95 protein-coding genes and 3 pseudogenes (2 of these 98 only partly in view) are annotated in these 113,474 nt (G+C 74.6%); 61 read left to right on the top strand and 37 right to left on the bottom strand.

What is annotated here, in order from left to right:
- Together ACIGFK_RS17680 and ACIGFK_RS17675 are read left to right on the top strand one after the other, a co-directional pair.
- On the top strand, positions 1-529 hold the end of the coding sequence (locus ACIGFK_RS17680; RefSeq protein ID WP_386469992.1) for a cytochrome P450. The gene continues 773 nt to the left of window position 1, outside the view; 529 of the gene's 1,302 nt are visible here — the last part of the coding sequence; the start codon falls outside the window, past its left edge; its stop codon occupies positions 527-529.
- Positions 530-648: 119 nt separating this feature from the next.
- Positions 649-1,716: a hypothetical protein gene (locus tag ACIGFK_RS17675; RefSeq protein WP_386469990.1), complete on the top strand. Its 1,068-nt coding sequence runs from the start codon at positions 649-651 to the stop codon at positions 1,714-1,716.
- A gap of 30 nt (positions 1,717-1,746) precedes the next feature.
- Here the strand turns inward: ACIGFK_RS17675 and ACIGFK_RS17670 are convergent, their stop codons facing one another.
- Positions 1,747-2,268 carry a gluconokinase gene (locus tag ACIGFK_RS17670; protein WP_376658482.1) on the bottom strand — a complete coding sequence of 174 codons (522 nt, stop codon included), beginning with the start codon at positions 2,266-2,268 and terminating at the stop codon, positions 1,747-1,749.
- Positions 2,269-2,392: 124 nt separating this feature from the next.
- Positions 2,393-3,277, bottom strand: coding sequence for a sigma-70 family RNA polymerase sigma factor (locus ACIGFK_RS17665; protein ID WP_386469987.1), 885 nt, complete (start codon positions 3,275-3,277; stop codon positions 2,393-2,395).
- Positions 3,278-3,501: 224 nt separating this feature from the next.
- On the opposite strand from ACIGFK_RS17665, the gene ACIGFK_RS17660 reads away from it, so the two are divergent.
- Complete coding sequence (locus tag ACIGFK_RS17660; RefSeq protein ID WP_376658466.1) at positions 3,502-3,858, top strand: hypothetical protein; 357 nt, start codon at positions 3,502-3,504, stop codon at positions 3,856-3,858.
- Positions 3,859-3,894: 36 nt separating this feature from the next.
- On the opposite strand, the gene ACIGFK_RS17655 is transcribed toward ACIGFK_RS17660, so the two are convergent.
- Together ACIGFK_RS17655 and ACIGFK_RS17650 are read right to left on the bottom strand one after the other, a co-directional pair.
- A complete protein-coding gene (locus ACIGFK_RS17655) occupies positions 3,895-4,281 on the bottom strand; it encodes a VOC family protein (RefSeq protein WP_376658467.1) in 387 nt (128 codons plus the stop codon).
- Between the two features lie 7 nt (positions 4,282-4,288).
- On the bottom strand, positions 4,289-6,253 hold the full coding sequence (locus tag ACIGFK_RS17650; RefSeq protein WP_386469982.1) for an ABC transporter ATP-binding protein: 1,965 nt from the start codon (positions 6,251-6,253) through the stop codon (positions 4,289-4,291).
- A 147-nt stretch (positions 6,254-6,400) separates the two neighbouring features.
- On the opposite strand from ACIGFK_RS17650, the gene ACIGFK_RS17645 reads away from it, so the two are divergent.
- Positions 6,401-7,054 (top strand): hypothetical protein, encoded by a 654-nt coding sequence (locus tag ACIGFK_RS17645; protein ID WP_376658469.1) that lies wholly within the window; start codon positions 6,401-6,403, stop codon positions 7,052-7,054.
- A 95-nt stretch (positions 7,055-7,149) separates the two neighbouring features.
- Entirely contained in the window at positions 7,150-9,171 is a 2,022-nt protein-coding gene (locus ACIGFK_RS17640; protein ID WP_376658470.1) for an AMP-binding protein, read from the top strand.
- On the opposite strand, the gene ACIGFK_RS17635 is transcribed toward ACIGFK_RS17640, so the two are convergent.
- On the bottom strand, positions 9,168-10,985 hold the full coding sequence (locus ACIGFK_RS17635) for a GNAT family N-acetyltransferase (protein WP_400052495.1): 1,818 nt from the start codon (positions 10,983-10,985) through the stop codon (positions 9,168-9,170). The genes ACIGFK_RS17640 and ACIGFK_RS17635 overlap by 4 nt on opposite strands.
- Before the next feature lie 96 nt (positions 10,986-11,081).
- On the opposite strand from ACIGFK_RS17635, the gene ACIGFK_RS17630 reads away from it, so the two are divergent.
- Positions 11,082-11,504, top strand: coding sequence for a DUF350 domain-containing protein (locus ACIGFK_RS17630; RefSeq protein WP_376658472.1), 423 nt, complete (start codon positions 11,082-11,084; stop codon positions 11,502-11,504).
- A 79-nt stretch (positions 11,505-11,583) separates the two neighbouring features.
- On the opposite strand, the gene ACIGFK_RS17625 is transcribed toward ACIGFK_RS17630, so the two are convergent.
- Positions 11,584-12,804, bottom strand: coding sequence for an acyltransferase (locus tag ACIGFK_RS17625; RefSeq protein ID WP_400052493.1), 1,221 nt, complete (start codon positions 12,802-12,804; stop codon positions 11,584-11,586).
- Complete coding sequence (locus ACIGFK_RS17620; RefSeq protein ID WP_400052491.1) at positions 12,801-13,871, bottom strand: alpha/beta hydrolase; 1,071 nt, start codon at positions 13,869-13,871, stop codon at positions 12,801-12,803. Before ACIGFK_RS17620 ends, ACIGFK_RS17625 begins: the two co-directional genes overlap by 4 nt.
- A 93-nt stretch (positions 13,872-13,964) precedes the next feature.
- Here ACIGFK_RS17620 and ACIGFK_RS17615 point away from each other — a divergent pair, with 93 nt between their 5' ends.
- Entirely contained in the window at positions 13,965-14,435 is a 471-nt protein-coding gene (locus ACIGFK_RS17615) for a protein phosphatase (protein ID WP_376658475.1), read from the top strand.
- Between the two features lie 9 nt (positions 14,436-14,444).
- Here ACIGFK_RS17615 and ACIGFK_RS17610 read toward each other — a convergent pair whose 3' ends face one another.
- Positions 14,445-15,125 (bottom strand): response regulator, encoded by a 681-nt coding sequence (locus ACIGFK_RS17610; protein ID WP_376658476.1) that lies wholly within the window; start codon positions 15,123-15,125, stop codon positions 14,445-14,447.
- Entirely contained in the window at positions 15,122-16,471 is a 1,350-nt protein-coding gene (locus ACIGFK_RS17605; RefSeq protein ID WP_400052488.1) for a sensor histidine kinase, read from the bottom strand. The genes ACIGFK_RS17610 and ACIGFK_RS17605 overlap by 4 nt, the downstream gene beginning before the upstream one ends.
- 84 nt (positions 16,472-16,555) lie before the next feature.
- Between ACIGFK_RS17605 and ACIGFK_RS17600 the strand changes: the two genes are divergently transcribed.
- From ACIGFK_RS17600 to ACIGFK_RS17590, 3 genes are read left to right on the top strand one after another with little or no spacing between them, the layout of a single operon-like run.
- The gene (locus tag ACIGFK_RS17600; RefSeq protein ID WP_386469967.1) at positions 16,556-17,506 is read left to right on the top strand and encodes an AEC family transporter; all 951 of its coding nucleotides are present in this window, start codon (positions 16,556-16,558) and stop codon (positions 17,504-17,506) included.
- Positions 17,503-18,054 carry an HXXEE domain-containing protein gene (locus ACIGFK_RS17595; RefSeq protein ID WP_400052486.1) on the top strand — a complete coding sequence of 184 codons (552 nt, stop codon included), beginning with the start codon at positions 17,503-17,505 and terminating at the stop codon, positions 18,052-18,054. Before ACIGFK_RS17600 ends, ACIGFK_RS17595 begins: the two co-directional genes overlap by 4 nt.
- Positions 18,055-18,060: 6 nt before the next feature.
- Positions 18,061-18,465 carry a hypothetical protein gene (locus ACIGFK_RS17590; RefSeq protein ID WP_376658480.1) on the top strand — a complete coding sequence of 135 codons (405 nt, stop codon included), beginning with the start codon at positions 18,061-18,063 and terminating at the stop codon, positions 18,463-18,465.
- Here ACIGFK_RS17590 and ACIGFK_RS17585 read toward each other — a convergent pair.
- The 3 genes and pseudogenes from ACIGFK_RS17585 to ACIGFK_RS17575 all read right to left on the bottom strand — a co-directional run.
- The gene (locus tag ACIGFK_RS17585; protein ID WP_400052484.1) at positions 18,419-19,630 is read right to left on the bottom strand and encodes a trypsin-like peptidase domain-containing protein; all 1,212 of its coding nucleotides are present in this window, start codon (positions 19,628-19,630) and stop codon (positions 18,419-18,421) included. The two genes, ACIGFK_RS17590 and ACIGFK_RS17585, sit on opposite strands and share 47 nt — an antisense overlap.
- A gap of 9 nt (positions 19,631-19,639) precedes the next feature.
- Positions 19,640-20,344 carry a BBE domain-containing protein gene (locus ACIGFK_RS17580; protein WP_400052482.1) on the bottom strand — a complete coding sequence of 235 codons (705 nt, stop codon included), beginning with the start codon at positions 20,342-20,344 and terminating at the stop codon, positions 19,640-19,642.
- 283 nt (positions 20,345-20,627) lie between these two features.
- Positions 20,628-21,155 (bottom strand): annotated as a pseudogene (locus tag ACIGFK_RS17575) (FAD-binding oxidoreductase); the annotation flags it as partial.
- A 160-nt stretch (positions 21,156-21,315) separates the two neighbouring features.
- On the opposite strand from ACIGFK_RS17575, the gene ACIGFK_RS17570 reads away from it, so the two are divergent.
- The gene (locus tag ACIGFK_RS17570) at positions 21,316-22,509 is read left to right on the top strand and encodes a cytochrome P450 (RefSeq protein ID WP_376661388.1); all 1,194 of its coding nucleotides are present in this window, start codon (positions 21,316-21,318) and stop codon (positions 22,507-22,509) included.
- Positions 22,510-22,517: 8 nt separating this feature from the next.
- Here ACIGFK_RS17570 and ACIGFK_RS17565 read toward each other — a convergent pair whose 3' ends face one another.
- Positions 22,518-23,171: a class I SAM-dependent DNA methyltransferase gene (locus ACIGFK_RS17565; RefSeq protein WP_376661389.1), complete on the bottom strand. Its 654-nt coding sequence runs from the start codon at positions 23,169-23,171 to the stop codon at positions 22,518-22,520.
- Between the two features lie 44 nt (positions 23,172-23,215).
- Entirely contained in the window at positions 23,216-24,733 is a 1,518-nt protein-coding gene (locus tag ACIGFK_RS17560) for an IucA/IucC family protein (protein WP_400052614.1), read from the bottom strand.
- 104 nt (positions 24,734-24,837) lie between these two features.
- Here ACIGFK_RS17560 and ACIGFK_RS17555 point away from each other — a divergent pair, with 104 nt between their 5' ends.
- From ACIGFK_RS17555 to ACIGFK_RS17540, 4 genes are all read left to right on the top strand, one after another.
- On the top strand, positions 24,838-26,418 hold the full coding sequence (locus tag ACIGFK_RS17555) for an IucA/IucC family protein (protein WP_386469955.1): 1,581 nt from the start codon (positions 24,838-24,840) through the stop codon (positions 26,416-26,418).
- Between the two features lie 193 nt (positions 26,419-26,611).
- A complete protein-coding gene (locus ACIGFK_RS17550; protein ID WP_400052479.1) occupies positions 26,612-27,379 on the top strand; it encodes a GntR family transcriptional regulator in 768 nt (255 codons plus the stop codon).
- 378 nt (positions 27,380-27,757) lie between these two features.
- The gene (locus ACIGFK_RS17545; protein WP_376661392.1) at positions 27,758-28,804 is read left to right on the top strand and encodes a glycine betaine/L-proline ABC transporter ATP-binding protein; all 1,047 of its coding nucleotides are present in this window, start codon (positions 27,758-27,760) and stop codon (positions 28,802-28,804) included.
- Positions 28,804-30,597: an ABC transporter permease/substrate binding protein gene (locus ACIGFK_RS17540; RefSeq protein WP_376661393.1), complete on the top strand. Its 1,794-nt coding sequence runs from the start codon at positions 28,804-28,806 to the stop codon at positions 30,595-30,597. Before ACIGFK_RS17545 ends, ACIGFK_RS17540 begins: the two co-directional genes overlap by 1 nt.
- A 100-nt stretch (positions 30,598-30,697) precedes the next feature.
- On the opposite strand, the gene ACIGFK_RS17535 is transcribed toward ACIGFK_RS17540, so the two are convergent.
- The gene (locus tag ACIGFK_RS17535) at positions 30,698-32,896 is read right to left on the bottom strand and encodes an MMPL family transporter (protein ID WP_376659161.1); all 2,199 of its coding nucleotides are present in this window, start codon (positions 32,894-32,896) and stop codon (positions 30,698-30,700) included.
- A 277-nt stretch (positions 32,897-33,173) separates the two neighbouring features.
- On the opposite strand from ACIGFK_RS17535, the gene ACIGFK_RS17530 reads away from it, so the two are divergent.
- From ACIGFK_RS17530 to ACIGFK_RS17505, 6 genes are all read left to right on the top strand, one after another.
- Positions 33,174-34,535 (top strand): sensor histidine kinase, encoded by a 1,362-nt coding sequence (locus ACIGFK_RS17530; RefSeq protein WP_376659162.1) that lies wholly within the window; start codon positions 33,174-33,176, stop codon positions 34,533-34,535.
- Between the two features lie 5 nt (positions 34,536-34,540).
- Entirely contained in the window at positions 34,541-35,200 is a 660-nt protein-coding gene (locus ACIGFK_RS17525) for a response regulator (protein WP_400052613.1), read from the top strand.
- 142 nt (positions 35,201-35,342) lie between these two features.
- Positions 35,343-35,549 carry a hypothetical protein gene (locus ACIGFK_RS17520; protein ID WP_386469944.1) on the top strand — a complete coding sequence of 69 codons (207 nt, stop codon included), beginning with the start codon at positions 35,343-35,345 and terminating at the stop codon, positions 35,547-35,549.
- Positions 35,550-35,679: 130 nt separating this feature from the next.
- Complete coding sequence (locus tag ACIGFK_RS17515) at positions 35,680-35,871, top strand: hypothetical protein (RefSeq protein ID WP_376659164.1); 192 nt, start codon at positions 35,680-35,682, stop codon at positions 35,869-35,871.
- 160 nt (positions 35,872-36,031) lie between these two features.
- A complete protein-coding gene (locus ACIGFK_RS17510; protein WP_376659165.1) occupies positions 36,032-39,217 on the top strand; it encodes a TIM-barrel domain-containing protein in 3,186 nt (1,061 codons plus the stop codon).
- 371 nt (positions 39,218-39,588) lie between these two features.
- On the top strand, positions 39,589-40,503 hold the full coding sequence (locus tag ACIGFK_RS17505) for a LysR substrate-binding domain-containing protein (RefSeq protein ID WP_376659166.1): 915 nt from the start codon (positions 39,589-39,591) through the stop codon (positions 40,501-40,503).
- Between the two features lie 144 nt (positions 40,504-40,647).
- Here the strand turns inward: ACIGFK_RS17505 and ACIGFK_RS17500 are convergent.
- Together ACIGFK_RS17500 and ACIGFK_RS17495 are read right to left on the bottom strand one after the other, a co-directional pair.
- Positions 40,648-41,727, bottom strand: a pseudogene (locus tag ACIGFK_RS17500) (MFS transporter); the annotation flags it as partial.
- A gap of 38 nt (positions 41,728-41,765) precedes the next feature.
- On the bottom strand, positions 41,766-42,407 hold the full coding sequence (locus tag ACIGFK_RS17495) for a TetR/AcrR family transcriptional regulator (RefSeq protein WP_376659167.1): 642 nt from the start codon (positions 42,405-42,407) through the stop codon (positions 41,766-41,768).
- A 90-nt stretch (positions 42,408-42,497) separates the two neighbouring features.
- Between ACIGFK_RS17495 and ACIGFK_RS17490 the strand changes: the two genes are divergently transcribed.
- The 5 genes from ACIGFK_RS17490 (at position 42,498) to ACIGFK_RS17470 (ending at position 46,860) form a co-directional block, all read left to right on the top strand.
- Positions 42,498-43,772, top strand: coding sequence for an MFS transporter (locus tag ACIGFK_RS17490; RefSeq protein WP_386469939.1), 1,275 nt, complete (start codon positions 42,498-42,500; stop codon positions 43,770-43,772).
- Positions 43,754-44,305, top strand: coding sequence for a type 1 glutamine amidotransferase domain-containing protein (locus ACIGFK_RS17485; RefSeq protein ID WP_376659169.1), 552 nt, complete (start codon positions 43,754-43,756; stop codon positions 44,303-44,305). The genes ACIGFK_RS17490 and ACIGFK_RS17485 overlap by 19 nt, the downstream gene beginning before the upstream one ends.
- A 52-nt stretch (positions 44,306-44,357) precedes the next feature.
- Positions 44,358-44,600 carry a DUF6158 family protein gene (locus ACIGFK_RS17480; protein ID WP_376659170.1) on the top strand — a complete coding sequence of 81 codons (243 nt, stop codon included), beginning with the start codon at positions 44,358-44,360 and terminating at the stop codon, positions 44,598-44,600.
- A 118-nt stretch (positions 44,601-44,718) separates the two neighbouring features.
- Entirely contained in the window at positions 44,719-45,270 is a 552-nt protein-coding gene (locus ACIGFK_RS17475) for a TetR/AcrR family transcriptional regulator (RefSeq protein ID WP_376659171.1), read from the top strand.
- Between the two features lie 66 nt (positions 45,271-45,336).
- Positions 45,337-46,860 (top strand): MFS transporter, encoded by a 1,524-nt coding sequence (locus tag ACIGFK_RS17470; RefSeq protein WP_400052473.1) that lies wholly within the window; start codon positions 45,337-45,339, stop codon positions 46,858-46,860.
- Here the strand turns inward: ACIGFK_RS17470 and ACIGFK_RS17465 are convergent.
- Positions 46,823-48,190, bottom strand: coding sequence for a tetratricopeptide repeat protein (locus ACIGFK_RS17465; RefSeq protein ID WP_376659173.1), 1,368 nt, complete (start codon positions 48,188-48,190; stop codon positions 46,823-46,825). The two genes, ACIGFK_RS17470 and ACIGFK_RS17465, sit on opposite strands and share 38 nt — an antisense overlap.
- 140 nt (positions 48,191-48,330) lie before the next feature.
- On the opposite strand from ACIGFK_RS17465, the gene ACIGFK_RS17460 reads away from it, so the two are divergent.
- The 3 genes from ACIGFK_RS17460 to ACIGFK_RS17450 all read left to right on the top strand — a co-directional run bounded on the left by ACIGFK_RS17460 (position 48,331) and on the right by ACIGFK_RS17450 (position 51,815).
- Positions 48,331-49,695: a M64 family metallopeptidase gene (locus tag ACIGFK_RS17460; RefSeq protein ID WP_376659174.1), complete on the top strand. Its 1,365-nt coding sequence runs from the start codon at positions 48,331-48,333 to the stop codon at positions 49,693-49,695.
- Between the two features lie 247 nt (positions 49,696-49,942).
- Positions 49,943-50,815: a M15 family metallopeptidase gene (locus ACIGFK_RS17455; protein ID WP_400052470.1), complete on the top strand. Its 873-nt coding sequence runs from the start codon at positions 49,943-49,945 to the stop codon at positions 50,813-50,815.
- Between the two features lie 406 nt (positions 50,816-51,221).
- Entirely contained in the window at positions 51,222-51,815 is a 594-nt protein-coding gene (locus ACIGFK_RS17450) for an HPP family protein (protein ID WP_386469926.1), read from the top strand.
- A gap of 15 nt (positions 51,816-51,830) precedes the next feature.
- On the opposite strand, the gene ACIGFK_RS17445 is transcribed toward ACIGFK_RS17450, so the two are convergent.
- The gene (locus ACIGFK_RS17445; RefSeq protein ID WP_400052468.1) at positions 51,831-53,618 is read right to left on the bottom strand and encodes a VanW family protein; all 1,788 of its coding nucleotides are present in this window, start codon (positions 53,616-53,618) and stop codon (positions 51,831-51,833) included.
- 158 nt (positions 53,619-53,776) lie between these two features.
- On the bottom strand, positions 53,777-54,418 hold the full coding sequence (locus ACIGFK_RS17440; RefSeq protein ID WP_376659178.1) for a TetR/AcrR family transcriptional regulator: 642 nt from the start codon (positions 54,416-54,418) through the stop codon (positions 53,777-53,779).
- A gap of 166 nt (positions 54,419-54,584) precedes the next feature.
- On the opposite strand from ACIGFK_RS17440, the gene ACIGFK_RS17435 reads away from it, so the two are divergent.
- Both ACIGFK_RS17435 and ACIGFK_RS17430 read left to right on the top strand, forming a co-directional pair.
- Positions 54,585-56,093 carry an APC family permease gene (locus ACIGFK_RS17435; protein ID WP_386469919.1) on the top strand — a complete coding sequence of 503 codons (1,509 nt, stop codon included), beginning with the start codon at positions 54,585-54,587 and terminating at the stop codon, positions 56,091-56,093.
- Between the two features lie 80 nt (positions 56,094-56,173).
- A complete protein-coding gene (locus ACIGFK_RS17430; RefSeq protein WP_400052465.1) occupies positions 56,174-57,298 on the top strand; it encodes an agmatine deiminase family protein in 1,125 nt (374 codons plus the stop codon).
- A 272-nt stretch (positions 57,299-57,570) separates the two neighbouring features.
- On the opposite strand, the gene ACIGFK_RS17425 is transcribed toward ACIGFK_RS17430, so the two are convergent.
- On the bottom strand, positions 57,571-57,759 hold the full coding sequence (locus tag ACIGFK_RS17425) for a DUF6381 family protein (RefSeq protein ID WP_376658165.1): 189 nt from the start codon (positions 57,757-57,759) through the stop codon (positions 57,571-57,573).
- Between the two features lie 173 nt (positions 57,760-57,932).
- Between ACIGFK_RS17425 and ACIGFK_RS17420 the strand changes: the two genes are divergently transcribed.
- Genes ACIGFK_RS17420 through ACIGFK_RS17410 form a run of 3 tightly spaced genes read left to right on the top strand, consistent with a single transcriptional unit; the run spans position 57,933 to position 61,562 of the window.
- Positions 57,933-58,451, top strand: a complete 519-nt coding sequence (locus tag ACIGFK_RS17420; RefSeq protein WP_376658164.1) for a (2Fe-2S)-binding protein — start codon at positions 57,933-57,935, stop codon at positions 58,449-58,451.
- On the top strand, positions 58,448-59,446 hold the full coding sequence (locus tag ACIGFK_RS17415) for an FAD binding domain-containing protein (RefSeq protein ID WP_376658163.1): 999 nt from the start codon (positions 58,448-58,450) through the stop codon (positions 59,444-59,446). The genes ACIGFK_RS17420 and ACIGFK_RS17415 overlap by 4 nt, the downstream gene beginning before the upstream one ends.
- Positions 59,447-59,471: 25 nt before the next feature.
- Complete coding sequence (locus ACIGFK_RS17410) at positions 59,472-61,562, top strand: xanthine dehydrogenase family protein molybdopterin-binding subunit (RefSeq protein WP_400052462.1); 2,091 nt, start codon at positions 59,472-59,474, stop codon at positions 61,560-61,562.
- Positions 61,563-61,564: 2 nt separating this feature from the next.
- Here ACIGFK_RS17410 and ACIGFK_RS17405 read toward each other — a convergent pair whose 3' ends face one another.
- Positions 61,565-62,311, bottom strand: coding sequence for a VOC family protein (locus ACIGFK_RS17405; RefSeq protein WP_376658168.1), 747 nt, complete (start codon positions 62,309-62,311; stop codon positions 61,565-61,567).
- Between the two features lie 324 nt (positions 62,312-62,635).
- Between ACIGFK_RS17405 and ACIGFK_RS17400 the strand changes: the two genes are divergently transcribed.
- The 5 genes from ACIGFK_RS17400 to ACIGFK_RS17380 all read left to right on the top strand — a co-directional run bounded on the left by ACIGFK_RS17400 (position 62,636) and on the right by ACIGFK_RS17380 (position 67,538).
- A complete protein-coding gene (locus ACIGFK_RS17400; RefSeq protein WP_386473019.1) occupies positions 62,636-63,592 on the top strand; it encodes an isopenicillin N synthase family dioxygenase in 957 nt (318 codons plus the stop codon).
- 96 nt (positions 63,593-63,688) lie between these two features.
- The gene (locus tag ACIGFK_RS17395) at positions 63,689-64,858 is read left to right on the top strand and encodes an alpha/beta hydrolase family protein (protein ID WP_400052610.1); all 1,170 of its coding nucleotides are present in this window, start codon (positions 63,689-63,691) and stop codon (positions 64,856-64,858) included.
- A 226-nt stretch (positions 64,859-65,084) separates the two neighbouring features.
- Complete coding sequence (locus tag ACIGFK_RS17390; protein WP_376658160.1) at positions 65,085-65,618, top strand: GNAT family N-acetyltransferase; 534 nt, start codon at positions 65,085-65,087, stop codon at positions 65,616-65,618.
- A gap of 190 nt (positions 65,619-65,808) precedes the next feature.
- Entirely contained in the window at positions 65,809-66,426 is a 618-nt protein-coding gene (locus ACIGFK_RS17385) for an ankyrin repeat domain-containing protein (RefSeq protein WP_376658159.1), read from the top strand.
- Positions 66,423-67,538 carry a hypothetical protein gene (locus ACIGFK_RS17380; RefSeq protein ID WP_376658158.1) on the top strand — a complete coding sequence of 372 codons (1,116 nt, stop codon included), beginning with the start codon at positions 66,423-66,425 and terminating at the stop codon, positions 67,536-67,538. The genes ACIGFK_RS17385 and ACIGFK_RS17380 overlap by 4 nt, the downstream gene beginning before the upstream one ends.
- 319 nt (positions 67,539-67,857) lie before the next feature.
- Here the strand turns inward: ACIGFK_RS17380 and ACIGFK_RS17375 are convergent, their stop codons facing one another.
- Positions 67,858-68,139, bottom strand: a complete 282-nt coding sequence (locus ACIGFK_RS17375; RefSeq protein WP_376658156.1) for a hypothetical protein — start codon at positions 68,137-68,139, stop codon at positions 67,858-67,860.
- Entirely contained in the window at positions 68,136-68,849 is a 714-nt protein-coding gene (locus ACIGFK_RS17370; RefSeq protein WP_400052459.1) for an HNH endonuclease family protein, read from the bottom strand. Before ACIGFK_RS17370 ends, ACIGFK_RS17375 begins: the two co-directional genes overlap by 4 nt.
- A gap of 205 nt (positions 68,850-69,054) precedes the next feature.
- Here ACIGFK_RS17370 and ACIGFK_RS17365 point away from each other — a divergent pair, with 205 nt between their 5' ends.
- The 5 genes from ACIGFK_RS17365 to ACIGFK_RS17345 all read left to right on the top strand — a co-directional run bounded on the left by ACIGFK_RS17365 (position 69,055) and on the right by ACIGFK_RS17345 (position 82,164).
- Entirely contained in the window at positions 69,055-69,921 is an 867-nt protein-coding gene (locus ACIGFK_RS17365; protein ID WP_376658154.1) for a DUF4132 domain-containing protein, read from the top strand.
- Positions 69,918-74,855 (top strand): DNA-binding protein, encoded by a 4,938-nt coding sequence (locus ACIGFK_RS17360; RefSeq protein ID WP_400052457.1) that lies wholly within the window; start codon positions 69,918-69,920, stop codon positions 74,853-74,855. Before ACIGFK_RS17365 ends, ACIGFK_RS17360 begins: the two co-directional genes overlap by 4 nt.
- A gap of 75 nt (positions 74,856-74,930) precedes the next feature.
- Entirely contained in the window at positions 74,931-76,079 is a 1,149-nt protein-coding gene (locus ACIGFK_RS17355; RefSeq protein ID WP_400052455.1) for an AAA family ATPase, read from the top strand.
- A complete protein-coding gene (locus tag ACIGFK_RS17350) occupies positions 76,076-80,095 on the top strand; it encodes a DUF5682 family protein (protein ID WP_400052453.1) in 4,020 nt (1,339 codons plus the stop codon). The genes ACIGFK_RS17355 and ACIGFK_RS17350 overlap by 4 nt, the downstream gene beginning before the upstream one ends.
- The gene (locus ACIGFK_RS17345) at positions 80,092-82,164 is read left to right on the top strand and encodes a hypothetical protein (RefSeq protein WP_400052452.1); all 2,073 of its coding nucleotides are present in this window, start codon (positions 80,092-80,094) and stop codon (positions 82,162-82,164) included. Before ACIGFK_RS17350 ends, ACIGFK_RS17345 begins: the two co-directional genes overlap by 4 nt.
- Here ACIGFK_RS17345 and ACIGFK_RS17340 read toward each other — a convergent pair.
- Complete coding sequence (locus ACIGFK_RS17340) at positions 82,154-82,642, bottom strand: HAD domain-containing protein (protein ID WP_376658149.1); 489 nt, start codon at positions 82,640-82,642, stop codon at positions 82,154-82,156. The genes ACIGFK_RS17345 and ACIGFK_RS17340 overlap by 11 nt on opposite strands.
- Positions 82,643-82,708: 66 nt before the next feature.
- Here ACIGFK_RS17340 and ACIGFK_RS17335 point away from each other — a divergent pair, with 66 nt between their 5' ends.
- The gene (locus ACIGFK_RS17335; protein ID WP_400052450.1) at positions 82,709-83,425 is read left to right on the top strand and encodes a hypothetical protein; all 717 of its coding nucleotides are present in this window, start codon (positions 82,709-82,711) and stop codon (positions 83,423-83,425) included.
- Here the strand turns inward: ACIGFK_RS17335 and ACIGFK_RS17330 are convergent.
- Positions 83,409-85,085, bottom strand: coding sequence for a carboxylesterase/lipase family protein (locus tag ACIGFK_RS17330; RefSeq protein WP_400052448.1), 1,677 nt, complete (start codon positions 85,083-85,085; stop codon positions 83,409-83,411). The genes ACIGFK_RS17335 and ACIGFK_RS17330 overlap by 17 nt on opposite strands.
- A gap of 165 nt (positions 85,086-85,250) precedes the next feature.
- Here ACIGFK_RS17330 and ACIGFK_RS17325 point away from each other — a divergent pair, with 165 nt between their 5' ends.
- The 3 genes from ACIGFK_RS17325 (at position 85,251) to ACIGFK_RS17315 (ending at position 87,695) form a co-directional block, all read left to right on the top strand.
- Positions 85,251-86,228 carry a hypothetical protein gene (locus ACIGFK_RS17325; protein WP_400052446.1) on the top strand — a complete coding sequence of 326 codons (978 nt, stop codon included), beginning with the start codon at positions 85,251-85,253 and terminating at the stop codon, positions 86,226-86,228.
- 159 nt (positions 86,229-86,387) lie between these two features.
- The gene (locus ACIGFK_RS17320; RefSeq protein WP_376658166.1) at positions 86,388-87,176 is read left to right on the top strand and encodes an ArsR/SmtB family transcription factor; all 789 of its coding nucleotides are present in this window, start codon (positions 86,388-86,390) and stop codon (positions 87,174-87,176) included.
- A gap of 33 nt (positions 87,177-87,209) precedes the next feature.
- Positions 87,210-87,695, top strand: coding sequence for a hypothetical protein (locus ACIGFK_RS17315; RefSeq protein ID WP_376658145.1), 486 nt, complete (start codon positions 87,210-87,212; stop codon positions 87,693-87,695).
- A gap of 12 nt (positions 87,696-87,707) precedes the next feature.
- Here the strand turns inward: ACIGFK_RS17315 and ACIGFK_RS17310 are convergent, their stop codons facing one another.
- Positions 87,708-88,742, bottom strand: a complete 1,035-nt coding sequence (locus ACIGFK_RS17310) for a PHP domain-containing protein (RefSeq protein WP_386469271.1) — start codon at positions 88,740-88,742, stop codon at positions 87,708-87,710.
- Between the two features lie 94 nt (positions 88,743-88,836).
- Positions 88,837-89,322 carry a MarR family winged helix-turn-helix transcriptional regulator gene (locus ACIGFK_RS17305; protein ID WP_376658143.1) on the bottom strand — a complete coding sequence of 162 codons (486 nt, stop codon included), beginning with the start codon at positions 89,320-89,322 and terminating at the stop codon, positions 88,837-88,839.
- A 126-nt stretch (positions 89,323-89,448) separates the two neighbouring features.
- Between ACIGFK_RS17305 and ACIGFK_RS17300 the strand changes: the two genes are divergently transcribed.
- Positions 89,449-89,859, top strand: a complete 411-nt coding sequence (locus tag ACIGFK_RS17300) for an organic hydroperoxide resistance protein (RefSeq protein WP_376658142.1) — start codon at positions 89,449-89,451, stop codon at positions 89,857-89,859.
- Positions 89,860-89,971: 112 nt separating this feature from the next.
- Positions 89,972-91,606, top strand: coding sequence for an FAD-dependent monooxygenase (locus tag ACIGFK_RS17295; protein WP_400052444.1), 1,635 nt, complete (start codon positions 89,972-89,974; stop codon positions 91,604-91,606).
- Between the two features lie 76 nt (positions 91,607-91,682).
- On the opposite strand, the gene ACIGFK_RS17290 is transcribed toward ACIGFK_RS17295, so the two are convergent.
- Complete coding sequence (locus tag ACIGFK_RS17290) at positions 91,683-92,048, bottom strand: DUF6204 family protein (RefSeq protein ID WP_376658140.1); 366 nt, start codon at positions 92,046-92,048, stop codon at positions 91,683-91,685.
- A gap of 130 nt (positions 92,049-92,178) precedes the next feature.
- On the opposite strand from ACIGFK_RS17290, the gene ACIGFK_RS17285 reads away from it, so the two are divergent.
- The 3 genes from ACIGFK_RS17285 to ACIGFK_RS17275 all read left to right on the top strand — a co-directional run bounded on the left by ACIGFK_RS17285 (position 92,179) and on the right by ACIGFK_RS17275 (position 96,199).
- Positions 92,179-93,453, top strand: a complete 1,275-nt coding sequence (locus tag ACIGFK_RS17285; RefSeq protein WP_400052442.1) for a VWA domain-containing protein — start codon at positions 92,179-92,181, stop codon at positions 93,451-93,453.
- On the top strand, positions 93,453-94,286 hold the full coding sequence (locus tag ACIGFK_RS17280) for a hypothetical protein (RefSeq protein ID WP_386469282.1): 834 nt from the start codon (positions 93,453-93,455) through the stop codon (positions 94,284-94,286). Before ACIGFK_RS17285 ends, ACIGFK_RS17280 begins: the two co-directional genes overlap by 1 nt.
- 110 nt (positions 94,287-94,396) lie before the next feature.
- Complete coding sequence (locus ACIGFK_RS17275) at positions 94,397-96,199, top strand: protein kinase (protein ID WP_400052440.1); 1,803 nt, start codon at positions 94,397-94,399, stop codon at positions 96,197-96,199.
- 21 nt (positions 96,200-96,220) lie between these two features.
- Here ACIGFK_RS17275 and ACIGFK_RS17270 read toward each other — a convergent pair whose 3' ends face one another.
- A complete protein-coding gene (locus tag ACIGFK_RS17270; protein ID WP_400052438.1) occupies positions 96,221-97,516 on the bottom strand; it encodes a D-alanyl-D-alanine carboxypeptidase family protein in 1,296 nt (431 codons plus the stop codon).
- 1,438 nt (positions 97,517-98,954) lie between these two features.
- Positions 98,955-99,578 carry a CGNR zinc finger domain-containing protein gene (locus ACIGFK_RS17265; RefSeq protein WP_376659264.1) on the bottom strand — a complete coding sequence of 208 codons (624 nt, stop codon included), beginning with the start codon at positions 99,576-99,578 and terminating at the stop codon, positions 98,955-98,957.
- A 101-nt stretch (positions 99,579-99,679) separates the two neighbouring features.
- Here ACIGFK_RS17265 and ACIGFK_RS17260 point away from each other — a divergent pair, with 101 nt between their 5' ends.
- Positions 99,680-100,675: a zinc-binding alcohol dehydrogenase family protein gene (locus ACIGFK_RS17260; RefSeq protein ID WP_400052436.1), complete on the top strand. Its 996-nt coding sequence runs from the start codon at positions 99,680-99,682 to the stop codon at positions 100,673-100,675.
- Positions 100,676-100,690: 15 nt separating this feature from the next.
- Here the strand turns inward: ACIGFK_RS17260 and ACIGFK_RS17255 are convergent, their stop codons facing one another.
- Positions 100,691-101,410 carry a hypothetical protein gene (locus ACIGFK_RS17255; RefSeq protein ID WP_400052434.1) on the bottom strand — a complete coding sequence of 240 codons (720 nt, stop codon included), beginning with the start codon at positions 101,408-101,410 and terminating at the stop codon, positions 100,691-100,693.
- A gap of 144 nt (positions 101,411-101,554) precedes the next feature.
- Complete coding sequence (locus ACIGFK_RS17250; RefSeq protein ID WP_376659261.1) at positions 101,555-102,388, bottom strand: PhzF family phenazine biosynthesis protein; 834 nt, start codon at positions 102,386-102,388, stop codon at positions 101,555-101,557.
- A 160-nt stretch (positions 102,389-102,548) separates the two neighbouring features.
- On the opposite strand from ACIGFK_RS17250, the gene ACIGFK_RS17245 reads away from it, so the two are divergent.
- Both ACIGFK_RS17245 and ACIGFK_RS17240 read left to right on the top strand, forming a co-directional pair.
- Entirely contained in the window at positions 102,549-102,737 is a 189-nt protein-coding gene (locus tag ACIGFK_RS17245; protein ID WP_376659260.1) for a hypothetical protein, read from the top strand.
- 125 nt (positions 102,738-102,862) lie between these two features.
- Positions 102,863-103,273 carry a rodlin gene (locus ACIGFK_RS17240; RefSeq protein WP_376659268.1) on the top strand — a complete coding sequence of 137 codons (411 nt, stop codon included), beginning with the start codon at positions 102,863-102,865 and terminating at the stop codon, positions 103,271-103,273.
- 203 nt (positions 103,274-103,476) lie between these two features.
- Here ACIGFK_RS17240 and ACIGFK_RS17235 read toward each other — a convergent pair whose 3' ends face one another.
- Positions 103,477-103,866 (bottom strand): response regulator transcription factor, encoded by a 390-nt coding sequence (locus tag ACIGFK_RS17235; protein ID WP_400052431.1) that lies wholly within the window; start codon positions 103,864-103,866, stop codon positions 103,477-103,479.
- Between the two features lie 98 nt (positions 103,867-103,964).
- Here ACIGFK_RS17235 and ACIGFK_RS17230 point away from each other — a divergent pair, with 98 nt between their 5' ends.
- Positions 103,965-104,261: a hypothetical protein gene (locus ACIGFK_RS17230; RefSeq protein ID WP_376659258.1), complete on the top strand. Its 297-nt coding sequence runs from the start codon at positions 103,965-103,967 to the stop codon at positions 104,259-104,261.
- 389 nt (positions 104,262-104,650) lie between these two features.
- Here the strand turns inward: ACIGFK_RS17230 and ACIGFK_RS17225 are convergent, their stop codons facing one another.
- Positions 104,651-105,625, bottom strand: a complete 975-nt coding sequence (locus ACIGFK_RS17225; protein ID WP_386469293.1) for a helix-turn-helix transcriptional regulator — start codon at positions 105,623-105,625, stop codon at positions 104,651-104,653.
- Between the two features lie 103 nt (positions 105,626-105,728).
- Between ACIGFK_RS17225 and ACIGFK_RS17220 the strand changes: the two genes are divergently transcribed.
- Entirely contained in the window at positions 105,729-106,130 is a 402-nt protein-coding gene (locus ACIGFK_RS17220) for a RidA family protein (RefSeq protein WP_376659256.1), read from the top strand.
- Positions 106,131-106,247: 117 nt separating this feature from the next.
- Here the strand turns inward: ACIGFK_RS17220 and ACIGFK_RS17215 are convergent, their stop codons facing one another.
- A complete protein-coding gene (locus tag ACIGFK_RS17215; RefSeq protein ID WP_376659267.1) occupies positions 106,248-109,724 on the bottom strand; it encodes a M28 family peptidase in 3,477 nt (1,158 codons plus the stop codon).
- 180 nt (positions 109,725-109,904) lie between these two features.
- Here ACIGFK_RS17215 and ACIGFK_RS17210 point away from each other — a divergent pair, with 180 nt between their 5' ends.
- Positions 109,905-110,897 (top strand): LysR family transcriptional regulator, encoded by a 993-nt coding sequence (locus ACIGFK_RS17210; protein WP_386469298.1) that lies wholly within the window; start codon positions 109,905-109,907, stop codon positions 110,895-110,897.
- Here the strand turns inward: ACIGFK_RS17210 and ACIGFK_RS17205 are convergent.
- Positions 110,851-111,681, bottom strand: a complete 831-nt coding sequence (locus tag ACIGFK_RS17205) for a class I SAM-dependent methyltransferase (RefSeq protein ID WP_376659254.1) — start codon at positions 111,679-111,681, stop codon at positions 110,851-110,853. The two genes, ACIGFK_RS17210 and ACIGFK_RS17205, sit on opposite strands and share 47 nt — an antisense overlap.
- Before the next feature lie 157 nt (positions 111,682-111,838).
- Here ACIGFK_RS17205 and ACIGFK_RS17200 point away from each other — a divergent pair, with 157 nt between their 5' ends.
- Both ACIGFK_RS17200 and ACIGFK_RS17195 read left to right on the top strand, forming a co-directional pair.
- Positions 111,839-113,362, top strand: a complete 1,524-nt coding sequence (locus tag ACIGFK_RS17200; RefSeq protein WP_400052428.1) for a Rossmann-like domain-containing protein — start codon at positions 111,839-111,841, stop codon at positions 113,360-113,362.
- Positions 113,254-113,474: pseudogene (locus ACIGFK_RS17195) on the top strand (pyridoxal-phosphate dependent enzyme) (its annotated part continues 199 nt past the right edge of the window); the annotation flags it as partial. The gene ACIGFK_RS17200 and the pseudogene ACIGFK_RS17195, both read left to right, overlap by 109 nt.

The raw sequence follows: 113,474 nt of genomic DNA, 5'->3' as shown, positions 1-113,474 counted from the left end.
CGCCGTACCGGGAACGCTGCTGCGCACCCTGCTCCTGCTCGGCGCGCACCCGGCGGAACAGGACGCGGCCGCCGCGGAAGCCGCGCGGGGCGGGGACGCCGGCGAACTGCCGCGCCTGCGGGCCTGCGTCCGGGAGGCCCTGCGGCTGTACCCGGTGGTGCCCGACCTGATCCGCGTCACCCGCGCCGAGACCGAGTGGCGGGGCGTGCGCTACCCGCCGGGCACCTCCGTACTGCTGCCCGCCGCCTTCCACCAGCGCGATCCCGAACGGGTGCCGGCCGCGCACGTGTTCGTCCCGGGCCGGTGGAAGAACCCCGAAGCCGACCAGGACATCCGGATCGCCCCCTTCAGCCACGGCGGCGGCCGCTGCCCGGGCGACCAGCTCGGCCTGATGATCACTGCGGCGTTCGCCGCGGAGGTCCTCCGGGGCCACCGGCTCGCCGCCGGCCGGCCGGTCCTGGACCCGGTGGGCCCACTGCCCGCCACGCTCGACCCGGGTGCCATCCGGGTCACCCTCACCCGGCGCTGACGGCGGCTCCCGTCCCCGGACCCGCCCGCCGCGGTGCCCCGCCGTCCCCGATTCCTCCCCACCCGCTTGCCCTCACCCCCTTGTCCTCCGCTTCCCCTGGCCGACCTCAAGAGGAACCCATGCCCGACGCCGCGACCGCGTCCTCGTCTTCCTCGTCGTACCCGCCGTCCCCGCCCCCCGGCCCGGACGCCGATCTCCTCGACGCCCTGTGCCGCGCGCTCGCCGAGGCCGCCGACGCGGTCGGCGAGGCCGCCCGAGACGCCTCCGCACTCGCCCTCGGCCGCCGGCTCTCCGCCGCGGCCCTCGCCCGGGGCGGCGCACGCCGGCTCGGCTGGCGCACCCTGCTGCGCACCCTCACCGACCCCGCGGGGCTCGGCTGGGCCCCGCGGGGCCGGGGCGTGGCGGGGGTGGGCCGGATCGCCGGGGTCCTGACGGGCCGCGAAAGCCTCGCGATCAGCATTGCGGTCTGCGGGCTCAGGGCCCGGATCCGGGCGGCGGGCACATCCTGCCCCGAACTCCTCGCCGACCCGGGCGCGGCCGCCGTCCTCACCGCGGTCCGGGAGGGCCGGCAGGCCGACGCGGTCCGGCTGTTCCGGCGGATCGTGCGGGACCAGGGCGCCGAGCACGCCTTCGCGCTGCTGTCCCCGTACTTCGCCGACATCCTCGCCTGGAGCGCCCTGACGGACGTCAACCCCTTCAACGACCACGCCGGCTGGCAGGTCGCCACCGGGCGGGCGCAGACGGCCGAGCCGCTCCTCGGGCTCGGCGCCGCCTTCCTCGCCTTCTGCGACCGGGGCCGGGGCCTGTCGGAACGGCCCGCGGGGCGTTCCGCCGAGCCGGCTGCCCGGCCCGCCTCCAGGCCGTACGCCCGGCAGCCCGCCTGGCTGTCCGCCGTACAGCCGGCCCGCTCCCGGCAGTACGCCGCCCGCCGCCGGGCTGCCGCGCAACTGCCCCGGCGGGCCCCGCGTCCGGTGTCCGGCGGCCCGCCCGGCCTCTGCGACCACGCCGCCGCGCTGCGTTCGCACGCGGTCCGGCTGCGTGCGACGGCCGCCGCGCCGGGCTGGCACGGCCCCGGGACGGACGCGCTGCGCGCCGAGGTGGCGGGCCTCGCCGACCGCTGCACGACGGCGGCCGACGGCCTCGCCCTGGCCGCCGTGCAGCTGCAGGACGGGCTGCAGGACGGGTGACGGCGGCGGCGCGGTGCAGGGGCCTGCCGCTCAGCTCTCGCCGGCGCGCAGCCGGCGCAGGGCAGCCAGCGCCCGTTCCGTGACGTCCTCCGGGGATCCGGACACGTCGACGGCGACGCCGGGTTCGTCCGGCCGGAGCGGCTCCAGGGCGGCGAACTGGGAGTCCAGCAGGGTGGTGGGCATGAAGTGCCCCTTGCGGGCCGCCATCCGCTTCTCGATCAGCGGGCGGTCACCGGTGAGGTGGACGAACACCGCCCCGGGCGCCGCCGCGCGCAGCCGGTCCCGGTACACGCGCTTGAGGGACGAGGCCGCCACCACCCCGCCGCTCCGCCGGGCGCTGTTGCGGATCCACTCGCCGATGGCGTCCAGCCACGGCCACCGGTCGGCGTCGTCCAGCGGGGTGCCGGCGGACATCTTGGCCACGTTGGCCGCGGGGTGGAAGGCATCGCCCTCCGCATACGGGACGCCCAGGGCCTCCGCGAGCAGTTGGCCCACGGTCGTCTTGCCCGTGCCGGCCACGCCCATCACCACAATGACGCGCTGGGTGCTCACGTCCACCTCGCTGCTCTCGTCGACATCGGTCCGTACGACACCACTGAAGCGCATTTCCCGCCGCCGTGGCCCGCTCCACGGTGCCGGTGCGGTCACCCGCACCGGCACCCCGCACCGGCACGGGTCAGGCGTCGAGCACGGCGATCTCGATCCCGCTCAGCCGCTCCGGCTCCGCGACGATGTCGATCGCGGTGATCAGCCCGTCCTCGACGGTGAAGCGGAGCACCAGGAACAGCTGTCCGTACGGCGCCATCGCGAGGCCGACCACGCCGTCGACCAGTGCGGTCTGCGTGGCCAGGGCGCGCTGCATGGCGGCCATCGCACCCGTGGCCACGGGGACCGCGCCGTTGACGACGATCGGCCGCGGGGAGGGGCCGACCGCCGTGTCGGCGGTGAGCACCACACCGGGGTGCAGCAGGGTGACCAGCGCGTCGAAGTTCCCGCCGCGGGTGGCGGCCAGGAAGGCGTCCACGACGGCCCGCTGACGGGTCAGATCGGCATCGGGAACCAGCGGCACGCCCTTGACGCGGCGCCGCGCGCGGCTGGCGAGCTGCCGGGTCGCGGCCGGGGTCTTCTCGACCATCGCGGCGATCTCGTCGAAGGACACGGAGAACATGTCGTGCAGGACGAACGCGAGCCGCTCGGCCGGTGCCAGCTTGTCGAGCACGACCAGCAGCGCCAGCCCGACCGAGTCGGCCATCACCGCCTCCTGCTCGGGGTCGACCCCGTCCTCGCGGACGGCGGCCGGGTCGGTCGGGTAGGCGTCGATGGAGTCCTCGCGCCGGCTCTGGCGGCTGCGCAGCATGTTCAGGCACACCCGCGACACGACCGTGGTCAGCCAGCCCCCGAGGTTCTCGACCTCACTGGTGTCGGAGCGGTCCAGGCGCAGCCAGGCCTCCTGGACGGCGTCGTCGGCCTCGCTGAGCGAACCGAGCATCCGGTAGGCCACTGCTCTGAGGTGAGAGCGGTGCTCCTCGAAGCGCTCCGTCAGTTTCGAGCTCTCGTCCACTTGTTCCCTTCCTCCCCTAAGCGGATGGTGATCAAAGTAGACCATCGGCATTTCGCCGATACGGCGGCGCGAGAACGGGAGTTGGGGCCGGAAGCGGTGGTCCGGGCAGGTCGCCGGCGCCGGACGGTCCTTCGGCGCCCGGCATAATGGCGCCGGACAGCCGAAGCGAGTGAGCGAGCGAGACGCCGGGCCGAAGAACGGCCCGGCAGGAGAGGGAGCCCCTGATGGATGTGCAGCACTTCGAGCGGATCACCGCATTCATCGAAGCGCGGCTCACCCCGCTGTTCGACGCGGAGACGGGGAGCGAGTACGGCTTCTCCATGGACGACACCGGCCGCGCGCTGCGGGCGCTGCGCAATGCCGTCCTCGAGGCTTCGGCGATCAAGGGCCTGCTGGAGAAGCGCGCGTCGGCCGACCCGGCCATGCGCCGCGTCATCGACCAGTCGGTGGAGCACAACTGGGACGTGCTGCGCGGGATCGCCCGCCAGTGGGAGGACCACGCCGACTTCCGCCACGAGTTCAAGCACCACGCCTGGGAGCTCGACCACCACCACCACGACGTGGTCTCCGCGGAGGCCTGATCCCCCGGCACGCCGTGACGGCCGCCCCTGCGCGGATCACGCGGAGGGTTCGGCCGCCGCGCGGGGTGTGGTCTGCTGGACCGCCCAGCCGTTGCCGTCGGGGTCCGAGAAGTAGACGAAGGACCCCCAGGGCATGTCCTGGATCTCGGTGATCTCGATGCCCCGGCCCCGCAGGTCGGCGTACGCCTCCTCGATGTCGGCGACGACGACCTGCATGTTGTCCAGCGATCCCGGGGCCATCCGGGTGAGCCCCTTGCCGATCGCGATCGAGCAGGCCGACCCCGGCGGGGTCAGCTGCACGAAGCGGATCTCCTCGCTCACCGTCACGTCGTGGTCGGCGTTGAAGCCGATCCGCTCGTAGAAGGCCTTGGCCCGGTCCACATCGGTGACGGGTACGGCGACCAGCTCCAGCTTGATGTCCATCACAGCATCATGCGCCAGGGGCCGGGACGCCGCCGCCCGGAGCGGTCGCCCCGTCATCCGGGACCGGGACGCCGTCACCCGGGACCGGGACGCCGCCGCCCGGAGCCGCGTCCGCCGCCGCGAACTGGGTCCGGTACAGCTCCTCGTAGCGTCCCCGCGCCGCCAGCAGCTCGGTGTGCGTGCCCCGTTCCACGATCCGGCCGTCCTCGACGACCAGGATCAGGTCCGCCGCCTGCACGGTCGACAGCCGGTGCGCGATCACCACCGCGGTCCGGCCCGCGAGGGCCTCGCCCAGGGCCTCCTGCACCGCCGCCTCCGAGGTGGAGTCCAGGTGGGCCGTGGCCTCGTCGAGGACCACCACCCGCTGCCGGGCGAGCAGCAGCCGGGCGATGGTCAGCCGCTGCCGTTCGCCGCCCGACAGGCGGTAGCCGCGCTCGCCGACGACCGTGTCCAGCCCGTCGGGCAGCGAGGCGACGAGGCCGTCCAGGCGGGAGCGCCGCAGGGCCTCCCAGATCTCCTCCTCGGTGGCACCGGGCCGGGCCAGCAGCAGGTTCGCCCGTACGGACTCGTGGAAGAGGTGCCCGTCCTGGGTGACCATGCCGAGGGTCTCGCGGATCGAGTCGGCGGTGAGGTCCCGTACGTCGATCCCGCCGAGCCGGACCGCGCCCGCGTCCGCGTCGTACAGCCGCGGCAGCAGCTGCGCGATGGTCGACTTGCCGGCGCCGGACGAGCCCACCAGGGCGATCATCTGGCCGGGCTCCGCGCGGAAGGACACCTCGTGCAGCACCTGCGTCCCGCCCCGGGTGTCGAGGGTGGCGACCGACTCCAGCGAGGCGAGCGAGACCTTGTCGGCGGAGGGGTAGCCGAAGGACACCGCGTCGAACTCCACGGTCACCGGCCCGTCCGGCACCCGACGGGCCTCCGGCTTCTCGGCGATCAGCGGCTTCAGGTCGAGGATCTCGAAGACCCGCTCGAAGCTGACCATGGCGCTCATCACCTCGACGCGGGCGCCCGCGAGCGCGGTGAGCGGGGCGTACAGCCGCGTCAGGAGGAGGGCGAGGGCGACGACGGAACCGGCGTCCAAGGTCCCGCGCAGTGCATAGAAGCCGCCGAGGCCGTAGACGAGCGCGAGGGCCAGGGCGGAGACCAGGGTGAGGGCCGTGATGAAGGCCGACTGGGCCATCGCCGTACGGATCCCGATGTCGCGCACCCGTGCCGCCCGCGCCCGGAACTCGGCGGACTCGTCCGCGGGCCGCCCGAAGAGCTTGACCAGCGTCGCACCGGGAGCGGAGAAGCGTTCCGTCATCTGGGTGCCCATCGCCGCGTTCAGCGCCGAGGCCTCCCGCTGCATCGCGGCCATCCGCGCGCCCATCCGGCGGGCCGGCAGCACGAACACGGGCAGCAGCACCAGCGCGAGGAGGGTGATCTGCCAGGAGATGCTCAGCATCACGGCCAGTGTGAGCAGCAGGGTCACGGTGTTGGCGACCACGCCCGACAGGGTGTTGCTGAAGGCCCGTTGGGCACCGATCACGTCGTTGTTGAGCCGGCTGACCAGGGCGCCCGTCCGGGTGCGGGTGAAGAAGGCGACCGGCATCCGCTGCACGTGGTCGAAGACCGCCGTCCGCAGGTCCAGGATCAGCCCCTCGCCGAGGGTCGCGGACAGCCTGCGGGTCAGCAGCCCCAGCCCCGCCTCGGCGACGGCGATCAGGGCGATGAGCAGGGCGAGGCGGACGACCGTGTCACCGTCCCGCCCGGCGACGATGGCATCGACGACCCGGCTCGCGAGCACCGGGGTGGCCACCGCGAGCAGGGCGGTGACCACGCTCAGCAGCAGGAAGAAGGTGAGCCCGCGGCGGTGCGGGCGGGCGAAGGCGGCGACGCGGCGCAGGCTCGCCCGGGAGAGCGGGCGACGGTCCTGCTGGGCGTTGATCGCGCTGTGGAGCGAGGTCCAGGCGGTGACTTCCATGTCCATGGCCCGAAACGCTATTGCCTCAACCAAACTTGAGGTCAAGGGCTTCACCGAGACACCGCAAGTCCCCAACGAAAACAAGCCAGTTGACTGGAGAAACACCCTCCGGCGATCATTCCCGCGGCAGATCCGTCCATCCTCGGGGGACCCGTGAACACCGTGCGCCGCAAGATCGCAGCCATCGTCGGATCCATCGGCCTGGCCCTCACCCTCGGCCTGGTCACAGCCGGCAGCGCCCACGCCGGCTCCAACGGCCAGCAGATCATGATCCTCAACAACGGCATGACCGCGAAGACCGTCCTGGTCTGGGGCAGCGACCAGAACGGCAACTCCGTCAGGCAGTGCTTCTCCATCTCGGGATACCAGACCTGGATCTCCGGATGGTGGTGGAAGGGCAGCATGTCGGTCTACTTCTACGACGACTCCACGAATTGCAGCAACAACAACCCCAACAACAGAAGCTACTCGTGGAACGTGGACATCCCCGCGACTTCCAGCAACGACTGGCAGGCCATCGGGCGGCCCGGCAACACCACGCTCGACAACATCAACCGGCAGATCGACTTCTACGACAACCGGCACGTCGCCAACTCCGTGAAGGTCGTCGGTTACAACCAGAACGGCACCCTCACCGAAGGCTGTTGGTCGACGCCCGGATGGAACACGCAGTTCAACGGCTGGTGGTGGAAGTTCGGTCCGACCCTCTACCTCTACAGCAGCAGCAACTGCACCGGCAGCTACAACTCGACCGTCAAGACCGGCATGGGCGGGCGTGACGGAACCTGGTACGGCGCCACGAACTGACCCGGTGCCCTTGGAGGGGACGCCCAACGTGCGCCCCCTCCAAGGGAAATGGCGGAGCCCCACCCGCTGTCGGTGCCCGGTGGCATCATCGGTCCATGACGCAGGGATCCGAGTCAGTCCGCTTCGACAAGAGCACCACCGACACCGTCCTGCACCGCTTCGAGCAGTGGGCGCGCGAAACCCCCGACGGGCTCGCCGTCGTCGCCGGCCACGAGAGCTTCACCTACGAGCAGCTCGACACGGACGCCAACCGGCTGGCGCACCACCTGCTCGCCTCCGGCCTGCCGCCCGGAGGCCTCGTCGCGATCGGCACCACCCGCCAGGCCGAACTCCTCATCGCCCTCCTCGCCGTCCTCAAGGCCGGCGGTTCCTACACCGTCGTCGACGTCGACGCACCGCGCACCGGACGGCTCCAGCTCACCGCCGTCGAGCCCTTCGCGCTGCTCACCCGGGCCGCGCAGGAAGCGGGGCTCGACAACGGGAGCGGCCTGCGGGTGATCCGCCTGGAGGAGCAGACCGCCGCCGTCGCACGGCAGCCCGCCGGGCCGCCCGGGGCCGCGGCGCACGCCGGGACCGCTGCGGTCCTGTTCACCGCCGGAGCGGAGCCCCGGGCCGTACCCACCAGCCATACGACGTTGCTCGCCGCGTACGAGGGGTGGGCCGAAGTGGCCCGGCCGGCCCCCGAGGACCGACACCTGATCACGGCCGGAGCAGCCCTCACCGACTTCGCCGCGGGCTGGACCCGGGCCCTGTGCTCCGGCGGCACCCTCGTCCTCCCCGTCATCTCCCCCTGGAAGCCCGAGGACCTGCGGAGTGCGATCGACGGCGAACGCGTCTCCGTCCTGCACACCGACCCGGCCGGCGCCGAACGGCTCCTCGTGCGCGGGGCGAAACGCGCACCCGGGATTCCCCGGAGCCGGGGCACGCTCGGGGCGGACTTCGGGGCCCTGCGCCTGCTCGCCCTCACCGGGGACCGGGTCTTCCTCGACGAGCTGGACGCCCTCCAGTCGCGGTTGCGGCCGGGCGTACGGGTGCTGGTCGTCTACGGCCCGGCGGAGACGGCCGGAATCGGCACCCACTTCGAACTTCCGCAACTGCGCGGCCCGGTCGACGAACCGTACGGCCTCTCGCTGCTCGGCCTTCCCTTCCCCGGCTGCGCTGTGGACGTCCGGGACGGGCAGATACGGCTCACGCCGCCCGGGGGCGGCGACGCGATCCCCACGGGGGACCTCGGGCTGCTCCGCCCGGACGGCCTGCTGGAGTTCCGCGGCCGGATCCGGGACCGGATCGCCGTGCCGGGCGGCACCCTCGACCCCTATCCGGTCGAGGCCGCGATCCGGAGCCACCCCGGCGTCGGCCGGGCGGCCGTCACCGCGGTCGAGGACGGCACAGGGGCCCGGCGGCTCGTCGCGTACCTCGCCCCGCCGCCCGGTGACGAGATCGCCTGGGACGCGGCCGCCGCACTGCCGGACATCGGAGGAGTGCGCGACCACCTCGCGGGCGTCGTCCTCAAGGCGGAGACCCCGCGCAGCGTCATCAAGCTGCGAGCCCTGCCGCGCGGCAGGGCCGGCCAGGAGGACCGGACGGCCCTGCCGCTGCCGGCCCGGCACGTCCCCGAGGCGGTGGCCCGGCCCAACAAGTTCGGCGGCGTGGCGCAGGCCGCCGGGGATCCGGGCGGCTGCGCCTTCGGATGCATGGCGGCGGTGGTGGGCTTCGTCGCCCTGCTGCTCACGAACGTGCTGTGGCCCGGCTCGACGGACCTCAGCGGGGTGCCCAACCCCTGGGCGGCCCTCTTCTTCATCCTCTACGTGTGCGAGGTGCTCGCCTTCGGCGCCGGAGTGCTGTTCCTGATCAACGGGCACCGCAGGATGAAGCACCGCAAGCTGGGCCGGCGGCGCACCAGGGCCGCCCATCTCGCCGCGAGCTACCTGCTCCTGGCCTGGTGGCCGCAGGACAACCTCTACCGGCTGGCGGCCAAGCAGGACTGGCCGCAACAGGCACTCCTCGTCTACCTGTTCAACGTTCCGCTGATGATCGCGGGCCTCATCGTGGCCGTGTTCCTCGCCAGGAAGCCGGACGACCCCTTCCACTTCGACCCCGAGGAGGAAGAGGACTAGAGCGGGGCCGGCGGGCCGAACAGGGCGTCCACCGCCCGCGCCGCGGCCCGCACCCGCGCTTCCGCCGCGTCCAGGACCTCCCTGCTGTGCGCGGCCACCAGCACACCCAGCCAGGGCGACGGTTCGAACGCCCCCGTCGGGATCGCGGGGACGAACACCGCCCCGAGCCGCGCGCACTCCCGGGCCAGGTCCGCGCACAGCTCGTCCAGCTGGGCTTCGGGCAGCCGTGCGCCCAGCTCCACCCGGTCGACGATCCGTACGAGGTGCCCCGCGCCCCGCAGCGCGTCGAGCCGGGCCGCCACCATGAAGGCGACGGACGGCCCGGTCAGCCGCAGGTTCGTCTCGGTCGGCGCGAGCCGCCGCCCCCCGTCGGCCACGAAGTCCACGTCGAACCAGCCCCGGTAGCCGGCCGCCGCCAGCTCGCGGCCCACGGCCCCGCCGAAGGCCGTCAGGGGCTTCTCCGCCCACTCGGGCACCACCCCGGGCCCGACGGTGGCGCCCGCGTAGCAGCCGTCCCGCACCTCCATCACCGCCCCGCCGACCTCGTGCACGCGGCCGTCGGCGCCCACGAAGCCGTCGTAGGTGAGGTCGCGCGGACCGTCCTCCCGCGCCGGGCCCTCGACGTACTCCTCCACCAGCAGCGGGCCGCGCGGCAGCCGCCGCACCAGGGCGCGGGCCCCGCCTGCCGCCCGCACCCGCTCGGGCGTGACCACCGTCGTGCCCGAACCCCCGACGCCGTGCTCCGATTTCAGAACGGTGCTTTTCCCCGCCCTGGCCCGGTCGGACAGCAGCCGGACCGCCGCCCGCCGGGTGGCGGCCCGCCACTGCGCGGGGAGCCGGATCCCCGGATGCCCGCCCTCCGCCAGGATCCGGCCGAACAGCTCGTGCGCCGCCGACTTCGACTCGTACCGCAGCTGCCCGGGCCGCCACGGCCGGCCCGTCAGCTCCCCGAACGGCCGCGTCAGCCCCCACGGTACGAGCGGCAGCCCGGCCCCCGTCAGCCGTGCGGCGAGCGCGGGCCGCGCGCGCACCGCGTCGAGCAGCCCCGGACCCCGCTCCACCAGCCCGTCGTACACCTCGACCTCCGACCAGCCCAACTCGCGGCCCACCAGGTCGGTCCAGCCCCGCGGCACCGCCCGCGGCAGCACCAGCACGGCAGGGTCGGGGCTGTAGAAGGCGGCCAGGCACGCGTAGTGGTGGGCGGGCCGCTGCTCCCCGTCCAGGGTGGCATCGGCGAACTGGGCGTTGAACTCCGCGACATTGCCCAGGTGCACGGCCCGGCCGCCGCCGGTCCACTCCCGCGCCCAGGCGGCGAGCGGGGCGGGGGCCGCCTCGAAGGGCACGAGGGCGTACGGCTCCGCACCGCCGCCCCGGCCCTGGTCCGCACCGCCGCCCCGGCCCTGGTCCGCACCGCCGTCCGCCGCGGCCCGCGCACCCATCGCCCGGTAGAACCCGGCCGCGTGCGGATCGGAGTCGATGGCCAGGCGGCGCACCCCCAGCGCCACCGCCCGCCGCAGGGCGTCCCGGTACAGCAGCCGCCCCACGCCCCGCCCGATGGCCGCCGGCTCGACGAAGAGCAGCCCGAGCACGGCGTGCGGGGGAGCGCCCTCGAGGGAGGCGAGTCCGAGCACCGCCCCGCGTTCGTCCTCGGCCACCACGACCCGGCGGGCCGCCACGTCCCCGGCGCGGATCCGCAGTTCCGCGGCGCACGCCGCGAGGAAGCCGGCGTCGTACCCCCAGTACGCCTTGGACCGCATCACCAGCCCGGTCAGGGCCTCCGCCTCGTCCGCCCGCGCAGGCCTGACCTTTACCAATTGCCGACCTCCCCATGGTCCACCGATGGGCCGTGCGATACATTCGGCCAGCCCACGGCACATGTTTATCCCACCCACGCGGAGACAGGCTTCTCAATGAGCGACATCGTCAACGGACTTGGACGCACCAGCGCCTACGGTGCCCTCGGCCTGGTCCTGCTGATCCTCGGCATCGTCCTGGTGGACGTCCTGACGCCCGGGAAGCTGCCCAAGCAGATCTGGGAGGAGCGCAACCGCAACGCGGCCGTCCTGCTCAGCTCCGCGCTCCTGGGCATCGGCGGCATCGTCTTCACCACGATCTGGACCACGTACGACGACTTCGCCAAGGGCCTGCTGTCGACGGCGGCCTTCGGCGTGCTCGGCCTGGTCCTGATGGCGGTGGCCTTCCTCGTGCTCGACCTGGTCACCCCCGGCAAGCTCGGCGCCATCGTGGTCGACCCGGAGCCCCACCCGGCGGTCTGGGTCACGGCCTCCTGCAACCTCGCCGTGGCCGCCATCGTGGCCGCCTCGATCGCCTGACGCCCGCACCGCGTACGACAGGACGAGAGCGCCGCTCCCCGGAGGGAGCGGCGCTCTCGCCTATCCGCCGCCGCCATGCCTATGCCAGGCCCAGCGCGAACACCGCGAACCCGGCCGCCAGCAGCCCCGCCACGGTCCGCCGCACCACCCGGCCCCCGCGCACGGCCCGCGGCGGCTCCTCGAACCGGCGCGCGTAGCGGGCGATGACGACCAGCAGCACCGCGAACACCGGCATCCACGCCACCCGCGCCGCGATCCACCCCACGCTGTCCGGGGCCGTGGTCAGCCCCGCCAGCCCGCCCACGAAGGAGCCGGGAACGGCCGCGGCCAGCATGGCCGTCTGGTGCCAGCACAGGATCGTCATCGCACACAGGTTGATCACGACCACCGGCGCCCACACGGCGGGCCGCGCCAGCAGGGCGGCCAGCCTGTCGCGCAGCAGGATCGCGGCGCCCGACTGGGCCGCGGCCAGGGCCGGCACCAGCAGCGACGGCGGGTGCGAGTTGGTGCGCGCCGCGCCCGGCACGCCCACCATCGACGCCGGGTAGTGGAAGACCGCCAGCAGCACCGCGAACAGCAGGGTCCCGCCGGCCAGCAGCAGCCAGGCCCCGCGCCTCCCGATCCTGCGCTCGCCCCACGAGACGCCCAGCTGGTACGCGAACATCCAGCCCGGCAGGATGTTCAGCAGGGACAGCCAGGACGGCACGGAAGCGGACAGCGGCCCGTAGCGCAGGAAGTCCACCACCGCGACCGAACCGAGCAGCGGGGCCGCCGCCCAGCCGCCGAGCCGGTTCGCCGCCCGCACGCAGTACGGGGTCAGCGCGGTGATCACCACGTACACCCCGACGAACCACAGCGGCTGGATCACCAGCGTCGCCCCGGTCCGCAGCGTGGCCTCCGGCACCCCGGCGGCGTACAGCAGGGGCGCGGCGAGCGCCCACACGGCGGTCACCCCGAGCACGGGCCGCCCCAGCCGGACGATCCGGCCCTTCAGCCAGGCACCGGCCGACCCCTTGCGGCGGTTGAAGGAGAGCGCCGAGGCGTACCCGCCGACCAGGAAGAAGATGCCCAGCATCTGGAGCACCCAGCTCGCCGGGGCGAGCGCGCCGAAGGCCGACAGGGGGCTGGCGTTGTGCAGGCCTCCGTCCGCGTCGAGGGTGAAACCGCCGAGCAGCCAGTGGCCGGTCGGCACGGCGAGCAGCGCCAGGGCGCGCAGCCCGTCGACGGCCCGGTCGCGATGGGCGGGGGTCTGCCGGTCGATCCGCTCGGCGGCCCGCCTCAAGGTGGTGAGGGTGCTCATCGGACCTCTCCCTTCGCGATGGCGGCGAAGGCCGCGAGGGACTGGGTGCCGGGCGAGAAGTAGCCGGTGTGGCCCTGCACGTCGGCGGCGGGCACCCGGCGGGCGCCGAAGGCGGGGGAGGTGGGGTCGGCGCCGTGGCCGAACCCCGCGAACCGGACGTTCGGGACGTCGGCGATCCAGTCGGAGGGTCCCCGGGCCGCCCACACGCGGGCGCGGGTTCCGAGGGCGGCGGCGGTGTCGGCGCGCATGCCGGGGGAGCCGAAGGCCACGATGTCGGTGGCGTCGGTGTTGCGGGCGGCGAGCCCGCAGACCACCGAGCCGTAGCTGTGGCAGAAGAGCACCGGGTCGGGTACGCCGACCGCGTCCAGCCCCGCGGTGAAGCGGGCCAGCCGGGCCGCCCCCGCCCCGGCCAGCCGGCCGCCGGCCACGTCCCGGCCGACGCCGACCGGGGTGGTGTACCCGGTCCACGCGATCACGGCAACGTCCCCGGAGCCCCCGACCCCGGTGGCCCCGCCCCCGGTGGCCGCGCGCAGGGCCCGGGCCATCCCGGCGGGCCCGGTGTACGCCCTGCGCGCCGCGCCGTGCGACGTGGCGTCGTTGTCCGAGCCGGGCACGATCACCGATACGTGCGGAGCCCGCTCCAGATCCCCGAACACCTCGGCGACCTGCCCCCGGCCGCGCGGATCGAAGGCCAGGAGCTGTCGGCCCGGCGCCGCGAGAGAGGCGTACCGGGCCTCACCCGTCGCCGCGACGGCGATCCGGTTGGCCTCGTACCGCAGGGCGAGAGGCGCCCCGTCCAGGTTCCCCAGTACCAGCGGGTGCGACCGTACGAGCGCCTGCCGCGCGGAGTCGTCCAGCCCGGCGAAGAACCGGGCCACCTCCGCCGGGGTGGCACCCGCCGGATCGGGCAGCGCCCGGCCGGACACCGAGTCCGCCCGCCAGGCGGCGGCACCCGGCGGCGGCCCGGTGACCGCGCGCAGGCCGTCCCCGGACGCCCATCCCGCGGTCCCCGCGACGACGGCCACCGCGAGCGCGGCCGTGACCACCGTCCTTCCGAAGCGGCGCATGCCCCTTCTCCCTTCCTCGTGGCGAGCCTCGTGACGGGGAGGAAGGTAGGAAGGAGGTACCGCGGCCGACGTCGCACCGGGGAGCCAAGTCGGATGTCATACCCCGGTAGGGGGTGGAGGAGACGGCAGCGGACCGGGACTTGGTCCGCTCGGCCCAAGGGCAGCCGTCCGGTCGTCGTCGGGCGGGAGTTCGGGCTGGTCATCAGCCTGTTCACGCGGCCCGGCCACGGGCCCGGTGCGGGTGTCGAGCACGTGGTCGCCGAAATGCCCGACGCCCCGCTGAGCGCGGAGCAGATCCGTACGGTCCAGCACCTGGCCCGCACGGCGGCGCAGGCCCTCCGGGACGGCCGCACCGTCCTCGTCCGGTGCCGCTCTGGCCACAACCGGTCAGGGCTGGTCGTGGCGCAGACCCTCGTCGAGCTCGGCGAGCAGCCCGATGCCGCTGTCGGGGTCGTACGGCGGGGACGGTCGCCGTGGGCCCTGAACAACCGGGTGTTCGAGGACTACCTGACGACCGGGCTCGAAGTCGCCGGACTGCTCGTCGGCTTGGAGGGGTGTACGTGACCGGGACGGTCAGCCGGGGTTGCCCGGGGTCACCAGGCCCGCCTCGTACGCGAAGATCACCGCCTGGGCGCGGTCGCGGAGGCCGAGTTTGGCCAGGACGCGGCCGATGTGGGTCTTCACCGTCTGCTCCGCGAGGACGAGATGGCCGGCGATCTCCTGGTTGGAGAGCCCGCGCGCGATGAGTTCCAGCACCTCGGTCTCCCGCGGCGTGAGCCCGTTCAGCCGCAGCGCCGGGTCCTTGCGCGGGGCCGGGCGCTGCCGGACGAAGTCGGCGATCAGGCGGCGGGTCACCGACGGGGCCAGCAGCGCCTCGCCCGAGGCGACGACCCGGACCGCCGAGATCAGGTCGGCCGGTGGGGCGTCCTTGAGGAGGAAGCCGGAGGCGCCCGCGCGCAGGGCCTCGTACACGTAGTCGTCGATGTCGAAGGTGGTCAGCATCAGCACCTTCGGCCGGTGCACCACCCCCGGCGGGGGATCGAGGAGCTCCCGGGCGGCGGTGAGCCCGTCCATCTCCGGCATCCGTACGTCCATCAGCACCACGTCCGGGTGCGTGGAGCGCGACACCTGCACCCCCTGGCGCCCGTCGGGCGCCTCGCCCACCACGTCGATGTCCGCCTGCGCCGACAGCAGCGCGGCGAACCCCGCCCGGACCATGGCCTGGTCGTCGACGATGATCACCCGGATGGTCAAGCCGTCTCCCGCGTAGCGTCGTTCAGGGGCAGGCGGGCCGCCACCCGGAAGCCGCCGTCGGGCAGCGGACCGGTGTCCAGCGTCCCGCCGGTCAACCGTACGCGCTCCCGCATCCCCACCAGACCGTGCCCGGTGCCCGAACCCTCCAGCGCCACCACCGCACCCCGGGCAGGGCCGTTGACCACGAGCACCAGCACCTCGTCCGCGTCCACGATCACCGAGACCCGGGTCGCCGCCCCCGGCGCGTGCCGCACCACATTGGCCAGGGCCTCCTGCACGATCCGGTACGCCGACAGGTCCACGGCCGGCGGCGCCGTGCGCGCCGCCCCGGCGGCCCCGGCCGTCAGGGACAGCTCCACCGGCTGCCCCGCCCGTACGGTCGCCTCCACCAGCTGCTGGAGCCGGTCGATCCCGGGCTGCGGGGCCTTCTCGCCCTCGGCGCGCTCCGTCCCGTCACCGCGCAGCACGGTCAGCAGCCGCCGCATCTCGCCGAGGGACTCCCGCGCGCTCGCGGCGATCGCCGCGAACTCCTCCTGCACCGGCTCCGCCATGCCCGGCAGCCGGTACGGCGCCGAATCGGCCTGCACGGTGATCACCGACATGTGGTGGGCCACCACGTCGTGCAGCTCCCGCGCGATCCTGGCCCGTTCCTCGAGCAGGGTGCGCCGGGCCCGCTCCGCCTCGCTGATGGTCTCCTGCTCGGCGATCCGCCGCTGCGCGTCGCCGTACCCGCGCAGCGCGCCCGTCAGCGCCAGCATCACCCCGGCCAGCACGAACAGCAGCGCGGAGGTGGTCGACGCGCCCGCCGGCCGGAAGAATTCGAGCGCGCCCCCGACCGCGCCGGTCGCCAGCCACACCCCGACCATGGTCCGGACGGACTCGCGCAGCCCCAGGCAGACCATCAGCAGCAGGTACCCGACGATGGTCATCGGCGGCCAGGGCCAGGGGCACGAGGCCACATGGTCGGCCTGGACCAGCAACAGGGCGCCGACGGTGTCCGCGAGCAGGACCACCGCCCAGGCCCGCACCGGCCGGGTCACCGCCAGCAGCAGCGGCACGGTCTGCGCCACGCCCAGCGCGCCCGACCAGCCGCCGCCCAGACCGTAGTTGAGGGTCAGCACGGTGATGGTCACCGGCAGCAGCGTCACCACGAACACGCCGACGACCGCGAAGGGCAGCATCCGCTGCCAGGGCCTCGGCGCCTGCGCCAGCAGGGGTTCCGCCGCCCGCGCGGGCGTCCGCAGCAACACGCCGAGCTGCGCCGCCACGCCCGGCCCTGCGGCCTCGGGAGTGCGGGGGCGTTCACGGTTCCGGCGGCCCGGCCGGATGCGGGGTCTGTCGCTCATGATCGGCCCAGCCTATGCGCCCCCGGCCCGGAACCGGGCGTACGGGTAGGCTGCTCGCCGGTCGATCAAGGGGGTCCGGTACGCATGGGTGGGGCAGCCGCGCTGGAGAAACTGCTGCCGGTACTGCTGGCCTTCGGCGGCGGGGTGCTGCTCGCACGCCGCAAGATCGTTCCGGCGGATGCGTCCAAGGCCTTCTCCGACTACGCCTTCCTCTTCGCCGTCCCCTGCTACCTCTTCGGCAACATCTACGCCAGCGACCTCGGAGCCCTCTTCGACTGGCGGGCGATCGGCGGCTACGCCACCGCCGCGGCCCTCGCGGTGGCCCTGGTCGCGGTGGCGTCGGTCGCCCGCTCCGTCCGGGAGCCCCGCGCCGTCGCACTGCGCGTGATGGCCGGAGTGCAGGTGAACACCGCCTACTTCGCCGTCCCCGTCTTCATCACCGTCTTCGGGACCGCCGCGCCCATCTTCCCGATCCTGCTCTTCCAGGTCTGCGTCCTGTCCCTGGTCGTCATCTCCCTCATGGAGCTGGGCCGGACCGATCCCACCACCGGCGGCGGTCCGGGCCGGCGCCTCCTGCGCGCGGTCGGCGCCTCGCTGGCCACGCCCCTGGTCCTCTCCTGCAACGCGGCCATCCTGCTCAACCTGCTCTCCGCGCACGTGCCCTCCGTGGTCCTGGACGGCGCCGCCTTCGTCGGCGACAGCGCCTCCCCGGTGGCCCTGTTCGCCCTCGGCCTCCACCTCGGCGGCCTCGGGCTGGACGTCCGGGGCACCACGCGCGAGGAACTCGCCCTGATCGCCTTCAAGTGCCTGGCCTTCCCGCTGCTGACCTGGGCGGTGTGCGGGATGCTGTTCGGGGTGCGGGGCGACTGGCTGGCGTACCTGGTCCTGATCGCGGCGATGCCCACTCCGCAGAACCTGTTCATCTTCGCCCAGCGCTACGACGTGGGCGTCGACCTCTCCGCCTCCCTCGTGATCAAGAGTTCGGTGATCTCCCTCCTGCTGCTGCCGCTCTGGCTGCAGACTGTCGTCCCATGACAGGAATCTCGTTACGGGCGGTCGCCGCCACCCTCGGACTGTTCGCCGCCTGGGCCGTGCACGACCTCGAAGAGGTCGCCACCGTGGGCCGCTGGACCCGGACCCGGGTCCCGGTGCTGCGCGAACGCCACCCCCGCGTGCCCGACCGGATCTGGCACCGCATCGAAGGAGTGGACGGCCGCGAGTTCGCCACCGCGGTCGGCTTCATGGGACTGGTCGTCGCGGCGGCCGCCGCGGACGGGTACCGCACCGGCGGGCGCTCGGCCTTCTACCAGGCCTCCCTCAACGGCTTCGGGCTGCACGGCCTGGTCCACCTCGCCCAGGCCGCCGCGACCCGCGGCTACACGCCCGGGGTGGTGACCTCGCCGCTGCTGGTGGTCCCCTTCACCCTGTGGGCGCGCGGACGGCTGCGCCGGACCGGGGTCCTGCGGCCCACGCGCCCTGCGGACCTGGTCCGGGGGCTGGCCGTGGCCGGGGCGGCCACGGTCGCGGCGCACGCGGCGGCCCGCCGGATCCGGTCGTACCCCTCGGCGGTGCCGGGTCGTTGACCTTGCATGGAACTGCCGACCATCGCGGCGCCGGGCGTCGGTGAACGGGCCGACGCCGTGGCCGATGCCGCCTGCCACCTGTACGACACCGCCCTGCACGGGGGGTGGAGCCGCGCAGCCGCCGAGGACGCCGCCGAGGCCATCGAGACCACGGCGCACGCCCTCGCGCACATCGACCCGGGCGCGGAGGTGGTCCTCGCGCCGGTCCACGCGGCCCTGGCCGACCTGCGGCGCCGGCTCGGCCTCGCGCCCGCCGACCCGCTGACCGCCGACGGGCTGCCCGCGGCACCGCGCACGGTCGGCAACCCGCGCCGCACCCGCTGGGTGCGGGTCGCAGCGCCCGACCCGAAAGCCGGGCCCGGCCTCACCCCGCCTTCGCCTCGGCGACCGCCTTCTCGTACAGCTTCCTGACGTCCGTGCCGAAGTAGGAGCTGTAGGAGGTGTCGGCGGTGTCCCCGCCGGTCTTCCAGCCGCCGATGACCCCGACCACGTCACCGGTGCCCGTCCGCGCGTCGTAGCGGCTCAGGAAGGGGCCGCCGCTGGTCCCGCCCGGGTAGCCCGTGCAGTCGATGCGCAGGAACGATCCGGGGATCCCCGGATCCGAGCTGGTGAACTTCGTCGTGCGGTTCACGCACAGGCGCGGCCGGGCCGCCGAGGCCGGGTAGCCGACCAGCGACACCTTCGGGTGCGCGTAGCCCGCGCCGGTCAGGAGGCGGTTCCCGCCGACCACGTCCTCCACCGGGACCCCGTCGGCGTCCGGCCCCACCTGCGCGAAGGCGACGTCGAGCCTGGCGGCCCGGTCGACGCCCTGCGAGCGGTAGCGCGGGTCGATCCAGATCCTGGACTTCCCGGCCGCCGTCCGCCGCACCGGGAACATGCCGTACGGCTGCGGGTTGGTCCGCGTGTACTGCGGTACGAACGCCACCTGCTGGTAGTCCGATCCGGTCAGGCAGTGCGCCGCGCTCATCACCAGGTCGTGGCCGGCCGAGGCGACCACGCTCGCCGTGCAGAAGTACGCGCCGCCGCCCTTGACGAGGTACATCCGGCCGACGGACGGCATGCCGTTGAAGTCCTGCCCGACGCCGGGGCCCGGTGCGGGCAAGCGGGGCGAGGCCGGCTCCAGGACCGGGGGCGTGGTCAGGCCCTCGTCGTCGGCGTCCGCGTCCACGTCCGGGAGCGGGTCCGGGAGCGGGTCCACGTCCGGGACCGGGGGCACTTCGGCGTCCGCCGCCGGGGTGAGCGCGAGCGGGGGTGCCGCGCCCGGCGTCGCGCCGGGCGCGGCCTGCTGCGGAGCCGGCACGGGCGCGGGGGAACCGGGGCCCGCGCCGGTCCCGGGCGTCGACGCGGGGGCCGCGCCCGGGGTGGCGGGGGCGTCCGGGAGCGGGCCGGCCGGCAGCGGGACGGCGGACGCCATGCGTGCGGGCGTCCAGAAGGACTCCGCCTCCCGGGCGGACCAGCGTCCGGCGGCGAAGGCCTCCGGAACGGCGGCGTTCCCCGCCGCGGCCGAGGGCAGCGGCCCCCCGGACACCAGCAGCGCGGCCGCCGCCGCGGCCATCGTCAACGTACGTAGCACCATGCGCAGCTCCTAGAGGGCGTGGGGGAAACGGAAGAGCCGGTCGGGGTCGTAGCGGCGCCGGGCCGCCTCCAGCCGGGCGAGGTTCGGCCCGTAGTAGGCCTCGCGCCAGCCGGTGAGCTTCGGATCGCTGTAGTTCTGGTACGCGCTCCCGCTCGCCCACGGCCGCAGGTCCTGCCAGAGGCCGTCGAGCCAGTCCTGGTGGCGGGCCACCTCGGCGGCCGGGGCGGATTCCGGCCAGAGGACGAGGTACTGGGCGAGGAAGGCGGCGGCGCGGTGCGCGAAGGCGGTCGCGCCGGCCGGGACCCGGTTCAGGGCCCCGCCGCAGACCCCGTCGAACTGCACCACCCCGATGCCGCCCCGGGGCACCGCCGACGGGTGGCGCCGCACGGCGTCCAGCACCGCTGCGATCGCCGCGTCCGGCAGCCCGGCGCCCGCCCAGAAGTCGGAGCGGGCGGCGTACGACTCCCGGCCGAGGCGTCCCTGCGGGGCCCGGCCGGGCAGTACCCCCGGGAGCCGGCACTGCTCGGCGGTCCGCTCCAGGCAGCCCGACATGGCCCGCACCGTGTCCCCGTACCCGCGTACGACGGTCCAGCTGTCCCGGACCGGCCTGCCGACCAGGTCCGTCAGCCGGGTCAGCTCCCGCTCCAGCTCCCGGCGCCCGTCGAGGCACACCACCCGCAGCGCGGGCACGCCGTCGGCCCCCCGCGCCGGCACCGACGGTGAACTCCACCTGGCTCCAGAACGGGTCCGGCAGCCCGGCCAGCCACCGCTGCCAGCCGCGCAGCACCGCCGCCGAGTCGGCGCCGGGCCAGTGCAGTTCGGCGAAGGCCGCGTCGGCCACCGGATGCGTGCGGAAGCGGAACCCGGTGACCACCCCGAAGTTGCCGCCCCCGCCGCCGCGCAGGGCCCAGTACAGCTCGGGCTCCCGGTCCGGGCCGACCTCGCGGACGGCCCCGTCGGGGGTGACCACCGTGGCCCCGGTGAGCCGGTCGCAGGTGGCACCGTACGCGCGTGAGGCCAGTCCCAGGCCGCCGCCCAGGGTGAGGCCGGCGATGCCGACGGAGGGGCACAGCCCGGTCGGGATGCCCAGCCCCCGCCCGGCGAGCGCCGCGTTCACGTCACCGAGCCGGGCCCCGGCACCGACCCGGACGCCGTCCCCCGCCACGGCCACCTGCGCCACGGCCCCGAGGTCGACGACCAGTCCGGCGGCGCGCGTGGACCAGCCCGCGTAGCCGTGCCCGCCGCCGCGCGGCACCACGGGGACGGCCGAGCGGCGGGCGAAGTCCAGGCAGGTGGCCACGTCCGCGGCATGCGCGGGATAGGCCACCGCGGCCGGTACGACCGCGTCGTAGCGGGGCTGGAACAGCTGCCGCGCCTCGGGGAAGTCCCGGTCGCCGGGGAGGACCAGCCGCCCGTCGAGCCCGCGGGCCAGCGCGCCGTAGTCGGGCCCGCGGCCCGCCGCCCCGACACCGGCCAGCACGGCCGCGGCGGCGCTGCCCAGGACCCGGCGGCGAGGAAGGCTCATGCCTCCTTCCTGCCACCGCCCGGCCCGATCCCGGTGCAGGCGGGCCCACACGGGCCGGGCTTGCCGCCCGAACGGCCCACGGCCGGAGGCCGCAGCGGAAACGGTTCGGCTCGTCGGATAACCACTTCGGACCGGTGGGCGCCGGCCGTACGCTGCGGGCATGCCTCTTGTGGATCTCGGTTCGCACGCCGAGGAGTTCGACGCCGACCCCTACCCCTTCTACGCCGCACTGCGCCAGGCGGGACCCGTCCACCGGATAGAGACCGGCGGGCAGCGCTCGTGGCTGGTCGTCGGCCACGAGGAAGCCAGGCAGGCGCTGAACCATCCGGCCCTGTCCAAGAACTGGCTCGGCTCCGAGCTGTTCGACGTCCCCCAGGCCTACGCCGCCAACCGCAACATGCTGGAGTCCGACCCGCCCCACCACACCCGGCTGCGCCGCCTGGTGGCCCGCGAGTTCACCGCCCGCCGCGTCGAGGCCCTGCGCCCGCGGGTCCAGCAGGTCACCGACGAACTGCTGGACGCGATGGCCGCCCGCCCCGACCGGCGGGCCGACCTGATCCGGTCCTTCGCGGCGCCCCTGCCGATGACCGTCATCTGCGAGCTGCTCGGCGTCCCCGACCTAGACCAGGAGCGCTTCCGCTTCTGGTCGGGCGAGATCGTGACCCCGGCGGACCCCGCCGCACCGGACCCCCGGGCCATGGAGGAGATGACCGCGTACCTCTTCGAACTCGTCGCCGCCAAGGCCGAGAAGCCCGGCGACGACCTGCTCAGCGCCCTGATCAGGACGCGTGACGAGGACGGCGACCAGCTCGCCCCGGACGAGCTGATCGGGATGGCCTTCCTGCTGCTGGTGGCCGGCCACGAGACCACCGTCAACCTGATCGGCAACGGCGTACGGGCCCTCCTCGAGCACCCCGACCAGCTGGCGGCCCTGCGCGCCGACCCGGACGGCCTCATCGACGGCGCGGTCGAGGAGATGCTCCGCTACGACGGCCCCGTCCAGCACGCCACGTACCGGTTCGCCCGCACCGACCTGGAGATCGGCTCCACCCCCATCGAGGCCGGCTCCTCGGTCCTGGTCGCCCTCGCGGCGGCCGACCGCGACCCGGCCCGGTTCGACGAGCCCGGACCGGACGTCTTCGACATCCGCCGCACCGGCCAGAGCCACCTCGCCTTCGGCCACGGCATCCACTTCTGCCTCGGCGCACCGCTGGCCCGGATGGAGGGCCGCATCGCGATCCGCTCGCTGCTGGAACGCTTCCCGGACCTGGCGGAGGACCCGGAAGCGGGCCCCCGCGCCTGGCTCCCGGGCACCCTGATGCGGGGGGTGAGCCGGCTCCCGCTGCGCTGGTAGCCGGGGCGTCAGGTCTTGCGGGCGAGCAGGAAGCCCTGCGGACCCGCCTCGCCCCCGCCGGGCTCCCGCTCGAGGCGGCCCACCTCCGTGAGCCCGGCCCCGGCCAGCAGCCCGGCGACCAGCTCCGGCGGTGTCCAGTACACGTCGAGGCGGACCGGATGCCCGTAGGCGTGCTCGAGGCGGACCTTCCGGTCGCCCGCCTTGAAGGCGATCAGGAAGTGCCCGCCCGGCGCCAGGACCCGGGCGAACTCGGCGAACAGGGCCGGCAGCTCCGCCGGCGGGGTGTGGACCGTGGAGTACCAGGCGAGCACCCCGCCGAGCACCCCGTCCGCCACGTCCAGCGCCGCCATGGCACCGACCTCGAAGCGCAGCCCGGGATAGCTCCGCCGGGCCACCGCCACCATCGCCGGGGACAGGTCTATGCCGAACGCCGGTACCCCGAGCCCGTCCAGATGGGCCGTCACCCTGCCCGGACCGCAGCCGACGTCGGCGACCGGCCGGGACCCGCCGGGCCCGTCCCCGCGTACGTACTCGGCGAACGCGGACAGCATCGCCCGGTCCAGGGGTCTGGCGGACAGCTCCGAGCCGAGGAGCCGGGCGTAGTCGACGGCGACGGTGTCGTAGGACGCCCGTACGGAGCTCAGATCCGAGGTACCTGTCATGCCCCTGGACAGTAGCCCGCGCGGCGCCCCGGATCATCCCCCGGTCAGTGAACGGTCAGCGGCCGGGGCAGGTCCGCCCACCGGTCCCCCGGAACACCGGGGCTCAGCCGCATCAGCGTGAGCGCCTTGACCGGCAGCGGCCCGGCGAGCAGAGCCTCCGTGTCGGCGGTGGCCGCCAGGCCGGGGACGGCCGCGGCGAGGTCCTCGCGGAAGGCGCCGGCCGAGCCCGCGGTGGCCCCGAGCGCCCCCGCGAGCAGGGACCCGAAGAGCTTGCGCCGCAGCACGGCCACGTCGTCGGTGATCAGCCGGCCGGACAGCGGCGGCACCGGCAGCCCGTGCCGGGCGAGCCGGGCCGGGCTGATCCGGATGTCGGCGAGGTCGCGGTAGACCAGCCGGAGCGGCTCCCCGGAGGCGGAGAGGACGACGAGCAGGTTCTGGCCGTGGGCCTCCAGCGCCACCCCGAGGTCCAGCACCCGCAGGCACACCGAGAGCGCGAGGCGGGCGAAGCGGGCCCGCCAGGCCGCCGAGCGCGCCTCGGGGAGCCCGGCCAGCGCCGCCACCGGGAGGACCCGTTCACCAGCGGCGGCGTCCGCGTACGCCTCGGGCGGTTCGCGGAGCACGGCCGCCAGGTCGGGGCTGTGCGCGGTCGCCGCACCGAGGGTGCGGGTGATGTGCAGCCGCCCGTCGAGGCGCTCCGCGAGGGCCTCGGCGAAGGCGGAGACGGCCGCCGCCGTCTCGATGGAGTAGACGGAGATGTCCCGCACCGAGGAGGTCAGCCGGGTACTCAGCGCCGTCTTGACGTGCGCACCGCCGTCGGCCGGCGCCAGCGTGCGCAGGGCCATCAGCGGGTGCGCCGCGAAACCCGCCCGCACCGGCTCGTGCTCGAGGGTGTGCGCCGCCTGCCACGGGTGCACCGGCAGCAGGATCCGCCCGCCGTCCCGGAGCCGATCCGGCCAGCCGCCGGTCACCAGGCACTCCTCCGCCCGTACGGCCACCAGCCCGAGCTCCACCACCGGCCGGTGCTCCGGCGCGTACGCCAGCTGCTCGGCCACCGAGAAGCCCGGCCGCGAGCGGCAGTTCGGGTGGTACGGGTGCCCGTCCACGATCCGCTGCTCCCACTCCCAGGTGCTGCGCGCGGCGGCGTCCCGCCCGGCGGCCGGCTGCCCGGCCCGGGAGAGCGCGAGGTTGGCCGTGCTCCCGTCCAGTTCCGCGGCGAACCCCTCCCCGTGCGGCACCCCCAGCGCCGCCACGAGGCGCGCGGCCTGCCCGTACGCCCGTCCCTCGAGCAGCACCTCGCGGACGTACGGCGCGGTCGCGTAGGGGTCGGGCGCCGGGCCCTCCAGCCGGCCGCCCCCTTCCAGCAGCAGAGCCAGGCCGCCCGGCCCCCGCTCCCGGCCCACCACCCACGGCAGCGGCTCGAAGGCCAGCGCCCGCCACAGCCGGGTGAGCACCGCCGCCCGGGCCCCGTCCAGCGCTTCGGCGTACGCGGCCGAGAGGGCGGGCCGTACGCAGTCCAGCTCGGCGGCGACGGCGTCCTCGGCCGGTGAAGCGGGAAGGTACATGCTGCGGCTCCGCAGATAGTCGTTCGAAGGGATGATCACGCCATCATCGCGGATACTGAAGATCACGGCCGGGTGGTCGCGTCCCGCGGACCCCGGCGCACCGGATGGACCGAATGGAACCAGTGGACCTCAACGCCGCCGCCGACGCGTACGCCGCCACCCCGTTGCTGAACTGCCTGCTCAGGGAGGCCGCGGAGGCCCTGGGGGGCGATGTCCACCGGCTGCGCGGCAGCGGCCGGCTGATCCGCGTGCACGGCGGGCGCCGGCCCGTGCGCCCCGAGCTGCGCACCGCGGAGGGCTGGCATCCGCTGGGCCACACCGAACTGGTCAAGCTCACCTCCGAGGAACTGGGCCGCTTCACCGGCGTCCCGAACGACGAACTCCCCGTCGAGATCGCCGACAGCCGCGACACCATCGCCGCGCTGCTCGCCGCCCGCCGGGCCGCGGAGCCTCCGGCGGACCCGTACCTGCTCTCCGAACAGTCCCTCGTCATGGGCCACCCGCACCACCCCGCCCCCAAGGCCCGGGGCGGAGCCCCGGCCGCGAGCTGGCTGCCCTACGCGCCGGAGGCCCACGCGCGCTTCCCGCTGGTCTTCCTCGCGCTGCGCGAGGACCAGTGCGCGGAGGAGGGCGGCCGGGCCGCCGCCGATGCGGTGGACTCCCTCGCCGGGCTGCTCGACGGGCCGCACGCGCCCGCCGGATACCGGCTGCTGCCCGCGCACCCCTGGCAGCTCGACCTGGTGGCCGCCCGGCCCGCGGTGCGCGAAGCCCTCGCCGACGGGCGTCTCCTGTGGCTCGGGGAGGGGCGGCTGCCGGCCTGGCCGACCGCTTCGATCCGGACCCTGTACGCACCGGACGCCGCCGCGGACGTGTTCGTGAAGTTCAGCCTCGACGTCCGGATCACCAACGACGTGCGCCGGCTGTGGCGCCACGACCTGCTGAAGCTGCGCCGCACCGACGCGGCGGTCGAGGCGGGCTTCGCGGCGCTGCGCCGCTCCGGATCCCGGGCGGCCTGGCTCGCGGACCGGGGCTACCGCACCGCCGGGTTCGCCTTCGAGGAACTCGCCGTCCTGGTCCGCGACGGCCTGCGCGCGCACACCGAGCCCGGGGCCACCCCGCTGCTGGCCGCCGCCCTCGCCGAGGGCCACCCGGGGAGCCCGCTGGCCGGCACCCGCGATCCCGCCGCCTGGTGGCGGGCGTACCTGCGCCAGGTGGTCCCGCCGGTGCTGGAGCTCTTCGAGCGGCACGGGGTCGTCCTGGAGGCCCACCTCCAGAACACCCTGGTCGCGGTCGACGCCGGGGGGACGCCGGTGCAGGCGCTCTTCCGCGACGCGGAGGGCGTCAAGCTCCTGCCGGACCTCCCGCGCCCGGCGGCCTGGCAGCGCCTGGTCTACTGCCTGGTGGTCAACCACCTCACGGAGATCGCGGGAGAACTGGCCGACCGCCACCCGCAGGCCGCCCCCGGGCTGTGGCCCGCGGCCCGGGAGGAGTTCCTGCGCTACGCGGCCGCGCACGACCTCCCCGAGATCGAGGACCTCCTCACGGCCCCGTCCCTCCCGGGCAAGACGAACCTCCTGCTGCGCTGGACCCGAGCGGACGGCGCGGACGCCCGCTACCTTCCCCTGCCGAACCCGCTGCGGGGCCCGTGGGCGGGCGGGTCGTCCGGATCCCCGGCCGCGGGGTGACACGGCCCCGCCGGACCGGGTCACCCCCGCACGGCGGCGTCGCACCGCGTCCCGGTGCCTCGACGTACGGGCGGAGCAAGGAATCGGCCAAGGTGGGCAGCGGAGGCGGTCACCCCTCACCGAAAGGTATAGACCAATGCTAGGTTGGTCGGGCAGACCGCGCAGTCCTTGACCACCCGTCAGAGGAGAAGCCATGCCCTCCCCTTCGCGGGGCGGCGGCCCGGCCGCCATGCCCAAGTACCAGCGGATCGCCGCAGCGCTGCGGCACGAACTCGACCGCACCGCGCACATCCCCGGCACCCGGCTGCCCTCCGAGCGCACCCTCGCCGCCCGCTACCAGGTCAACCGGCAGACCATCAGGGCCGCCCTCCAGCACCTGCGCGAGGACGGCCTCGTCGTCACCGGCCGCCGGGGGACGCGTCCCGCGGCCGGGGCCGGGGTGCCGGCACCCGCAGCGGCATCCGCAGCCGCACCGGCACCCGCATCCGCACCCGCCGCGACCGCACTGAGCCGGGTCGACCTGGTCACCGTCCCGCCCTCGCTCGCCGTGCTGCTCGGCATGCGCGGCGGGGACCGGACCCTGGTGCACCACCGCCGCGAACGCGGCCCCGCCGGCGAGGCGTTGCGCGTCGCCGTCACCTACCTCAGCCCCGGCGCCATCGCCCGGAGTCCCGAACTGGCCCGCTGCCGCGACCGGGTGGCGGAGGCCGGTGACCCGGACCTGCGTGCCCTGCACCACTGGCTCGACCGGGCCGCGCTGGACGGCCGGGTCACCGAGACCCTCACCATGACCCGCACCACCCCACCCGCGGCCGGTTCGGCCGCCTGCGGCCTGACCGCGCGCCGGACCCTGCACGACGGTTCCGGGCGGCTGCTCGCCGTCACGGACCTGTCCTTCCCCACCTGGGACCGGCTCGTCCTCCACCGCGACCGGGCGGCCGCCGGCTTCCGCGTTACGTAACTCACACCGCCCGGGGGCGGCCGCCGGGCGCGCACTGTGGCTTCCGACACGCCCCGGGCGGCGGTGCGCCGGGCCCGGCGGCGGATCCGGGGCCACCGGGCACCCGCTCCAACTCCGCTCCGGGACCGGCGCGTACGCGCCCCCGGCCACCCCGTCCTCGGCGTGCGCCGCGGTGGAGCGCCTCCGGTTCCCGCAAGTGACCGAGATCACGCGCGAGTTTGCTTGAGGGAACGCATGCGGGGCATGGTCGTCGATGGAGCGGAACCATTGCCTCCGGCCTTTCGTGCCGGAGGTGAGGCGCACACGGGCAGATCCCGTCCCGCTCTACGGCCTGCCGGCCCGCCGGCGCGCCGTACTCGTACGACCCGTGAGGTGCATGTGTCCACGCTCCAAGCCGAGCACGTCTACAAGGTGTTCGGACGACGGCCCGGCGAAGCGGTCCGCGCACTCGAAGACGGCACAGACCGTGACGAGTTGCGCGCCGAAGGGACCACGGCCGCGGTGATCGACGCCTCGTTCAGCGTCGAAGCCGGCCAGATCTTCGTCGTCATGGGGCTGTCGGGATCCGGCAAGTCCACGCTGCTGCGCATGCTGAACGGACTGCTGGAGCCCACTGCGGGGCGCATCCTGTTCGGCGGCCAGGACCTCACCGCGCTCAGCGCGGGCGAGCTGCGCCGCGTCCGCTCCACGAAGATATCCATGGTCTTCCAGCACTTCGCGCTCTTCCCGCACCGCAACGTCCTGGAGAACGCCGGCTACGGCCTGGAGGTGCAGGGGGTGCCCCGCGCCGAGCGCGACCGGCGCGCGGCCGAGGCCCTGGCGCTGTGCGGCCTGGAAGGCTGGGAGGACTCCTGGCCCGACGAGCTCTCCGGCGGCATGCAGCAGCGCGTCGGCCTCGCCCGGGCCCTGGCCACCGACGCCGACCTGCTGCTGATGGACGAGTCCTTCAGCGCCCTGGACCCGCTGATCCGCCGCGACATGCAGGACCAGCTCCTCGAACTCCAGAAGCGCTTCAAGAAGACCATCGTCTTCATCACCCACGACCTGAACGAGGCCATGCGCATCGGCGACGGCATCGCCGTCATGCGCGACGGCCGCATCGTCCAGCAGGGCACCGCCGAGGACATCCTCACCCGCCCCGCCGACGACTACGTCGCCTCCTTCGTCCAGGACGTCGACCGTTCGCGCGTGCTCACGGCCGAAGCCGTCATGGACGAGCCCGAGGCGGCCGCCTGCGGCTGCCCGACCGTCCACGCCGACACCCCGCTCGCCGACCTGTGCGCGGTCAGCGCCCTGGTCCCGCACCCGGTCGCCGTCACCGACGGGGACGGCACCGTCGTCGGCTCCGTGCCGCAGGACCGGCTCATCGCCTTCATCGGCGACGAACAACGGCCCCCGATGGCCTGTGCGGAGGTGGCCGCCTGATGCCCCGCCTGCACCTCGGCGCCTGGGTCGACAGCGGTGTCGACTTCCTCCAGAGCCACCTGTCCTGGCTGTTCGACGCCGTCAGCGCGCTCGTCACCGGCCTCTACGACGGCATCGACGCCGCCCTCTCAGCCCCCGCCCCGCTGCTGTTCGCCGGCCTCCTCGCGCTCGGCGCCTGGTGGCTGCGCGGGCTCCTCGCGGGCCTGCTGGCCTTCGCGGGCTTCGCACTCGTCGACTCCGTCGGCCTGTGGTCCGACGCGATGTCCACGCTGTCCCTCGTCCTCGTCGCGACCCTCGTCACGCTGTTCTTCGCGGTCCCGCTCGGCATCTGGGCCTCCAGGTCCGACCGGGTCAGCGCCGTGCTGCGGCCGGTCCTGGACTTCATGCAGACCATGCCGGCCATGGTCTACCTCATCCCCGGCATCATCTTCTTCGGGGTGGGCGTGGTGCCCGGCATCATCGCGACCATCATCTTCTCGCTGCCGCCGGGCGTACGGATGACCGAACTCGGCATCCGCCAGGTCGACTCCGAACTGGTCGAGGCCGCCGAGGCCTTCGGCACCAAGCCGCGCGACATCCTCGTCCGGGTCCAGCTGCCCCTGGCCCTGCCGACGATCATGGCGGGCATCAACCAGGTCATCATGCTCGGCCTGTCCATGGTCGTCATCGCCGGCATGGTCGGCGGCGGCGGACTCGGCGGCGCCGTCTACCGGGCCATCGGCAGCGTCGACATCGGCCTGGGCTTCGAGGCCGGCATCGCCATCGTCATCCTCGCCATGTACCTCGACCGGATGACCGGGGCGCTCGGCCGCCAGGTCTCCCCGCTCGGCCGGCGCGCCCTCGCCAGGGCGCGGTCCGCCGCCACCGGCGCGGCCAAGGTGTGGAACCACCGCCCCCAGCCGGCGTTCGCCGTCACCGGAGCCGTCGTCCTGGCACTCGTCGCGGGCGGCCTGAACACCTTCGGCGGGTCCTCCGCCCAGGACGGACCGGCCGGCGCCGCGAACATCGGCAAGGGCCGCACCCTGAACGTCGGCTACATCCCGTGGGACGAGGGCACCGCCTCCACCTTCCTGTGGAAGGAGCTCCTGGAACGCCGGGGCTTCAAGGTCGAGGCCAAGCAGCTGGAGCTGGGCGCCCTGTTCACCGGGCTCGCCGGCGGGCAGCTCGACTTCCAGACCGATGCCTGGCTGCCCGTCACCCAGGCCCAGTACTGGCAGAAGTACGGCAACCGGCTCGAGGACCTCGGCTCCTGGTACGGCCCCACCTCGCTGGAGCTGACCGTGCCCTCGTACGTCGAGGGCGTGCACTCGCTCGCCGATCTGAAGGGAAAGTCCGCGCAGTTCAAGGGCCGGATCATCGGCATCGAGCCCAGCGCGGGTGCGATGGGCGCGCTCAAGGACAAGGTCCTCAAGGAGTACGGCCTGGACACGGAGTACGAGGTCGTCGACGGCTCCACCCCCGGCATGCTCGCCGAGCTGAAGCGGGCCTACGAGAAGAAGGAGCCCGTGGCGGTCGTGCTGTGGTCGCCGCACTGGGCGTACTCCACCTACGAGCTGACCAAGCTGCAGGACCCCAAGGGGGCCTGGGGCAAGGGCGACGGGATCCACAGCCTGGCCCGGAAGGGCTTCGCCGCCGACGAGCCCGAGGTGGCTTCCTGGCTGCGCACGTTCAAGCTCAGCGAGAAGCAGCTGACCAGCCTGGAGGCGGAGATCCAGGAGACCGGCAAGGGCAAGGAGCAGCAGGCGGTCCGCGCCTGGCTGAAGGAGCACCCGGAGGTCGGCGAACTCGCCTGACACCGAGGACGCCGGCGTGCGCACGACCTCGTACGGTCCTGCGCACGCCGGCGCCCGTCATGCCCGCGCACCGGGGCCCGGCCGGCCCCGGCGCGGCGGCTCAGCCGACCAGGACCCGGTCCGGGGCGTGCTCCGGCCCGGCCGCCCCGCCGCGGGGGCGCGGCCGCACCGGCCACCACGTGGACCGGCCCAGCAGCGCAGCCAGCGCCGGCACGAGCACGATCGACAGGACGAAGGCCGACAGCAGGATCCCGAGGGCCGTCGCGAAGCCGATCTGCTGGGTGGACGGAGCCGGATTGACGGCGAGGCTCCCGAACGACGCGGCCAGCACCAGGCCCGCCGTCGCGATCGCGGGCGCCGTGTGCCGGACGGCCCGCCCCACCGCCGCGCGGGCCGGACCGGGCCGCTCCATCTCCTCCCGGATCCGGTCGCTCATCAGGATGTTGTAGTCCGTGCCCAGCGCGACCACGAACAGGAACAGCACGAGCGGCAGCGTGAAGTCCACCCCGGGCCGGTCCAGCGCGTGCTGGAAGACCAGGGTCGAGGCGCCGAGCGTGGCGGCGAAGCCCAGACCGACCGCGGCCAGCAGGATCACCGGGGCGAGCAGACTGCGCAGCAGCGCGAACAGGATCAGCGCGATCAGCGCCGCCGCCACCGGGAAGACCACCTTCAGGTCCTTGTCCACGGCCTCCGAGATGTCGGCGAAGACGGCCGCGGTACCGCCCACATGGGCCTCCGTACCGGCGGGTGCGTTCGCGGCGACCGCCTTCCGGACCGGACCGGACGCCAGGTCGCGGGCCTCCTGCCGCTGCGAGTCGGCCGTCAGGAAGAGGTCGATCCGCGCCGCCCGGCGGTCCTCGCTCAGCACCGTGTCCGCGACCCGGCCCACACCGTCGACCCCGGCGAGCGCCCGGGACAGCCCGCCCAGCCGCTCGGCACTGAGCGCGGAGCCGTCCTTCGCCGTGACGAACACGCTGGTCGGGTCCGAGACCCCGGCCGGCAGCGCACGCGCGATCTCCGCCGCGGTGACGGCCGCGGCGGTCCGCTCCCCGCCCGCGCCGCCCTGCCCGTAGTCCATCCGTATCCCCAGCATCCCCGCGGCCAGCGCGCCGAGCAGCGCCACCGCACCGAGGACCAGCGCGAGCGGCCGCCTCGCCACCCGGTCACCCGTCGCCGCTGCCGCGCCGGGGCGCGGTTCGCGCTTCAGCGACCGGGAGGGCCAGAACATCCTGCGCCCGGAGACCGCGAGCAGGGCCGGCATGAAGGTCAGGCTGCCCAGGAGCATCACCAGCACGGACAGCGCGATGGCCGGCCCGAGCACCCGGAACTGGCCGAAGGAGGCCACCCCGAGCGTGGCGAACGCGGCGACGATCGTCAGTGCCGCGGAGGTGATAGCCGTACCGACCCGCCCGGCGACGTCGGCGGCCGCCTCGCGGCCGGACCGCTCCGGGTGCCGGCGCAGCTGCTCGCGGAAGCGGAACAGCAGGAAGAGGAAGTAGTCGATGCCGATGCCCACCAGCACCACGTTGATCAGACCCGGTGTGGACTCGGACAGCCCGGTTCCGGTCAGCAGCGCGGCGAACACCACGGCACCGGTCGCGGCCCCGCCGATGACGGAGACGGCCAGCAGCGGCAGCAGCGCGGCCAGGAGGCTGCGGAAGACCAGCACGTGCAGCAGGACGATGACCGCGACCATGAGGGTGCCGACCACCATCGTCCTGGTCTTCTCGGCGTCCGCCGTGTCCACGCGGCCGGCGAGCCCGCCGGTGAAGCCCGTACGCAGGCCCTCCCGCGCGAACTGCCCGCGTACCGAATCCCGGAAGGCCCGGTAGGTGTCCAGCACCCCGGGATCGGCCGGATTGCCGGTCAGCTCGGCGGTCAGCAGCCGGAAGGAGCGGTCGGGTGCCGTCATGGCGGGGCCGACCCGGGGGAGCTGTGAATGGTCCTGCGCCAGGGGCATCGTCTCCTCGGTCCGCGGCATGACCACCCGGGTCCGGGCCAGGCGCGCGGCCTCCGCGTCGATGCGGGCCTCGTCGGCGGGGCCGAGCGGGGCACCGTCCTGCCGCGCCACCAGCACGGTCACGGGGTTCGCGTCCGGATCGGCGCCGAACCGGTCCTCGGCGATGTTCAGTGCGGCGGCCGAGTCGTACTGCGCGGGCAGGAAACCGCCGTTGCCGCTCTGCATGGCGCGGAAGACGAACGCCTGGCCCAGTACGGTCAGGGCGATTCCCAGGACCGCCCAGAGGGCGATGACCTTCCACGGATGTCTCGTCGAGACTCCGGTCAGGGCGCGGATCACTGGTCTCCTCAGGTCTGTGCGGTGCCGGCCGGGGGTTCCCGGCCGGACTCCAGACCATCAGGGGCGGGCCCGGAAAACGTCGGGTCGGGGGAGGATCCGTACGCCGGGACCGGGGTCCGGGAGCGGGCCGGGACCAGGACCCGGGTCCTGGTCGGGATCCGCCCCGGGGCTGGTGGCGGGGCACGCGGCCGGTGCCAGAATGGACCACCGGACAGCGCGGCCGCGCGAGCCCCGGTACCCGCCGGGAAGGACGGCCGGAGGGGGGGGACCTGCGACGATGGCTTGGGTCGAGGAGCCGGGCGGCACACGGTCGCGCACGGACGGCGGTACGGGCCGGGGTGCGCTCGAGGTGGCGGACCGGGGCGCGGGCAGGGGCTCGGACCGGGGCGCGGGCGGGGTCTCGGACGGGGGTGCGGGCGGCGTCGTGGACCCGGGCGTCCACCGGTCCGGGGACCGGGACGCGAAGCCGGGTGCGGACGGCGCCGCCGAATGCTCCGCCTGGACGCGCAACGACGCCCTCGTGGCGGTCGGGGCCGCCGCCACCGACCTCATCGGCTTCTCCCTCTCGACCCACGCCGACGGCGGCTCCCTCACCCTGGCCGTCATCCCGGTGCTCTGCGCACTGCCGCTGCTCGTCCGCCGCACCCACCCGGTGTGGGCCCTCGCCGCGGTGCTGGCACTCGTCGTGGTGCTGAACGTGGCGACCCCGCTCGCCCCGCACTTCCCCCTCACCGTGGTCGTCGCGCTGTACTCGGTGGCCCGGTTCCGGCCCCGGGCGGTCGCCGCGGCGACCGCCCTCGCCGCGGTACCGCTCATCTCCGCGGGCCAGAGCGGCTGGCCGGTGCCGTTCGGCTGGTGGGGCCTGCTCGGGAACGCCCTCGTCAGCGTGCTCATCGTCGTGGCGGCCGGGGTGGTCAACCGCCGGCAGCGGGAGGCCGAGATCCACCGCAGGCTCCTCGCCGACCGCGCGGTGGCCGAGGAGCGCCGCCGGATCGCCCGTGAACTGCACGACATCGTCGCCCACCACATCACCACCATGCAGCTGATGGCGGGCGGGGCCCGCGCCAACCTGGCGCACGATCCCGAGGTGGCGCGCGAGGCCCTCGTCACCCTGGAGGGCTCCGGTCGGCTCGCCCTGCGCGAGATGCGGCAGCTCCTCGACGTGCTGCGGGCCGGCGAGGAGCCGGAGGACGCCCCGACGGCCCCGCAGCCCGGCGCCGGAGACCTCGACAGGATCGTCGCCGAGGCCCGGCTGTCGGGGACCGAGACCGAGTTCACCGTGGACGGGCCGGTCCGCCCGCTGCCGCCGACCGTCGGCCTGACCGTCTTCCGCATCGTGCAGGAGGCGCTGACGAACACCCGCAAACACGCGGGGCGGGCACGCGCCCGCGTGCAGCTCACGTACGGGCGCGACGAGGTGGCGGTGGAGGTGTGCGACGACGGCGCGGGAACGCCCCCGCCCGCAGCCCGCACCGGGCAGCGGCCCGGGTACGGTCTGATCGGGATGCGCGAACGCGTGGCCCTGCAGGGCGGGTCCCTGGAGACCGGCGCCCTGGACGGCGGCGGCTTCCGGGTCGCGGCCCGCCTCCCGGCTCCGCCGGACCCATCGCAACAGCACGGACAGGAGGGGAGCCGGTGATCCGGATCCTCATCGCGGACGACCAGCCGCTGGTACGCCGGGGCCTCGCGCTGATCCTCGGCCCCGACCCGGAGTTCGAGGTGGTCGGCGAGGCCGAGGACGGTGCCCAGGCGGTCGCCCTCGCCGCGGAACTCAGGCCCGACGTGGTGGTCATGGACATCCGGATGCCGGTCCTCGACGGGGTCAGGGCCACGGAGGAGCTCGCCCGGAACCTCCCCGGAACCCGCGTCCTGGCCCTCAGCACCTTCGACATGGACGAGTACGTGGTCGCCGCCCTGCGCGCCGGAGCGTACGGCTTCCTGCCCAAGGACATCTCCCCGGAGGAGCTCGGCGCGGCGGTCCGCATCGTCCACACCGGCGAGGCCGCCGTCGCCCCGCGCCTGCTCACCCGGCTCATCTCCGCCTACGTACGCACCCCCGAGCGGCCCCGGCCGGCGGTGGCCGCGGTCCCGGCCGAGCTGACCCCGCGCGAGCTGGAGATCTGGCAGCTGCTGGCCACCGGCCTCGACAACGCCGAGATCGCCCGGGAACTGGACATCAGCGTCTCCACGGTCAAGAACCACATCACCGGCATCTTCACCAAGCTGGGCGTCCGCGACCGGGCGCAGGCGGTGATCGCCGCGTACGAGACCGGCCTGGTGTCGGCCGCCGCCGGGAGCGGTTGATCACCAAGTGCCCCCAGAGGACCGGTATCCCCCTGCCGACCACACCTCTGACCAGCCAGAACACTGGAGGATTCGCCCGTGCGGCGAGGGGCCCGGCCATGAAACAGTGCGATCAGCCCAACCGCACCAGCCGGGAGCCCCCATGCGCGATCCGCACGCCACGCCCCTCGCGGCCGCCCGCGACTGCCCGCCGGAGCCGGGCCCGCTGCCCTGCTGCCCGGTGTGCGGGGCAGCGGCGGAGCGGATCTCCTGGCGCCAGCGCCCGGGGGAGCCGGTGGTCCTGGCCTTCGAACCCTGCGGCCACCGCCGGGTCTCCGCGGCGGTGCCCGTGCTGAAGGTCGTCCTCTAGACCGCGTCCGGCCCGTCGAGGGGGCTTCCGGACCGCCGTCGAGGGCGTCACGGCCGACCTGGGCGAGCTGGTCGACCTGGTCAGCAGGCTCAGGATCGCCGAACAGTGGTCCCCTGACCTGCCGTTCGGTGTGGTCGTCGCGGAGCTGGAGGGCTACCGGGCCACCGTGCTGCCGCAGAACCACGCCGACCGGCTCGCCGCGGACGGGAGCCTGCTGGACGGCCACCTCGCTCTGGCCCGTGCGCAGGGGATCAGGCTCGAAGCCGCGCGCACCGCGGTGGTCCAGGTGCAGCGCAGGATCGAGGAGCGGACACGCAACTAGATCCCCCGCTCCCATTTCGTGCTCAAAGTTGCTTGATGTGAGGCAATTTCGAGCATCATCCTTCAAGTGGAGCCCCGTGGGCGCTATGTTGCCGGTGCAAGTTGCCAGGTGCATGCCAAAGAGCTGTGTTCGTGATCCGGACCGCACGAGGAGCTGCCCCATGAGACTGCCCCGCATCCGCCCCCGGGCCGGCCGCCTGCGCGCCGCCCTGCTCGCCGGCGCCCTCGCCGTCCTGGGGCTGGCCGCCGCCGGACCCGTCGCCCCGCCGGCCTCGGCGGCCCCCGCCGGAGCCGCCGCGACGGCGGGCAACGTCACCGGATTCACCCAGTCCGGGAACACCTTCACCGTCACCGCCTCCGGCGGAGCCAAGGCCCGCGTGGTCGTCGCCCGCTCCGACATCTTCCGGCTCTGGCTCTCCCCGGACGGCACGTTCACCAACGACCCGGCCGGCACCGACCTGGCCCCGACCACCGACTTCGGCTCCGTCGCCACGACCTACACGGACGCGGGGGCCTACTACCGGATCAGCACCGGCGCCCTCTCGATCCGGGTGAACAAGTCACCCCTCCAGTTCTCCGTCTACCGCGCCGACAACACCACGCTCGTCTGGCAGGAGGCGCAGCCCACCAGCTGGACCAACAGCCAGACCACCCAGTACCTGGCCCGCGGCGCGGACGAGCAGTTCTACGGCACCGGCCTGCGCCTGGGCGAATGGGCGCTGCGCGGCAAGACCGTCCCCGTGGCCGTCGACAACAAGTGGCGCGAGAACGACAACGCCAGCCCCGCCCCCTTCTACATGTCCACCAACGGCTACGGCGTCATGCGCAACACCTGGGCCCCGGGCTCCTACGGATTCAACGCACCCAGCACCCTCACCCACGACGAGAAGCGCTTCGACGCCTGGTACTTCACCGGCGACTCCCTCAAGTCCGTGCTCGACGCCTACACCGACGTGAGCGGCAAGCCGTTCATGGCGCCGATGTGGGGCTTCGAGCTGGGCAACGCCGACTGTTTCAACGCCTCGAACCCCGCCTACCAGGGCGACCACAACCGCCTGCGCCACCAGACCACCCCCGATGTCGTCGGGTACGCCACCGACGCGCGCGCCGCGGACATGCCCTCGGGCTGGTTCCTGCCCAACGACGGCTACGGCTGCGGCTACACCGCACCCCTGAAATCCACCGTCGACGCCCTCAAGGCCAAGGGCTTCCAGACCGGCCTGTGGACCTCCACCGGCCTCGGCTCCATCGCCGACGAGGTGGGCACCGCCGGCTCCCGCGGCGTCAAGACCGACGTGGCCTGGATCGGCGGCGGCTACAAGACCGCCTTCCAGGGCGTCCAGCAGGCGGTCGACGGCATCGAGAAGAACTCCGACGCCCGCCGCTACGTCTGGACCGTCGACGGCTGGGCCGGCACCCAGCGCAACGCCGTCGTCTGGACCGGCGACACCTACGGCACCTGGGAGGACATGCGCTGGCACGTCCCCGCCATCGCCGGCGCGGGCCTGTCCGGCCTCAACTACGCCTCCGGCGACGTCGACGGCATCTTCGGCGGCAGCCCCAAGACGTACACCCGCGACCTCCAGTGGAAGGCCCTCACCCCGGCGTTCATGACCATGTCGGGCTGGGGCGCGGTCAACCCGTCCGCCGGATACCAGGACAAGCAGCCCTGGCGGTTCGCCGAGCCGTACCTCTCCATCAACCGCAAGTACCTCCAGCTGAAGATGCGGCTGATGCCGTACCTCTACACGATGAGCCGCACCGCCCACGAGAGCGGCGTTCCCAGCACCCGTGCGATGGTCCTGGAGTACCCCGACGACCCGGTGGCCCGGGGGAACCTCACCAGCGGCCAGTTCATGGCCGGTGACTCCCTCCTGGTCGCACCCGTGGTCTCCGACACCTCCGTCCGCGACGGCATCTACCTCCCCGCCGGGAGCTGGACCGACTACTGGACCGGGAAGACGTACGCGGGCCCGGGCTGGCTGAACGGCTACCAGGCGCCCCTCGACACCCTGCCCCTCTTCGTGAAGGGCGGCGGCATCGTGCCCATGTGGCCGCAGATGAACTTCACGGGCGAGAAGCCGGTCTCCACCCTCACCTACGACATCCACCCGCGCGGTGCCTCCTCCTTCAGCCTGTACGAGGACGACGGCCTCACCCGCGCCCACCAGTCCGGCTCGTACGCCCGCCAGCGGGTCGACGTCACCGCCCCCGCCACCGGCTCCGGCACGGTCACCGTCTCCGTGGGCGCCCCCACCGGCAGCTACACCGGCAAACCGGCCGCCAGGGGCTACGAGTTCACCCTCCACGTGGCCTCGGCGCCCACCGCCGTCACGGCGGACGGGGCCGCGCTCACCCGCCAGAGCTCCAAGGCCGCCTACGACGCGGCCGCGACCGGCTGGTTCTTCGACGCCTCGGACCGCTCCGGGGTCCTGTGGGTCAAGACCGGTACGAAGACGGGCGCGTTCAGCGTCTCGGCCACCGGCACCACCGTCCCCGCGGCCGAGGCCCTGCCCTCCTCCGCGCCGATCGCGCAGTCGGCCTGGTCCCTGGTGTACGCCGACAGCCAGGAGACCGCCGCCGAGAACGGCGCCGCGGTGGGCGCCTTCGACGGGAACCCGGCCACGATGTGGCACACCGCCTGGTCCTCCTCGAAGCCCGCCCCGCTCCCGCACGAGATCCAGATCGACCTCGGGGCCCGGCACACCGTCGACGGCCTCGGCTACCTGCCCCGCCAGGACGGCGGGGTCAACGGGCGGATCGGCTCCTACGAGGTCTACGTCTCCGACACCACCACCGACTGGGGCGCCCCGGTGGCGAGCGGCACCTTCGCCGACACCGCGGCCGCCAAGAACACGGCCCTCTCCCCGAAGGCCGGCCGCTACGTCCGCCTCAAGGCCCTCACCGAGGCGGGCGGCAGGGGCCCCTGGAGCAGCGCCGCCGAGATCACCCTCACCGGCCGCCCGGCCCCGCTCCCGGCCGACGCGGAACTCGTCAACGCGGCCTCCGCGAGCTGCGCCGACCTCCCGCACAGCGCCACCGCCCCGGGCACCGAACCCACCCTCTACACCTGCCACGGCGGCCCGAACCAGCGCTGGACCCTCCAGCCCGACGGCCGCCTCACCGGCCTCGCCGGGGTCTGCCTCGACGCGGCGAACGCCTCCCGGGTGACCGTCCAGACCTGCGACGGCAGCGCCGGCCAGAACTGGCAGGCGGGCCCCCAGAGCACCCTGCGCAACGCCGGCCAGTGCCTCACCCCGGCCGGCTCCGCCACCGCCAACGGCACCCTCCTCACCCGCACCGCCTGCGACAACACCCCGGCCCAGCGCTGGACCTTCACCCCTTGACAAGGCTCCCGAGGCACGGGGAACCGGTCGCGGCTGTGGTGGGCGCGGGGACGGAGGTGTTCTCCGGACTCCATGCGCTCGACGTCCCGGAGAACGCGTTTCCCGACCGGTACGACTCGGGACCGGCACCCGCTCGGACGAGCGAGTGACGCCGTCCGGATCCGGCATCCGACCGAGGGATCCAGTGGCGGACCCGGAGCACACGGTGGTGTGACGGGTCGGCACCCGCCCGCGCCTCCGCCTGGGGTCCGGACCCCGTGGCGGAGGCGCCGGACGGGTTGCCGCCCGGGCCTGCACCGATCCTGGGCCAGCCCAAAACCCAAGTCAATCCTCCGATTTGCTCCCCGCATCCAAGCGATACCTTGGAGGCCGTGACCCTGGATGATCTCCGCGTGTTCGTGGCCGTCTGCCGTGCGGGCAGCCTCAGCGCCGTCGCCCGTGACCTCGGCTGCACCCAGTCGGCCGTCAGCCAGCACGTCCGCAGGCTGGAGAAGCAGACCGGCACGAGCCTCCTGGAGCGCCACGCCCGGGGCGTCGTCCCGACCGAGGCGGGCCGCATCCTGCAGGCGGCCGCCGCCGACGGGATCGCGGGTCTCGACGGCGCCCTGCGCCGCCTGGGCGACCTCACCCGGGGAGGCGGCGGTACCGTGCGCATCACCACGGGCGCCACCACCGTGCGCCACTTCATGTCCGAAGCCGTGGTCACCTTCCGCCGCCGCCACCCCGAGGTGAGCCTGGAGTTCCAGACCGAGAACTCCAGCCGCAGCTGTTTCGACGCCCTCGCCGCCGACGACCTCGACCTCGCCTGGATCACCATCGGGGCGCCCGTCCGCGGCATCGAACAGCGTCCCGTCATGCGCCTGCCCTGGGTGCTCGCGGTCGGCGCCGACGACCCCCTCGCCGCCCGCGACCGCATCGAGCCGGCCGACCTCGCCGCGATCCGCCACATCCGGCTCCCGGAGAACTCCGCCTCCCGCGCCCACCTCGACGCCGCCCTCGCGGAATCCGGGATCCGGGTCCGCTCCGACACCAGCGTGGCCGACTGGGACACGGCCCTGCTACTCGCCGAGCTGGGCCTGGGCCACGCCGTCGTGCCCGCGCTGCCCGGCTGGCGGGTGCCCGGCACCGACGGCCCGCTGCGCCTGGTCCCCGTCCCGGCCCTCCCGCCCCTCGCGGTCGGCTGGGCGGTCCGCCGCTGGTCCGCCCTCTCCCCGCCCGCCCTGGTCTTCGCCGGCGAGGTCGCCCGCAGCTGCACGGCCCGCGCGGCCCGGCCCGGGCAGCAGTGACGCGGGCGCCAGTCCCACGACGGTCAGCGCGGCCAGTGCCGCGAGGGAGAGCCCGCCCGCCCCGGCGCCCGCCGAGACGGCGATGCCCAGCGCCGGGCCGACGTTCATCGCCGTCTGCTTCAGCCCGCCGATCACCCCCGCGTACCCGGCCGGGGCCTCCCCGACCACGGTCCCGGTGGCGGTGACCATCACGGTGGTGAACCCGGCGCCCAACACCCCGAAGGCCACCCCGGAAGCCGAGCCCAGCCCCGCGATGCCGAGCGCGACCAGCCCCGTACCGGTGAGCGCGGTCCGACGCGGCCCGAACCGGCGCAGGGCGAGCCCGGCCACCGGGGCCCCCGCGACCATGGCCAGCGTCAGCGGCAGCACCCGCAGCCCGGTGCCGAGCGGATCGAGCCCCTGTACGTCCTGGAGCCGGAACGTCGCCGTGAACAGCGCCCCGGACAGCCCCGCGGACACGGCCAGCAGCAGCCCGATCGAGGCGGCCACCGGCACCGAGCGCGCCACGGCGGCCGGCACCAGCGGCTGCACGGCCCGCAGCTCACGGCGCACGAACAGCACCGCGAGCGCCGCCGCCCCGCCGAGCCCCGCCAGCGTCGGCCCGGAGAGCCACCCGTACGCGGGCACCCCCACCAGCGCGTGCACGAACCCCGCGAGCGCCACCGTGAGCAGGGCCGAGCCCGTGAACTCGAGCCGCCCGGACCTTTCGCGCGGGGGAGCGGGTGCCCGTACGGCGAGGGTGAGCACGGCGATCAGCAGCGCGACCGGCACGTTGACCACGAACACCGCCCGCCAGCCCCACTGCCCCACCAGTGCACCGCCCAGCAGCGGACCGGCCGCGGCGGCCACCCCGATCGCACTGGTCCGCACCGCGACCGGAGTGCCGAGCCGCTCCGGCGGGTAGGCGAGCCGCAGCAGCGCCAGCGTCGCGGGCTGGAGCAGCGCCCCGAACACGCCCTGCGCGCCGCGCAGTGCGATCACCCAGCCCACGCCGGGCGCGTACGCGATGCCCGCCGACGCCGCGGCGAAGCCCAGCACGCCGGTGAGCAGCAGCCGGGTGTGCCCGTACCGGTCGCCGAGCCGTCCGGCGACGACCAGGAACGCGGCCACGGCGAGCAGATAGGCGGTACTGGTCCACTGCACCTCCGCCAGGCTCGCCCCGAGGTCACGCCGCAGGCTCGGCTGGGCCACGCTCAGCACGGTGCCGTCCAGCGCGACGATCATGGCGCCGGCCACGCTGACCAGCAGCGCGAGCCGGGGCCTCACGAGGGGCTCCCGGGGACCCCGCCGGGGCCGGGCCCGAGGTCCGGCCCCGGGTCCGGCCCGAGGTGTGCGTCCAGGGCCGCCTCGACCAGCCGCCCGACGGCGATCCCCTCGTCCGCCACCATCAGCGGCAGACTGCCCGAGCCCCACAACTGCGCCACGCCGTGCAGGTTGGCCCACAGCGCGGCGGTCGTGACCGCCGGTTCGGCCGCCCCGCAGCGCGAGACGAGCGAGGTGAGCAGCCCGAACAGCGGGAGCGTCGACTCCCGCAGCCGCGGTTCGCCCGTGGGCTCCCGACCCGCACTGTCGAGCAGGTCGTGACGGAACATCAGCTCGAACATCCCGCGCTGCTCCAGCGCGTAGCCGACGTACGCGGCCCCCAGCGCCCGCACCTGCCCGCGCGGGGAGGGCACCCCCGTGCACGCCGCCGCGAACCGCGCGCCGAGATCGGCGAACCCCCGACGGGCGATCGCCGACAGCAGCGAGTGGTGGGTGGGGAAGTAGCGGCGCGGCGCCCCGTGCGAGACCCCGGCCCGGCGGGCGATCTCCCGCAGTCCGAGGGAGGCGGTGCCCTCGGTCGTCACCAGCTCCACACCCACGTCGATCAGCCGCTCCCGGAGCGGTCTCTCCCGGTCGTCCATAGACACTGTCTACCAGCAGGGAGTAGACGCTGTCTACCGACTGCCGTCAAAGCGCTTGACCGGGCGGGGTCCGCGGCGGAGGATGCGCGAATGGTCTCGACCACTTCTGCCGCCAAGTCCCGTTTTCCGGCACGGAACTTCACCCTCTACGTCACCGCCCGCACCCTGTCCGTGGTGGGCGACACGATGATTCCGGTCGCCATGGCCGTCGCGATGCTCGCGCTCGGCCACGGGGTGAGCGGGGTCGGCTTCGCGCTGGGCGCCTGGATGGGGGCGTTCGCCCTCTTCGTCGTCTTCGGCGGGGTGTTCTCGGACCGGTTCCACCCCCGGCCGCTGATGATCGGTGCGGACGCGGTCCGGTGCCTGCTCCAGGCCGGTCTCGCCGCCTGGCTCCGGCTGGGCCACCCGCCCCTCTGGTTCATCATCGGCGGCGCGGTGCTCGGCGGGATCGCGACCGCGATGTTCCAGCCGGGTGTCGCCGGTCTGGTGCCCCAGGTCGCCGAGGACACGCAGCGGGCCAACGGGGTGCTGCGGGTCGGCCAGGGCATCGCCACCATGGCCGGTCCCGCACTGGCCGGGCTGCTCGTCGCGTTCACCTCGGCCGCCGCGGTGTTCGCGGTCGACGCGGCCACCTTCGCGCTCAGCGCCGTCTGCCTCGCGGCGCTGCGGCTGCCGCGGTCCGAGGTCGACCGGTCCGCGTCCACCCTCGCCAACCTGCGGACCGGCTGGGCCGAATTCCGCTCCCGGTCCTGGATGTGGGGGGTCATCCTGATCTGGTGGGTCCTGGGAGTCCTCGTCTGGGGCCCGGTCACACCCCTCGGCGCGGTCTCCGTCATGGAGGCCCACGGCAAGGCGGCGTTCGGCTACGCGGAGAGCGCCTTCGGGGCCGGCTGCGTGCTCGGCGGCCTGGTCGCGATCCGGATCCGGCCCGCCCGACCGCTCTTCGCGGGCGGACTCGCGATGTTCCTGTTCCCGCTGATGCCGCTGGCAGCGGCACTGGTCCCCGAGCTGCCGCTGCTCCTGCTGGGGTACGGGCTGAGCGGGATCGGATGGGCGTTCTGGGGCGTCCAGTGGGCCACCGCCGTGCAGACGCAGATCCCGGCGGACCGGCTGGGCCGGGTCACCGCCTACGAGATCGCCGGCTCGGTCCTGGCGATCCCCTTCGGCCAGGCGCTCGCCGGACCCGCCAGTGCGTTCTTCGGGGTCCACCGCCTGCTCCTCGTGGGCGCCGTGATCAGCACCTGCTGCGCGGCCGCCCTGGTCGCCGCACCCCCCATTCGCAGCCTTCCGCGCGCCCGGGTCGTGCCCGGCCGGGCACCCTGGGAGGAGGGAAGGAGGCCACCCGCATGCGCATCGCGTTCCTGATGGCGCCCGAGGGCGTCGAGGAAGTCGAACTGACCGCGCCCTGGAAGGCCGTACTGGAGGCGGGCTGGATCCCCCGGCTGGTCTCCACCAAGCCGGGCGTCATCCGCGCCTACCACCACCTCGAGAAGGCCGGGGCCCACGCCGTCGACCACGTCCTCGGCGAGGACCCGGCCGAGGCCTTCGACGCGCTGGTGCTGCCCGGCGGCCTCGCCAACCCCGACGCCCTGCGCACGGACCGGAGGGCCGTCGCGTTCGTCAGGGGGTTCTTCGAGGCGGGCCTGACCGTCGCCGCGATCTGCCACGCCCCCTGGATCCTGGTCGAGGCGGACGTCCTGCGGGGCAGGACCCTGACCTCGTACCCCAGCCTCGCGACCGACATCCGCAACGCCGGCGGCACCTGGGTCGACGAGGAGGTCCACGTCTGCCGCGCGGCGCCGGCCACCCTGATCACCAGCCGCAGGCCGCGCGACCTCAAGGCCTTCTGCGGCGCCCTCGTGGCGGAGATCGGCGGCCGGGGCCCCGGCGGCGCATGATGGAGAACGGGGGCGAAGTCCGCAGGACTCGTGCCGAGGAGGTGCACGCGACATGACGGAGCACGACGGCGGTCCGTCGGCGAGCAAGCTGGAGGAGGGCCGGCTCCTCAAGGAGCTGGAAGCCATCCACCGCACGCGCCACGAGACCCTGCTGCACGGGTCCGACGACGCCCTGGTCACCCACACCAAGCGGATGAACGAGCTGGAGCACGAGTACGTGCGCCGCCACCCGCAGCGCGCCCAGACGGCGTCCCGCACCCGCGAGGGCGCCCGTGCCCGCACCAACGGGGAGTGAGGCCCGGCCGTCGGCCCGGCACCGCGTGACCGGATAGGAAGACAGGCACCAGGAGTGGACCTTCTTCGCCTCGTGTGAGACAGTTTTGTATCACTTGAGGTGAAGGATTCTCACGAACGTGCGCGAAGAAGAACTGCTCGACGCGGCCGCCCGTGTCCTCGCCGGCGACCACAGCGCCTCGATGGTGCAGATCGCCGCGGGCATCGGCACCAGCCGCGCCACCCTCAGCCGCCGCTACGCGACCCGCGAGGCCCTGCTGAAGGCCGTCGCCGTCCGGGCCATCGAGGTGGTCGACACCTGCCTCACCCCGGCCGATCTCCCGCAGGACGCCGACGGGGCCGCCTTCGACGCCGCCCTCGAGGAACTGGTCGTCGCCCTGCTGCCCGCCGCGCACCTGTACGGCTTCACCTCGCGCGACGCCACCGTGCTCGCCGACCCGGAGTTCCGGGCCGGCGTGGACCGGCAGGACCAGCGGGCCCTCGCCTTCCTCGAGCTCGGCCAGCGGCTGGGCCGGCTGCGCGCCGACCTCCCGCCGTACTGGATCTGGTACTCGCTCTGGGGCCTGCTCGACGCCGCCGCCGAGGGCGTGCGCGACGGCCACCTCGCGCCCCGCCAGATCGGCCGGCTGGTCCTCACCTCCTTCCTCGGCGGCGCACGGCCCACCGCCTAGCGCGCGGCCGAACCCCGAACTCCGAACCCCCGACCCCGAGCCCCGCTCGACCCTGAACGGATTCCCATGCACACCCCCACGCAGGACCCCCGCCGGTGGATCGTCCTGGCGATCCTCTCCGGCAGTCTCCTGCTGATCTCCATGGACACCACGATCCTCAACGTGGCCTTCCCCTCCCTCGTCGGCGACCTCCAGCCGGGCGCGGTCCAGCAGCTGTGGATCATCGACGTCTACGCGCTCGCCCTGTCCGGCCTGCTCGTCACGGCGGGCGCCCTCGGCGACCGCTGGGGCCGCAAGCGGCTGCTCATGGCCGGCTTCGGGATCTTCTCCCTGGCCTCCCTCATCGCCGTGCTGTCCACCGAGGCCTGGCACGTGATCGCGGCCCGTGCCCTGCTCGGCGTCGGCGGCGCGGCCATCATGCCGTCCACCCTGTCGATCCTGCGCAGCGTCTTCACCGACGCCAAGGAACGCGCCTTCGCCCTCGCCGTCTGGGCGGCCGTCTTCGGCGGCGGCATGGCCTTCGGCCCGGTCATCGGCGGGCTGCTCGTACAGGACTACGGCTGGCACTCCGCCTTCCTCCTCAACCTCCCCGTCGCCGCGGTGATCGTCGTGGCCGGCCTGCGCTACCTCCCCGAATCGCGGGCCCCGCGCACCACCGGCGCCTGGGACTGGTGGGGCGTCGGCCAGTCCGTCGTCGGCATGCTCGCCCTCGCGGGCGGCATCAAGCAGCTCGGCAAGGGCGGCGTCGCCGACCCGCTGCCGTGGGCCCTGCTCCTCGTGGCCGCCGGGGCACTGACCGTCTTCGTACGCCGCCAGCTGCGCGTGCCGCACCCGCTGCTCCAGGTCCGGCTGTTCGCCAAGCCCGCCTTCAGCGTCGCCGCCACCGCGATCTTCCTGCCGATGGTGGGCATGGGTGCGATCCTGTTCCTCGTCACCCAGTGGTTCCAGTACGGCCAGGGCTACACCCCGCTCGAGGCGGGGCTGCGCCTGCTGCCCGCACCGCTCGCGCTGATCGCCGCCTCGATGGTGGCTCCCACCCTCATGCAGCGGTTCGCGATCCGCCACGTGCTCGGAGCCGGACTGGTCGTGCTCGCCGCCGGAATGGCCCTGCCCTGGGTGTTCCAGCAGTTCACCGACCTCGGCTATCCCGCCTTCGCCGCCGCCCTGACCGTCATGGGCCTCGGCGCCGGCACGGCGACCACGGTGGCCTCGGTGACGCTGATCTCCGCCGCCCCCGCGGCGGAGGTCTCCAGCGCCGCCGCGATCGAGGAGACCTGCTACGAACTCGGCTCGGCCATGGGCGTCGCCATCCTCGGCTCCACGGCCGCCGCGCTCTACCGCGGCAACCTGCCCGCCCTGGACCTGGACGGCCCCACCGCGGCCGCCGTACGGGACTCCGTGGGCGAGGCTGCGCACACCGCCGAACGGCTCGGCGGCGCGGTCGGCCAGACCCTGATCGACGCGGCCTCGCACGCCTACACCCTGGCGATCACGCCCGCGTTCCTCATGGCCGGCGCCCTCGCGGTCGCCGCCGCGGCGACCACCTGGACGCTCATTCCGCACGACCTCCGGCCCACGGAGAACCACTGACCGGAGGGAGCGCCGCGGGCGCCGGGCCCAGCGTGGTGGTGCCCGGCGCCGCACGGTGCCCGAGCCCGGTGCGGTAGGCGTCCAGCGCCGCCTCCACCCGGCCCGTGCGCCGCAGCAGATCGCCCAGCAGCCGGCACAGGTCGGCCAGATCGCCCGTCGCCCCGCTGCGCTCGAGCAGGGCCAGCGCCTGTACGTAGTGCCGCTCGGCGGCATCGGTCTCGCCGCGCTCCTCGGCCATCAGCCCGAGGAGCCGGTGGGCGCCGCCCGCGTGCACCGCTCCGTGGCGCTCGCCCAGCTCCAGCAGCGCCGACAGCAGCCCGGCCGCCTCCTCGTACCGGCCGAGCCGGCGCAGTACGTCGGCGAGCTCCACCTCCACCTGCGCCGTGTACAGGGCGGCCCGCCGGGCCGAGAGCATGTCCCGGGCCGTGCGCAGCTCCTGCTCCGCCGAGGCGAGTTCGCCGTTCTGGGCCTGGACGTAGCCGCGCATCCAGTGGCAGTGCGCCAGATCGGTCCGCAGCCGCAACTGCCCGTAGATCGCCTGGGCCTTGGCGAGGGACGCGTCGGCGTCGGCCACCCGCCCCTCCGCCAGGAACGTCCGCGCCACCTGCCGGTGCATGCCCGCCACCAGCGCCGGATCGCCGACCTGCGGGGCCAGCGCGAGCGCCAGCTCGGCGGCGTGCGCGGCGCGCGCGTGGGCGCCCATGTCGATGTACGGCCCGATCACCGCGGCGTAGAGCAGCACCAGCGCCTCGGGATCGGCGAGCCCGCTCGCGCCCAGCTCGTCGATGGTGGATTCCAGGAGGTAGCAGGCGTAGCGCAGCTCGCCCGAGAGCAGGTGCGCGACGGCGCGACCCCGGATCGGGCGGGCCCGGCGGGGGAGCGGTTCGTCGGCCAGGAGCCGCTCGGCCCCCTCGAAGTGGGTGATGGCATCGGCCAGTTCGCCGGACTCGAGCGCGCATTCGCCCAGCCCCAGCCGGGCCTCCGCCTGCTCGGGAACCAGGGCCAGCTCCTCCGCCCGGGCCAGCAGGCCCCGGTAGCGGTCGGCGGCCTCGTCGGCCTCGCCCGTGGCCAGGGTCTGCTGCGCGTCGGCGAGGGCGAGGCGCAGCTCGGTCGCGAGGTGGGCGGGCCGGCCCGTGGTGAGTTCCTCGTACGAGGTGCCCAGGCGCCCGGCGAGGAAGCGCAACGCCGTCTCGGACGGGCGGACCTTGCCCGACTCCAGCGTGGAGATGTAGGCGGAGGTGTAGGAAGGCTCCGCCAGCTGACGCTGAGTCAGGCCGAGTTCGCTGCGCAGACGTTGAACTCTGCGCCCGATGAGGGCCGGTTCGTCCATGGAGACTCCCTGTTTGCTCGAACTCCCCAGTATTCAGGGGGAGTGGGCCATTGCGCAGGCCCCGGCACCCCGCCTAGTTTAAGCAGCTGCTTCAGCAGATTTAACAGACTGCTTAACTGCCTTTCACGGGGGAGGACTTCATGGACGTCAGCCGACGCCCCGGCGCGCGCGCCGGCCTGCGCGCGGTCGCCGCGGCGGCCTGTGCGGCGGCCGTTCTCGTGGCGGCGGGCCCTGCCCGCGCCGCGAACGGCGAGCCACCGGCGAAGACCCGGGTGACCGTCGAGATACCGGGACCGGAACAGGGCGGCGACGCCGGATCCGGGCACGCCCTGGTCCCGCCGGGCGGAGCGGGACCGGCGAAGACCGCCGGCGGGCTCTCCCCGGCCGAACGGGCCGCCGACGGCGAGGTCGCGAAGCTGGTCGACAACGGCCCCACCGCCGACCGCCTCGACGTCGTCGTCATCGGCGACGGCTACACCGCCGCCGAACTGGACCGCTTCCACGCCGACGCGGCGCAGAAATGGGCCGAGGTGACGGCCGTCGAGCCGTACACCACCTACCGGAACCTCTTCAACGTATGGACCGTCGACGCGGTCTCCCACGACTCCGGCGTCACCGGCGACCCGGACCGGGCCACGGTGCGCGACACCGCCCTCGGCTCGTACTTCTGGTGCGAGGACATCGAGCGGCTGCTCTGCATCGACCAGCCCAAGGTCGACGCGTACGTGGCCAAGGCGCCCGCGGCCGACCTGGTCATCGTGCTGGCCAACAGCGCCAAGTACGGCGGCGCCGGCTACAACGAGCGCAGCGCCGCCCTCGGCTACGAGGGGATCTCGACGGCCTCCTCGGGCCACCCCAAGTCGGGCCAGGTCGCCATCCACGAGACCGGGCACTCGCTGGGCAAGCTCGCCGACGAGTACTTCTACCCGGGCGTGCCGGACTACGAGAAGTACACCGGCCCCGAGCCGGGCGAATCCAACATCTCCGGCCTCGACGCCGACCGGATGGCGGCCCAGCGGGCCAAGTGGTACCGCTGGCTGGGCGAGCAGTCCCCGGACGGCGGCACGGTCGGCGCGTACGAGGGCGGCGGCTACTACGTCACCGGGCTGTACCGGCCCACCGACAACTCGATCATGCGGGTGCTGGGGAAGCCGTTCAACCTGCCCGGCACCGAGGCGATGATCGCCGGCTTCTACCAGCACGCCAGGATCGTCACCGCACTCACCCCGACCGACCGCACCCTGCGGTGGCGCGACAGGGCGAAGGCGGCCGTTCCGGCCCTGGAGGGCGCGGACGGACGCCGGCTGACGGTGCGGTGGTACCTCGACGGCAAGGAGCTGAAGCGCTTCGAGGGCCGCACCGAGGTGTCCGTGGCGGAACTCCGGCTCTTCGACCTCCGCACCCACCGGCTGTCGGTGACGGCCGAGGACCGCACCCCGTCGGTGCGCGACCCGAAGATCATGCGGACCCTCCGCTCCACGGCCGCGTGGAGCGTCCGGCTCTAGCGGGTGACCATGACGGCTCGTCAGCACGGCCCGTGGGCGAGCTGTTTGGGAGGATTTCCACGGCGGCCGCGCGGTGCGGCGCGCGCCCGGCCGGGGGAGCCCGCCAGACTGGCGGGGTGAGGATCGCCCTCATGAAGGCGGGGTCGCGTGGCGGCGTCGCGCCGTACACGGGCCTGGGCGCGGCACTGGTCCGGGCCGGGCGCGTGGCCACGCCGGCGACCCACGGACCCGACCCAGGGAGCACCCGATGACCATCTCGGTATGGACGCGCCTCGCCGTGACCGCGGGGGCCGCAGCCCTCTTCGCTGCGGCCCCGGCCCCGGCCCCGGCCCCGGCCCCGGCCCCGGCCCCGGCCCCGGCCCCGGCCCCGGCCCTCGGCGCCGAGGCCGCCGCCCGGACCCCGGAGCCCCGGGCGCCCCGGGAGTTCGTCCCGCTGCGCTCCGTCGACCCGACGATCATCCAGGAGATGCGCTACGCGTCGGCGCACAACTTCATCGGCGAGCGGATCGACGGCTACCGGCAGCCCGTCTGCATCCTGACCCGGCCGGCGGCCGAAGCCCTGCACCGGGCCCAGACGCGCCTCCTGTCCCAGGGGTACTCGCTCAAGGTGTACGACTGCTACCGGCCGCAGCGGGCCGTCGACCACTTCGTCCGGTGGGCCGGGGACCTGGCAGACGAGAGGCGGAAGGCGGAGTTCTATCCGCGGGTCGACAAGACGCGCCTGTTCGAGGACGGCTACATCGCGGAGAAGTCCGGGCACAGCCGGGGCAGCACCACGGACCTCACCATCGTCCCGCTCCCGGCGGTCCCGGCGCCCCCGCCGGCGCCGGGTCAGGACTCCGCCCCCTGCTACGCGCCGCAGGCGGAGCGGTACCCGGACAACTCCGTGGACATGGGAACGGGCTTCGACTGCTTCGACACGCTGTCGCACACCGACGACCCGCGCGTCCAGGGGGCGCAGCGCGCGAACCGCCTGCTGCTGAAGACGACGCTGGCCGCGGAGGGATTCGTCAACCTGCCCGAGGAATGGTGGCACTTCACGCACAAGCCCGAGCTCTTCCCGGACACCTACTTCGACTTCCCCGTAGCGCACCGGTCGGCGGCCGGGCACCGCCCTTAGAACGCACCAGCCGCCGTCGGAGGAGAAGCCGCGAGCACGTGCGCGGCGGCCTCGCGACCTGCGCCCGCGGCTGCGCCTGCGGAGGCGGCGGCGTGCAGCCGGGCGTCCCGCCCGGGCTCAGCACGGCGACTGCGATCAGCGGGACGTACCGGGGGCCCCGAGGGCGCACGCCTCCACTTCAAGGTCCGGGCTCCCCGTCCGCCTGCGCCCGCTCCCGGCCTTCGCGTAGGAGCAAAGTCACCCCCCTCGGCGGCGGTTGCCGGGTACCCGCCAGGTAGGGTCGTCTGAAATGTCCCCGGTCCACCGCAGCCCCGGGGGCATCCGCACCCGTCCCGGCACCACCCTTGCCCGGCGTCGTCCTGCCCTCCCCGGCCGCTGCGCGGCCGCCTGCCCGGAAACCGCTGACATGAGTACGAACGCCGCGCTCCGCCCGCAGCCCACGCCCGCCCCGACAGCCACTGCCGCCGATCCCGCCCCGGCGTTCGACAGCGCTCCCGCGCGCCGGTGGCCGGGGCTCACCGTGCGGGCCCCGGCCCGGCCCGCCCCGGCTGCGGCCCTGCACAGCATCGCGGCGGCGACCACCGTCCTGCTGGGCCTCGTCGCGATCGGCGCGATGATCCACGAACCGGTGCTGATACCCCCGCTGGCCGCGAGCGCCGCACTGGTCCACAGCGCTCCCCACCTGCCGCTCGCCCAGCCGCGCAACGTGGTCATCGGCCACCTGCTCGGCAGCGCCACGGGCTACGCCGTGCTCGCGGCGGCGGGCAGCAGCGCCTGGGCCGCCGCAGTGGCGGCCGGTCTCACGCTCGGCCTCAACATGCTCGCCCGCACCCCGCACTCGCCGGCCGTGGCCACCGCCGTGATCGTCGTGCTCCAGACGCCCGCCCCCGGCCGGTTCGTGCCCCTGCTGTTCGGCGCGACCGTCCTGCTCGTCCTGACCGGCTGCGCCGCTTCCCGCGTGCGCCGGAAGGCCCCGGCCTACCCCGTCTACTGGTGGTGACGGGGCAGCCGAGTGCTAGGCCGCACCCGGGGCCGGCGCGGCCTGCGTCGGGTCGGCGCCCGGTGTCGTGGAGGGCGCCGGGGCGGGCTCGCAGACGACCTCGTCGCGCGGGGTGTAGTGGGTGGAGTACTCCTCCCGCTTCACCTCCTGGCCGCCCTTGACGAAGATCCGGCCGACCTTGACGTCGAAGCCCTCCAGGGGCGTCTGGGCCTCGCACTTCTCGCCGGGGTCCGTGTGCTTGGCGGGCGGGGTGACGTTGGTCCGCGGACCCTTGGTCGCGCGGATCTCGTCGTACTTCTTCGTCCCCAGCAGGGTGATCGTCAGCGAGGTGTCGGTCGACTGCGCCTGGACGTAGACGGGGTGGCCGGAGTCGTTGAGCCACCGCAGGTCGAGGGTGCCCCAGGCGACGGTGGCCTCGCGGCCCTCCGGGTAGCGCTCGATGTAGAAGGAGTGCGCCCCGTGCTCGAGCGGCTTGAGGCCGGCGAAGAACACGGCGTTGTACATCGTCGTGGCGACCGCCGACACGCCGCCGCCGGGCGACTTCACGTACCGGCCGTCGTTGATCATGATGCCGTCGACGAAGCCGTTCTCCTTGGTGCGCTCGCCGACCGTGCGGTTGAAGCTCCACTCCCGGCCCGGCATGACCACCGAGCCGTTGATCAGCTCCACCGCGCGGCCGATGTTCTTGGACCGGTACGGGGCGGCCGGGAACTGGACGGTGAAGGAGGAGAGCTTCTCCTTGACGCCGAGGCGCTCGGCCTCGGCGTCGGTGAGCTGCGGCTGGACGGCCGTGGTGGCCACGACGGCGCTCCGGTCGGCGCCCGAGCGGGTCAGCAGCGGCATCACGGCCCGGCCGAGGGCCGCCTCGGTGACCTCGTGCCCGGAGCGGCTGGGCTCGGTGACCACGGCGCGGCCGTTCGCGTCGAGGCCGAGCACGGCGTCGCGCGGGGACCCGACGGCCTCCCCGAGGGGGCCGGCCACGGCGGGGTCGGCGAGCAGGCCGCCGGAGTCCAGTGCCGGTACGAGCCGGCCGGCCTGGTCGGCCTTCATCTTCAGGTGCTCGCCGAGGACCACGGGGCTGACGGGTACCCGGGTGTCGGCCACGGTGAGGGTGACGGGAGCGGAGACCGCCGGCTCCGCGAACTCGCGCAGGGCCCGCTCGGTCTCGTCGGCCCCCACGCGCGGTTCGGTGCGCCGGACCGGCAGCTCGACCGGGCCGTCGGCCGGGCGGGAGGGGAGGTAGGCGTCCCGGAGGGTGTCGAAGACCCCGTCCCGTTCGAGGGTGACGCCGGTCTGCGCGGCCACGACCCGGGGCCTGCCGGCGTCGAAGCCTATGGATCCGTCGCGCACCGGCTGCGCGGTGCTCTCGCGGAGCCGGTCGACCCCGGCGCGGGCGGCCTCCTCGTCCGTCCGGACCACGGGCTCGAGGTCCGGGTCGCCGGAGGCGAAGAGCCGGCCGATGACGCCGAACGGCCCGGGGCCCGGGCCGGCGGCGCGGTCGACGGTCGCGGCGGTGTCCAGGGACAGCCCGACGGCAGCCGGGGCGACCTCCTCGACGCGGTCGCCGATGCGCACGGCGACCGGCTCGGTGGCCCGCGGCCCGAGTGCGTCGGTCAGCTTGCGCTCGGCCGCCGCCGGGCTCATGCCGCCGATGTCCACGCCGCGGACCCGGGTGCCCGGGGCGATGTCGTCCCCGGCCGCGAGTCCGGCGACGTAGAGGCCGCCCAGCCCGAGGGCCAGGGCGCCGCCCGTCGTCATCGCGGCGATCCGCCAGTTACCTGTCCAGCTGCCCGCAGGTCGCACATCTCTCCTTGTGGCGCCGACCGGTCGCCGGGCGGCTCGCAGGCCGCGGCAGGGGCGCGTAGATGACGGTTGAGGTCATCCATCATGACCACGGAAATGTCCGATTAGGGAGAGAAGGTAATGGTTCTCACATGCCGGGCACGGGTGCTCCGGGGGTGTCAGCGGCCCGTGGCCCCGGCCCCGGCGGCCAGGCCGTCGAGGAGGAGGCGCAGGCCCAGTTCGAAGCCGCGGTCGTCGAGTGAGGCCAGGCCCTCCCCGGTGGCGGCCGCCCCGGCGAGGGAGTCGGCGAGCGCCGGGTACGCGGGCCGGTACTCGGCGGCGGGGCGGGTGAAGCCCGCCGTGAAGGTCTCCAGTGCGGAGCCCAGGACCAGGTAGTCGACGGCGGCCGCCGCCTCCGCGGCCCGCGCCGGGGTGCAGCCCGCCCGGACGAGGGCGGCGAGCAGGGCGTCGTAGCCGCGCAGTGCCCGGTCCGCCTCGACCCGGCGGCGGGCCGCCGGCGCGATCGCGTTCGGGTGGCGCAGGTACACGCGGCGGTAGCCGCGCGCGTACGCGGCGATCCCCTCGCGCCAGTCGGGCCCGTCGAGCGGGCTCAGGTCGATCTCCTCGTTGATCAGCTCCGAGACCGCGTCCAGCACGTCCTCCTTGGACGCGACGTGGTGGTACAGCGATGCGCCCCTGACCCCGAGACGGTCGGCGAGCGTGCGCATCTTGAGGGCCTGGGGACCCTCCTCGTCGAGGAGCTCGAGGGCCGCGCGGGCGATGTTCCCGCGGCTGAGCAGCGGCTGGTTCGGTCGGCCCACGTGTGATCCCCCTCGTTCGTGGCCGCCAGGTTACCCGTTGGCAGGGTCTTCCCCTGGGGTCCGGGGCGGGTTAAGGTCCCCGCATTCCCGCAACCTAACAACGTTAGATTTAGTTGCCGGGACGCGCCGGCCGCCCCTGCGCGCCCCGGCACCGTGAGAGGTACGCATGCCAGACCTTCCCTCCCCCCGCCCCGACACGGACGCGGCCCGGCTCACCGACCTGGGCTACACCCAGGAGCTGAACCGCAGCCTCGGCATCCTCGGCAACATCGGCATGGGCTTCGCCGTGGTCTCGCCGGTCGTGGCCCTGTACGCCGTCTCCATGGTCGGCACGATGATCGCCGGGCCCGCCTGGGTGTGGGCGCTGCCGATCGTGCTGCTCGGCCAGTGCCTCGTCGTGAACGTCTACTCCGAGCTCGCCTCCCAGTGGCCGCTCGCCGGCGGGCCCTACCAGTGGGGGCGCCGGCTGCTCGGCCCGTCCTTCGGCTGGATGAGCGGCTGGGTGTGGCAGTTCGCCGTCATGTTCGGCAACACCACCGTCGCGTACCTGGCGGCCCCCTGGGTCTTCGCCCTCGTCGGCGCCACCCCGACACCGGGCGCCATGGTCGCCGTGGCCGCCGGGATCCTGCTGGCGTGCATGCTCGTGAACGCGTACGGGATCAGGATCCTGAGCCTGTTCGTCTCCCTGGGCATCGCCGCCGAGGCCATCGCCTCCGTACTCGTCGGCTTCGCGCTCCTGCTCTTCTTCCGCGAACACGGCTTCGCCCTCTTCACCGAGACCCTCGGCGCCGAGGAGCTGTCCGGCGGATCGACCACGATGGCCTTCCTCGCCGTACTGGCGGTGGCGGGCTGGGGGTTCATCGGGTTCGACGCCTGCGTCTCCACAGCCGAGGAGACCAAGGACGCCGGCCGGCAGGTGCCGCGCGCCATGTGGTGGGCGCTGCTCAGCGTCGGCCTCGTCGTCATCCTCAACGCGATGGCCGTGGCCCTCGCGCACCCCTCGCCCCGGGCCGTCGTCGCCGGCGAGGACCTCGACCCGGTGACGACCGCCGTCAGCACCGCCTTCGGCTCCTGGTCGGACAAGCCCTTCGTCGCCGTGGTCCTGGTCGGGTTCCTCGCCTGCGCCATGGCCTCCCAGGGCGGCGCCGCGCGCGGCGTGTACTCGCTGGCCCGCGACGGGGGCTTCCCCCTCTCCCGTCACGTGCGCAAGGTCAACCGCCGCCAGGCCCCCATCGGCGGCCTGATCGCCTCCACCCTCGTGAGCTGTACGGGCCTGCTGCTCGGGCTGAACGCGACCGCCATCGGCAGCCTGATCGCCTTCGGCACCGCGGCCACCTTCCTGCCGTTCTTCCTGGTCTCGCTGGCCGCGCTCATCGCCCGGCTGCGGGGCACCTGGGTCCCCTCCGGGCACATCCGGCTCGGGCGCAAGGGCACCTTCCTGAACGTCCTGGCCGTGCTCTGGACCGCCTTCGAGGTCGTCAACGTCTGCTGGCCGCGAGCCGTTCTGGCGCCGCCCGGGGCCCCCTGGTACCAGGTCTGGGCCGGTCTGATCGGCACCGGCGCGGTGATCACGGCCGGACTGCTCTACCTCGCGGTGAAGAAGCCCCACCACGCGCTGCGCACCGCACCGGCGGCCGGGGAGGGCGGGGGAGTCCTCGCCGCCGACCGCCCCTGATCCGCCCCTGATCCGATCCGCCCCTGATCCGCAGCTCCCCCTTGATTTCGGCATCCGCTTCACATCGAAGGAGTAATGTCATGGACCTGCCACCCGCGAGCGTTCCGCGCATGACGCGCCGGGGTTTCGGCGCCGCCGCACTCGCGGCCGCCGCCGTACCCCTGCTCGCCCGCACCGCCTCCGCCGAGGAGAGCGCGGCCCCGCTCCACGCACCGGCCGAATGGGCGCCGCACGCGGGCTGCGTGATGGCGTGGCCCTGGGACCGGACGGTGGGCTGGGGCGCGCTGCTCGCCGACGTCCAGGCGGAGATCGCCGGGATCGCCCGGGAGATCGCCCGCTTCGAGCCGGTGATCATGGTCGCCGAACCGGGCACCGCCGCCGAGGCCCGCCGCCAGTGCGGCGGCTCGGTCACCGTCATCGAGTACCCGGTCAACGACTGCTGGACCCGGGACACCGGGCCGCTCTTCGTGGTCGACCCCGGCAACCAGCACCGCACCGGCGTCGACTTCGGCTTCAACGGGTGGGGCGGGAAGTACCCGTACGACAAGGACGACTTCCTCCCCGTCGGCGTCTGCGCCCACCTCGGGGACCCCCGCACACAGGTCGGCATGGTCCTGGAGGGCGGGTCGGTCCTCACCGACGGCCAGGGCACCCTCGTCACCACCGAGGAATGCCTCCTCAACCCCAACCGCAACCCGGGCATGACCCGTGCCCAGATCGAAGCGCAACTGCTCGCCTCGTACGGGGCGAGCAAGGTCGTCTGGCTGCCGTACGGGCTCCACCACGACGACATCACCAACGGCCACGTCGACCTCGTCGCCGCCTACCTCGGGCCGGCCAGGATCCTGCTCCACACCCAGCCCGATCCGGCCGACCCCAACCACGCCCGGATGGCCGCGAACAAGGCGGTGCTCCACGGCACGACCGACGCCTGCGGCAGGCCCTTCCAGGTGGTGGAGATGGAGCACCAGCCGCACTTCCGGCACAAGGGGCTGCTGGTGGAGACCTTCAGCTACACCAACTACTACCTGACCTCGGGCAGCGTCGTCGTCCCGCTCTCGGGCGAACCGGCCGACGCGCTCGCCCTCGCCCAGCTCGCGTCGCTCTTCCCCGGACGCCAGGTGGTCGGCACCCCGGCACGCACCCTGGCCTGGGGCGGCGGCGGAGTCCACTGCGTCACCCAGCACGTACCGCGCGTGCAGTAGCGCAGTAGCGCAGTAGCGCAGCAGGGCGCCGGCACCGGCCGGCGCCCTGCACGGACAGCGCGAGGAAACCGGCCCGGCCGGGGGGCGCCCGGGGGGGGGGCGCGGGGGGCGCCGGGCGGGGGCCGGGAGGGGGGGGGGGACGCCTACAAGGGGGCCCATCCCCCGGCGGCCCCCCCCCCCGCCCCCCCGGCGCCCCCCCGCCCGGCGGGCGGGCGGCGGCGGGGGCCCCCCCCCCCCCCCCCGGCCGGGGCACGGCAGGGGGAGGGGAAGGACTACATGGGGTCCATGCCCCGGTCGTCCATACGGCCCTCCTGCTCGCTCTGCTCCTGCAGGCGGCGCGCCTTCTCCTTCAGCCGGCGGCGCTCCTCAGGGTCGGTCGAACGCTCGGCCGCGTCGTTCAGCTCCTTGGCCTTCATGCGCATCTGCTGGGACCGGCCGCGGGACTCGCCTGAAACGCTCATGATCGCTCCTTGGATCAGTCGGGGAGAGCGGGCGGACCCAGCGAATCAGCACCGCCGCACGCACGCATCTCGAACCGTCACCGAGCGTCACCCGCGCGCGGACGCCGACCCCCGCCGTACGCGAATGGCCGACCACGGATGCCGGAGCCCAGCCCCTCGGCGAACCTGTGGGGGTGAGCCCAACCGACCCCGGCGAGAACGCCGCGCCGCGCACCCGCACCCCGGTCACGCTGCACGTCAACGGCACCGAGCACGCCCTGGAGCTCGACCACCGCACCACCCTGCTCGACGCCCTCCGCGACGGCCTCGGCCTCACCGGGGCGAAGAAGGGCTGCGACCACGGCCAGTGCGGAGCCTGCACCGTCCTCCTCGACGGACGGCGGGTCTGCAGCTGCCTGCTGCTCGCGGTCGCCCAGGACGGCGCCGGAATCACCACGGTGGAGGGGCTCGCCGCAACCGCGACCGGCGCCGCACTCCAGCGGGCGTTCGCCGCACGGGACGCCTTCCAGTGCGGTTTCTGCACACCCGGCCAGCTCTGCTCCGCCGTCGGCGCCCTCGCCGAGGCCGCCGCCGACCCCGACGGCCCCGTCACCCTCACCGAGGCCGAGACCCGGGAACGGCTCAGCGGCAACCTCTGCCGCTGCGGCGCCTATCCCGCGATCGTCCGCGCCGTACGGGACGTGGCCCGGTGAAGCCCTTCGGCTACGTACGGGCCGCCACCCTCCGGGAAGCCGCCGAGGCCCACGCCGCCCACCCCGGCTCCCGCTACCTCGCCGGCGGCACCAACCTCGTGGACCTCATGAAACTCGGCGTCGAGACCCCCGGCACCCTCGTCGACATCTCCCGGCTGCCCCTCGGCGCCATCGAGCAACGCCCCGGCGGCGCCCTGCACGTCGGAGCCACCGCCCGCGGCGCCGACGTGGCCGCGCACCCCCTCGTACGCGCCCGCTACCCGGCCCTCGCCCAGGCCCTGCTCGCCGGGGCGTCCGCGCAGCTGCGCAACGTCGCCACGACCGGCGGCAACCTCCTCCAGCGCACCCGCTGCACCTACTTCCAGGACCTCTCCAAGGCGTGCAACAAGCGGGAGCCCGGCACCGGCTGCTCCGCGCTCGACGGGGTCCACCGCGACCACGCCGTGCTCGGCCACTCCACCCACTGCGTCGCCACCCACCCCTCGGACCTGGCCGTCGCCCTCGCCGCCTTCGACGCGGTCATCGAGCTGTACGGGCCGCAGGGCACCCGCACCGTGCCGGCCACCGCCTTCCACCGGCTGCCCGGGGACCGGCCCGAGCAGGACACCGAGATCCGGGACGGCGAGATCATCACCGGGGTGCTGCTGCCCGCCGCCGGGCCCGGAGTCCGCTCCCGGTACCGCAAGGCCCGCGACCGGGCCTCGTACGCCTTCGCGCTCGCCTCCGTCGCCGCCGTCCTCGACATTGACGCCGAAACCGGCCTCGTCCGCCGCGCCGCCCTCGCCTTCGGCGGGCTCGCCCACCGGCCCTGGCGGGCCACCGCGGCCGAGCGGGCGCTGACCGGGGCCGAACCGACCCCCGCGACCTTCCGGCGGGCGGTCGATGCGGAGCTGGCGGAGGCCCGGCCCCTGCGGGACAACGCCTTCAAGGTCGTACTGGCCCGCAACCTCGCCTGCGACGTGCTCGGCTCACTTGCCCGGGACACCAGCGCGTAGGCCGTCTCGAACAGGAGCAGCCCCCATGCCCCCGCACCCCGCACTCGGCACCCCCTCCGTCCGCGCCGAGGGACCGGAGAAGGTCACGGGCGCCGCCCGCTACGCCTCGGACCACGTCCCGCCCGGCTGCGCCCACGCCTGGCCCGTCCCCGCCGCGATCGCGCGCGGACGCGTCACCGCGGTCGACACGGCCGCCGCCCTGGCCCTCCCCGGCGTCATCGCCGTCCTCACCCCGTTCGCCGCGCCGCGCCTGGGCCCCTGGGAGGACCCGACGCTCCACGTCCTCCAGGACCCGGCCGTCCCGCACCGCGGCTGGTACGTCGCCCTGGCCGTCGCCGACACCCCGGAAGGCGCCCGGGCCGCCGCCGAGGCGCTGCGCATCGAGTACGAGACCGAGCCGCACGACGCCGTCCTGTACGAGGACCACCCGGCCGCCCGCACCCCCGAGGAGGTCAACGGCGGCTACCCGGGCCTCCGCGAGCAGGGCGACCCGGACGCGGCGCTCGCGGCCGCACCCGTACGGATCGACTGCGCGTACACCGTGCCGCCGCTGCACAACCACCCCATGGAGCCGCACGCCGCCACCGCCGTCTGGGACCCCGGGCCGGGCAGGCTGACCGTGTACGACTCCTGCCAGGGCACGGGCATCGTACGCAAGGCGCTGTCGGCGCTCTTCGGCCTGCCCGAGGACCACGTCGAGGTCCGCTCCGAACACGTCGGAGGCGGCTTCGGCAGCAAGGGCACCCCACGCCCCCACGTCGTCCTGGCCGTCATGGCGGCCCTGCACACCGGCCGCTCCGTCACCCTCGCCCTGCCCCGACGCCACATGCCCGCCACGGTCGGGCACCGCGCGCCCAGCCTGCACCGGATCGCGCTGGGCGCCCGCCCCGACGGCACCCTCACGGCCCTCACCCACACGGTCACCAGCCACACCTCCCGGGTGCGGGAGTTCGTCGAGCAGTCCGCCGTGCCCACCCGGATCATGTACGCCGTGCCGGACATCCGCACCCGCCACCGCATCGTCCCCCTGGACGTCCCGACCCCCTCCTGGATGCGGGCCCCCGGCGAGACCCCCGGCATGTACGCCCTGGAATCGGCCATGGACGAACTCGCCGACGCCCTCGGCATGGACCCGGTCGAGTTGCGCATCCGCAACGAGCCCACCGTCGAACCGGACAGCGGTCTCCCCTTCAGCAGCCGCCACCTCGTCGCATGCCTGCGCGAGGGCGCGGACCGGTTCGGCTGGACCGCCCTGCGCACACCGCGCCGCGAAGGCCCGCTGCTGTGCGGGGTGGGCGTCGCCTGTGCCACCTACCCCGTCTGGATCGCCCCCTCCACCGCCCGCGCGCAGGCCCGGCCGGACGGCGGCCACCTCGTCGAGCTGAACGCCACCGACCTCGGCACCGGCGCCCGCACCGTCCTGATCCAGGTGGCCGCCGACGCCCTCGGGGTCCCCGCCTCCTCCGTCACCATCGCCATCGGCAGCACCGGGCTCCCGGCGGCCCCGCTGGCCGGCGGCTCCGCCGGCACCGCCTCCTGGGGCTGGGCCGTCCACGAAGCCTGCACCGCGCTCGCCGCCCGCCTGGCCCGCCACCACGGGCCGCTGCCGCCCGAGGGACTGTCCGCGACGGCCGACACCACCGCGGCGGCCAAGGCGAAGCCCCCGTACGCCCGCCACTCCTTCGGCGCCCACTTCGCCGAGGTCCGGGTCGACACCGTCACCGGCGAGGTACGCGCGCACCGCCTGCTCGGGGTCTACGCGGCCGGGCGCATCCTGAACCCGGCCACCGCCCGCTCCCAGTTCATCGGGGGCATGGTCATGGGCCTCGGCATGGCCCTGACGGAACACAGCACGGTCGACCCGGCCTACGGCGACTTCGCCCAGAGCGACCTGGCCGCCTACCACGTGCCCGTGCAGGCGGACGTACCCGACATCGAGGCGCACTGGATCGAGGAGCACGACGCACACGTGGGCCCGCTCGGAGCCAAGGGCATCGGCGAGATCGGCATCGTCGGAGTGGCCGCCGCGATCGGCAACGCCGTCCGCCACGCCACCGGACACCGGCTGCGCAGCCTGCCCCTCACCCCCGACCGGGTGCTCGCCGTCCTCGGCTGAACTCAGTGCGCGTCCGACCCGAGGGTGGTGGTGAGGGTGAACAGGGCCCCGTCCGGGTCGCGGAGCGTCACCCACCGCTCCTCCGCGTTCGACACGATGTCCGAGACGGGCCGCCCGCCGAGCGCGACGGCCGCCTCGATCGCGGGCTGCAGCTTCGGCACCCGGAAGTGGACGTGCCAGCGCGGCCGGGTGTGCGGGGAGTAGGAGGCCAGCTCCACCGGGCCGCTGTTGAGCCGGGCGACGGGCACCCCGTCCTGCCGCAGCACCACCTGGTCCTCCTCGTAACTGACCTCGCAGCAGCCGGGGCGCTCGGTGGCCCACTCCAGTACCGCGCCGTAGAACATCGCCGCGTCCAGGGCGTTCCTGGTGCGCAGCTCCAGCCAGGCCGGCGCCGGGCCCTTGCCCACCCGCCAGTCCGCGGCCACGTCGCCCTCCCAGATCCCGAAGACCGCTCCGTCGGGGTCGGCCACCAGGGCCCCGCGGCCGCCCGACTCGAAGGAGACCGGACCGACGGCGATCGTGCCCGTGCGCTCCCGGATCCGGTCCACCGCCACGTCCGCGTCGTCGACGGCGAAGTACGGGGTCCAGGCCACCGGGACCGCCAGGTCCCCGGCGAGTGCACCGATGCCCGCCACCGGGACCCCGTCCAGCAGCGCCACCGAGAACGCCTCGCCGAGGCGGGCCCGCCGGAACTCCCAGCCCGCGACCGCACCGTAGAAACGCTGCGCCGTGTCGAGGTCGCGGGCCATGAGACTCACCCAGCACGGTGCCCCGAAGACCTCCCGCGTCGAAATCTCCACCGCTCGCTCCATCCCTCGCACACCCCTGGTCCCATTCTGGTCCTTTTGGGGACGACCCACTCGGTCGACCGCCCCCTTCGTATACGAGAAGTGGCCGAGAATCACGCTCCGTGGTGATCCCGCCCTGTTGCGTGCGGCGCTAGCCTCGGTCCCGGACGCGCACCCGCACCCCCGGAAGGCAGGTCTCCCATGGTCGGTCCCCAGGATCCCGCGGCTCCCGCTGCTCCCGCCGTGCCCGCGGCTCCCGCGATTCCCGTGGTTCCCGTCGTTCCGGTGATCGATCTCGGGCCCTGGCGGTCCGGCGACCCGCACGCCCGGGCCCGTACGGCCGCCCGCGTCGACGAGGCCCTGCGCGCGGCCGGATTCCTGCTCGTCACCGGGCACGGCGTGGACCCGGCGCTGCCCGCACGGATCCGAGAGGCGGCGGGGGAGTTCTTCCGGCTCCCGGCCGCCGTGAAACAGCCGTACGCCGTCACGGTCGGCGGGCGGGGCTGGCTCGGACCGGGTGCCGAGGCCAACAGCTACGCGGAGGGGGAGCCCTCGCCGCCCGACCTCAAGGAGTCCTGGTCCTTCGCGGCCGACGAGCCCACCGGGATCCCCTCCGTGGACGCCGAATGGTTCCGGCCCAACACCTGGCCGGCCGAGGTGCCCGCGCTGCGGCCGCTGGTGGAGGAGTACCTGGGCCTGATGCGGGCCCTCTCCGACGAACTGCTGGAGCTGCTGGCCACGGCCCTCGGACTCGCCGGGGACCACTTCACCCGCCACACCTCGCACCCCACCTGGGGGTTCAACCTCAACTGGTACCCGGGCACCGACACCGTCGGCCCTGCGCTGCCCGGCCAGTTCCGCATCGGCGCCCACACCGACTTCGGCACCGTCACGGTCCTCGACCGCCAGCTCGGCGCGGGCGGACTCCAGATCCACACCGACGCCGACGGCTGGCAGGACGCGCCCTGGGACCCGGCGGCGCTCACCGTGAACATCGGCGACCTCATGGCCCGCTGGACGGGCGACCGCTGGCGGGCCGGCCGTCACCGGGTGCTGCCGCCGCCCGCGGACAGCCCGGCCGAGGAGCTGATCTCCCTGGTCTACTTCTACGAGTGCGACGCGCACACCCGCGTGGAGTCCCTGCCCGCCCCCATCGGCCGGGTGGCGCACGACCCGGTCGACTCCCACGTCTACCTGAGGGGACAGCTGGACTCGATCAGCGTGCCTGCGACCTCCGAATGACCGGGAAACCTCCTGCGGTGGGACCCCGGGATCATCCCGGGAGCGGATGATCCGGCAGGAGCCGGTCCGTAGGTTCGGCTCGTGAACCGAAACCGGATGAACCGTCACCGAACAGCCGCCGCGGCCGCGTTACTGGCCCTCCTGCTCCCCCTCCCGCTCGCCGCCGCCGGCACGGCCGCGGCCGCCGAGGCACCGGCGGCCGCGACCGAGAGCCGGCGCGGCGCACCCGAACTCCCGCGCCCCACCGGCCGATTCGCCGTCGGACAGGACACCCTCCACCTCGTCGACCGCAGCCGCACCGACCCCTGGGCCCGCTCCGGGCCGCGGGAGCTGATGGTCACCATGCGCTACCCGGCCCGCCGCGACACCGGCAGTACCGCGCGCTACCTCACCCATGAGGAGGCCCGGCTGCTGCTGGCCGACCGCGGGCTGGACGGGGTGGTCCCGGCCGGGACACTGGCCGGCACCGTCACCCACTCCCGGTCGGGCGCCCGCCCCGTCGCCGGGAAGTACCCCCTGGTCGTCCTCTCCCCGGGCTTCACGGTCCACCGCTCCACCCTCACCGCGCTCGCCGAGGAGCTGGCCTCCCGCGGGTACGTGGTCGCCTCGGTGGACCACGCGTACGAGAGCGTCGGGACCGCCTTCCCGGGCGGGCGGGTGCTGGAGTGCCTGGCCTGCGAAAGGACCGAGGCGGGGACCCCCATGCAGGCGGTCAGCGACAACCGCGCCCGGGACGTGTCGTTCCTCCTGGACCGTCTGACCGGCCGCGACCCCGCCTGGCGCCACTCCGGACTCATCGACGGGAACCGCATCGCGATGGCCGGCCACTCGATAGGCGGCGCCGCGGCGGCCGCCGCGATGGCGACCGATCCGAGGATCCGCGCGGGGATCGACCTCGACGGCGGACTCGCGACGCCCGTCCCCGCAGCCGGCCTCGGCGGGCGCCCCTTCCTGCTGGTCGGCGCAGACGGACGCGCGCCCGGCGGCAACCCGAGCTGGGACCGGGACTGGCCCCTGCTCGACGGATGGAAGCGCTGGATCACCTTCACCGGCTCCGGCCACTTCACCTTCTCCGACTTCCCGGCGATCGGCGAAGGGCTGGGCCTGCCCGCCGACCCCGGAGCCCCGCTGCCCGGCACCCGCTCCGTCGAGCTGACCCGCCGCTACGTCGCCGCCTTCCTCGACCTGCACCTGCGGGGCACGCCCCAGCCCCTCCTCGACGGGCCGAGCGCCGACGCACCGGAAGTCCGCTTCCACACCCCCTGACCGGGCCGGAGGGCCAGACCACCGTCACCGGCTGCCGGACGACGGGCCCGAACAGGGGGCGGCCGTGGCGGTGCCCGCCGCACCCAGCCCGAGGGATCCGCGGCCGCTGACCGTGGCGGCCCGGGGCGGGCCGCCGGAACCCTCCCGACGGGCCCGCCACGAATCCGCAGCACCACCGCAATGGCCGATTACCGCCGACCCGCCGAACTTGGGCAGGATGGGGGCCATGACCGAGATCCGCACCCCCCGACTCCTCCTCCGCCGCTGGACCGACGACGACCTCGTCCCCCTGTCGGAGATCAACGCCGACCGGGAGGTGATGCGCTGGATCGGCGACGGCTCCGCGCTCGACCTGGACCAGACCGCCGAGGAGATCGAGCGGATGGAGGAGGAGTGGGACGAGGAGGGCTTCGGGCTCTTCGCCGTCGAACTCCTCGCCTCGGGCGAACTGATCGGCGTCGTCGGCCTCACGGTGCCGGACGGCCCGCCGGACGTCCTCGCGGAGATCGCGATCACCTGGCGCCTCGGCCGCCAGTACTGGGGGCAGGGCTACGCCTCCGAGGCCGCCCAGGCCTCGCTGGAGTTCGCCCTCCAGGACCGCGGACTCGACCGGGTGATCGCCGTGAACCGGGCGGGCAACGAGGAGTCCGAGAACGTCATCCGCAAGCTCGGCATGGCGCACGAACGCGACACCACCGACCCCGAACACCACCACCTCCTGCAGATCCACGGCATCGACCTCACCGAGTACGAGGCCTGACCCGGCGGACCGCACGCCGCTCCGGCCGCATCAACCGATCGGTTGACCCCCGGGCCGTCCGAACGATCCCGCAGTCCAGCCCGCAGGCCGACGGGCCCGCGGCTGCCGCCCGGCGACGATGGACCGGGGCAGCGGGAGGGCGGACCGGACCCTCCCGGAACCTCCCCGCCCCGGAGCCGAGAGGGACACCATGAACACGCACGACCGACAGCTCCTCGACGGCGCCCGGCGCGGCGACCCGGAGGCGGTGGGCGCCGCGCTCGCCGCGGGCGCCGCCGTCGAGGCCCGCGACGACCAGCTGCGCACGCCCCTGCTGCTGGCCGCGCTCGGGGACCACGTCGCCGTGGCCGAGCTGCTGATCGCCGCCGGAGCCGACCCGAACGCCCCGGACTCGCGCGAGGACAGCCCCTGGCTGGTCACGGGCGTCACCGGCAGCGTGCGGATGATGCGGCTGCTGCTGCCCGCCGGGCCCGACCTCGAGCAGCGCAACCGCTTCGGCGGCATCTCCCTCATCCCCGCCGCCGAACGCGGCCACACCGCGTACGTGCGGGCCGTGCTCGAAGAGACCGCCATCGACGTCGACCACGTCAACCGGCTCGGCTGGACCGCCCTGCTGGAGGCGGTCATCCTCGGCGACGGCGGCCCGCGCCACGAGGAGATCGTCGCCCTGCTGCTCGCGGCGGGCGCCGACCCCGCCCTGGGCGACCACGACGGCGTGACCCCGTACGAGCACGCCGCCCGCCGCGGCTTCGACGGCACGGCCCGCCTCCTGCGCGCGGCCGAAGCGGAGCGCGAGGACGGCCGGTGAACCGCCGCGCGCGTGCCGCCCGAACGGTCCTCGCCGCGCTCGCCGCGGCCCTGCTGCTCGGCGCGTGCACGCAGGCCGCCACCTCGGCACCCGCCCCCGCGCCGTCCGCGGCGTCCGCGCTCCCGGCCGGCGCGCCGACCCCGCAGGGGCTGCTGCTGACCGCCGACTTCGGGGCCGACACCGTCACCTTCGTCGACCCGGAGCGCGGCGCGGTCGCCTCCGTCACCGTGGGCCGGGCCCCGTACGGCCTCGCCGTCGGCGCGGACGGCCGCGCCTGGGTGGCCACGGCCGAGGGCGTCGCGGTGGTCGACACCCGCACCCGGACCCGGGTCGCGAACATCCCGTACCGCACCGGCACCGGCCCGGCCGGCGACGGCGAATACCGCGGCGGCGGCATGGGCATCGCCCTGTCGCCCGACGGCGCGCACGCCTACGTCGGGGTCAACGTCCCCGGCACGACCGGCGTCCTCGAGGTCGTCGACACGGCGACGCGCGAGGTCACCGGGGCCGTACCGGTGGGCCGCCGCCCCTTCGACGTGGACGTCTCGCCCGACGGCGCCGAGGTCTACGCCACCGGCCACGACTCCTTCGACGTCACCGTGGTCGACACCGCCTCGATGCGGCCGCGCCGCATCGAGGTCGCCCCCTACGGGACCGAGGGCGGCCTCGGCTCCTGGCTCAAGCCGCACTACACGGCCGTCCGCCCCTCCGACGGGATGCTGCTGCTCCCCTTCGAGGGCGAGCGGCTCGCGGTGGTCGACCCGCGCACCGGCCGCACGACCGTCGAGCCGATGACCGCGGACACCCACCAGCACGGTGTCGCGCTCACCCCCGACGGCCGCCTCCTGGTGGTCGGCACGGGCGCGGTCGAACCCGGCAAGGGCAAGGGCCCCTCGCTGACGGTCCGTTCCCCGGACGGCACGGAACGCGTGTACCCGCTGGACGGCCCGCACGAGGCGGTGACGGTCTCCCGCGACGGCCGCACCGCGTACGTCACGGGCGGCTACACCCGCGACGGCTACTGGAACGGCATCACGACGGTCGACCTCGCCACGGGCACCACCCACCGCCTCCCGGCAGGCAGCCGCCCCCTGGACATCGCCGTCCTCTGAAGAAGGCCACGATGTTCGTCCTGGCGGCCGGCGTACTGCTGACGGGCTGCGGCGAGGAGCCGGATCAGCGCAAGGCGTACGAGAAGGCTGATGAACACGCGCGGCTCCTGAACGAGGGTTCGCCGGCCGGGAAGCTCCGGGGAAGGACGGGCCGACCGCCCTCGCGCTGTGCGCCGGCACGCGCGGTGGTGACGCGCCGGAGTCCGTCCGGCTCGGGTCCTGGTCCGGATGCACGGACGGGGCCATGGGCAAGCCCAGCCGCGCCGACATGTACGGGGAGCGCCAGTGAGACGTCATCACGGTCTCCGGACGCTCCCGGTCAGGCGGGGGCCGTCCCCGGGGCCTGGGCCGCGCGGCCCGTGCGGATCGCGGTGAGGGCGGCCTCGTGCAGGGACCGCGGGGCGCCGCCGTGGGGGCGCGGGCTGCCCGTGAGGGTGTACCACTCGTCGGCGTCCTTGTACTGGACGTCGAAGCGGACACGGTCCCCGGGGAGGACCGTCGTGCGCAGGGTGAGCGGTCCGGTGACGACGCCGACCTCGTCGGTCATGGCGCCGCCCGGACCGGCGGTCACGTCGTCCTGCCAGCGGAGCTCGTCCGTCATGAGGCGCAGGTGTCCAGCATCGTGGTGAGCATCTTCTTCTCCGGTTCGGTGACGGTCAGCCCGTACGTGGACTTCACGGTGGTCCAGGCCCGCCCGTACTGGCACCAGCTCGACCTGTCCGGCGGCTGCCACAGGTCCGGGCTCTGGTCGCCCTTGGAGCGGTTCGAGGCGGCCGTCACGGCCAGCAGCTGAGGATGGGTCAGGTCGTTCGCGAAGGCCTTGCGCCGGGCGGCGTCCCAGCCCGCGGCGCCGGAGCGCCAGCCCTCCGCGAGCGGGACCATGTGGTCGATGTCCATCTTCCCGGCGTCGGTGACGACCACCCCGTCGTACAGGCTCTTCCAGGTCCCGGACACCGCCCGGCACTCGGCGTCCTGCGTGACGTCCGTGCCGTCGCGCTTGAGGACCACCTCACGGGTGTCGCACTTGTTGCCCTGCTGGGCCCAGTGCGTGAACTTCTCCCGGCTGTAGCCGGCCATCGTGCCCACCGGCGCCACCTTGAGCCCCGCCAGCTGGGTCCGGGCGACGGCCACGTCGACCATTCCGGGCAGGACCTCACCGCCTGCGGGCTTCCCGTCGGCGGCAGGCTGTGACGCCGCGCCGGACGGCTTCGCGTCCGGGGCACCGGGCGCCGCCGGACCGGAACAGCCGGCCACCGCCAGGAGCAGCGCGGCCGACACCACCGCACCGCGCACACCTATATGACGTCCCATAACCCCACCCCGAGCCGGCTCCGCTCCGCAACTGTCCCCGGAAGACTACCCAGAACCGGACATAAAACCAGCCAGGGACCCTCCGGCGGGCGTTGTCAGTGCCGCTCGCTAGTCTCCCGGCATACCGCAGCTCAGGGGGGTCCACGTCCCCCCTGTCAGGGCTGCGCGGATCCGTTGGGAACAGGCAAGCGAGGGGCACGGTCTGATGGCATGGCTGGCGGCGGGCGAGGGGTACGAGATCTCCCTCGTGGAAGGGCGGGTGGCGGCGCGGTCCACCACCGGCCGGGCGGCGGGACGGCAGTTGAAGTCGCTGCCCAAGGCGCTCAAGGAACACCCCGAGGTGGACCGGCTGCGCCGGCTCGCCGAATGGCTCGACCGGCACGCCGCGGCCTGCGTCGCCCAGGTCGACACCTGGATGGTGTCCTCGCTCCCGGTACCGACCGCGCTGCTGGCCCGCGTCTGGCCCGACGAGGCCTGGCAGAGCGCGCTGCGTGACGTCGCGATCGTCGGCGAGGACCCGGACGAGGTCGGCTTCCTGCGGGACGCCACCGACTCCGGCGAGCTGAAGGTGGTCAACCTGGACGGCGAGACCGTACGGCTCTCCCCGCGCACGGTGACCCTGCCGCACCCGGTGCTCCTGCCCGACCTGGACGACGTACGGGAGTTCGCCGCCGAACTGGGCATCGTGCAGCAGGTCGAGCAGATCCACCGGGCCACGTGGCAGAAGCCCGACGAGCTCACCGCCGGCGCCACCGAGGTCCGCGACTACGCGGGCGGCAAGTTCCCCACCCGCTTCAGCCTCGCCGCCCGGGCCACGAGCCTCGGCTACCGGGTCTCCGGCGGCTACGCCACCTGCAAGGTCCGGGACTCGGGCTCCGGCACGGAGGCCGCGGTGTGGATCGGCGAGCCCTACTACGAAGACGAGACCACCACCGGGGCCCTGAGCTGGCACGACGAGAACGGCCGGGCGGTGCGCCTGGCGGACGTCGGACCGGTGGCCTGGTCCGAAGGCATGCGGATGGCCGCGGCGCTGTACGCCGGGCGCAAGATCGAGGAGGGCACGGGAGCATGAGCACGAACCTGAAGGACAACGACGCCACCGCCGCGGGCGAGGCAGAACTGCTGCTCAAGGCCGGCGCGGTGCTCCCGCCCGGCACTCCCGGCGCCGGGCCGTCCGCCGTCGACCTCACCGCGCGCTCCTACCACCACCCCGCCCTCGGCGACGGCCGCGTGGTCGTCCGGCTCGCCCCCGCCGAACTGGGCGCGGCCGAGGACCTGGCCGCCGGTTTCCTCGGGCTCGTACCCCGCGAGACCGAGCCGCCGGTCGTCGGTCTGAGCCGCCGCCAGGCACTCGGCTTCCCCGAATGGGTCCTCGTGCACCACCCCGAGGACGGCCACCACGCCCTCGCCGTCGTCCCCGAGCTCGACCGGATCGCCCCGCAGGCCAAGACCAAGCCCAAGGCCGCCCTCGACGCCTGCCACGAACTGGCAGGCCGGCTCGCCGCCGCCGTCCCGCACTTCCTGCCCGTCTTCTACGAGCAGGCCGCCCGGATCTTCCTCGCCGTCGAGAACACCACCTACGCCGCCCAGCTGTTCGGCCGCGCCCGCACCGCCGAGGCCCAGCACGGGCTCGGCGTCGACGAAGACCGGCTCGACTCCGTCTTCCTCGAATTCGCCCTCGCCGGCGCCCTGCCGGTCAAGGTGCTCACCGGCTACGGCAAGGACCTGGCCGCGCGCGTCACCCCCGCCGAGGCGTACGACCGCTTCCGCCGCCTGTGCGTGCGCCGCACCGCGGGCGGACTGCCGCCGTCCGCGCAGGCCGCCACCGAGCTGCGCCGCCTCGCCCGCGCCGCCGGCCAGAAGGGAACCGAGGCCGAGCAGGACTACCTCGCCGAACTGCTGCCGCTGCCCGCGACCCTGCGCGCCGCGACCGGCTGGTGGAAGGCCCACCGCACCGCGCTCGTCGCACTGGCCCGCCGCGAACCGGCCGTGCGGGGCACCCTCCTCGGGCTGATGCCGCCCGGCGGCGACGTGGAACTGTCCGACCTCTGGCTGGCGATCCTGGAGGAGTCCGGCGCCACCGCCGGGCTCGTCGACGCCGGCCTCCCCGCCGAGCAGCGCAGCGCCGACGGAGCCGTCGGCTGGCTGGAGCGCTACCACGCCGCCCGCCACACCGGCTGGGGCCCGCGCCCCACCCCGCCCGCCCTCCTCGACCTCGTCACCCGCGCAGCGGACCGGCTGCGGACCGAACTCGCCGAGCCCGGCCGCGGGACCGGCCTGCAGATCGGCGTCCAGGACGCCGATCTGCTCGACCTGGTCCTGACCCTCGGGATCCCGGTCGCCGACCCCGAGGTGATGCCCCGCGCGTACTACCGCCACGACCAGCTGAACCTCGCCGACTGGGCGCGCGCCGACCAGCGCCGCGACCTGCTCGCCCTCGCCGCCGACGGGCGGTTCCGGCCCGCGTTCCACCGCGCCCTGGACTCCTTCGGCGACGCCAACTCCGGCGGCGACGTCATGCGCCGCCTCGCGGCCTCGCCCGGCGGCCGGCCCATGCTCACGGAATGGATGCAGGAGGTCGCCCGCAACTCCAAGGCCGCCGGCCTGCCCGGGCTGCCCGAGGCGATCAGCCGGCTGACCTGGCTGCCCGCCGAGGCCCTCGAACTCGCCCGCGAGGAGGTGGCCGACGCGGCCGCCGCCGACCTCGGCGCGATCCTCGCCCGGACCCTGCGCGGAGGCCTCTTCGAGGAGTTCGTCTGGCCCGCGTTCGAGGAGGCGCTCGTCGAACTCGCCGACCGCAAGGCCCTGCACCGCACCAACCTGACCGTCGTCGAGGCCTGGCCCCACCTCATCGTCGCCAACGGCGTCCAGGCCCGCGTCATCGACGCCGACTCCACCGTGCTCACCCACGACCTGCGCGTGCCGACCGGCGGCTCCTACCGGTACGGATTCCACTACGTCGACGGCGCGCTGCTCGTCTTCTGGTCCACCTGGGGCAGCGACATCCAGGGCTACTGGCACACCGACCCGCAGAACGTGTTCACCCTGAAGACGGACCGCGCCCACTGGTCGCTGCGCTCCGACGAGATCAGCCTGCCCCTGCCCGGCGGCGGCCGCACCGTCGGCGGCGGCGTCCTGCACGCCGGGGACACCGAACTGCCCGCCGAGCAGTCCGTGCTGTGCGACGGCACCTCGTACTGGGTGTGGCGGTCCCGCGACAAGGACCAGGGCGGCGCCGCCTGGTGCGAGTACAACCCCGTCGACGGCACCCACGGCCGCTACTCCCAGCCGGCCTTCCTCACCGACACGCTGGCCGTCCGCCCCACGACCAGCAACTCCTCCGCCCGCTCCGCCTGGCTGCGGCCCGCGCCCACCGTCGTGGGCTCGGCCCTCGGGGAACCCGCCGACGGCCTCCTCGGCTGGTGCGCCGTCCGCGTCAAGGACGAGGGCTGGTTCGGCACCGACACCGCCGGCCGCACCGTCCGCACGCCCGAGGACGGCAACATGCCCGTCGCCGCCCTCGCCTTCCCCGGCGCCGACCGGCCGCGTGCCCTCACGCACCGCTGGCGCGAACTCAGCATCACCGACCCCGACGGCGTCGTCACCGCGCTGACCAACGGAGACCACCGCAACGAGGGCTTCGCCACCGGCAGCGTCGACCTCCCCCCGCTGCCCTTCTGGTACGCCCTGCGCCCCCGCGACCCCGAGGGCTCCACCGCCCTGCGGGCCGCGGACCGGGACACGGTCGCCGCGCTGCTCACGTCGGCAGCCGCCGTCGAGAAGGCGTCCGACCTGCCCGGCCTGGTCGCCGCCGCCTTCCCGAAGGTCACCGCGCCCGAACTGCTCGGCGGCATCATCGAGGTGCTGCGCTTCGCCCTGACCCAGCAGAAGGCCCTGGACGCGGTCGCCGCCCGGCTCCACCCGGACGAGGACGCGGCCCGGAAGGAGGAGGCCGGGCCCGCCGACCGCCTGCTCGGCGAGGCCCTGAGCGGCCTCGTAGGCACCTCGCACTACTACTGGGGCCCCGACCACGACGGAGCCCACCGGCTCCTGCGCGGCCTCGCCGCCGCCCGCGCCGACAGCGACGCCCCCGAGGTGCCCGGGCGCCTCCACTGGGACCTGCCGGCCCTGGAGCACTCCAACCTCGCGTGGACGCCCTGGCTCGACCAGCCCGCCGCCCTCGCCTACCGAGCCGTCGGCTCCAGCGCCACCGACGAACAGCGGGCCGCCCTGCGCTCCCTGCTCGACGCCGTGGACGGGCTCGGCCTCGACTCGGCCGCGGGCTCCGCCGGCCACTGGCGCCGTGTCCTGCTCCACCTCGACCAGCGCCACCTGCGCACCCCCGACGGCTTCGAACGCAGCGTGTACCACCGCAGCCTGCTCCCGCTCGGCGGCGGCGCCGTACTGGCCCTGACCGAGCACAACCAATCCGTCCCCGACGGGCACGAGTTCGGCGCCCTGTTCCACGACCCCACCGGCCGGTTCGCCGCACCCGGCCCCTACACCCTGCGCGGCGAGGCGCCGCTGGGCGACCGCGAGCGGCCCGCGGGCTGGCTGCGGACCTTCCTCGACGCCGCCGACGGCCACGGCCCGGCGCCCTTCCGGCCGGAGGCAGCCGAGGAGTTCGCCCGCCTCACGGGAGTCTCCGGCACCCTCGCCAAGCTCGTCGTCGCGGGCCTCCCGCACATCGACGACAGGCAGCACAACTTCCTGCCCGCACCGCTGCGCACCGATCTCGGCGTCAAGTCCGCCGACGCCGACCGCGCCCGCGACGAGCTCAGGGAGCTCGACGCCGAGGTCCGGCGCGAGCTGGTCGGAGCCCTGCTGCCCGCCGACCCCGAGCGGCTGTGGAGCGACGGCCCCGACGCGGCCGCCGCCGCGGAGGTGTGGAACCGGCGCGTGGGACGGCGTACGCCCGTACCCGACTGGCTGCTCACCGAGGCCGCGCGCGCCCTGCGCGGCGGATGGTCCCTGCACCGCGCCCTGCCCGCGGTGCTCGACCCCGCGGCCTCGCCGGAGCTCTCCGCCGACGTGCCCTGGAAGGTCAAGGGCGACCGCGCCGAGCCGTCCGAGCCGGCTGCCGCACCCTTCACCACGACCGTGCTGACCAGCGCACTCGCCCTGGCCGCCTGGATGGCCCACCGGCTGCCCGCCGGCGACCCGGTACGCGCGGCCCTGCCGCCCGTGCTCACCGCCCTCCGGCAGCGGCTGGCCGCACCCGAACTGCTCCTCCTCGTCGGGTACTACACCGACATCGCCGAATTCCGGAAGGCGGCCGGCACCCCCACCGAGACCGTGGAGGGCACCGACGGCTACGAACGCTACGGCGCGCTCATCCTGCCCACCCACGACGACCGGCCCATGCCCGTGCTGCGCCCGACGCTGCTGGACTCCACCGGCCGTGACCCGTACCTGCCGCTGCTGCGCGGCGCCGACCAGACGCCCAGTCGGAACGAGAGCGCCCTCAGGCTCGTCCACGACCCGGCGTTCGCCGCGCTGCTCGCCGACCCGGGCGCCCCGGCGGCGGGCACCGCCGACGCCGACGGAACCTGGTGGCCCCAGGACCCGAGCCGTTCCGTGCCCGACCTGGTGGCCGGGGCGGCAGCCGCCCACGGCCTCGGCGCGGACGCGGCCGCCCTGTACCTGATGCTGCTCGCCATGCCCGACCCGACGGACCGCAACACCGCCCGCTGGACCGGTTGGAAGCCCGCCCGCCTCAAGGCGGCCCGCGCCGAACTCGCCGCCACCGACCTGGTGGTGGAGGCCGCCCGGAGCAGGGCGGGACGCTCCCTCTTCCTGCCCGGCGCATGGTCGGAGCAGAGCTCCCCGGTGCTGCCGGTGGAGCAGTGGAAGCTCCCGATGTACGAGGCGGCCGCGGTCGGGCAGATGGTGCCCGCGCAGCCGGTGGCGGACCTGTACCGCCGGGCCTGGCAGCGGGTCTGCGAGGGCGACGTACCCCGCTTCGAGGAACTCAAGGTCAAGCGCACCCGCGCCCGCCGCCGCTGACACCCGCGGCGCGCCCCCTGCGCGGGGCGCGCCGCGCCACCTCCCTCTCTCCCTCCCTCCCTGTCAAGGAACCCCATGACCGTCACCGATCAGGCCGCCGCGGCGCCCGCCCGCCAGGTACTCCCGGCCGAGGAGCGCCACGCCGCCGAACTGGCCTTCCTCGCCGCCCAGGACACGGGCCCCCGCCCGCCCGGCTGGGCCCTGACCCCGCGCGCCGTCGTCACCTTCGTGTGCGGCAGCGACGGAACCGAGCTCGCCCTGCCGGGCGGCGGCACCAAGATGGCCATCGCCCCCAAGTTCGTCGGCGAACGCGCCCTGGTCGAACGGTGCGTGGTCACCCTCGCCGGAGAGCGCGGCCTGCTGCTCACCGGCGAGCCCGGCACCGCCAAGTCGATGCTGTCCGAGCTGCTGGCCGCCGCCGTCTGCGGGACGAGCGCGCTCACCGTCCAGGGCACCGCCGGCACCACCGAGGACGCCTTCCGCTACGGCTGGAACTACGCACTGCTGCTGGCCCAGGGGCCGAGCGCGGGGGCCCTCGTCGACTCGCCGGTGCTCGCCGCGATGCGGACCGGCCGGGTGGTCCGCGTCGAGGAGATCACCCGCTGCCTGCCCGAGGTGCAGGACGCGCTCGTGTCGATCCTGTCCGACCGGCGGATCAGCGTGCCCGAACTGACCGCCACCGAGGACGCCGTGGTCAGCGCGGCCCCCGGGTTCACGGTCATCGCCACCGCCAACCTGCGCGACCGCGGCGTCAGCGAGATGTCCGCCGCCCTCAAGCGGCGGTTCAACTTCGAGACCGTCGCACCGATCGCCGACGCGGACGCGGAGGCCACCCTGATCCGCCGCCAGGCCGTCGCCGCCGTCCAGCGGGCCGGAGCCCCCTTCGGCGTCGACGACGCCGTGCTCGACGCGCTCGTCACCGTCTTCCGGGACCTGCGGGCCGGACGCTCCGCGGAGGGCTGGGACGTGGAACGCCCCGGCACGGTCATGTCCACCGCCGAAGCCGTGCAGGTCGCGGCCTCGCTGGGGGTCTCGGCGGCGTACCTGCCGGGCGGGGACGTGCTCGACCTGCTGCCGGGGCACCTGCTCGGCGTGGTCCGCAAGGACGACCCCGCCGACCACGCCCGCCTCCTCGGCTACTGGGACGGCCCGGTCCGCCGCCGGGCCGAGGACGGCTCGGCGATGTGGCGCCGCCTGTGGGACCTGCGCAGGAGCCTGCGGTGACGGCTCACCCGAAGGCGGCGCTGGACGCCCTGGCGGCCTCCCGCACGCCCTACCTCCTCGGCGTCCGCCACCACAGCCCCGCGCTGGCGGCGGTGGTGCCGGCGCTGCTCGACGCCTCCGGCGCGGACGTGGTGTGCGTGGAACTCCCGGCGGACTTCCAGCCGTGGCTGGCCCACCTGGCAGACCCGGAGACCGTGTCCCCGATCGCCCTGGCGGGCACCTCGGGGGACGGCCGCCTCGCGTTCTACCCGTTCGCGGACTTCTCCCCGGAACTGGCGGCCGTCCGCTGGGCCGCGTCGAGCGGCGCCACGGTCCTGTGCTGCGACCTCCCCCTGGGGGCCGCCGCCTGGACCCCCCGCGACCCGGCCCCGCCGGTTCCGGCCCGGGGCGTGCCGGCCCCGGCCGCCCCGGCCCCGGTGCCGGGCCCGGACCCGGAGCCCTCGGCGACGGGCTCCCGGCGCGCGAGTCGCTTCGCGGACGGGCTCGCCGCCGCCGGGACCGGGCGGGACGGGGAGGACATGTGGGACCGGGCCGTCGAGGTGCTCGCACCCGGCTGTGCCCCGGAAGCCGTACGGCGCGCCGCGCTCGGCGTCGGCTGGGCGCTGCGCGCGGACACCGCGGCCGTCGAGCCGACGGACCTGGCCCGTGAGGCGCACATGCGCGAGGTGATCGAGGGCGCCCTGGCCGCGGGCCACCGGGTGGCCGCCGTGATCGGCGCCTTCCACGCCCCGGCCCTGCTGCCCCCGGACCCGCTTCCGCAGGCGCGGACCGAGGACGGCACCCGCGGCACGTCCTGCGACGTGGCCGCGATCCGTGCCCCCGAGCCCGGCACGGACACGGCAGTGGGGCAGGAGCCGGCTGCCGAGGCCGGGGCGGGCGCCTCGTCCGGCACGGGCCGCGCCTCCGCAGCCTCGTCCTCCCGCGGGGCGGGCACGTCCATGGACGCGGCCGGTGCTCGCGCAGCCGGGCCCGGGGCCGGCCCGGCGTCGGGCCCGCGACCGGCCGCGGGGGCCGAAGGGAATCCCCCCGGCGGCTCGGAGCCCGGCGCTGCCTCCGAAGGCGTGGCGGCCCGCGCCCGGAACGGCTCCGCGTCCGGCCCGGCCCCCGCCCGGGCCCTGGACGGTTCCGGCGACCTGGCCGACGGGCACGTGCCCGGTCCCCGGAGCGGCGGCGAACCGCCCGCCGGGTCCGGGGCGGCCGGCGGCACGCGCGATTCCGGTCACGCCACAGCGGCGGGCGCCCCGGCGGAGACCGTGACCTCGCTCGTGGCGTACTCCTTCGACCTGCTCGACTCCCGCTCCGGGTACCCCGCCGGGATCCGGGACCCGCTCTGGCAGCAGGCCGTCCTCGAGGCCGGAGGGGATCCGGGCCTGGTGCGCGAGGCGGCCTCCGCGGCCGTCGTCCGGCTCTGCCGGGAGCTGCGCCGCGCCGGGCACACCGCCGGTACCGGCGAGGCCGCCGAGACCCTGCGCCTCGCCTGCGACCTGGCCGTCCTGCGCGGACTCCCCGCGCCCGGCCGGGGCGAGGTCCTGGAGGCCGTCACCACCGTGCTCGGCCAGGGCGAACCCCTCGGCCGGGGGCGGGCGCTGGCCCGCGCCCTGGAGACCGTCCTCGTCGGCACCGCCCGCGGCCGGGTCACCCCGCACGCCCCGCGCTCCGGCCTCGGCCCCGCCGTCGAGGCCGAGCTGGCGGAGCTGCGGCTGCCCGGCCCCGACGACCCCGCACCCCGGGAGCTCCGCCTCGACCCGCTCCGCTCGCCCCTCGACGCCCGCCGCGAGGTGCTGCTGCAGCGGCTCCTCGTCTGCGGCGCCTCCTACGGCGAGCCCGCACCCGTGGCCGCCACCGGCGACGGCACCGCCCTCGGCACCAAGTGGCGGCTGTCCTGGACGCCTTCCGTCCCGGCCCGCCTCGACCTCGCGGGGGTGCGCGGGGTCACCGCCGAGCAGGCCGCCGCCGGGACCCTCCGCGACACGGCCCGCCGGGCCGCCGCCGACGGCGGGCCGACCCCGGCGCAGATCCTCGCCGGGCTGGGCGCCGCCGCGCGGTGCGACCTGCCCGCGCTGGTCGACGTACGGCTGCACGAGGCGGCCACCGCCCTGCCGCAGACCGCCACCCTGCCCGAACTCCTCGACGCCCTCGACCTCCTGGAGGCACTCCACCGCGGTCACCTCCCCGGCACCTCCGCCGGGTCCCGGGCCACCGCGAGCGCCCTCACCGCCGACCTCCTCGAAGCGGCCGTACGGGCTCTGCCGGGTCTCGCCGGCAGCGAGGACCCCGCCGACGCGGCGGCCCTCGTGGCCCTCGCCGACCGGGCCGCCGCCCACCACCTGGGCCTGCGTACGGACGAGGCGCTGGCCGCCCTGGCCGCCACGGCCTCCCCGCTGATGCAGGGCGCGGCCCTGGCCGTACGGGTCCTCCTCGACCTCGACCCGGCCGCCCTGCTCGGCTCCCGCGCCGCCGGATGGATCGACGGCGCGGCCGGCCCCGACAGCCGACGCGCCCTGACCCGCCGGCTCGGCGGACTCCTCACCGCCGCCGGGCCACTGCTCCAGGCCTCCCCGGCCGCCCTCACCCCGCTCCTCGACCGCGTCGAGCACCTCGACGACGACCTCTTCCTCGACCGCCTCCCCGCCCTCCGCGGCGGCTTCGACGCCCTGTCGCCGGCCGCCCGCGACCGGCTCCTGGACACCGTCACCGAACGCCTCGGCGACCGGATCGACCTCGGCCTCGACGCCCCGCCCGCCCTCCTGGCCCTCTGGGCGGCGGCCGATGCGGCCGGACTCGACGCGGTCCGGGCACTGCCGCAGGCGCCCGGGGCGGAGCCCGCCGCGACACCGCAGGCCCCGGAGACACCGCAGGGCGCGCATGACGCCGCCGCCCGGCCCCCGCAACGGCCCGCCCGGCTGGCCCCCGCCGACCGCTGGCGGCTGCTGCTCGGCCGTGAACGCGACCGCCTGCCCGCCGACGCCCGCCGCTACGCCCACGCCCTGGACGAGCTGTACGGCGCCGGACGCGGCGAAGGCGCCGACGTCCCCGGCGGCGCAGGCCGGGGCGGAGGCCAGGAGGCCTCGTTCCCCACGGCCCGGGAGTGGTCCGAGGAACTGGAGTCCCTCTTCGGCGCCGACGTACGGGAAGAGGTGCTCGCCGGGGCCGCCGAAGCGGGCCGCACCGACGTACTCGCCCAGCTCGACCCGGCGTCCGTACGGCCCTCGGTGGAGCTCCTGAGCTCCGTGCTCTCCCTCGCCGGCGGGATGCCGGAAGCCCAACTGGCCCGCCTGCGCCCCCTGGTGCGGCGGCTCGTGGACGAACTCGCCCGGGAACTGGCGACCCGGCTGCGGCCGGCCCTCTCCGGCCTCGCGACCCCGCGCCCCACCCGCCGCCCCGGCGGCACCCTCGACCTGGCCCGCACCCTGCGCGCCAACCTGGCGCACACCACCCGCCGCGAGGACGGCAGCGTGGTCGTGGTCCCCGAGCGGCCCGTGTTCAGCACCCGGGCGAGCCGCGAGGCCGACTGGCGGCTGATCCTCGTCGTCGACGTGTCCGGCTCCATGGAGGCCTCCGTCGTCTGGTCGGCGCTCACCGCGGCCGTACTGGGCGGCGTACCGACCCTGTCCACGCACTTCCTCGCCTTCTCCACCCAGGTGGTGGACCTCACCGACCGGGTGGACGACCCGCTCTCGCTGCTGCTGGAGGTCCGCGTCGGCGGCGGCACGCACATCGCCGCCGGGCTCGCCCACGCCCGCTCCCTGATCACCGTCCCGAGCCGCACCCTCGTCGTGGTGGTCAGCGACTTCGAGGAGGGCGCCCCGATCGGCGGACTCCTCGGAGAGGTCCGCGCGCTGGCCGCCTCCGGCGCCCACCTGCTGGGCTGCGCCGCGCTCGACGACGCCGGCTCGCCGCGCTACAGCGTCCCGGTCGCCCGGCAACTCGTCGCGGCCGGCATGCCGGTGGCCGCCCTCAGCCCCCTCGCCCTCGCCCGCTGGGTGGGGGACCGCCTCCGTGGAGAAGCCAGTTGAGCACCGAACTGCCCGCCGTCGCCCCCGAGGTGCTAGCCGAAGCCGTCGAGGGCCTCACCGCGCGGCTGCGCAAGAAGCTGGACGCCGCCATCGAGAGCTGCGGCGCGGGCGCCACCCGGGAGGCGGACGGCAGCATCACCGTCCGCTTCGGCGAGGACGCCCTGGTCATCCTGAACCCCGGTCAGGACGGCACGGTCACCCGCGCCGAACAGGCCGTGTGCAGCTGCCTGCTGGCGCCCCGCTGCCTGCACCGCACCGCGGTCCTGGGCGCGGCCCCGCTGGCGGACGCCCCCTCGGACCCCGACCCGTCCGGGGAAGCCCCGCAGTCCGCACCGGCCCCCGAGGCCCAGGCCCCAGGAGCCGGGGACGCTCCCGACCCGCTCCGGGCTCCACACGGCGCACAGGCCGTGGCGACCGCCGAGGCCGGTCAGGCCGCGGAACCGGTGCCGCCCGCAGGGTCGCCTCAGGCTGCCGGGTCCGTCCGGGCCGACGGGGCCGCCCCCGTGGCGCCCGAGCCTTCTGGAACGCCGAGCGGCGCTCGGGCGCCCGGGCCCGCCGGGCTCCCTCAGGTCACGGATCCCCGTGAGGCTCCCGAGCCCCCCGCGCCCGCGAAGCCCCTCACCGCGGCCCAGACCGGCGCCGCCGGCGCGCTCTGGCAGGCCGCAGCCGAGGCGCTCGCCGCCGGGGTGACGGCCGGGGGCGCCGTGGTCCAGGCCGAGTTGCTGCGTGCCGCGCACACCGCCCGCCTCGCCGGACTGCCCGGCGCCGAGGCCGCCGCCCTGCGGGTCGTACGCGGACTGCGCGCGGCCCGCGAGCGCACGGCGGGCCAGCGGCTCACCGACCTCACCGGGGCCTTCCGCACGCTCCTGTACACCACCGCGCTGCTGGCCGCCGGCTCCGGGGGTCCCGCGCTGACCGGCACTACCCGCCGTGCCTACACCCCCGGCGGCAGCCTCCAGGTGTACGGGCTGTGCCGGGAACCCGTCGTTTCCGCCACCGGATACGGGGGAGTGGTCACCCACCTGATCGCCCCGGACGGCGCCCCCTACTCGATCGCCGACGTACGCCCCGGAGGCCTCGCCCGCGCCCGCGGCGCGGGGGCCGCCTCCGTGGCCCTCGGCGGCGGCTCCCTCGACCACGCCGGACTCGCCCGCGGCGGCCTGCGCATCGTCGGTGCGACCGTGTCCCCGGAAGGCCGCCTCGGTGCCGGACGCGGGGTCAGGGCGACCCCGCTGCCCGGCACGCCCTGGACCGAGGGACCCGCCGCCGCGCTCTTCGCCCGGCCGGCCGCGGAGGCCGTCGCCGGACTCCTGGCCGAAGGGCAGGAGTCCGGCGGGTCCGAGGGGCCGGGGCCCGCACTGCTCGGCTGCGACGTCACGGTGGTCGGCGCGGCGGGGGACCACCTCCTGGTCCGCGAGACGGGCGAGGACGCGCCGCTGCTGCGGCTGCTGCCCGCGCACCCCCACCCCGAGCTGCCGCACGCCGAGAACCTGCGCCGGCTGGCCTCGTACCCCGGCCTCGCGCTCCGCGTGCTCGGACGCCCGGACCTGGACCGCGCGGCCACCCTGCGCCCGCTCGCCGTCGGCCCCGTGCCCGCCGCGCAGTACACCCTGCGGCTGCCCGAGGAATGGCTGGGCCGCGCCGACCTCGGCTACGACCGGCTCCAGGGCGCCCACTTCCCGCACCCGTCCACCACGACCGCCCCCGCCCCCGCCCCCGCTCCCGGGACCATCCCCGTACTCCCGGACCCGCTCTCCGACTCCCCGTTGTGGCGGACGCGCCGCCTGCTGGAGACCGGGGTCGCGGGCGGCCGCCGCGCCGTCGCCGAGGCCGCCCGGGCCGACGGGCCCCTGGCCGCGTACGGCCCGCTGCGGCGGGCCGGCCTCACCGCGGCCGCCGATCTGGCCACGGCCCTCGCCACCGAGGCCGACCGGCGCCCCCGCGACGCCTTCGGCCGGCTCGCGGACCCCTCGGCAGACGGCTACGCCCGGGCCTGGCTGGCCGCGGCCACCCACCTCGCGGCGGCGGAACGCCTGCTGATCGGAGCCTCCTGGGCGGCTACGCGCTGAGCAGCCAGGCGCGCAGCGCTCCGAAGTCCGCGCCGGTCAGGCCCCGGCCGGGATCGACGCGGTGCAGGAGGGCGCGGCCGGGGTGGTGGGCGGCCACCCAGGCGCGGTCGGCGGCGGTGATCTCGTCGTCGACCCAGACGAAGGGGCGCCCGGCCGCGTGCCCGACGAGGGCGGGGGTCTTCCAGTGGACCCGGCTCGGTCCACCGGGCCCGTCCCCGTCGGAGGGCTCGGGCCACTCCACCACGGGCAGCGGCGGCAGGCCGAGCCGGGGCGCGAGGCACTCGTTGGCCTCGTGCATCCAGGTCGTGGCCCACACCAGCTCGCACTCCAGGGCCGCGAGCCGGGGCCCGACCGTGGGATCGACCCTGGCGAGCAGGGGGTTGGCGTCGTCCCCCTGCGGGTACGGGCCGGCCCCGAACGGGATGAGCGGTCCGTCGACGTCAAGGTAGAGGAGCGGGCGATCAGCGGGAACGGTCATACCCGAACCGTACGCCCGGGAACCGGGGCCGGTGTTTTCCCCTCTTGGGAGCGGAGGGGGAAGACCATGAAGCAGAGGAAGACGACGGGCCGGGCCCTGGCGGCGGGGCTCCTGTGCGCCGTGCTGGCGGCTTGCGGGACCGGACGGGCGGGACAGGCCGCGGGCCCCGCACCGGTTCCCAGCCTGACACCGGAGAAGTGCGCGCTCGACGTACCGACGGAGGAGCAGACGGGCGGCTACGCGGGCCCGCCGACGGACGAGGACACCGGTGCCCCTGCCGGCCCGCCGACGGACGAGGACACCGGTGCCCCTGCCGGCCCGCCGACGGACGAGGACACCGGTGCCCCCGCGGGCCCGCCGACGGACGAGGACACCGGCGCCCCTGCCGGCCCGCCGACCGACGAGGACACCGGCGCTCCCGCCGGCCCGCCCACCGACGGCGACACCGGGAGCGGCACCGACACCACCACCGAGACCGGCAACGGCGGCGGCCCCTGCGGCCCGGCGGACTGGTTCGACATGACCCGGGACTTCACCGGCTACACGGCCGGGCACCACAGCGAACCGGACGAGTTCGTCGTCAAGCAGACCCGCGTCCGCAAGGTCCGCACCGTCGGCGAGGCGGACATCCTCTTCAGCACCCGAGAGGTGGGCAAGGGCCGCGGGGACGTCGCACGGCGGATCGCCGAGCTGTTCTCCTCCTGGCGGCGCGAGGTGTACGGGGACCACGGCACTCTGGTGCTCCGCACGAGCGACGGGGTCGTCGTCACCGAGCCCTGGTAGCCCCGGTCCCGGGGCCGGGCCACCGCGCGTCCCACAGCGCGCAATGGTGCTCGGCCCGCGCGTCCACGGTACGGATGCCCTCCGCGCCCGGAGCCAACGACAGCACCGAGTCCGGCCCCCGGAACCGCGGCCACCGCACGCCGCCCGGGTCCGCGCCCGTGCCCGGGCTCCCGGTCCGGGCGAACGCCGCCCAGTACCCGGTCATCCGGTCCGCCAGCTCCCGCTGCGCCCCCGCCAGCGGAGCCAGCGTGAACAGGTAGGGCAGTTCGAAGCCGTGCGAGGCCCCGGACGGGAACCCGGCCGGCGCCGGCAGCCCCGTGAAGTCCGGGGCGTCCCGGTCGGCGAACCGGTAGCCGTACGTCGGCACGTGCCGGGCCAGCGCCCCGCTGTCCCGCAGCGCCGGACAGGTGAACGAGGCGTCGGACAGCACCGCGGCCCAGACCAGCGCCGGCGTCGGGTGGCCCGACACCGGATAGGCCGCCTCCACGGCCTGCGCGGTCGCGGAGCCGAAGGACCGCTCCAGCCGGGCCCGGTAGGCGGCCCCGTCGGCGACCGGATACGCCGCGAGGGTCTGGGCGACGAAGATCCGCATCTCGTCGAGGGTGGTGCCCTGCATCACCGGCACCCGGTGGAACCGCCCGGTCTCCAGGGCCCGCCGCGGCTCCACCGGCAGCAGGCCGTTGCCGTAGGGAACGAGCGAGAACCGCTGCATCAGCTCGGGGTCCGCGAGGGTACGGGCGTCCAGTCGGCGCAGGCAGTCCAGCACTCCGCCCGCCGGCCCGTCGCACCCGAGCCTGCGGGCCGCCCGGGCCCCGTCCGCGACGGTCCGCGTCTCGGGGACGAAGGGCTCGTACGTGCCGAGGCCCGGCAGCAGCGACTGCGCGGGGATCGTCGTCGAACACGAGCCGCTCTGCACGATCGCCTTGTGGAAGAGGCCCGTCGAGGCGGGGGACACGAGATGGGCGCACACGCTGAGGGCGCCCGCCGATTCGCCGAACACGGTGACGGCGTGCGGATCCGCCCCGAAGCGCGCCGCGTTGGCCCGCACCCAGCGCAGCGCCGCCTGCTGGTCCGCGAGGGCGAGCGCCGGGGCCCCGCCGAGCTCCGGGTGGCCGAACAGCCCGAAGACACCCAGCCGGTAATTGACCGTCACGACCACCACGCCGCCCCGGACGACGAGCCGCTCCGGCCGGTAGAGGTCGCCCGCGCCGTTGACGAACCCGCCGCCGTGGAACCACACCATGACGGGCAGCCGGTGCGGACTGCCGCCCCGGAGGGTGCCCGGCGCCGGCGCCGTGACGTTGAGGAACAGGCAGTCCTCCGAACCGCTCGGCCCGCCCGGCCCGATGGCCGGCAGCTGCACGCACCGGGCTCCGGCGGCCCCGGCATCGCGCACGCCGCTCCAGCGGGGAGCCGGCTGCGGCGGCCGCCAGCGCAGCGCGCCCGTCGGGGGAGCGGCGTAGGGGATCCCCTCGAAGGTCCGGTACCCGTCGTGCGCCCGCCCGCGTACCGCGCCCCGGTCGGTCTCCACCAGCAGCGGCCCGGCCGGGGGCTGGGGCGAGGGCGGGGGCGCGGCGCCGGCCAGGAGCAGGACGACGGGCACCACGAGGGCCAGGAGCGGAGCGCGCCACCGCCGGGCGGGGGCACTCGAGTCGGGCACGGCTGACGCCCTTTCCCCGTGGGGGCCGGGCGGGCCCCCGTTTGCCCGCCCCGAATGGCGCAGCGAGCGGATTCGACCGTAAATGTAACAAAGCGTGCGCTTCCCATGACGCACGATGACCGCCGCGCGATGTGTAGACCCGCGCGTCGGCGAACGGAGCTTTCCATGAATGACCCCATCACCCTCGCGGCGACGGACCACGACGACCGCCCCGGGCCCCCCGAGACCACGCCGGCGCCCGACGCGCCGGAAGCGCCGGACGCCCGGCCGATACGCACGCTGCTGGAGACGGCTGTCACCTGCCGCCCGCTCGAGGAGGTCACCGCCCTCGTGAGCCTCCTCAAGGAGGACGGCCGCCTCCCCGATGCCGGACACGAGGCACTGCGCACGGCCGCCGTGACCCGGCCCGTGCAGGACGTACAGCGGATGGTCGCCCTCCTCGGCGAGCCCCCGCACGAGACCGTCGAGGCCGACATCACCCTGCGCGCCGCAGCGGTGGGGCGCCCGATCGAGGACGTCGCCCTGCTGGCGACCATCCTCGGCCACGAGGGGAACCGCGCCGCGGAGCAGGAGCGCCCCGCGGTGGCGGCCGAGCCGGAGCCTCCTGCGGCGGTCCCGGAGGAGCCGTACGAGGAGCCGTACGATCCCGGCTACTCCGAGCTCTACGACGCCCCGTACGAGGAGCGGCCCCGGCGCACCGCCCCCGCGGCGGCCCCCGCGGCGGCCCCCGCGCCCGTCCCGGTCCCGGCCGGCGGCGGGGGCCAGGTGCTGCGGCACGTACTGCGCTGGCCCGTGGCGGTCGCCCTGCTGGTGAGCGGGGTGCTCCACCTGCCCGCGGACCTGACGGCACTGCAGTCCGCGCCGCCCGAGCGGTACCTGCCGCTGCTGGTCACCGCGGTCTGCCTCGGCCTCGGCGCGCTGCTGGCGCTCCGGGACACCGCCGCGGTGTGGCGGGCGGGGGCGGTGGCCGCGCTCGGCGTCGTCACCCTGCACGTGGCGGGGGGCGCGGCGGGCTTCGACCCGCTGGACGGAGCGGTGGGAGGCTCCGTCGCCTGGGCGGGTGTCGCGGCGGTCCTGTGCGCGGCGGCCGGAGCCGTCCTCGCGGGCCTGGCGCTCCGCAAGGGCCAGGAGAGCTCGGCCTGACCCGCGGCCGACCCGGTACGAAGCGGCACCCGGCGCCCCGAGGCGCGGGGTGCCGCTTCACGTGGTCCCCGTGGCGGGGCGGTGAGGGTGCAGGGGCGCCGTTGACATTATGCAGGTGATTACCTGCATAATGGAGCCGTGAGCCTCGAAGCGAGAGAAGTGGACTCGGTCTTCAAAGCGCTGGCCGACCCCACCCGAAGAGTCCTCCTCGACCGTCTGCGCCGGCAGAACGGCCAGACGCTGCGCGAGCTGTGCGAGCAGCTGGGCATGGCGCGCCAGTCGGTGACGCAGCATCTCGACGTCCTCGGGCAGGCCGGCCTCGTGACCGTCGTCCGGCGCGGCCGGGAACGGCTGCACTACCTCAATCCCGCGCCGATCCACGAGATCGAGGAGCGCTGGATCTCAGGCTTCGACAAGCCGCGTCTGCAAGCGCTCAGCGCCATCAGGAACCAGGCAGAGGAGTACGCCATGACCAGTGGAAGCACGACCGTGCCGACCTACGTCTACGTCACCTACATCCGTGCGAGCGCCCGGCAGGTGTGGCAGGCCCTGACCGACGCGGACCTGACGGCGCGCTACTGGGGACACGCCAACGTCTCCGACTGGCAGCCCGGTTCGGCGTGGGAGCACCGGCGCGTCGACGGATCGGGGGCCGTCGACGTCGTCGGCCGGGTGGTCGCGTCGGAGCCCCCGACGCGTCTGGTCGTCACCTTCGAGGACCGCCCCGATGCCGAACCGGCGCGGGAGCCTTCGGTCGTCACCTTCCTCGTCGAACCGCACGAGGACATCGTCCGCCTCACCGTGACCCACGAGAACCTCCCCGACCAGGAGATGCTCGGCGGCATCTCGCGCGGATGGCCCGCCGTGCTGGCGAACCTCAAGTCGCTGCTGGAGACCGGCGACGTCCTTCCGCAGGCGCCGTGGGAGATGTCGGGGCCGCACGCCTGACGCCGCCGCCACCCTGATCGGAAAGGAGCAGTCATGCAGGACACCACCCCGCTGCGGGACGCCTACCGCGCGCTGCTGGACGCCGCCGCAACGGTCGCGGAATCGGGGCCCGCGCGTCCCGCCCCGGCGCCCGGCGAGTGGAACGCCGACCAGATCCTGGCCCATGTGACCCTGATCGGCGCCGCCACCATCACCGCCGTCTGCTCGGCCGCCTCCGGTGCCGTCGCCCCGTACGACAACCGGGTGGCGCAGGACCTCTGGACGCTCGAGCGCGTCATCGCGCTCGCCGGCGGCGGCGCGGGGCTCCGTCACCGGATCCGCGCGCAGGGCGAGGCCCTGTGCGCACTCGCCGGCCCCGTCCTGAGCGAGGCCGAACTCGACACGCAGGTGCCCACCTTGCTCCTGTCCAAAGCCACGGTCCTCGTCGACTGCCCCCTCCCGCTGCGGGACCTCCTCACGGGCCTCGCGGAATCGGAGCTGCCCGGCCACACCAGGCAGCTCCTGGCCCTCATGCCGTGAGGCCGCACGCCGTCACGGCGCCTGCCGGGTGCGGGTCCACTCCAGCAGCCGGTCCGCGGACCAGGTGTTGACCACCCGCCCGGCGGGGACCGCGCACTCGACGGCCCGCTCGCACCCCAGCAGCTGCCAGTCCAGCTGGCCCGGGGCGTGCGCGTCCGTGTCGATCGCGAAGAAGGTCCCGGCCGCCACGGCGAGCCGCAGCAGCCGCCTCGGCGGGTCCAGCCGCTCGGGGCGGCTGTTGATCTCCACGGCGGTACCCGCCTCCGCGCACGCCGCGAACACGGCCTCGGCGTCGAACCGCGACTCCGGCCGGGTCCGCCCCGTCACCAGCCGCCCCGTGCAGTGGCCCAGGACGTCCATCAGCGGATTGCGTACCGCCGCCACCATGCGGCGGGTCATCGCGGCGGCGTCCATCCGCAGCTTCGAGTGCACCGAGCCGACCACCAGGTCCAGCCGGTCCAGCAGCTCCGGCTCCTGGTCCAGCGACCCGTCGTCGAGGATGTCGCACTCGATGCCCGTGAGCAGCCGGAACGGAGCCCACGTCTCGTTGAGCGCGGCCACCACCCCCAGCTGCTCGCGCAGCCGCTCCGGGGAGAGCCCCCGGGCGATCGTCAGGCGGGGCGAGTGGTCGGTGAGGACGGCCCACTCGTGGCCGAGCGCGCCGGCGGCCCGCCCCATCGCCTCGATCGGGCTCCCTCCGTCCGACCAGTCCGAATGCACGTGGCAGTCGCCGCGCAGCGCCGCGCGCAGGGCGGTGGCGGCGGGCGTGGCCGGCGGAGCCTGCGGGAGCGCCGCCGCCTCGTCCTCCAGGTTCCGGAGATAGGCCGGCACCTCCCCGGCGAGCGCCTCGCGCACGACCTGGGCCGTCTTGGGGCCGATGCCCTTGACCTGCTCCAGGGAGCCCGACCCGGCGCGTTCGGCCACCTCCCGGCCGTCCATCCGGCCGAGCGCGGCCGCCGCCGTGCGGAAGGCCCGTACCCGGTAGGCGGGGGCCTGTGCGCGCTCCAGCAGGAAGGCGATCCGGTCCAGCGCCGCAACCGGGTCCATGGCGCACCTCCTGACTCCCCGACCCAGTGTCCGGCGGGTCAGGCGCCCCCGCCTCCCGCGCGCCCTGCGCCTCCCGTCCCGCCTCCGGTGCGCCCTACGCCTCCTGCCCCTCCTGCGGCACGGCCGCGTCGAGGGCGGCGGTGAGGCGGTTCAGGCGGGTCTGGAGCTCGAGGATCTCGCCGAGCTCGAACCCCGTGGCGGTCGCGATCCGGCGCGGCACCTCAACGGCCCGGGCGCGCAGCGCGGCGCCCTCCTCCGTGAGGTGTGCGTGCACGGAGCGCTCGTCCTCGGCGCTGCGCTCGCGGCGCACCAGGCCGGCCGCCTCCAGCCGCTTGAGCAGCGGGGACAGCGTTCCCGAGTCCAGCCGCAGGTGCTGCCCGATCTGCTTCACCGGCAGTTCGCCGTGCTCCCACAGCACCAGCATCACCAGGTACTGCGGGTAGGTGAGGCCGAGGTCCTTGAGGACCACGCGGTAGAGCCCGCCGAAGGCACGGCTCGCTGCGTTGAGCGCGAAGCAGATCTGGCCGTCCAGGCGGAGGAAGTCCTGGTCGGGGCGGAGGGCGGTGGGCTGGTCGGTCATACGGCCAGTGTACCCGGGCAGGCTTGTGAGGCATTGAATTGTGCACAACTGAATTGTGTGCTCTACTCATGGAGCGGCGCCGACCACCGGCCGCCGCACCGGATGATTTCTGCGAGAGGAACCCCGATGGACGCGCTGTACACCGCTGTCGCCACCGCCAACGGCCGCGAGGGCCGCACCGTCAGCTCCGACGGGCAGCTCGACCTCGCCCTCGCCATGCCCCCGGCGCTCGGCGGCAACGGACAGGGCACCAACCCCGAGCAGCTCTTCGCGGCCGGCTACGCCGCCTGCTTCGCCAGCGCCCTCGGCCTCGTCGGCCGTCAGGCCAAGGCCGACACCAGCGAGGTCTCCGTCACCGCGGAGGTCTCCATCGGCAAGGACGGCGCGGGCTTCGGCCTGGGCGTCGTCCTGCGCGTCGAGCTCCCGGAGTCCCTGGCGGGCGAGACGGGCGCCCTGCTGGTCAAGCAGGCCCACGAGGTCTGCCCGTACTCCCGCGCCACCCGCGGCAACATCGAGGTCGAGCTCGTCGTCGAGTAGTCGAGTAAGGGAGCAGCCCCGGGTGTGACCGGGCGGAGATGCCGGACGCCCGGCGCGCGGCGACCATGGAGGAGCACCGGCTCCAACGGGGGCCGCACGCCGGGAGAGGCTCATGGCGCACACCCACGCAACCGACGTCCTGGTCGTCGGCGCCGGCCCGGTCGGGCTGACCGCGGCCGTGGAGCTCCGCCGGCGCGGGGTCTCCTGCCGGATCGTCGACCGGCTGCCCGAGCGGCTGCCGTTCGCGAAGGCCGTCGGCATCCAGCCCCGCACCCTGGAACTCTGGGACCGCATGGGGCTGGTACGCACCGCCCTCGAGGCGGCCGTCCCGCTGAGCGGGCAGCTGGCGTACGTCAACGGCGTCGAGCAGCCCCGCCTCGAGATGGTCATGCCGCCCGAGATCCCGTACGGATTCGCGGCCCTGCCGCAGTACGAGACCGAACGCATCCTCGCCGAGTTCCTCGCCCGCCTGGGCACCGGGGTCGAACGCGACGCCGAGCTGGTGTCGTTCACCCAGGACGCCGACGGCGTGACCAGCCGGGTCCGTACCCCTTCCGGAGCGGAGGAGGAGGTGCGGACCCGGTTCCTCGTGGGCTGCGACGGCGCCCACAGCATCGTCCGCAAGGGCCTCGGACTCACCTTCGAAGGCGGCGCGCTCCCGGACGAGTTCATGCTCGCCGATGCGCAGCTCGACTGGGACCTCCCGCACGACCACACCGTGCGCGCCATGCACCGGGGCGCCTCCGGCGCCGTGGACGACGTACTGGTGTGCATCCCGCTGCCCGGCGCGGGCCGTTACCGGATGTCGATGATGGTCCCGCCCGAACTCTCCACCGCCCGGCAGGAGGAGGCGTCCGCCGACGGCGTCACGCACGGCCTGCAGTCCGGCCGCGGCCCCGAACTCGCCGACATCCAAACCGTTCTGGACCGGCTGTCACCGAGGCCGACGACCGCCTCCGGTATCCGCTGGACCTCCGTGTTCCGCATCAGCCACCGGATCGTCGACCGGTACGGAGACGGCCGGGTCTTCGTCGCCGGCGACGCCGCGCACATCCACCCGCCGACGGGCGCCCAGGGCATGAACACCGGCATCCAGGACGCCTGGAACCTGGCCTGGAAACTCGCCCTCGCGGTCGACGGCCGGGCCCACCCCGACCTGCTCGCCTCCTACGACGCCGAGCGCCGGCCCGTCGGCGAGGAAGTCGTCGGCCGCACCGTGCGGCACGCCGCCCACGGGGTCCAGGCGGACCCGGAGGACCCGGAGACGCTGATGCTGCGCGAGGCCCAACTCCTCGTCGGCTACCGCGGCAGCCCGATCACCGACCCGCCGGGCGACGGACCGGGCCCCCGCCCCGGCGACCGCGCTCCCGACTGCGTCGGCCTCAGCGGCGAGATCGCCGCCTACCCGCTGCGCCTGTACGACCTGCTGCGCGACCGGGACCACGTACTGCTGCTGTACGGCGCCGCCCCGGACCCGGGCGCACTCGCCCGCACGGCCCGGGAGGCCTCCGGCGGCCGGATGGAGACGTGCGTGCTCCTCCCCGCAGGCGCTCCGCACACCGCGGCGGACGGGCTGCCCGTCTACACGGACACCGCGGGACAGTTCGCCCGCCTCTACGAGACGGACGGTCCGACGGCCTTCGTGATCCGACCGGACGGCTACCTCGGCGCCCGCCTCGCCCCGCCCACGGCGGAGGGGCTGCGCACCCACCTGGCGGGCACCTTCGCCCCCACCGGCCGGGGGTAGCCCCACCCGGGCCCCGGCACGGCCCGGCGGGGGACGGCCCCGCGGGGACCGGGCGCAGGCGCCCTGCGGTCACGACCTACGGCCGGCCTTCCCCCTTGGCGGCCTCCCGGCGCTGCCGCTTGCCCAGCGGTGCCTGCGAGAGGTCCTCGGCCTGCGACTTGAGCTGCTTGAAGCCGTACCCCCGCTCGTTCAGCCAGCTCTCCGCCGCCAGTTCCGCGCGGGCCGTCGCGTCGAGGACGTCCTCCTCCGCCTCGCCCGAGTCCAGGAAGCGGAACGTGAAGAAGGGGCGGGCCGCGAGGTCGTAGGTGAGGTGCCCCTCGGCGGTGAAGGCGGCGCGCAGCACGTCGTGCTCGGGCGCGGCCGCCAGCAGCTCGGCGCGCTGCTCGTCGGTGAGGCCGTCGAAGGAACCGCGGACGGTGATACGGAAAGTACGGGAGCTCATCCCGGCACCCTAGATCCGGCATTCCGCCCCGCGCACCGGGATTTCCGTCCGCATACCGGCCGCGCACCCCTGAAAACCGGTCCGGGCGTCACGTTTTGGATTGACGGACGATCCTCAATACGATCCGGCGATGATCACAAGAAAACGGCTTGCGGCCGGGGCGTGCGGACTGCTCGCCGCCCTCGCCGTCGGGCTCTTCCCGGCCAGCGCCGGCGCCGCCGACGGAACGAAGGCGAAGGAACCTCCCAAGGTCGACCTCGTCCTCGACGTCAGCGGTTCCATGCGGGCGACCGACATCGACGGCCAGTCCCGGATGGCCGCGGCGAAGCAGGCCTTCAACGAGGTCATCGACGCCGTGCCCGGCGAAGTACGGCTCGGCATACGCACCCTGGGGGCCACCTACCCCGGCGAGGACAAGGCCCTCGGCTGCAAGGACACCAAGCAGCTGTACCCGGTCGGCCCGCTCGACCGGACCGAGGCCAAGACCGCCGTGGCGACCCTCGCCCCCACCGGATGGACCCCGATCGGCCCGGCCCTGCTGGCCGCGGCCCAGGACCTCGACGGCGGCGACGCCACCAAGCGGATCGTCCTCATCACCGACGGCGAGGACACCTGCGCCCCGCTCGACCCGTGCGAAGTGGCCCGCGACATCGCCGCCAAGGGCATCCACCTGACCATCGACACCCTCGGCCTGGTCCCGGACGCCAAGACCCGCGCCCAGCTCACCTGCATCGCCGAGGCCACCGGCGGCACGTACACCTCCGTGCAGCACACGGCCGAACTCTCCGGCAGGGTCCGCCAGCTCGTCGACCGGGCGGCCGATCCCGTCGCCAACCCGGTCGCGACCGAGGGCGCGAAGCAGTGCGAGGGCGCCCCGCTGCTCAAGCCCGGCCTGTACAGCGACCGCGAGAGCTTCGGCGAGCACCGCTGGTACCGCGTCGAGGTCCTGCCCGGCCAGGAGCTGCGCGCCTCGGTGAGCGTCGCCTCCGACCGCGCCGTCAACCGGGACTACGGAGTCCTGCTGCGCGCCACGACCGTCCACGGCCGCGAGATCGTCCGCGGCTCGGAGGCCGGTGACGGCCGCACCGACGCGATCTCGACCGGGCTGCGCTACCCGAAGGCCGAGATCGACGGGACCGACTCGGACAAGCCGGCCGCGGAGACCGTCTGCCTCCAGGTCAGCAACTCCTTCTCCGCGCCCGCCTCCGTCAAGACCACTCCCGGCATGCCCGTCGAGCTCACCGTCGAGCTGGTGGACGGACCGGGCGAGGCCTCCGACGCCGCCGCCTTCGGCCTCGGGCGAGGCTGGTGGCTGCTGGCCGCCCTCACGATCGTCGGCCTGCTGGCCGGACTGGTGTGGGGCTGGATCTCGCGCTGGCGCATCTCCGTCTGGAGGACCAACTGATGCGTACCGTACGCACCCTGACCGCCGCCCTGCTGGCGGGCGCCGCCGCCCTCGCGGTGGCGGGCTGCACGGCCGAGGCGGACGGCTCGTCGGCCACCGCATCGCCCTCCGCGCCGGCCTCCGCGTCGGCCACGGCGACCCGGGACAAGAACATCGGGAAGTCGGAAACGGGGCCGACCGAGGCGGGCACCAGCTTCCGCACCGCCACGGCCTTCAGCCCGGGCGAGACGGCCACGGCCGGGGCGTCCACCGGCGACTACCTCTACTGGGTGGTCCCGGTCGACGCCCAGCAGCGCGCCACGGTGAAGGCCACCGTCACCCTGCCTCGGTCCGAGAGCCGGCACGGCTCCGCCACCTGGCAGCTGGACGTGTACGACGGACTGCGCCGCCGCCAGGCGTGCGCCTACGGCACCCAGACCCGGGCCGCCGCCAAGGAAGCCGTCACGGTCGCCCTGTCCTGCACCCTGCGCACCGTCCGGGCCTCGGCCGAACAGTGGGCCAACGACCCGCTGCCGGGCAGCTACTACGTGCGCCTGACCGTCCTCGACGCGCCGGACGAGGACAAGGGCCTGCCGGTACGGGCCGCGGTCCAGGCCGAGGTGGAGGAGACGGGCGGCGCCCACGCCGTGGACGGTTCCCTCTCCAAGCCCCTGGTCCCGGCCACCGTCACCGGCACCCGGAGCGAACCGAAGGGCGGCTGGTCCGGCGGCTGGTGGTCGGACCGCTGGCTCTGGACCGCCGCGGGCGGAGTCCTCGCGGCCCTCGCGGGCCTGTACGGGTACTCCCTGACGCGCGGCTCGGGCCGCCCGCCCGGGGTCCCGCCGCGGGCCTGACCGGGCAGAGGGTCGGGGCCGTACGGGAGTCCCGTACGGCCCCGGCCGCGTTCGAACGTCCGACCGGAGCACTAGGGTGGGCGCAACATCACGGAAGGCAAGGGGAATTGATGAACGGGGACGTGGCGGGCGGAGTCTTCCAGCCGTTGGAGGGCGACGATCCGCCGATGGTCGCGGGCTACCGGATCGCCGCCAGGCTCGGCTCCGGCGGCATGGGCAAGGTCTATCTGTCGCACACGCCGGGAGGCCGGCCGGTCGCCATCAAGGTGATCCGCCCCGAGTTCGCCGAGGACCCCGAGTTCCGGCGCCGCTTCCGCCAGGAAGTCCAGTCCGCCCAGCGGGTCCAGGGCCTCTACACCGCGCCGGTCATGGACAGCGACACCGACGGGCCCAACCCCTGGCTCGCCACCGCCTTCGTACCGGGGCCCACCCTCTCCGCAGCCGTGGCCGAGCACGGTCCGCTCCCGGCGCGGACCATCCTGATGCTCGTCGCCGGCATCGCCGAGGCCCTCCAGGTCATCCACGGCGCTGGCATCGTCCACCGCGACCTCAAGCCCTCCAACGTGCTGCTCGCGGCGGACGGCCCCCGGGTCATCGACTTCGGCATCGCACGGGCCGCCGACGCCACCTCGCTCACCGCGAGCGGAGTCGCCGTCGGCACCCCCGCCTTCATGGCCCCCGAGCAGGCCGCCGGCCGCGAGATCAGCGGGGCCACCGACATCTTCGCCCTCGGCCAGGTGGCGGCGTACGCGGCGCTGGGCGCGCCCGCGTACGGAGAAGGACCCTCGCACGGCGTGCTGTACCGGATCGTGCACGAGGAACCGGACCTGTCCAAGATCCCCGACGAACTCCGGCCGCTGATCACGCGCTGCCTGGTCAAGGACCCCGCCGGGCGGGCCTCGCTCACCGAGATCCTCGACCTGTGCCGCACCGCCTCCGACCAGACCCAGCTGCGCCGGCCGGAGGACTGGCTGCCGGGCGGGCTCGCCGACGGCATCTCGCACCGCCAGGAGGTACCGGCCCCGGTCCCGACGACCGCGGTCCCGACCGCGACGGCAGCAGTGCCCGCGGGCCCGACGGCACCGCCGACGGCCCATACGGCCCCCACGGCGCACGCGACCCCGGCCGCCCCGGCCGCAGCCCCCGCTGCCGCGCCCGCCGCCCCGGCCACCCCGCCCCCCGGATACCCCTCGGGCGCCGGCCACCCCGCGGCGCATCCCTCCCAGCCGGGCACTGCGTCCCGCCCGCAGGGCTACGGCCCGGCGTCGGCCTTCGGGCCGCCGCGGGCGGCGTACACCCCGCACCCCACGCCCGCGCCCATCCCGATGCCGCTCATCCAGGTGGGAACGCCGCACCCGCCGAAGCGGCGCAACCGGACCGCGATCATCCTGGTCTCCGTCTTCGGCGGCCTCCTCCTGTTCCTCGCCAGTTGCGGCGCCTTCATCAACTCCCTGGGCAAGAGCACCGGCTACTCCGCCGACGGGGCGAACCCCACCTCCTCGGCCAAGGGCCAGCCCCGCCCCGACCCGGAGCCCGTCGTCACCAAGGACTTCAAGCTCACTTCGAACTACCACCTGAAGTTCGCCGACGACACGCTGGAGCCCCACGACAGCAAGGAGGACGACCTCTACTACTACTGCGCCAGCGAGGAGTGCACCTTCGGCACCTACGGGGCCAAGCTCGCACGCCTCGACAGCGGAACCGAGGGCTCGCTCCAGGCCTGCCGCCAGGAGACCCGGTACACCACCAGGATCCCCGTCGAGGCGCTCTCCAAGGGAGGCGCGATGTGCGTGAAGACCGAGCAGGGGAGCATCGCACTGGTCGTCTACAAGGGCAGTTCGGCGAAGAACGACCCGAGTACGTACGCCACCCTGGACGTGACGGTCTGGCGCGGCGCGGCCCGCAAGGACTGAGGGCCGCGCGGCTCACCCGTCCTATCCGAGACGGGTGAGCCTGGTCCCGAACGAGGGCTCGGCCAGGTCCCCGCGCACCGCCACCGGCACGCTCTTGGCCCCGTCACCCTCGCCGACCGTGAGCACGCCGACCTCGGTGCCGTCCTTGGCCGTACGAGGTGTGCCCGAGGCCCCGGCGCGGAGCGAGAGCCGGAACTGCTGCCCCGGTACGCCGATCACGTTCAGGTCCTTCGTCGCCACGAGCGGCGTGCGGCCGCCGAGCCCGTCGTCCACGTAGCCGACGGGCTGGCCCTTGCGGACGGCCGGCGCCGAGGCCAGCGCGGCCCGCACCGCCTCGATCACCTTCCGGCTGTTCTCCTTCACCAGGGTCAGGCTGTTCGCACCGTCCGGGTCCGGGCCGTCCACGTGCTGGTCCATCATCGTGCCGAGGACGAGCGGGGTCTCGTCGCCGACGGACTTGTACGCAGCCCACATCAGCGTCCCGCCGGCCGGAGTGCTCGAACCGGTCTTGATCCCCCGGATGCTGAGGCCCGAAGCCGTGAGCAGGGTGTTGTTGTTGTAGATCGGGTTGGGCAGGCCCTTGATGGTGGCGTTGGGCATCGCGACGACCGAGCGGAACGCCTCGTCCTTCATGACGGCCTCGGCGAGCTTGAGCTGGTCGACGGCGGTGCTGACGGTGCCCGAGTCCAGGCCGCTGGGGTCCGTGTACGTGGTGTCCTCCATCCCGAGGTCCCTGGCGGCGGCGTTCATCTTCGCGACGAACGCCGTCTCGTCGCCGCTGCCGGTGTCCCACCGGGCGAGGAGGCGGGCCACGTTGTTGGCGGACGGAATCATCAGCATCTTGAGCATGTCCTGCTCGCTGAACTTCGTCCCGGCGGTGAGCCCCTCGGCGCGCGACTCGCTCTCGGAGTTGCCCTCCGCGACGGCCTTCGCGTCGATCTCGATGTCGGGGCCGGCGTCGTTCTTGTTGCGGAGCGGGTGGCCCTTGAGGATCACGTAGGCCGTCATCACCTTGGCGACACTGGCCGTCGGGACGGGCTTCTGCTCCCCGAAGGTACCGACGTCACCGGAGCCGGAGACCCGGACGGCCGCCTGCCCCTTGGCGGGCCAGGGCACGGTGAACTGCCCGTCGAGGGCGTGCACGGACTGGGAAGCGACCAACGCCGGTGCGGGGAGCGGGCGCAGCAGCTGCGCGCCGACGTAGACGCCGCCGAGCAGCAGGACCAGCGGCGTCCACACCTTGACCCGCCGCACGACGGTCCGCCGGGGGGTTTCGGCGGGCGGAGCGGTATTGGTGAGCGAGGCCAACAACTCCAACGGCGGCAACCCACCCCCGGCCCCGGCCGCCGCCCCGGCCCCTGCCCCGGGCTCAACCCGTGCCCCGGCCCCTGCTCCTGCCCCCGCCCCCGCCCCGGGCGCAACCCGGGTCGCGGCTTCGGCGCCGGTTGCCCTACCGGCACCGGCCCGCGTACCGGGCTCGGTTTGAGCGCCGGTTGCTGCCGCGGCGCCGGCCCTGGCTTCGGGGGCGGTTGTCGCCCCGGCGCCCGCCGCCGTACGGGGCCGGGCCTCAGCGCCGGTGGCTGCCACGGCACCCGCCTCGGCTTCGGCAGCGGTCGCCGCCCCGGCACCCGCCCCTGCTCCGGGCCGGGCCTGAGCTCTGGTTGCTGCCGCGTTGCCCGTCCCGGTTTCGGTGGCGGTTGCTGCCGCGGCGTCGGCCTTGGCTTCGTGAGTGGTTGTCGCCCTGGCGTCCGCCCCCGTGCCGGGCCGGGCTTCAGTGCCGGTGGCTGCCTCGGCACCCGCCTCGGCTTCGGAGTCGGCGGCTGCCCCAGTGCCCGGTTCGGCTTCGGTGACCGGGGCCGCTTCGGCGTCGTGGTTTGCCCGGGTGCCCGCCTCCGTGTCCGGTGTTGCTTCGGAATCCCGGGTTGCCGGGAGGTCCTTGTCCGCGTCCGGAGTTGCCGCGGCGTCGGAGTCTGCCCGGTGGTCGGACTCCGCGTCGTCCACCGCCTCGGCGGGTGCCTCTGCATCCGTGCCTTCGCCGGTGCCCGCACCAGCGCGGGCATCCGCGTCCGGGTCCGCCCGGTGGTCTGCCCCTGCGTCCGAATCGGCTTCCGTGTCCGTGTCCGTGGCAGCCGCAGGGCGAGCCTCCGTGTCCGCGCCGGCGTCTGCCGACTCGTCCGGGCCCCCCTCGGTGCCGGCATCGGCCTCGGGCTCCGGGGCGGCCGGGGGCTCAGTCGCCGCAGCCACGCCCGGCGCTGCCTCGGTGTCGGCGTCCGTGTCGCTCCCGGGCTCGGGAGTCGCCTCGGCCTGCGCCTCCACGCCCGCGGCGGCGGAATCCGTGTCCGCCGTCCGGGCCCAGGAGGGCACGCCCCGGCCGCCCGCCCGCCCGGCCGAGGGCTCCGGCCCGGTCCCCGCCTCCTCCGCACCGCGCGGCTCGGGCTCGCCCCCGGCTTCGGAGGCCGGGGCCGTCTCGGGCATCCGCAGAACGGTGGTCCGTTCCATCTCTCCGCCGTCCGAGGAACCGTCCGCCGCCGTTACTGCCTTCATCCCAGCCCCGCCTTGCCACTCGCACCCGGTCCCCACCCCAACGCACACGCGGTGCCCGGTGGTCGGCCGGTCCTTGCCGATACCGTGAGGCCAGGGCCCGGACGGGCCCTCGCCGCATGCCTAGATGGCGATGGCGGCCCGGTGCGTTCCCCGCGTCCGAACCTGTGACCGTTCGGTCATATTCAGCGGTGCGCCGGCGGGCGGATTCGGCTCAGGCACTCCCCCCGGCGCGGGCCCGGGCCCGGTAGCCGGCGATCTTCGCCAGGTTGCCGCAGCGTTCCATCGAGCACCAACGCCGCCGCCGGGCCTGGGAGTCGTCGAGGAACAGCAGCGAACAGTCCGGGTTCCCGCACTCCTTCACCCGCGCCACCAGCGGTCCGCCGATCAGCAGCACCGCGTCGCGCGCCACCGTGGCCATCGCGGCCCGCACGTCGTGGCGCGCCGAGGCGCCGCCCGTGTGGTTCCGTACGGCCCACCCGCCGCCGTCCTCCCCGACGGCGAGCTGCGGCGCGAGGTCGGGTCGCGCCGCAGCCTCGTTGATGCGTACGAGATCCCCCGCATCGGGCGCGGGCGCCTGCCCGGCCCCGGCCATCGCCGCCCGCAGCACCCGGTGGACCGCCTCCCGCAGCTCGCGCGCGGCCTCGAGCTCCCCCGCCGTCACCCGCACGCCCGCCCGCAGTCCGGCCTCGCCGATCCAACGGCTCAGCGCGCCCGGGTCGGTGAGCCGTTCGACGGGGGCGGTGTACCGCTTGCCCAGCGTGGCGACGAAGTCCAGGCACGGGCGCCCCCCGATGAACGGGAACGCGAGGAGCGGGTCGGCCGGTGTGGGGGTCATGGGCCGACTCTACTCCCTTGACACCTGTTCGTGCGGTGTCGCAAGGTGACACCACTTCAACCGGTTCAACCGGTGTCACGGCGAGAGAGAGCGGGCGCAGGATGCGAGCAGTGCGGATCGAAGAGTTCGGCGGCCCCGAGGTACTGGTCCCGGTGGAGCTGCCCGACCCCGTACCCGGACCGGGCGAGGTGCTCGTACGGGTCGAAGCGGCCGGGGTGAACCGGGCCGACGCCCTCACCCGCGCCGGCAGCTACCACCGGGCCGGCCGCCCGCCGCTGCTCCCCGGACTCGAGGCGTCCGGCACGGTCGTGGCGACGGGACCGGGGGTCTCCGGGATCGGGGCGGGCAGCCGGGTCATGGCCCTGGGTGCCGCCGGTGCTCCCGGCTTCTACGCGGAGCTCGCAGCCGTGCCCGTCGGGCAGGTGGCCGTACTCCCCGACGGAGTCGGTGCGGCCGAGGCCGCCGCCCTTCCCGTGGCCTGGCTCACGGCCTGGTACACGCTGCGCCGCCTGGCCCGCGTCGCCGAGGGCGAGACCGTGGTGGTGCACGCGGCGGCCAGCGGGGTCGGGAGCGCGGCGGTGCAGATCGCGGCCGATGCCGGGGCGAGGGTCATCGCCGTCGCGAGCTCGGCGGCCAAGGCGGCCTGGGCCACCGGGCTGGGCGCCGACGAGGCCGTCGACCTCTCCGCCCTGCCCGGCGGGGACTCGGCCGAGGAGGTGCTGCGGCTGACGGACGGCCGCGGCGCGGACGTGGTCCTCGACACCGTCGGCGGGCGGGTGTTCGGGCAGGGCCTGCGCATGGCGGCGTACGCGGGGCGGGTGGTGGCGCTGGCCAACGTCGCACTGGAGCCGAGCACCGTCGACACCCGCGACTTCTACCCGAAGAACGCCTCCGTCCACGGCTTCCAGCTCACGAACCTCCTGGAGCACGGCTACGACCCCCGCGGGGACCTGGGCGAGATCCTCGCCCGGGTCGCAGCGGGCACCTACCGGGTCCCGGTCGAGGCCCTCTTCCCGCTGGAGCGGGCAGCCGAGGCCCATGAGCGTCTGGAACAGCGCGGGAACCGGGGGAAGATCGTGCTCTCGGTGGCCCGATGACGGCCCGGCCGGGTCTCAGCGCGTGCTGTGCCCGAGTACGACGTGGGCGGCGACCTCACGGCCGGCGTCCGTGTCGATGAAGGACACGACCACCGGACTGCTGCCGGTGGGCCCGCCGGCGGTCGCACGCATCCGGTAGCGCTCGACCCGGACGGCCTCGCGGGCGAGCGGCGTACCGCCCGTGAACCGGGAGAGCGGCTCGACGTCGTTGGCGATGCGCAGGTCCGCCGGACGCCACGCGCCCGAAGCGGGGTCGAGGCGCTCCAGCAGGAATCCCGGCCCGCTGCCCGGCAGGTCCCCGGGTTCGCCGACGAGGAACTCCATCTGGAAGGCGACCAGCACGTGCCGGTACCCGGCGGAGTTCCCGTTCCGCAGGGTGACGGTGAACTCCTGCCCGGCCCCGCCGCGCACGAGCGAGAGCTGGCCGCCGCGGGTGTCGACGGAGACCGCCAGCCGGGTCGGCGCCGCCGGGGCCGGAACCGGCGTACGGGACGGGGACGGCGAGGAGGAGAGGGAGGCCGAGACCGATGGCGTCGCCCCGGAAGCCGTCGCGGACGGTGCCGCGGTCGCCGTCGCCGAGGGGGAATCCGGTACGGAGGCGGTGGCGGACGCCGGCGGCGTCGCCCCGGCCGCCTGCTTGCCGTCCTTGTCCGCGCATGCGGTGGGGCCCGCCAGCAGGAGGGCGGCCGCGGCGGTGGCGGTCAGGATCCGGCGGGTTCCCCCGGATGTGGGCATGTGATCGGTCTCCCCGAGGTCGTTTCGCAGGAACCTAACCAACCGGACCCGGCCCCGACGAGGCCGGGAGGGACTCAGGCGGGCGACGTTTCGGTCACGGCCGACGGGCGGGGGAGCGGGGAGCGGGGGAGCGGACCGGGGTGCTCAGACGGTCAGGGTCGCCTCGAGCACGGTGACCGCATGCCCGCCGAGCAGTACGCGGTCCCCGTGCAGGGCGGTCCTGACCAGCCCGGTGCGTGCCGAGGCCTGGAACCCCACGAGCCCGTCGCGGCCGCCCAGCCGCGCCGACCAGAAGGGCGCCAGCGAGGTGTGGGCGCTGCCGGTGACGGGGTCCTCGGGAATGCCGTTGGCGGGCGCGAAGAAGCGGGAGACGAAGTCGTAGCCCTGCCCCTCCTCCTGCGCGGCCGCCGTGACGACGACCGCGCGCAGGCCCTCCCGTACGGTCAGCGCCGCGATCGCCCCGAGGTCGGGACGCAGGGCCCGGACCGCGGCCTCGTCGGGCAGGACGGTGAGCAGATCACCCAGAGCGCCGGTACGGAAGGTGCCCTCGGGCCGGACGCCGAGCGCCTCGACGAGCCCGGCGGGGACGGGCACCTCCTGCGTCTGGGCGGCGGGGAAGTCCAGGGTGAACCCCCCGTCCGCCGCGGCGTGCGCGATGAGCACGCCGTGGGAGCGGCTGCGGAACCGCACGGAGCCCCCGGCCAACAGCCCCTCGCGGCGCAGCGTGTGGGCCGTGGCCAATGTGGCATGGCCGCACAGCTCGGCCTCGACGAGCGGGGTGAACCAGCGGATCTCCCAGTCGGCCCCGTCCCCGGCGGGGAGGGGCAGCGCGAAGGCCGTCTCCGGATGGTTCAGTTCGGCGGCGATCCGCCGCAGCCAGGAGTCCTGAGGCCAGGGCCCGTCGGGCAGGAGGCACACGCCGGCGGGGTTTCCGGCGAAGGGGCGAGTGGTGAAGGCGTCGACGATCTGGATGCGCATGCCGAGAACGTACCGAGGCCAATGTCGGCCAGGGCAAGGCCAATTCGGGGAAAGTGGCCTGCTCGTCGCATTCGTCGGGCTTCTGATCGGACTGGTAGGGGAGTGTCCGCATGCCGGACGTCGCCCACTGTTGTCGGACCCTCCGCCTATTCTTGATCACGTGAGTCCGACCCATGAAAGCGACACCCGCCCGGTCCCCGAGCGTCCCCTCTCCGAGATCAACGCCGACATCCGCGGCCTCTTCGCCCGCGCCGAAGGCCGCCTGACCGACGCGGAGCGCGTCCGGCACGCGTTGCTGCTGCAGGAGTGGGCAGAGGCGATCCGGGCCTCGGTCGTACCGGCGGCATAGCCCCCGTTTTGCGGGAGGTGCGGCGTCATGCGCCGCTGATCGGGTGAAACAGCAGAACCTGGCGTGATCGCGGCCGTTGATCAAGGTGCTTACCACCCTGCACTTGTGCAACAGAAGGACCAATGATGATCAAGAAGATGATGGCCACCGCCGCCGCCACCGCCTCCATCCTCGGTGTGGGCGCCGCCGTCGCAGCCCCGGCCATGGCCATCGGCAACGACAACGGGATCAACACCGTCAACGGCAACGGTGCCCAGCAGATCTACGGCAACCAGAAGACCCACGGCGACCTGAGCCCGCAGCTCGGCGTGGTCCAGGGCACCCTGAACAAGCCCTGCATCGGCCTGCCCGCCAAGCTCAACGCGCAGTCGATCCTTGCCGCGGTCAACGTCGGTGTCCAGGACATCAACGTCCTGTCCAACCCGCAGAACCAGCAGTGCACCGAGAACTCCACCCAGGCCAAGGGTGACGAGCCGCTGTCGCACATCCTGGACAACATCCCGGTCCTCTCCGGCAACCTCTCGGCCGGCAGCTGACGCAGTCCCCTCCGCGAGCCGGGGCCTCGGTTGCCTGCGCGAGTGCCCACGGGGCCCCGGCTTCACCTTCACCCACGCACCGCAGGCGTGCGCAGGCCGTGAGGCCGTCGGGGTGGGTACCGCTTCACGTGCAAGACAGAGCCTCCGGGCCCGAGTGCCGGGCCGGAGGCTCTGTGGTGTGCGCGTGCGCGAGGACCGCCGCCTCACCCCGCCGGACGGGTGGCCAGGCGCTCGACGCGGGTCAGGAACTCGGTCGGGTGGAACGGCTTGGCGAGGCAGTCGTCGACCCCCGCCTCCAGCGCGCGCGCCGTGCACTCGGGGTCGGCGGGCGGCAGGGCGAGGATCGGCACGAGGCCGTGGTCGGGGTGGTGGCGGATCTCCTCGAACAGGGCGACCTCGTCCAGACCCGGCCCGGTGCGCTCGCAGACCACCAGGTCGACCGGGTCCTCGCTGCCCAGCAGGGCGACGGTGTCCACCCCGCTCCCGCCGTCGATCACGACGTGGCCCCGGGCCGTGAGCAGGCGCTCCAGCAGGCCGCGGAGGGTGCCCTCCCTCGCCACAAGGAGGATCCTGCTCAGGGAAGCGCCGCTCATCGTGTTCCTCTTCGTCTGCTGGTGGGGCTCCCGGAGAGGGTACGAGAGCGGGCGTGTGCCCGCCTGCCCCGGGGTGGATTGTCGGGTATTTTCGGGACATGACCCCTGAGCCGCAGAGCTTCGAGATCCTGCTGGTACCCGAGCACATCGAAAACCTGCGCGGTGGCTCCGCAGCGGACAGGGCCCTGCGGGTGGCCGTGGTCGAGGCGACCGGCGAGACCGGCGCCTCCGGCTACCCCCACTACAGCGGGCAGGGCGTGGAGGCCGACATCGACCCGCGCACGCGCGCGATCGAGGCACTGCTCGTCGACGGCGCGGAACTGGACCTCGGACTGACCGCCATGGTCGCCCCGGAACGCGGCAAGGGCTCCGGCCGGCCCCCCGGCCGCCGCTAGGGGTGTCCGGCGGATCAGGGTCGGATAGCCCGGGTCCCGTCTTACGCGTCGATCGGCGATGTGACGGCCGCTCAACTGGGCGACGCGGGGCTCGGCCTGCTGATGGCGGTGGTCGCCCTGGTGCTGGCACGCCCGTCGGCCGCCCGGTGGGTCCGTGGGGCGCGGTACTCGTCTCCCGGGCCGGGATCCTGATGGTCGGGGCCGGTCATCGGCTTCGGCGCGCGGGCGGCGGGCCTGGCCCCCGGCACGGGCGCCACTCCTCCCGCGATGGGAACCGCCCTTGCGGCACTCGCCGTCGGCGCACTGTGGGTGGCGGCCTGGACGGTGGCCGCGGTCGGAGCCGTGCGGACCGGGCCCGGCCGGACTCCGCCGCGTTCCGCCGGCCGGTCTCAGGGGGACGCGTCGTAGCGGGCGGCGGTCGCGGTGGCGCGGGCGCGGAGGGAGTCGCGCAGCCACCGGGGGGCCAGGGCTTCCGCGCTCGTGGCGAGCTGCCACAGGGCCCATTCGGCGTGCCGCGCGTCCTGGAAGGCCACCTCCAGCCGGAGCCGGCCGTCCGCGGTGGTTTCCTCGGTGTGCACGGCCAGCGCCGTTCCCACCAGTTCCTCCCGCCGCGCCGGGTCCATCCGTACCAGCACGGTGACGTGGTCGCCGCCGCTCCGGAACCGCGTGCTGCGTTCCTGCCAGGCCCGGTCCAGGTCGACCCGGTCCGGACGCTGCGCCGGTTCGGCGAGTTCCTCGGCGGCCAGGATGCGCGACAGCCGGTACGTGCGGTCCTCGCCGGACCGGGTGGCCAGCAGATAGCCCAGCTCGCGCACGGTGACCAGGCCGATCGGGTCCACCGTGCGCCAGTTCGGGGCCCGGTCCACGGCCGCGTAGCGGATGCGCAGCCTGCTCCCGGCCAGCACGGCGCGCCGGACCTCGGCGACGATGCCGTCGGGCACCTCCTCGGCGGCGGGCCGGCGTGCCAGGAGGTCGGTCTCCGGGTCGATGAGCAGCCGCTGGACCGAACCGGCCGCGGTGGCCCGCTGGCTCTCGGGCAGCGCGTCGACCACCTTGAGCATGGCCGAAGCGAGCGCCGAGCCGAGCCCGAACGACTGGGCACCGCGCCGTGATCCGGCGATCAGCAGGGCGAGCGCCTCGTCGTGGTTCAGCCCCGTGAGTTCCGTCCGGAAGCCGGGCAGCAACTCGAAGCCGCCGTGCCGGCCGCGCTCGGCGTAGACCGGGACCCCCGCCGCTGACAGGGCCTCGACGTCGCGCAGCACGGTGCGCGTGGACACCTCCAGCTCGCGGGCGAGCGCGGCCGCGGACAGCCGGCCGTGCTGCCGCAGCAGCAGTACCAGCGATACCAACCGGTCGGCGCGCATGCGAAAACCCTACGGGAATTCACGACAGAGGGTGTCGTGATTGGTTGCGAGGCTTGTGAGCGCACACGGACACAGGCTCCATCGCACGCGAAGGGTGATCCACATGGCACACGCCATCGTCAATCCGGACGGTCTGCACGACCCGGTCCCGTTCGGCTACAGCCACACCGCCACCGTCCCCGCCGGTTCGGAACTCGTACTCATCGCAGGGCAGTACGGGTCCGATCCGGACGGCAGGGTCGTCTCGGCCGACTTCTCCGAGCAGGTGGCGCAGACGTTCCGCAACGTCGCCGTCGCCCTCGCCGCCCACGGCCTCGGCCTCGGCCACGTCGTCCAGCTCAGGACGTACGTGGTCGACCACGACCTCGGCAAGCTCGGGCCGATCGCCGCTGCCGTGCAGGAGGTCTGGGGCAAGGAGCCGCCCACGCAGACCCTCATCGGGGTCGCGAGCCTGGCCGCGCCCGACGTGCTGTTCGAGGTCGAGGCCCTGGCCGTCCGGCCCTGACCCACGGCCGCAGACGTCCGGTCCTGAGCCAGGGCAGCAGACGTCCGGCCCGGCCCCCGCAGCAGGCGGGGACCGGGCCGGACTTCAGGTGGTCAGTTCCTCACGCGTCCCGGGGCATCAGCTCACCTGGACCGTGACGTCGTCCACGACGAAGGAGGTCTGCAGGGACTGGTCCTCCACGCCGCTGAACTTCAGGGTGACGGTCTGGCCCGCGAACTGCGCCAGGTTGTAGGTCTTCTGGACGTAGCCGGTCGTCGGGGTCAGGTTGGAGAAGGACTCCAGGGTCTGGCCGCCCACCGAGACGGTGAACTTGTCGTAGACCACGTTGTCCGTCTCGTCCGTGTCGATGTGCAGGAAGAACGAGAGCTGGTACGAGGAGCAGCCCGACGGGATGGCCAGCGACTGCGAGGCGCTGTCCGAGTGGCTGGAGCCGTACCCGTTCAGCCACGCGAAGTAGCTTCCGCCGTGGGAGACCTGGCCGGACTGGTTCGTGACGACACCCGAGGTCGCGGTCCACGGGGAGGAGCCGTTCTCGAACCCGCCGTTGGCCACGAGCTGGCGCGGCGTGCAGCCGCCGGTCCCGGTCACGGTCAGCGTGTAGGTCGTGCTGTGGCTGACGGTGCCCGAGCCGGTGATCGTCAGGGTGTAGGTGCCGGGCGCGGTGCTCGCGCCGACCTGGACGGACAGTGTCGAGGAGCTGCCCGACTGCACGGAGGTCGGGCTGAGCGCGGCGCTCACCCCGGCCGGCGCGCCGGAGACGGAGAGGGCGACGGTCTGGGCGGCGCCGCTCACGGTCGAGGTGTTCACCGTGGCGGAGGTGGAAGCGCCCTGGGCCGCGCTGCCCGCGGAGGGGCTGACGCCGATGGAGAAGTCCTGCGCGGGCGTCTCGCCGCCGACGGCGGTCTTCCACACGGCGTAGGCGACACCGTCGGCGCTGCGGTCCAGGACCGTGGCGCTGATGTTGTTCGTGGTGTCGCAGGCGCTGTGGTAGCAGGAGTCGTAGGCGGCGTTCGCGGTGCCGCCCCACTTGGCCGCCTGTGCGGAGGTCTTGCGGGCGCTGGCGCCGGCCGCGTAGCCGGAGGTGGGGATGCCGCCCTGCTGGAAGGAGTAGTCGTCGCTGCGGCCCTGGCCCTCGGTGTTCTCCTCGGGAGCGAGGTTCAGGGAGGTCCAGTACGCCTTGAGCGGCGCGGCGGTGGCGGAGTTGAGGTTGTTGATGAAGTAGCCGCCGTTGGGGGAGCCGACCATGTCGAAGTTGTAGTAGCCCTTGATGGCGGCCTTCTGGGTGCTGCTCAGCTGGCCCACGTAGTACTCGGAGCCGTTCAGGCCCTGCTCCTCGTCCGTCCACCAGGCGAAGCGCACGTGCTTGGTCATCGTCGGGTTCTTCTGGGCGAGTGCGAGCGCGTTCTCCAGCAGGGTCGCGGAGCCCGAGCCGTTGTCGTTGATGCCGGGGCCGGCCGAGACGCTGTCGAGGTGGGCGCCGAACATGACGACCTGGTCGGCGGGGCCGCCCGGCCAGTCGGCGATGAGGTTGTTCGACGGGTAGGTGCAGGAGGTGCAGTTCTGCTCGGTGACGGTGTAGCCGGCGGCCTGGAGCTTGCCCTTGATGTACGCCACCGACGCCGTGTAACCGGCGCTGCCCGCACGGCGGTTGCCGCCGTTCTGGGAGGCGATCGTGTTCAGCTGGGCCAGGTGCGCCTGCACGCTGGCCACGTCGATGTTCGGCGGGTCGTTCGGCGGCTGGGTGCCGCCGACGTTGAGCGCGAAGTCGACGGTGTGTGAGAGGGTGCTGCCCTGGCCCTTGACGACCACGGTGGCCGCGCCCGGCGTCGCGCTGGACGTGGCGCTCAGGGTCAGCGTCGAGGACTGGCCGGACTGCACGGTGGCGGGGCTGAAGGAGGCGCTCACCCCGGCCGGCAGGCCGGTGGCGGTCAGGGTCACCGACTGGGCGGTGCCGGTGGTGACGGTGGTGCCGACCGTGGTGGTGACCGTACCGCCCTGCTGGACGGTGCCCGACGAGGGGTTCAGCGACATCGAGAAGTCGTTGTTCTGGCCGCTCGGGGTGCACGTCGGATCGGCGGACTGGGCGGGCACGCTGATCGCGTCCCAGGCGGCCTTGGTCTTGTTGAAGAGGTCACAGGTGGTGTCGAGGGACTTGGCGGAACTGAGCGTCGCCGTACGGTACTTCTTGTACGACATGCTGCTCGTCTTGAGCAGCATCCCGCCGTAGAAGATCTTTCCGGCGTTCTGGACGCCCACGCCGGTCACGGTGGACGAGTTGCAGGTGGGGCTGTTCGGCTTGCCGCCACCCGGGCTGCTGCCCTCGGCGAGCAGGTAGAACCAGTGGTTCAGCGGGCCCGCCGCGGCGTGCACCTCGGTGCCGGGTATCGCCGAGCTGTAGCAGTTCGGGTCGTTGTCGATGGCCGACGGGTTGTACATGTTGCGGATCGGACCCTGGCCCTGGAGATTGATCATCTCGCCGACCGTGTAGTCCGGAGTGTCGTACGGCGAAGGCTCGTTGGCGAAGGCCTCGGTCAGCGCGCCGAAGATGTCACCGGTGCCCTCGCCGAGCCCTGCCTCCTGGCCGCTGGTGCCGCCGGGGGTGTTGGAGTCGATGGCGTGCCCGTACTCGTGGGCCACCACGTCCAGGCCGGAGATCCACTCGTTGGCGCTGTTGTGCCCGATGGTGACCGAACTGCCGTCCCAGTAGGCGTTCAGATCGCCCAGGCCGACCTTGCCGGGGAAGCTGCGGCCGTTCCCGCTGACGCCGTTGCGGCCCAGCCACTGGCTCAGCATGTCCCACTGCTTCTGCGCGGCGAACATCAGGTCGACGCAGCCGGTCTCCTTGCTCGTGGGGTTGCCGGTGCCCCAGGAGTCGGAGGACTTCGAGAAGACCGTGCCGCTGCTGTAGTCCGCGCAGCTCAGGCCGGTGCGGTTCGGGTCGCGCAGCGAGTACGTGCCGGACGAGTTGGTGGTGTCGATGGTGAGCGGGTTCGGGCCGTTCCACTTGCTGCTGCCGGTGCCCGCGACCACGTCGTCGTAGCTGTCGACGAAGGCGCCCGTGCGCGCGTCCACGAAGACGTGCAGCTTGCTGGGCGCCGTCTTGGACCGGCCGATCAGGACGGTCTCCCAGGCCAGCACCGGCTTGTCGTCCTTGAGCCGGACGACGAGCCGGCTGCTGTCGACCTTGTCGACCGAAGCCAGCTTCGAACGGGACGTGGACTCCGCATCCTTGGCGCTGACGGTCGCCCGGGTCGAGACGTCGATCCGTACGGAGGAGGCCGACTGGAGGGCGCGGACCTTGCCCGCGCCGTCGGCGAGCACCACCGCGTCGCCGCCGACCACGGGCAGGCCGCGGTAGCTGCGCTCGTACGCGACGGAGTACAGGTCCTTGACCCAGGGGGTGACCTGGCGGCGTTCGTACTGTTCCTGAGAGGAGTTGACCAGGGTGTCGAGACCGCTGCCGACGGCCTGGTCGGCGGCCGCGACCGCGCGCGCCGCGGGGGTGTCCTTCTGGGACGGGGCGGGCTGCGCTTGCTGGGCCGCCGACGCCGTCCCGGCGGCCAGGGTGCCGGCGAGGCCCGCGGTCAGCACCATCGCTGCCAGGGCCGCCGTCCATCTGGTGGGCTGCAACGTCCACTCCGATCGTGGGGGGTTGGGTGGGTGAGTGTTCGTTCGCGGCCGAGTATGAGCGTGTACATGACGGCTTTGGGTCATCTCGGCGGACATAAGGTCCGCGTTATGGTGTGGTGGCGGCGTGCTGCGTACGCTGCCCGGATGCAGCTGGAGTTGAGGCATCTGCAAGCCGTCTGCCGGATAGCGGAGGCGGGCAGCCTGGGGGGCGCGGCGCGGCGGCTGGGGGTGTCCCAGCCGGCGCTTTCGGCGCAACTGCGGCGGATCGAGCGGGTCACGGGCGGCGAGCTCTTCGTACGGGGCCGCAGCGGGGTGGAACCGACCGCGCTGGGTCACTTCGTACTGGCCAAGGCCCGACGGGTGTTGAACGAGATGGACGCACTGGGCGCGGAGGCGCGGGCGATCGGCACCGGAACCCCGCTGCGGCTCGGCTGCATCCTGCTGGTGCTGGTCGACGGACTCCTGGCCCAGACTGACCTGTTCATGTCAGGTCAGGAGATCACGGTCAACCTGGAGCACTCGGTGACCGCGCTGGCCCGGATGCTGGGCACCGGCCGGTACGACGCCATCGTCTACGGCGAGGTCAACGACCACGAGGTGCCGCTCCCCGCGGGCGTCCGAGCGCGGACGCTCGTCCCGAAGGAGCCGTTCTGCATCCGCCTTTCGGCGAAACACCCCCTGGCCGACCGGGAACGCATCGACCTCGCCGACCTCGCCGGGGAATCGTGGCTCACCCTGGTGGAGGAGGACGACGGCGGACCCGAGGCCCTCGTGGCCGCGTGCGCGAGCGTCGGCTTCACCCCGTCACTGCGCTACCGGATCACCGACCGCATGATGCAGTACGACCTGATCTCGGCGGGCCGCGCCATCTCGCTCAGCCAGCCCACGGCCCCCCGCGTGGCCGGTACGGTGATGCGCCCGCTCGTCGGCACCCCCATCACCGGGCGCATCCGCCTCGCGTGGAACCGCGCGGCGGTCTCGTCCGGCCAGGCGGAACTGCTCTACCGCGCGGCGGCCCGCGCCTATCTGGCGAACGTGGGCAACAACCGCTTCCACAAGGAGTGGTGGGACGCCCACCCGGAACTGCAGGTCAGCCTCGGCGGTGAGCCGTCAGCAGCAGGTACTCCCACTCCATGACCCCGTCCGCGGTGTGTTCGGCGGCGAGCGCGTCGAGGTCGCGGTCCAGGGAGGCGACCCGTTCGGGATCCTCGGCGATCGACCGGTAGACGGCGACGGTCGGCCCGTACAGGGCCTTGAAGAACTCCCGGAAGTCCGAGGGCTTCTTGAACCGGTCCACCCGGACCGTCTCGCGGCGGGCGACCAGATCGGTCACCCCGCTGCCCAGCAGCTCGTGGACGTGCTCCGGGTCGCCCCACAGCGGCGGCGGCTGCGCTCCGGGCGGGGGCGGGGGAGCGTAGGGCTTCATCGTGGCGAACATCCGGCCGATGAACCCCTCCGGGGTCCAGTTGAGCAGCCCGATGGTGCCTCCGGACCGGCAGACCCGCAGCAGTTCGTCCGCCGCGGTCTGGTGGTGCGGCGCGAACATCACGCCGAGGCAGGACATCACGGTGTCGAACTCGCCGTCGGCGAAGGGCAGCGCCTCGGCGTCCGCCTCCCGCCACTCCAGCTGGGCCCCCCGTACGGCGGCCAGGTGCCGCCCGACTTCCAGCAGGTCGGGGGTGAGGTCGGAGGCCACCACGTCGGCGCCGGCCAGTGCGGCCGGGATGGCCGCGTTGCCGGAGCCCGCGGCGACGTCGAGCACCCGGTCCCCGCGGCTCACCCCGCACTCCCGGACGAGCACGGCGCCCAGGTCGGGAATGAGGTGGGAGGCCACGGACGGATAGTCGCCCATGGCCCACATCGCCCGGTGCTTGGCTTTCAGCGCGCGGTCTGCCTGGGCCGCGTCGATCGACTCGGTCATCACAGCCGCCCTCCAGGAGTCGGGTCAGGGCTCTCTTTCCGAGCATAGGTACCTTCCGCCGGGGCGGCCCGTCGGCACCGCCGCAGCGAAATTGGAAATGAAAACGATTTCCGATAGCTTCCTTGTGCTCCGGTCCGAGAGCGTGAGGAGAAGTCCCGTGGGACATCTGCTGGTTGTCGAAAGCTGGGTGGGATCGATGAGCGGGCTCCTGCCCAAGGCGATCCGCAAAGGCGCACACGAGTTCACCTTCCTCACCAGAGCCCTGCACCACTACCTGCGGGCCGCCCCGCCCGGCGGCGGCCCGCACCCGCTGCTCACGGCGCGCAACGTCGTCACCGCCGAGACCAATGACACGGCCGCCCTGCTCCCGCACGCCGAACCGCTGCACGAGGAGCTCGGCTTCGCCGGGGTGGTCTCCTCCTGCGACGACGACCTGCCCGCCGCGGCCCGCCTCGCGGAGCGTCTCGGCCTGCCCGGCCCGGCCGCCGCAGCCGTCGAGAACGCCTGCCGCAAGGACCTGACCCGGCGGGTCCTGGCCGGTGCGGGGGTGCCCGGCCCCCGCTTCGCGCTCTGCGCGGACACCGGCCGGGCGCTGACGGCCGCCCGCGGGATCGGCTACCCGCTCGTGGTCAAGCCGGCCGATCTGTGCGCCGGGATGCTGGTGCGCCTGGTCCGGGACGAGTACGAGCTGGAGCGGGCCTGCCGCGACCTGGCCGCGTTCCCGGTCAACGCCGGGGGCCAGTACCGCCCCCGCGCTGGCCGCCACCCTTCGCGAACCCCGGGTGCACACCGTCGACGACCTCATCGAGCAGGTCCGGGCAGGCGCCTACGGGCCCGACCCCGCCGGGCAGCGCGTGGCCCTCGCCTTCACCACCGCCCAGGCCGTACGCCACGAAGGCCGCGCCCTCGGCCACCGCAACGAGGTGCTCAGCCTGCGCCACGGCGCCGCGGTCGGCTCCTGCGCCGTGGAACCCGGCGCCCTGCCCCCGGCCGCCCTCGACGACTGCGTCGGCGCGCCACCGTCGCCGACCTGCTCGAACACCCCCTGCCGCCCGTACGCATCGCCGCCCTCGACGCCCACCTCATCCACGCCCGCCCGCACACCCCCGAGCACGGCGCGCGGCCCTGCGCGATCCCGGCCGGCTCCACCCTGCACCGCTCCCGGGCCCGCGCCCGAGCCGTCGTCGGCCTCCTTCCCGAAGCCCCGGGGTGCCGGGTCCTCGTCGTCGGCGTCGTCAACTTCCTCCTGGAACGGCTGCGCGAGCGCGGGATCCCGTACACGCCCTGCGACCTCAAGGGAGGTACGACCGAATGGGGAGAGACCGTACGGACCGACGCGCTGGCGGAGCTGGGCCGCTGCGACGCTGTCCTCGCCTCCGGCATGACGTTGGGCAACCGGACCTTCCAGCCGCTGCTCGACCACGCCGCGGCCACCGGCAAGCCCCTCGTGATGTTCGCCCAGAACGGAAGCGCCGTGCTCCCGCGCTTCCTCGGCTCCGGAGTGCACGCCGTGTCCGCCGAGCCGTACCCCTTCTCCTGGCTCGACGGCGGCCCCGGGCCGCCGACCCCGGCCTGCTGCCGCTCCTCGGCCGTACCCCGCTCGCCCGGATCAGCGCCGACCGGCCGCACCGCCACCCCGGCTTCTGGGCGAAGCTGGAAGGCCTCGGCGCGGGCGGGATGAAGGCCCGCGCCGCCGTCTCCATGCTGACCGGTGCCCGCGCACGCGGCGAACTGCGCTCCGGAGCCACCGTCGTGGAGTCCACCTCCGGCACCCTGGGCATCGGCCTGGCCTT

Source organism: Streptomyces sp. NPDC085524, assembly GCF_044541755.1.
GTDB lineage: Bacteria > Actinomycetota > Actinomycetes > Streptomycetales > Streptomycetaceae > Streptomyces.
This window is presented reverse-complemented; position numbering and strand designations above follow the sequence as displayed.

Bases quoted from the DNA above. Each gene is read 5' to 3' on its own strand.
- ACIGFK_RS17300 (WP_376658142.1), top strand. From the start codon at position 89,449: ATGGACGCGCTGTACACCGCTGTCGCCACCGCCAACGGCCGCGAGGGC.
- ACIGFK_RS17215 (WP_376659267.1), bottom strand. From the start codon at position 109,724: ATGGTGCTGACCGCGGGCCTCGCCGGCACCCTGGCCGCCGGGACGGCG.
- ACIGFK_RS17585 (WP_400052484.1), bottom strand. From the start codon at position 19,630: ATGGTGCTACGTACGTTGACGATGGCCGCGGCGGCGGCCGCGCTGCTG.
- ACIGFK_RS17275 (WP_400052440.1), top strand. From the start codon at position 94,397: ATGAACGGGGACGTGGCGGGCGGAGTCTTCCAGCCGTTGGAGGGCGAC.
- ACIGFK_RS17265 (WP_376659264.1), bottom strand. From the start codon at position 99,578: ATGACCCCCACACCGGCCGACCCGCTCCTCGCGTTCCCGTTCATCGGG.
- ACIGFK_RS17210 (WP_386469298.1), top strand. From the start codon at position 109,905: ATGCAGCTGGAGTTGAGGCATCTGCAAGCCGTCTGCCGGATAGCGGAG.
- ACIGFK_RS17235 (WP_400052431.1), bottom strand. From the start codon at position 103,866: ATGAGCGGCGCTTCCCTGAGCAGGATCCTCCTTGTGGCGAGGGAGGGC.
- ACIGFK_RS17225 (WP_386469293.1), bottom strand. From the start codon at position 105,625: ATGCGCGCCGACCGGTTGGTATCGCTGGTACTGCTGCTGCGGCAGCAC.
- ACIGFK_RS17340 (WP_376658149.1), bottom strand. From the start codon at position 82,642: ATGACCGTTCCCGCTGATCGCCCGCTCCTCTACCTTGACGTCGACGGA.
- ACIGFK_RS17650 (WP_386469982.1), bottom strand. From the start codon at position 6,253: ATGGACATGGAAGTCACCGCCTGGACCTCGCTCCACAGCGCGATCAAC.
- ACIGFK_RS17450 (WP_386469926.1), top strand. From the start codon at position 51,222: ATGAGTACGAACGCCGCGCTCCGCCCGCAGCCCACGCCCGCCCCGACA.
- ACIGFK_RS17280 (WP_386469282.1), top strand. From the start codon at position 93,453: ATGCGTACCGTACGCACCCTGACCGCCGCCCTGCTGGCGGGCGCCGCC.
- ACIGFK_RS17655 (WP_376658467.1), bottom strand. From the start codon at position 4,281: ATGGACATCAAGCTGGAGCTGGTCGCCGTACCCGTCACCGATGTGGAC.
- ACIGFK_RS17480 (WP_376659170.1), top strand. From the start codon at position 44,358: ATGACGGAGCACGACGGCGGTCCGTCGGCGAGCAAGCTGGAGGAGGGC.
- ACIGFK_RS17355 (WP_400052455.1), top strand. From the start codon at position 74,931: ATGACCGTCACCGATCAGGCCGCCGCGGCGCCCGCCCGCCAGGTACTC.
- ACIGFK_RS17230 (WP_376659258.1), top strand. From the start codon at position 103,965: ATGACCCCTGAGCCGCAGAGCTTCGAGATCCTGCTGGTACCCGAGCAC.
- ACIGFK_RS17485 (WP_376659169.1), top strand. From the start codon at position 43,754: ATGCGCATCGCGTTCCTGATGGCGCCCGAGGGCGTCGAGGAAGTCGAA.
- ACIGFK_RS17250 (WP_376659261.1), bottom strand. From the start codon at position 102,388: ATGCGCATCCAGATCGTCGACGCCTTCACCACTCGCCCCTTCGCCGGA.
- ACIGFK_RS17530 (WP_376659162.1), top strand. From the start codon at position 33,174: ATGGCTTGGGTCGAGGAGCCGGGCGGCACACGGTCGCGCACGGACGGC.
- ACIGFK_RS17220 (WP_376659256.1), top strand. From the start codon at position 105,729: ATGGCACACGCCATCGTCAATCCGGACGGTCTGCACGACCCGGTCCCG.
- ACIGFK_RS17295 (WP_400052444.1), top strand. From the start codon at position 89,972: ATGGCGCACACCCACGCAACCGACGTCCTGGTCGTCGGCGCCGGCCCG.
- ACIGFK_RS17570 (WP_376661388.1), top strand. From the start codon at position 21,316: ATGCCTCTTGTGGATCTCGGTTCGCACGCCGAGGAGTTCGACGCCGAC.
- ACIGFK_RS17315 (WP_376658145.1), top strand. From the start codon at position 87,210: ATGCAGGACACCACCCCGCTGCGGGACGCCTACCGCGCGCTGCTGGAC.
- ACIGFK_RS17615 (WP_376658475.1), top strand. From the start codon at position 13,965: ATGTCATACCCCGGTAGGGGGTGGAGGAGACGGCAGCGGACCGGGACT.
- ACIGFK_RS17595 (WP_400052486.1), top strand. From the start codon at position 17,503: ATGACAGGAATCTCGTTACGGGCGGTCGCCGCCACCCTCGGACTGTTC.
- ACIGFK_RS17470 (WP_400052473.1), top strand. From the start codon at position 45,337: ATGCACACCCCCACGCAGGACCCCCGCCGGTGGATCGTCCTGGCGATC.
- ACIGFK_RS17590 (WP_376658480.1), top strand. From the start codon at position 18,061: ATGGAACTGCCGACCATCGCGGCGCCGGGCGTCGGTGAACGGGCCGAC.
- ACIGFK_RS17565 (WP_376661389.1), bottom strand. From the start codon at position 23,171: ATGACAGGTACCTCGGATCTGAGCTCCGTACGGGCGTCCTACGACACC.
- ACIGFK_RS17255 (WP_400052434.1), bottom strand. From the start codon at position 101,410: ATGCCCACATCCGGGGGAACCCGCCGGATCCTGACCGCCACCGCCGCG.
- ACIGFK_RS17310 (WP_386469271.1), bottom strand. From the start codon at position 88,742: ATGGACCCGGTTGCGGCGCTGGACCGGATCGCCTTCCTGCTGGAGCGC.
- ACIGFK_RS17240 (WP_376659268.1), top strand. From the start codon at position 102,863: ATGATCAAGAAGATGATGGCCACCGCCGCCGCCACCGCCTCCATCCTC.
- ACIGFK_RS17560 (WP_400052614.1), bottom strand. From the start codon at position 24,733: ATGTACCTTCCCGCTTCACCGGCCGAGGACGCCGTCGCCGCCGAGCTG.
- ACIGFK_RS17365 (WP_376658154.1), top strand. From the start codon at position 69,055: ATGGCATGGCTGGCGGCGGGCGAGGGGTACGAGATCTCCCTCGTGGAA.
- ACIGFK_RS17625 (WP_400052493.1), bottom strand. From the start codon at position 12,804: ATGAGCACCCTCACCACCTTGAGGCGGGCCGCCGAGCGGATCGACCGG.
- ACIGFK_RS17455 (WP_400052470.1), top strand. From the start codon at position 49,943: ATGACCATCTCGGTATGGACGCGCCTCGCCGTGACCGCGGGGGCCGCA.
- ACIGFK_RS17335 (WP_400052450.1), top strand. From the start codon at position 82,709: ATGAAGCAGAGGAAGACGACGGGCCGGGCCCTGGCGGCGGGGCTCCTG.
- ACIGFK_RS17360 (WP_400052457.1), top strand. From the start codon at position 69,918: ATGAGCACGAACCTGAAGGACAACGACGCCACCGCCGCGGGCGAGGCA.
- ACIGFK_RS17605 (WP_400052488.1), bottom strand. From the start codon at position 16,471: ATGAGCGACAGACCCCGCATCCGGCCGGGCCGCCGGAACCGTGAACGC.
- ACIGFK_RS17640 (WP_376658470.1), top strand. From the start codon at position 7,150: ATGACGCAGGGATCCGAGTCAGTCCGCTTCGACAAGAGCACCACCGAC.
- ACIGFK_RS17435 (WP_386469919.1), top strand. From the start codon at position 54,585: ATGCCAGACCTTCCCTCCCCCCGCCCCGACACGGACGCGGCCCGGCTC.
- ACIGFK_RS17410 (WP_400052462.1), top strand. From the start codon at position 59,472: ATGCCCCCGCACCCCGCACTCGGCACCCCCTCCGTCCGCGCCGAGGGA.
- ACIGFK_RS17205 (WP_376659254.1), bottom strand. From the start codon at position 111,681: ATGACCGAGTCGATCGACGCGGCCCAGGCAGACCGCGCGCTGAAAGCC.
- ACIGFK_RS17290 (WP_376658140.1), bottom strand. From the start codon at position 92,048: ATGAGCTCCCGTACTTTCCGTATCACCGTCCGCGGTTCCTTCGACGGC.
- ACIGFK_RS17630 (WP_376658472.1), top strand. From the start codon at position 11,082: ATGAGCGACATCGTCAACGGACTTGGACGCACCAGCGCCTACGGTGCC.
- ACIGFK_RS17490 (WP_386469939.1), top strand. From the start codon at position 42,498: ATGGTCTCGACCACTTCTGCCGCCAAGTCCCGTTTTCCGGCACGGAAC.
- ACIGFK_RS17325 (WP_400052446.1), top strand. From the start codon at position 85,251: ATGAATGACCCCATCACCCTCGCGGCGACGGACCACGACGACCGCCCC.
- ACIGFK_RS17550 (WP_400052479.1), top strand. From the start codon at position 26,612: ATGCCCTCCCCTTCGCGGGGCGGCGGCCCGGCCGCCATGCCCAAGTAC.
- ACIGFK_RS17430 (WP_400052465.1), top strand. From the start codon at position 56,174: ATGGACCTGCCACCCGCGAGCGTTCCGCGCATGACGCGCCGGGGTTTC.
- ACIGFK_RS17510 (WP_376659165.1), top strand. From the start codon at position 36,032: ATGAGACTGCCCCGCATCCGCCCCCGGGCCGGCCGCCTGCGCGCCGCC.
- ACIGFK_RS17395 (WP_400052610.1), top strand. From the start codon at position 63,689: ATGAACCGTCACCGAACAGCCGCCGCGGCCGCGTTACTGGCCCTCCTG.
- ACIGFK_RS17305 (WP_376658143.1), bottom strand. From the start codon at position 89,322: ATGACCGACCAGCCCACCGCCCTCCGCCCCGACCAGGACTTCCTCCGC.
- ACIGFK_RS17385 (WP_376658159.1), top strand. From the start codon at position 65,809: ATGAACACGCACGACCGACAGCTCCTCGACGGCGCCCGGCGCGGCGAC.
- ACIGFK_RS17660 (WP_376658466.1), top strand. From the start codon at position 3,502: ATGGATGTGCAGCACTTCGAGCGGATCACCGCATTCATCGAAGCGCGG.
- ACIGFK_RS17405 (WP_376658168.1), bottom strand. From the start codon at position 62,311: ATGGCCCGCGACCTCGACACGGCGCAGCGTTTCTACGGTGCGGTCGCG.
- ACIGFK_RS17285 (WP_400052442.1), top strand. From the start codon at position 92,179: ATGATCACAAGAAAACGGCTTGCGGCCGGGGCGTGCGGACTGCTCGCC.
- ACIGFK_RS17460 (WP_376659174.1), top strand. From the start codon at position 48,331: ATGGACGTCAGCCGACGCCCCGGCGCGCGCGCCGGCCTGCGCGCGGTC.
- ACIGFK_RS17540 (WP_376661393.1), top strand. From the start codon at position 28,804: ATGCCCCGCCTGCACCTCGGCGCCTGGGTCGACAGCGGTGTCGACTTC.
- ACIGFK_RS17495 (WP_376659167.1), bottom strand. From the start codon at position 42,407: ATGGACGACCGGGAGAGACCGCTCCGGGAGCGGCTGATCGACGTGGGT.
- ACIGFK_RS17520 (WP_386469944.1), top strand. From the start codon at position 35,343: ATGCGCGATCCGCACGCCACGCCCCTCGCGGCCGCCCGCGACTGCCCG.
- ACIGFK_RS17390 (WP_376658160.1), top strand. From the start codon at position 65,085: ATGACCGAGATCCGCACCCCCCGACTCCTCCTCCGCCGCTGGACCGAC.
- ACIGFK_RS17375 (WP_376658156.1), bottom strand. From the start codon at position 68,139: ATGACGGACGAGCTCCGCTGGCAGGACGACGTGACCGCCGGTCCGGGC.
- ACIGFK_RS17600 (WP_386469967.1), top strand. From the start codon at position 16,556: ATGGGTGGGGCAGCCGCGCTGGAGAAACTGCTGCCGGTACTGCTGGCC.
- ACIGFK_RS17370 (WP_400052459.1), bottom strand. From the start codon at position 68,849: ATGGGACGTCATATAGGTGTGCGCGGTGCGGTGGTGTCGGCCGCGCTG.
- ACIGFK_RS17675 (WP_386469990.1), top strand. From the start codon at position 649: ATGCCCGACGCCGCGACCGCGTCCTCGTCTTCCTCGTCGTACCCGCCG.
- ACIGFK_RS17620 (WP_400052491.1), bottom strand. From the start codon at position 13,871: ATGCGCCGCTTCGGAAGGACGGTGGTCACGGCCGCGCTCGCGGTGGCC.
- ACIGFK_RS17425 (WP_376658165.1), bottom strand. From the start codon at position 57,759: ATGAGCGTTTCAGGCGAGTCCCGCGGCCGGTCCCAGCAGATGCGCATG.
- ACIGFK_RS17555 (WP_386469955.1), top strand. From the start codon at position 24,838: ATGGACCGAATGGAACCAGTGGACCTCAACGCCGCCGCCGACGCGTAC.
- ACIGFK_RS17260 (WP_400052436.1), top strand. From the start codon at position 99,680: ATGCGAGCAGTGCGGATCGAAGAGTTCGGCGGCCCCGAGGTACTGGTC.
- ACIGFK_RS17465 (WP_376659173.1), bottom strand. From the start codon at position 48,190: ATGGACGAACCGGCCCTCATCGGGCGCAGAGTTCAACGTCTGCGCAGC.